The sequence below is a fragment of the Saccharothrix sp. ALI-22-I genome (genome assembly GCF_001984175.1).
Taxonomy (GTDB): Bacteria; Actinomycetota; Actinomycetes; order Mycobacteriales; family Pseudonocardiaceae; genus Actinosynnema.
Genome location: NZ_MTQP01000041.1, coordinates 1 through 96,114 on the forward strand (window position 1 = coordinate 1; position 96,114 = coordinate 96,114).

Consider the following 96,114-nt stretch of genomic DNA (forward strand, 5'->3'; position numbering starts at 1 on the left):
AACTCGCCCATCCACGTCAGGCTGCTCAGGTCGCGGGCGTCGTGGTTGACGATCCGCACCGAGTCGACCACCTCGTCGCCGAACATCCGACGCAGCTCGGCCTCGGAGTTGCCCCGGTGCGTGCCCGTCGCCACCAGCACCACGACGTCGTCGAGGTCGACCAGGCCGTCCAGTTCCTCCAGGATCGCCGGGATCATCAACTCCCGCGGCTGCGGGCGCGTCCCGTCACACGCGGAGATCGCCACGGTCTGGCCCCGGCGCACGCGTTCCCGCAACGGTGGACCGGCAACCGGCGCACGCAGCGCCCGGCGCAGGACCTCACCCGGCGGTTCGGTGGCCTGGTGGTGCCGGGGCGTCACCACGGTCGTCACCGCCGGATCGACCCGCAGATCCAGACCCGTCTCCCCGTAAGCCAACCGCACGGTGCGCATCAGCTGTTCCCCAACCGGTAGACGCCGGTGGCCGTGCCACCGAAGACTTGGGCGTGCTCGGCGGCGGTCAGGCCGGCCGTCAGCTGCTCGGCGGCATCGACGACCTGTTCGTAGGAAGCGGCGAGCAGGCAGACCGGCCAATCGGTGCCGACCATGAGCCGGTCCGGACCGAACGCCTCCAGCGCGATGTCGACGTAGGGTCGCAGATCTGCCACGGTCCACCGCGGCCGAGCCGCCTCGGTCACGAGGCCGGACACCTTCGCGACCACGTTGGGTTCGGCGGCCAGCGCCGACAGGCGGGTCGCCCACGGCTGGAGCGCGCGGCCGGCGATGTCCGGTTTGGACAGGTGATCCAGCACGAACACCAGGTCCGGCACCGCCCGCACCGCTTCCACCGCCGCCGGCAACTGGTGCGGAAGGGTCAACAAGTCGTAGACCAGTCCGGCGTCACGCACCGCACGCAATCCGGCGAGCACGTCGGGACGCACCAGCCACGCCGGATCGGACTCGGCCTGCACCAGGTGCCGGACACCCACCAGCCGGTCGCCGCCCGGTCCGCAACGCAGCCGGTCCAACTGCCCGGCGACGTCGGGCGCGGTGAGGTCCACCCACCCCACGACACCCGCGACCAGATCGGACTTCCCCGCCAAGGCGAGGAACTCCACCGTCTCCTCGATGTCGGGGAGCACCTGGACCAGAACCGTGGCGTCCACCCCGGCCGCACTGGTCACCGCACGCAGGTCAGCCGGCCCGAAGTCACGCCGGATCGGCGCCAGGTCCGGCCCGTCGAGCCAGTCCTGCGGGCGGGCGGCAAGATCCCAAAGGTGGTGGTGGGCGTCGATCCGACGCATCGCGGTCACGCCTGCCCGACCAGGTGCCGCTGCACGCCCAAGCGGTCGATGCCGACCTCGACGGTGTCGCCTTCGCGCAGGTACCCGAAGTCGTTGGCCCCGAGCGCCACACCCGCCGGCGTGCCCGTGTTCACCACGTCACCGGGTTCCAGGACCATGAACTGGCTGAGGTACCAGACGATGTGGTGCACGCCGAACAGCATGTTCGCGGTATTGCCGTCCTGCCGGAGCTCCCCGTTGACGCTCAGCCTCAACCCGAGGGCCTGCGGGTCGCCCACCTCGTCGGCGGTGACCAGCCAGGGCCCCAACGGGTTGAACGTCTCGCAGGACTTGCCCTTGGTCCACTGGCCGCCCCGCTTGAGCTGGAAGTCGCGCTCGCTGACGTCGTTGGAGATCGCGTATCCCGCGATCACCGCCGCCGCGTCCTGCGGGCTGTCCAGGTAGCGCGCGGTGGCGCCCAGCACGACGGCCAGCTCCACCTCGTAGTCGGTGGTCACGCTCGTCCTGGGCACCAGCACGGTATCGTTCGGTCCGACGACGGTGTTGGTGGCCTTCATGAACACCACGGGCTCGCGGGGCGGTTCCGCCGCCGTCTCGGCCGCGTGGTCGGAGTAGTTGAGCCCGATGCACACCAGGGCACCCGGGCGGGCGACCGGTGCGCCGATCCGCATCCGCGTGATGTCCATCGTCGGCAGGCCGCCACCGGCCAAGGCGTCGCGAACCCGCGACACACCGCCGCCGGCCAGGAAGTCACCACCGATCTGACTCGTCACGGAGCGCAGGTCACGCGCGTGACCGGACTCGTCCAGCACCACGGGAACCTCGGATCCGGGGTCGCCCACCCTCAACAGTCGCATGCCGTTCCTCATTCGTTCGAGTCGAATCTGTTCTGGTTCTCCACCGCGTGTCCTTCCGCGGCAACGGGGTCACGGACCGCGGCGCGGCGTCACGGGGCCGGCGCGTCGGCCGCGAGCAGCCCTTCGCCGCGCAGTTCCGCCCACAGCCCGAGGGGAGGTGGCGCGGTGAGTGCGGCGACGTTCGCGCGGATCTCGGCCTCGGTGCGGGCTCCGACGACCGCGCCGGTCACCGCCGGGTGCCCGAAGGGGAACCACAGCGCCGCTGCCGGCAGGGTCGTGCCGTGCCGTGCGCAGACCGCGGCGATCCGCCGGGCACGGTCGATCAGGTCCGCCGGCGCCGCCCGGTAGTCGTGGGTGGCGTCGTCCGGCACCTCGTGCTGGGCCAGCAGACCGGAGTTGAACACCCCGGCGACGACGACGTCCACCCCGCGCTCCGCGCACAGCGGGAGGAACTCGGCCAACGCGGGCTGCTCCAGCAGGGTGTAGCGGCCGGCGAGCATGACCACGTCCACATCGGACTCGCGCACGAACCGGGCGGGCATCCGCCACTGGTTCATCCCGACACCGACCGCGCCGATCACGCCCTGTTCGCGCAGTTCCACCAGCGCGGGCACCGCCTCGCCCACCGCCTGGTCCCAGTGGTCGTCCGGGTCGTGCACGTAGACCACGTCCACCCGGTCGAGCCCGAGGCGTTCGAGCGAGGACTCCAGACTGCGCAGCACGCCGGCCGCGCTGAAGTCCCACACGCGGCGCTGGGTTGCCGGTACCGCGAAGCCGTCGTCGTCCCGCCGCCCCGCTCCCGCCGGATCGGGCACCAGCAGCCGTCCTACTTTGGTGGACAGCACGAACTCCGCGCGCGGACGGTCCGCCAGGGCGGCGCCGAGCCGTCGTTCCGCCAGTCCCAGCCCGTAGTGCGGAGCGGTGTCGAAACTCCGGACACCCGCCTCCCACGCCGCGTCGACCACGGCGCGGGCCTGGCTGTCGGTCACCTCGGTGTAGAGGTTGCCCAGCGGGGAGGTGCCCAACCCCAGCCTCGGCAAGGGGTTCTTGTCGCCGGCGACCTGATCGGTGGCCATCGTTCCTCGATTCACTGTGCCAGGCGTGCGGGTGCCAGACGTGCGGGTGTCAGACCTGCGGGCGCAGCCGGAGCCCGTCCATGCCGCCGTCGACGGCGAGCACCGTCCCGGTGGTCGAACCCGACAGGGGGCTTGCGAGGAACGCGATCGCCGCGGCGATCTCCTCGGCCTGGACCAGACGGCCGTGCGGCTGCCTGGCCTCCAGTGCCGCGCGCTCGGCCGCCGGGTCCGGCGCCGAGTCGAGCAGCCTCCGCACCCACGGGGTGTCTGCGGTGCCGGGAGCGACGGCGTTCACCCGGATGCCCTCACGCACGTGGTCGGCGGCGAGCGCGCGGGTCAACGCGTGCACCGCGCCCTTGCTCGCCGTGTAAACCGCACGCTGCGGCAGACCCGCGGTCCCCGCGATCGAGCCGGTGTTCACGATGGCGGGGGCGCGGGAGGTGCGGAGGTGGGGCAAGCAGGCGCGGGCCACCCGGGCCATCCCGAACACGTTGACGTCGAACACCCTGAGCCACTCCTCGTCGGTGGCGGCGGTCACGTCGCCCTGTGCTCCGATCCCCGCGTTGTTCACCACCACGTCGAGGCCGCCGAAGTGCCCGACCACCGCCTCCACGGCGTCGCGGACACCCTGGTCGTCCGTGACGTCCGTCCGCACGAAGAACATGTCGCTCGGGAGGTCGCTCGCCACCAGGTCGAGCACGGCCACCCGCGCACCGCGGTCGGACAGCAGCTCGGCCGTGCTCCGACCGATCCCCGAACCACCACCGGTGACCAGAGCCACCAGTCCGTCGAAGTCACCCATGGTCGATCGCTCCGTCCATCCATATTGCTTGACGATGTAGTCGAAATCTGGCGTGGTCACGACGCTGTGCGTCCTCTGCGGACCAACCAGCAGTGCTGCCGGTTGGTCCGCCGTTGGTCAACTGGGGAGCAGGCTCTCGCCGGGTTGTCCCGGGGTCGGGTGCCCGGTCAGGTGCCAGATCTCCCGCATCGGCGCCCACCGGTTGCCGGAGCCGGGTTCGGCCAGGGACTCCTGGCAGGGGTCGGTCAAGGCCAACCAGCGCTGCGTTTCGGGGTCGGCGGCGATGCGGGCCTGATCGGCGGCGTGGTCGTCACCGATGTACTCGTAGTAGCCGAAGAGCAGGTCGTCGTGCAGGAAGATGGTGAAGTTGCGGATGTTGGCGTCGAGCAGCATCCGCTCGACGGAGGGCCAGACCGCCGCGTGCAGCCGCAGGTATTCCTCGCGTCGGTCCGGGCGTAGCCGGATGACCATGCCATAGCGCTGTGCGCGGTCCACGTCGGTCTCCTCCAGGTTGCCGGCGGCATTCGGTTCATGCGTTGAGAGTGGCGCTCTTCGGTTCCCTGCCCGCGTCGACCGGGAGCAGGCGGTGTCCGGCGCGTTCGGGCCGGATGTGGGAACCGTCGGACCTCGGATCGGGGAGTCGACGGCGGGACGCGGCGATCGCCTCCTCGTCGAGGCGGATGCCCAGGCCGGGGCGGTCGCCGAGGATGAACGCGCCGTCCTCGACGTGCAGGTCGACGGAGACGCCCGACGGTGGCCGGAGGTCCTGGAGTTCGCTGACCAGGTGGTTGGGCACCGACGTCGCGGCGTGCAGCAGGCCGACCGGTGTGGTGCCGATGGGGCTGACGGGGAGGTCGTGGGCGTGCGCGAGGGCGGAGACCCGTAGGAAGTGGGTGACACCCCACACCGCCGCCGTCTGCACGATGTCGACCGCTCCGGCCGCGATGAGCGGGCGGTGCTGTTCGAGCCCGGTGAGGTTCTCGCCGGTGGCGACCGAGGCGCGGATTCCGCGGCCGACGGTCGCGTGTCCTTCCACGTCCCACCGCCGGACGGGTTCCTCGATCCAGGTCAGGTCCAGGGTTCGTTCGAGCTCGCCGACGTGGCGGACCGCCTGCTTGCGCGTCCAGGTCTCGTTGACGTCGAGCATCAGGCCTGGTCGTGTCCCGTGGCCGGCGTCGGTGAGGACGTCACGGACCAGGGCGAGGCGGTGCCGGTCGCGCTCGATGTCGAGGCCGCCTTTGATCTTCGCCGCGCGCAGTCCGCGGTCGGCGTAGGTCTGGTACAGCGCGACGAGTTCGTCGTCGTCCAGGGCGATGTCCAGGCCCGAGGCGTAGGCGGGCACGCGGCGGTCGCGTCCGCCGAGCAGTCGCCACAGCGGTTCGCCGGCTGCCTGTGCCTTGATGTCCCACAGCGCGGTGTCGAGTGCGCCGATGGTGCCGAACACCGCGCCCGCGTGACCGGCCTTGAACGTGCGGCGCAGCATCCTGTCGTAGAGGGCGGTGACAGCACGCGGGTCTTCGCCTTCGATGGCGGCGAAGACGGTCTCGACCTGCACGTGTGATCCGAGCCCGACGCCGGTGACGCCCACGTCCGTCTCGACGATGACGATCGGCATCTCGGTGACGCCGTCGGCGTAGACGCCGTTGGCGTCGCCGACCGGCCGGCGCCAGTCCTGGACGGCCGTGAGGGTCCGGTAACCGGTGATGCGCATGTCAGCCCTTCGTGGCCCCGGCGGTGACGCCGTCGGCGATCTGGCGTTGCAGGAACAGGTAGACGAGGAGGACGGGTACCGCGGCGATCAGCACGCCGGAGGCGAACGTGGGGATGTCGTCGGAGTACTGCCCGCGCAACGAGGTGACCCCGACCATGAGCGTGCGGTTCTCCGCCGACGGCATCATGAGCAGGGAGATGAGCACGTCGTTCCAGCAGAAGAGGGCGTTGAGCACGCCGACCGACAGCAGTGCCGGTGCGCCCATCGGGAGCATGATCCGCCAGTACACGCCGTACACGGTGTTCCCGTCGATGCGCGCCGCGTCCACGATCTCCGGCGGCACGGTCGAGTAGTAACTGGTCATCAGGAAGATCGTGAACGGGAGGAACTGCGCGACGTAGGCGAGTACCAGTCCCGGGTAGGTGTCGACGAGGCCGGTGTCGGCCATGATCCGCGCCAGCGGCACCATGATCACCTGGAAGGGGACGAACAGCGCGGCGAGGATGCCCAGGAAGAGCGTGGACGAGCCGCGGAAGCGCAGCCGGGCGAGCGCGAAGCCGGCCATCGACCCGAGCAGCAACAGCAGCACGACCGAGCACGCCACGACGATCACCGAGTTCAGGAAGTACCGGGACATCCCGACGCTCGTCCACGCCTTGACGATGTTCTCCCAGTGCAGCGAGTCGGACAGGGAGAACCGGTCGAGGATGTACTCGCGGCGGGTCTTCATGGCGACGTTGGCGGTGAACACCAGGGGGTAGATCGTGGCCAGCGCGAGCGCGGCCATCGGGACCGCGACGACCCACTTCGTCAACCGGGTGCCGGACATCATTCCTCCTTGCCCGCGCGTCGCAGGATGCCGATTTGGACCAGCCCCACCACGAGCATGATCAGGAATAGGGCGGTCGACGCCGCGGAGGCGAGCGCGGGTTGGTTCATCTGTCCCTGCTGGATCCAGACGTAGTACTCGGGCAGGTAGGTGGATCCCTCGGGGCCGCCGCTGGTCATCACGTACAGCAGGCCGAACATCGACGTCAGCATGCCGATCATCGTGGTGACGAAGACGAACTGGATGGTGCGGGACAGGGCGGGGATGATCACGTGCCGGATGGTCTGGGGGAGGGATGCGCCGTCCACCTTGGCGGCGTCCAGCAGCGAGGGGTCGAGGGTGGCGAACCCGGCCAGGAACACGACCAGGGCCATGCCGAACGTGGCCCAGACGTGCACGCCGACGACCGCGAAGATCGCCACGTCCGGGTCGCCGAGCCAGTCGACCGGCCCGAGGCCCACCCCGCCGAGGACCGTGTTGAGCGGACCGTCGTAGGCGAGGAGCAGGTTGAAGATCGCCCCGACGATCACGGGGGAGAGCACGGCCGGGAAGAAGTAGACGCCCCGGTAGACCCGGTGTCCGGGCACCCGCAGGTAGACGAACGTGGCGAGCAGCCCCGGGATCGCCACCGCGACGGGGAGCAGCAGCACGAGCAGGCCGACGTTGCCCAACGCGGTGCGGAACAGCGGATCATCCAGCAGGGTCAGGTAGTTGTCCAGGCCGACCCACATGCCGTTGCGGTCGCCGTCACCGGTGAAGGAGAAGTTGACCCCGAGCAGCAGCGGCCACAGGCGTAGCGCGACGATGATCAGGACCGCGGGCGCCAGCAGGACGAACGGCGCCAGGCGCTCGGCCCGCGACCCGCGACGGTTGCGCCGTGACGACGGCCCGGCCGGATGCGGTCGGCGTGCCGGTGGGGCGATCGCGGCCCCCTCGGTCGGCCCGGCCGGAGCCGGGCCGACCGAGGACAAAGAATGTCCGGCCACGCCGATCAGCCCGTCTTGTCGGAGGCGGCCAGCTGCTGCACCACTTCATCCACGGTGATCGAGCCGCTGAGCAACTGCTGGGAGAGGCGTCCCATCAGGTCGACCGTCTTGGAGGACAGGGCGACGTGGAGGGCGGGCTTGCCGGTCTTGACCTCCGAGACGATCGTCTTGACGGCCGGGCCGCCCTCGGAGAGGTCGATCGTGGTGTCGGACGCGATCGCGCCACCGTCGGCGTAGAAGGCGCTCAGGGCGTCGGTCGAGGTCAGCGACCGCACCAGGTCCGCGGCGACCTTCGGGTCCTTGGCCCACTTCGCGACCCCGTACCCGATACCACCGTCATACGGCAGGCTCGGCGTCGCCGCGGGGTTGACCAAGGGCGCGTCCATGACGCCGACCTCGTCCGCACCGAGGAACTCGGCGAAATCCTTCCAGTGCCCGACGTCGGACATCAGACCGATGACGTTCGCGGCCTTGCCGGACTGGAAGACCGCGAACGCGTCGTTGAACATCGCGGTGGAGTTGGCGCCGTCGTTGTTCAGGCCGGCGTCGTTGGCCTGCTTCCAGAGCTCGAAGATCCGCTTCACGTCCGACGAGGCCCAGTTCCGCTTTCCGGCGATCCAGTCGTCGTACTCCTGCGGCGTCAGGGTCGCCGATCCCAGGGCCGACAGGAAGAACTGGATGCCGATGCCCTCCTTGTTGCCCAGCGCGAAGCACTTCGCGCCGGTCTTCTCGGTGATGACGCCGCAGTTCTTGACGAAGTCGTCCCACGTCTTGGCCGGAGCGTCCGGGTTCAGTCCCGCCTGCTCGTAGAGCGCCTTGTTGTAGTAGAGGGGATGTCCTTGCAGCGTCACCGGTGCCGCGTAGGTCTTCCCGTCCTTGGTGAACGCGTCCCAGCCGGCCAGCCGCTGCCTGTCCTCGGCGACGTAGGTGTCCAGCGGGGCGAGCGCGTCGGCCCGGTCACGGATCTGACCGCCCCCGTTGAACAGGATGACGTCAGGTCCCTTGCCGGACTGGATCGCCGCCCCGAGCAGCGTGTAGTACTGGTCGAACGGCTGGGCCACGAACTCGACCTCGACGCCCGGGTGCTTCTTGGCGAAATCGGCCTTGGCCTTCTCCACGTAGCCGGCCGCCTTCGCGTCACCGGACTTCCAGTCCCAGACCACGAGCTTGTCGCCCGAGTTGCCGGACGGGGAACCCGGTCCCGCGGCGCTCCCGCAACCCGCGGCCAACGCCAACCCCATGACCAGGGCAGCAGACCATAGTGTGCGCTGCTTCATTGCTGCTCACTTCTCCAGACGGTGGCCGGGCGACGGAGGGCCCGACGAGATGCGATGAACGTAACTCGTATGACGTATGACGTCAACGCCTGTATTTCAGTACACTTGCCCACGTGCTCAGCGCACGTGGGCGCGAGCGCGACCGGAGGAAAGATGACGGCATCAGGCCAGCAACCGATCGCGGGCGCGCCCGCCGCTCCGGAGTGGACGCGTCGGCCGACGAACCTCGCGAGGGCGGTCACCGCCGAGCTCGTGGGACGCATCGTGCGCGGGGTTCATCCCTCCGGGACGTCGTTGCCGTCCGAGCCCACTCTCGGCGAGACCTTCTCGGTGAGCCGGACCGTCATCCGCGAAGCGGTGAAGATCCTCCAGGAGAAGGGCCTGGTCCAGGTGCGCCAAGGCGCCGGCACGGTGATCACCCCGTCGTCGATGTGGAACACGCTCGACGAACTCGTCCTCGGAGCCGTCATCGCCGAGGACGAGACCCTGGGCGTCCTGGACGACCTGGTGGTCACCCGCCGGCTGCTGGAGTCGGACATGGCCCAGGTCGCCGCCCGTACCGCCGACCACGACACGATCGACCGGCTACGCGCCCTCGTGGACCGGATGGACCAACTCGTCGACGACCCCATCGCCTACCGCGAGCAGGATCACGCCTTCCACGACACGATCATGCAGGCGTCGGGCAACCGCATCGCCCGGGGCGTCGTGCGCTCTCTGGAGAGCCAGGTCATCAACACCGCCCGCTACACGGGCAGAAGCGAACGCGCCCTGTGCGTGGCGTCCAACCAGGGACACCGTCGCATCTACGAACGGATCGCGGCACACGACCCGGCAGGGGCCGCCGAAGCCATGTTCACCCACATCACCGAAGCCTGGCTCGTGCGCCGGAGCGCACCCGGAGACCCCGGTCGCCTGGAACGCTAGCCCTGACACGGCGGACTCCTGGTCTGTGGATGGTGTTCGCCCAGCCGATCACGTCCGAACCTCTCCAAGTTCGCCGGGCACGGCACCTGGCGTCGCGCCGGGTGCCGTCCCGTTGGTGGTGCCTTCACCAATCACACCACGGAAATGCGGATCAACTCACCCGGACGACCTGCCACAGCTGACTGTCGGTGCTGGTGTCCGTGAGGCGCTGATTATTAACGCTAACAATCCAAGTCGGTGCGGCCGGTTCTGGTCGGTGGTCGCTTATCGCCCCCTAACCCCCTCCGTCTTCCCTGTCGCTAGTCTGATCCGGATGTGAGCGTGAACATCCAGGCTGCGAGGCAAGGTGCCGGTGGGGGACTTCTCTTGATGGTTCCCAACCAAGGACAGAATCGTGGACATCACCAGACGACAGCTCGGCAGGCTCGCCGCGGTCGGCACCGGGGCGCTCGTGCTGCCGGGCCTGCTGCCACCAGGCACGGCGGCGGCGGCCCCACCTCCGGCTGGCATGTGGGGCGACCAGGGTGACGGCACCTACGTCAACCCCATCATCCCGGCCGACCTCAGCGACTGGGACTGCATCCGGGTCGGCGCCGACTACTACGGCATCACCAGCACGTTCGGGTACTCGCCCGGCATGGCCGTCCTGCACTCGAAGGACCTCGTCAACTGGCGGACGATCGGCAGCGCGGTCGACGATGTCACCCGCATCGGACCGGAGCTGAACTGGGACCGGATGAACCGCTACGGCCGTGGCGTGTGGGCCGGGTCCATCCGCCACCACGCGGGGCGGTACTGGGTGTACTTCAACACGCCCGACGAAGGCTTCTTCATGACGTCTGCCCCGTCGCCGACCGGGCCGTGGGAGCCGTTGCACGCGCTGTGGCGGACCTCCGGCTGGAACGACGTGTGCCCGTTCTGGGACGACGACGGCCAGGGCTACCTGGTCACCACGCACTACGCAGACGCCTACAAGGTGCACCTGTTCAAGCTGTCCACGGACGGGAAGTCACTGGTCGGCCCGTCCGCGGTCATCCACCAGTCAAGGGGCAGCGAGGCCAACAAGCTGTACAAGATCGACGGTACCTACTACCACCTCTTCAGCGAGGTGAAGTCCGAGGGCCGGGTGCTCATGATGAACCGCGGCTCCAGCCTCTACGGCCCGTTCGAGACCCGGCAGCTGCAGCACGTCAACACCTCGGTGGACCGCGAGCCCAACCAGGGCGGGCTGGTGCAGGCTCCGGACGGCGCATGGCACTTTGTGACCCACCACGGCCACGGCGGCTGGGAGGGGCGCGTGCTGTCCCTGCTGCCGGTGAACTGGGTGGACGGCTGGCCGATCCTGGGCTCGGTGGGGGCGGACGGCATCGGCAACATGGTGTGGACGGGCCGTGTGCCCGCCGGCGGCACGCCCGGTCTGCCGGTCGACGCACTGCCCCCCGTGGTGACCGGCGACTTGTTCACCGACGCCCGCCTCAAGCCGCAGTGGGAGTGGCACTACCAGCCGCGCGCGGACCGGTGGTCGTTGACCGAACGCCCCGGCTTCCTGCGGTTGAAGGCGTTCGCACCGCTGGTGGCCGACAACCTGACCAAGGCCGGGAACACACTCACCCAACGGGTGCTGCGTACGGCCGGCGGCGCGACGGTGACGGTCCGCCTCGAACTGGCGGGCCTCGACGACGGCCAGCACGCCGGGCTGTGCCACTACGCGGCGACCTACGCCGGGTTGGGTGTCCGGCGCTCCGGGACCACCACCACGATCGCGCACAACGTCGGCGGCAGCCTGACCCACGGTCCGGTGATCACGCAGAACGCCGTGTGGCTGCGCACCTCGTGGGATGTCAACGGGGTCAGCCGGTTCTCCTACAGCCTCGACGGGAGCTCGTTCACCCCGGTCGGTGGCACCTACCAGCTCACCTGGGGCGGTTACCGCGGTGACCGGGTCGGCATCTACACCTACAACCCGAACGGCACCGGCTACGTCGACGTGGACTCGGTGCAGTACACCATCGCACCCACCAGGGCCTACAAGTGCGTCAGCGCGCGCAGCGGCAAGGTCGCCGACGTCTCCGGTGGGTCGGGCGCGGACGGCGCCGCCGTGATCCAGTGGCCCGACACCGGCAAACCGAACCAGCACTGGGCCTTCCAGGCCACAGCGGACGGCTACCACACCATCACGTGCGTCGGCAGCGGCAAGGTGCTCGACGTGGCAGGGTCCTCGCTGGCGGACGGCGCGCGGGTCGTGCAGGCCACCGCCGACGGCCGGGCGAGTCAGCAGTGGCAGTTGCGCCCGCAGACCGGTGGCGTGTTCCTCGTGGTCAACCGTCACAGCGGCAAGGTGCTCGACGTCAGCGGAGGCAGCACGGCCGACGGTGTCGCGCTGATCCAGTACCGCGACACCGGCGGCTCCAACCAGCGATGGACGTTCCAGCGCGTCACCGGCTAGGGACCCTTAGCTCGTCTTTAACCTGTTCGGCGGGGTTTGGTGCCCTTCTTGTGGTGTGACGGTCGGCTGTAGGCCTGGCCGGTGGCCAGGGCGAGGCCGACGTCGAAGCGTTGCGCGGTAATGCGATTCTTCGAGCCGGGAGGCCGTCCTGGCCCCGGTCGGGTGGGCCGCTGGACGTGCGGCAGAACGAGCGCTCCGGGCACGTGGCGCCATCCGGCCGCGACCACGGTGACACGTCGACTGCGTGCACCGGACGACCGTCGGCGGCACGAGGCAACGGCAACTCCGCCGACGCGTTCGCAACCGGTCGACGTCGATCCGGCCGTTGTCGACCGCGTCGTCGGATTGTCTTGTGGGGCAACCTCGCTTCAGTCGTAGATGGTGGCCTGCTTCGACGTCTGCCGCACTCCGTCGGGGCCGTTGAGGAAGCGCTCGCCCCACGGGGTGAGGTCCGCCGGGTTGAACGAACGGACCAGATCGAGGTACTCGACCCCGCCGCCGTTGCCGCTCCACGACCAGCCGAGATAGCCGATGCCACGAGCCTGGGACTGCGCCATGATCGCATCCTCGTCCGGGTCGCCGTCGCTGTGCTTGTTCCCGAACTCGCCCACCACCAGCGGCAGCCCCGCCGAACGGAACGCGTCGAAGTACGCGTTGACCTTCGCCGCCGTGTTGTACACGCCGTACATGTGGACGGAGAACACCGTGTTGCGTTGCGGATCGGCGTTGAACACCGAGGCGGCGTTGTTGCGCATGATGTTCAGCCAGTCCTGGCCCCACATCGGCGCGTCCACCATCAGCAGGTGCTGCAGCCCGGCTCCGCGCAACCGCTTGATCGCGTTCTTCGTCGCGCTCGCCCACGCCGGGCTCACCAGCAGATTGGTACCGAACGGCTCGTTGCCCACGTTGATCACAACGTAGTTCTCCTGGCCCTTGAGCGCGTCGGCGACACCGATCCAGTAGCTCGCCGCCTGGTCCAGGGTCGCGGCTCCGCTCTGATCGCCGTACCCGGTGGTGTCATGGGCCTCCAGCACGCAGATCAACCGGTTCTGCTTGCACAGCGAGATGACGTTGGTAACGTCGGCGGCCGAGCTCGGTCCCCACCGCTTGCCGGTGCCCAGCACCACGCGAACCGTGTTGGCACCAAAGGACTTGATGTCCGCGAACGAACCGGTCTGGCCGGGGAACCAGACGTGCGGGTGGTTCACGCCCCGCATGACGAAGGCGCTTCCGTTCCCCTCGACGACTCGCGTGCCGCTGACGTGCAGGCTGGTCGCGGCCTCGGCGGGTTGCGCGGCGAACAGAATCGACGCCATCAGCGCGAGAACGCTCGCGACACTCAACCTTTTGGCCACAGACCCTCCATCGATCCCAGGTAGTGCCGAACGCACACAACCTGCCGCGTGCGAATTGCTCAGATGGAACCGTACGCACGAGATCTTGGCAAGGGTCACATATTAAAGATCCTTCGGCAATTGGGTGAGTCGTTTCGGGTGATTCCTCTTGCTGTGCGGAGCAATCGTGGTGTGCCGAAGCCTCCACGATCCCCAGGCGAGCCCGATCGGGCCCGGAAGCCCAAGCGTGTGCCGCTCGTCGTGGTGGCGGAGTTGGGTCTCGACGCAGACCGCGTCGCGGTGGCACCGGGACTGGTCGGCCGGCGGCAAGGAGGCGCCGGCGGGCACGTGCTCGGCGCCCTGTACCGGGCCGCCTCCCGACCGGACCTGCCGACCTCGGCCGACAACGACTACGACGGAGCGCCTTCAACCTGCATGGACAGAGTTATCGGCAGGCACAACGTCCGCGCCGTACCCGGCCTCGAACAACGCGACAACGGTCTCCCGCTGCCGCTCGGACAACGAACTACCCGGATACGCCGAACCGCTCCCCGGAAGACGGAACTGGATTCCCAGCCCAACTTCCGGGGAGCGGTTCACTACGGTGCCGCCCCCTCGTCACCGGACCCGGACCCGGACCCGGCCGGATTCGCTACGCCTGCCGGGACTCGAGTGCCTCGATGATCCGCGACCGGAGCTCGGCGGCCCGCACCACGGCGTCGACGGAACCGACCTCGACCGCGCGCCCGATGCTGTGGACCCGGTCGAACTCGCCCGCGACCTCGCTCAGCTTCTCGGCCCGGACCGACGAACGCAGCTCGTCGAGCTCGGCGGTCAGCGCGGCCCGGTCGGTACCGGTCGCTGCCGCGCTCCTGGCCTCCAGGTCCCGCATCCGGGGGTCGGCCGCGGTACGGGCGGCGACCTCGCGGGTGAACACCACCGCCGCCGCGGGCGCGCCACCGAGCACGGAGGCGAACGAGCCCTCCACCGCGAGCACGGTCATGTTCGGGTTCAGCGCCTTGGAGAACACGACGAACGCGCCACCGTGGTACCGGGAGATCACGCAGAACACGATCGGCCCCTGGAAGTTCACCACGGCCCGGCCGATCTCCGCGCCGTACTCCAACTGGAGTTTGCGCATCGACTCCGGTGAACCGTCGAACCCGGACAGGTTCGCCAGCACCACGACCGGCCGGTTGCCGCTGGCCGCGTTGATCGCCCGCGCCACCTTCTTCGACGACCTCGGGAACAACGTGCCCGCGGTGTAGGTGTCCGGGCCGTCGGTGGGCGGGAAGCCACGCCGTTCCACCGGACGGGACTCGATGCCCAGCAGGCAGACCGGGATGCCGCCCAAGTGCGCGTCCTGCACGACGGCCGTCTCGGCGTCGGCCATGCCCGCCCAGCGTTCCAGCACCGGACGGTCCTGATCGGACAGCGCGCGCATGACGACCCGGATGTCGAACGGCTTCTTGCGGTCCGGGTTGTGCTCCGAGGAGAAGATCTGCCCGACGCTGGTGAAGTCGCTGCCCACCGCCTGGTGCGGGTAGCCGGTGATGTCACGGTCGAGCGGGTCGGTCGTCGCCACGCGGCGCGGCCCGTCCTCGCCGGGTGCGACGTAGGTGTGCTCGTAGTAGGCCATCAGCAGGTCCCGGGCCGAGACCAGGTCCGGCACCCAGTACTGCGCTTGCCCGTTCGGACCCATGACCCGGTCGTACCCGCCGATGCCGAAGTTGTCCTCGGCGGACACACCACCGGAGAAGTCCAGCGACTGCTTGCCGGTGAGCACCATGGCCGAGTCCGGCGTCATCACCAGGATGCCCTTGGTGTGCATGAGCATCGTGGCCTCGGCGTTCCAGTACGGCTGGGCTCCCACGTTGATACCCGCGACCACGATGTTGATCTCGCCGCCGGCCTGGGTGAACTCGACGATCCGCCTGAGCGCCGCCGCCACCCAGTCCATGTTCTCGGTGCCGGACTCCATGGAGATCCGGGCGCCCGCGGACAACGCGTACCACTCCACCGGGACCTGGAGCCGTTCGGCCAGGTCCAGCGCGGCGATCACCCGGCGGCACTCCGGTTCGGACAGCGCGCCGAGGGAGTCGGTCGGGTCGCCGAGCAGCACGACGCGGGTGACGCCCTCCGGGTGCCGCGCGGTCGGGGTGCTGACCACACCGGCGACCATGGCCGCGGTGTTCTTCCCCTTCGGGCGGTCCACCGGCACCAGTGCGTGGGTCTCGTCCAGGTCGTACTCGGTGAACTCGCCGATCATGCCGGCGATCTCGTACGGGTACACCGTGTTGCGGCTGCTCGCCCGCAGCACCTTCTGCCGGTAGCCGTCCAACGGCGGGATCGGCGTGTCGGAGGGCTCGCCGATGCTGAGCGACGGGGTTCCGGCGGCGTCGAACGAGATCCGCAGCGCGACCCGCACCAGCTCACCGGTCTCCAACCGCTGCCGCAGGATGAACTCGATCTCTTCGAGACCCGCCCCCGCCGTGGTGGGCAGGATCCGCTTCGCGAGCATCTCCAGCTCGCCGAGGGTGATGTCGCTGGCGGGCCAGACGTAGACCACGATGCGGTTGGTGTTGAACCGGGCCGACGACGACCGCAAGGACTGTGCGCGCCGGATCGAGTCCAGGCAGGTCGCCAGCATGTTCTCCGCGGTCGGCAGGGCCGCGAGGCGGCCGTCGTGGTCGCGCAGGGCGACCAGGTCCCGGACCTGGGTGAAGGCCACGATCCGTTCGTCGGCGCGGTTGTCACGGGCGATGCAGTGGAACAGGTACACATCCTCGTCGGACGAGGGCAGCCGCGTGAGGTCGAACTCGCGCAGCCGTTCGAGCTGCATCCGCTGGGCGATGTACGGGTGCAGGCCCCGGATCAGCCGTTCCTCGGCCATCCCGGTGTCCGACGGGCGGAACGTGACGTGCTGGTGCACGACCGCGCCGCCGCGGCCCGCGACGGTGAGCGTGAGCCTGCGGATCTGGTCGGGCAGCGGGTGCGCGCCGACCACGGTCGCCAGCTCGGCGGCCAGGTCGGCGGCTTCCTCCGGCTGGTTCCGCCACGCCAGGTAGACGTCGGCTTCCAGCGGACCCGTGCCCGAGGCCAGTGTCCCGAGGCTCCGCAACGCCTCGCCCAGGTCGTCGTAGTGGGTCGCGGTGGACACCACGGTGAAGTCGGTGCGCTCGGCGGTCACGAACGTGTGGTCGCCGATCGTGCTGGTCCGGATGTCGACCAGGCGCTTGTTGCCGTAGTACCGCCGGGTCAGCACCTCCAGCATGACCGCGTTGTCGACCGTGTCGCGCTCCATGTACTGGCTGAGCAGCCGCACGAGGGGCTCGGTCGTCCGCACCATCGCGGCGACCCGTTCGTCGCGGTCCTCGGCGTGCGGGTTCACGGTCAGGTACCGCGCGTGCTTGCGGACGTCGGCGTAGCTGCGGGCCCGGTTGCGGCGCAGCAGCGGCTGGCCGAGCCAGGCGAACACGACGCCGCGCGCGAGGTCGGAGACCGCGGGGAAGCGCACCTGGGTCGCCGAGACCAGGTGCTCCAGGGCGAGCCCGACCGGCTCGCGCAGCACCTCGTCCGGCGGCGCCTCGTCCAGCCAGGACCGCAGGACCGTGGCCACGACGCCCGCGTCGGCCGTGGCCCGCTGCAGGGCGAGGAAGATCCGGAACACGGCGGCTTCCAGCTCGGGGGTGCGGTCCAGGCTGGTCACGCCGTAGTGGCCGAGCGCCTTGGCGAGCCTGCGCCGGAACCGCTCCGGCAGGCCCGACCGCTCCACGTCCAGGCTCTGCAGGTAGGTGTGGAAGTACTCGCGGGCGCTGTGCACGTGGCTTTCGTCGCCGGTGTCCTCGCCCGCGGGGCGGTTGCGGCTCAGCTCGGCCAGGTCGGCGAACGCGGTCAGCAGCGCGACCTCCCCGGCCAGGGCCCGCCGGCCCGCCTCGGTGGCCTCCTGCCGTGCGGCGAGGTAGTCCCGCAGCACCATGCCGTCGTCGTCCGGGTCGACGTCGAAGCCGAGCAGTCGCCCGCGCAACTCCTGCAGGCCGCGCCGGACGCGGTCGGCGGGGGAGACGTCCGGGAGGGCGGCCAGGTCGAGTTCGACCGGCTGGTCGGCGGCGGTGTCGGCGGTGTCCGCGGCGCCGTTCTCGGCGAGCGGTTCCAGCCGCAGCAGCGGGGCGCCGGTTCCCACCTGGCTGCCGACGGCCACCGCGCATTCCTTCACGCGGGCGGCGAACGGCGCGCGCAGCACCGTCTCCATCTTCATGCTTTCGAGGACCAGCACCGGCGCCCCGGCCTCCACCTCGGCGCCGACCCCGACCGGGGTGGCCACGACCAGCGCGGACGCGGGGGAGCGCAGCACGCCGCCCTCCTCGCGGCTGACCCGGTGCGCGACGCCGTCCACCTCGACCAGCACCACGGGCCCCGTGGTGCCCACGAGCAGGCGGTGGCGGGTCCCGTTGACGCGGATCTGGCCGGTGTGCTGGTCGAACCGGTCCAGCTCGACCTCGGCGGTACGGACCTGCGTCCCCGCCTCGATGCCGACCCGGAACCGCTGCGCACCGACCCGGGTGACCCGGACCCGGTACGTGGTACCCCGCAGCTTGAGGTCCAGTTTGCGCCCGCTCTCGTGCCGCACCTGCGGCCGGCCGCCGAACGCGGTGGACAGCAGCCGCTGCCGCTCGGCGCTCTCCTCTTCCTCGTACGCCTGGATGGCCGCGGCGGCGACGGCCACGGCGGAGTGGCGGTGCGCGATGAGCCCGCCTTCGCCCCGGACCCGGTCGATCCAGCCGGTGTCCGCGGTCGCGTCGACGACCGCCGGCTGGTCGAGCAGGTCGAGGACGAAGCTCTTGTTGGTCGCGCCGCCGTCGATGACCACCGTGGTGTCGGCCATGGCCCGGCGCAGCCTGGCCAGCGCCTCGGCCCGGTCGCGACCGTGGGCGATGATCTTGGCGATCATGGAGTCGAAGTCGGACGGGATGGTGTCGCCCTCGCCGAACCCGGTGTCCACCCGGATGCCGGGACCCGCGGGCAGGCTGAGCCGGGCGATGCGTCCCGGCGACGGCGCGAAGTCCCGGTCCGGGTCCTCGGCGTTGAGCCGGGCCTCGACGGCGTGTCCGCGCTCGACCGGCCGCTCGCCCTCCAGCCGGTCGCCCGCTGCTACCCGGAGCTGGGCTTTGACCAGGTCGAACCCGGTGGTGGCCTCGGTGATCGGGTGCTCGACCTGCAAGCGGGTGTTGACCTCCAGGAAGGCGAACGCCTTGTCCCCGGGGTGGTACAGGAACTCCACGGTGGCCGCACCCCGGTAACCGACCGCGACGGTCAGCCGCTCGGCGGACGCCTTGAGGTCGGCGGCCTGGTCGGCGCTGAGCACCGGGGACGCCGACTCCTCGATGATCTTCTGGTTGCGCCGCTGGACGGAGCAGTCGCGCACGCCCAGCGCCCACGCCGTGCCCTGGCCGTCCGCGATGACCTGCACCTCGACGTGCCGGGCCCCGGTGACCAGGCGTTCGAGGAACACGACCCCGCTGCCGAACGCCCGCGCGGCCTCCTGGCTGGTGCGCTCGTAGGCGTCGGTGAGGTCGGCCGCGCTGGTGATCACGCGGATGCCGCGCCCGCCGCCGCCCGCCGTGGCCTTCAGCATCAGCGGGTAGCCGATCCGGGCCGCGGCCTCCAGGGCGGCGTCCAGCGACTCCACCGGACCCCGGCTCCACGGCGCGACCGGGACGCCGACCTCCTCGGCGATCAGCTTGGAGCCGATCTTGTCCCCGAGCCTGCGCATGGCGTCGGCGCTCGGGCCGATGAAGGTGACCCCGATCTCGTCGCAGAGCGCGGCGAACGCCGGGTCCTCCGCGACGAAGCCCCAGCCCACCCACGCCGCGTCGGCACCGGTCTCCACCAGGGCCTTCTTGAGCACCTTCAGGTCGAGGTAGGGGCGGGCGGACGCGGGACCGAGGTCGTAGGCGATGTCCGCCTCGCGGACGAACGCGGCACCACGGTCCACTTCGGTGTGAAGGGCGAGCGTGTCGATCGCTGTGCCGGTCTCCTCGGCCAGTTCCCGGGCCGCGTGGATGAGCCGCATCGCGGCCTCTCCACGGTTGACGATCGCGATACGGCGGAACATCCGACCGACCATTCCCTTCTGTCCGTGACCTCGAGCCTTGGCGCCTGTCCAGGTCGCTTCCACACTCTGCCTGGTCACCCAACCCGCGTTGTGCCGGGGTGGGCCTACCGGGGACGAGTGTGGCCGACAGGGTGGGCACCACCATCAGCTTCGTCGGTCAGGACCTCGATCGGGACTTGCCCCGCCGGTCAGCGGCTGAACACGGTGGTGGACCAACCGCCGCGCGCCAGGTTGACGAGCTGGCCTGCGACAACAGCCGGGCCACGAACGCCGTTGCCACCAGCCGCGGGCTAGCACATCTGTTGGAGGCCGATCACTGAGAGTAGTCGCAGTGCTTCGTGGGCCGGTGTGCCGGGTTCGGCGGTGAACAGCACGACGTGCTGGTCGCGCTCCGGCACGACGAGGATGTCGCAGGTCAGGGCGATCGGGCCGAGCTGCGGGTGGTCGATGGTCTTGCTCAGGTGGCGCTGATCGGAGACCTCTGGGCTGGGCCACAGCGCGGCGAACTCGGGGCTGCGGCGCAGCAGCTCGCCGACGAGTTCCTGAGTGGCGCGGTCGTCGGGGTACCGGGCTGCTGCGGCGCGTAGATGCCCGGCGGCGAACCGCCCGAAGTCGCCACCGCCGGAGATGCCGCGTGCCGATGGGCCGCACGCTGGGCCAGCCTGCGGACGATCCAGCCGAACGTGTGCCACGCGAGCTCCGGCGCGCGTTCGCGCAGCGCGTCGGTCAGGGTTCAGGCCATCGACCAGCACGGCGAGGTTGTGCGTGGTCAGGATCTGGCTCTGCTCCAGCACCATGCCGTTCGCCGCGACCGAGCCACCGGAGGTGCGCGCCCGCTCCCGGCACAGCGCCGCGAAGTCCTCGGCGGTTCGCTTCCCCCAGCGCAGGGTCCTGCGCCGGGGGTTCGGGCCAGCCCGCCGGCAGCTCGTAGTAGTTCGCGTAGAGCGTGCCGGCCAGCAGACGACTCGCCACCGCGCCGGCGGCCCGCCATTTTTCGCTGTTGGCGAGGGCCGTCTTGAACAGCGGAATCGACCGGGCCAAATCACCCGCCGACCCGCCCGACACTGTCGCTGCCCAGTGCCCGCCACGGGCTCGTCGGCCTCCAGGAACGGGCCGTGCTGCTGGGCGGGACGGTCAAGACCACCGCGACCGCCGACGGCGGGTTCCGGCTCCAACCATGCCTGCCCCTCACACGTCGGCGCGGTCAGTGGGAGGGCGATCTCCAGCACCCCGGGGCGGGAGTAGGCCAGCGCTTCGGCGAGCACGCCGGGGATCGCGTTGGCGGCGTCGGTGGGGGAGCGCGACGGCCAGGACCGACTCCGTCAGGCCCGGACGCTCGACTTCTCCAGCACCTGCATGAACGCGCGGGACCACAGGGGTAGGTCCGGCCAGCCCCGGCAGGACACCATCGCGCCGTCCACGACGTCGGGCTCGTCCACGAACACGGCGCCGGCCTGCTCCATGTCGAACTTCAGGGGCGGGTACGCGGCCGTGGTGCGACCACGCAGGAGCCCCAGCGCGGCCGGCACCTGCGGGCCGTGGCAGATCGTGCCGACCGGGAGCCCGCGGTCGAAGAAGTGCCCGACGACGCGGGCCACGTCCGGGTCGGTTCGGATGTACTCCGGCGCCCGGCCGCCCGGGATCACCAGCGCGTCGTAGTCTTCGGGGTCCACCTCGCCGAACGCCAGGTCCACGGGCAGCAGGTGGCCTGGTTTCTCGGTGTAGGCGTCCCAGCCGGGCTCGAAGTCGTGGACCACGAGCTTCACCGCGCGCGTCGTGGGGGCGGTCACGATCGCCTCGTGGCCGCCCTCGCGCAGGCGGAAGACCGGATACATCGAGTCGAGTTCCTCGGCGGCGTCGGCGGTCAGGATCAGCACTCGCGCCATGGTCACTCCATTCTTCCGCTCGATGCTCCTACTGGGCACCGCGGCGGACCAGACGGTTGATCGCGTGGAGCCGGGCGGGCTCGGTCGTTCTCGGGTCCGGACGGCGGCAGTCCACGAGTGACGGACACCGACGCGGCCTCGTGCGGGTTCCGGGCGGCGTCGGCCGAGCGGCGATCACCGGTCGCTCTACATCGGACAGTCATCGGTGCTCGTGGCTCCAGGGGTGCCGACCCCGGGTCGACGGACCCGGTGCCCAGGTGTTGATCCCGACTCAGCGTGGCATGGGAACGTTCCCGATCACAAGAAGCAATGACCGATCGGCCGAATCGTCCGCATTGAGCCTCTGCGGATGTACGTAGACCCCTACGCCGGGAATCGGCGGCTAAACTTGTCGCCGACATTTTTAGCTCCTCCCGGCCGCCACACCCGAAGTGCCCCACACGGTGTTCGGCGGGTGCACGCCAGAAGAAAGCCACACCAATCCAGTGGTGGGCAGCCGATGAGGGAGCCACCCGTCGAACACCTCGACCGAGCCTGGCCGGGCACCGGCCGTCCCACCAGTCGACAAGGTCTCCCAGTCGCCGCTGTCGGCAGAACAGCGTCTTGAGCCGGCGGTTGACCACGTTCCGCGACCGCCGTGCCGATTCACCTCACGGGACACCACCGAGGCGTCACGACCGATCCGAACCGCGATCTCGTTGTACTCCAACGACTCGGCCAGCCCCCGGGAGATCTCCTCCCGATCGACCAAGGTCAACATCCGACGCACGGCGGGCAGTCCTTCCCCACCGAACACCAAGATCACAGAGGCACACCGTGATCGACTTGGATGGCGACGTGGTGGTCGGAAACGTCGCTGAGGCCAACCGTGGTCATCGCACCGATTGGTCCCGCCCCGGTGGTGCACCGTCGTCTGGGGCGTAGCCCTGTCACACGGGTACAGTTGGTGCCGAGACTGGCCAGCCGGGTCTGGGGCGGTGGCGGGTCACGAGCAAGGCGATGTCGTCGGTGGCCGGTTGGTTACCGACCAGGCCCGCCATGATCCGGGCACAGGCCGTCTCCGCGGTTGCCGGCGCCACGAGTTGGCACAGCTGCTCGAGTCGGCTGTCGAGATCCACGCCACGGCGTTCGACCAGCCCGTCGGTGTAGAACGCGAGCAGCGCGCCGGGCGGCAGATCAAGGGTCGTGCCCTGGCGGCCGGTGACTGCCAGATCGTGCCCGATGGGCGGCCCGAGCGGGGCGTCGACGAGGCGGGCCGGTTCACCGGGGATGGCCAGCACCGGTGGCAGGTGGCCGGCCAGCACCAGGTCGACGCGGGCGGTGGCGGTGTCGATCACGGCGTAGGCGACCGTGGCCATGGTGCTGCGCTCGAAGTGGCTGGCCTTGCGGTCGAGCTTGCCGAGCACCTCCGCCGGATCAGGGAACTCCAGGGCGTAGGCGCGCAGGGCGCTGCGCAGCCGCCCCATGACGATGGCGGCGGGCAGCCCGCTGCCGACCACGTCGCCGATCACCACACCGATGCGCTCGTCGGGCAGTTCGAACACGTCGTACCAGTCGCCGCCCACGCCGTTCTCCGCACCGGGCACGTACCGGGCCGCGAACTCCCAGACGGGCGTGGTCGGCAGCCGGCCGGGCAGGAGGCTGTCCTGCAGCAGGGCCGCCGCCGCCAACTCGGACCGCGAGCGGTGCATGTGCGCCGCCGTCGCCAGCCGGTCCGCAGCGAGCTGCAGCAGGTCGACGTCCTCGTCGGTGAACCGGCGTGACGTGGTGCTGCCGATGTGCAGCACGCCGATCAGCCTGCCCTGTGCCACCATTGGCACGCCGACCATGACCCGAAGACCACGCTCCCACAGCAACGGGTTGACCACGGTGGAGGCGTCGACGTGGTCGATCTGCACCGGTTCCCGACGGTTGGCGACCGTACCGGCGAAACCCGAGCCCACCGGTACCCGCACCCCTTGGATAACCTCTTCCTCCAGGCCGGCGGTCGCCCTGGCCACCAACTGCCCACCGCTGGGGTCCACCAACAGCACGGTGACCGTGTCGACCGCGAACAGCGCCCGCACCTGCTGCAGCAACACGTCGAACAGCTTGTCGAGGTCCAGCTCGCGCAGCGCGCTGTCGGTGATCGCCTCCAACACCTGCAGCCGCCGAGCCAACCGCCGGACATCCGTCATCCGCCCACTCCGTCCCCGACCCGCCGATGTGCACCCAAAGGACAGCACGAGCGCGTGACAGTGGCCATGCAAGCCGGCGCGGAACAAATGGGCGTACCAGTGACCGTAATACGGCATGCACATCGGCTCCACCACCGGCTCTGTCAATTGAGCGGTGTGAGGGCCCTCGTCGATCGTGGGCGCGGTCGGCGGTGCGGTGTCGTCGGGGGAGACGCTTTCGCCATGGCCTGCAGCACCGGTGTCAGGCGTTCCCGGCCACCGGTTCCGAGGTGTTCCACCCCCGTTACTTGCACGGATGAGGTTGTCGGCAGGCACACCGTCCGGAGGCCGCGGCGCCGCACGGCGTACCGCCGCCAGAAAGAACCTCCGCCTCGCCCGCGGCGCTGTCATAACGCGTGAACGGTGCCGCAGCACGCTGGTGACCGAGCTCTTCGTCACCAGCCGGCTCGCCTTGTGCGTGGCCACCCACAGCAACACCACATCCCTGGTGGACCACCGCTCCGGCAGACGAGCGCCCCGTTGCCTGCCGACGGCCGCCGCGACACCGACCAGCCCCGCGTACGACAGCAGTGACGCGAGGTAACCGCCGAGCGGTCGCTGCTCACCACCGGCATAGGCGGATCGGGCCCGGCGCCACCACTCCGCCATCGACATGGACGCTGGGTTACCGGCCCGCGCACCGGCAAACCCGCGTGGTCCCACGTCAACGGACGCGTTCATGCGCCTTGAGGGGATGCGGACCGCACGAGCGCCAGCTGGCTGATCGCCGCCGTCAGCAACGTACGCGCCTCGAGCAGTTCGCCGAACTCGAGATGCTCGCACGCCGCTCCGGCACATGCGAGAGCCTGCCGCAGCGGAAGCTGATCGCCTGCTCGCACGCCGAAGGCGAGGACGTCGTGCAGGCGATCCCGCGCACTGCGCGCGTGTACCTCCGCGTCCTCCGGCGAAGCGGTCTTCGTCTCGTGCAACGCCTTCTGGATCTCCTGGTCCACCAGATCGGTGAGTTCCCGGACCGTCATGGCAGGACCGTCCGGGTTGTCCGCCGGGGAGTCGGCGGACGATGCGGAGTGAGACCGTTCCCCGCACACACCGCCGCTCGGTTGGCCGTTCGCGCGCGCTGACGTCCCAGCGAGGTCCGGATCCATCCCGATCACCGCCTCCGCCGCCGCACGACACGACGACTGCTCGACGTGTGCGTCGGATACCCGGGGCGGGCGGCGGCCAATCCGCAGTCCGGTTGCGACAGTCATCGATCTCGTGGCACGGCGACGCATCAGACGCATCACCTGACGAACCCGGCGTTGTCACTCCGTGGTGGGAGGGATGCCTGCCTGCCGGCCGGGTATCCGCGTTCGACCGCGTCAAAGACGCCGTGCGGTCCAGCCTGTCCGACGAAGAACGCTGAAGCCGGTCCCACCGCCCCAACGCGACCATCGAGCGGGACGGGCGGGGCCGCGCGGCACGCGGATCAGACGGCGTGGCGCCGCTTGTCCCACCTGTGCGAGGGATGTGCGGCGTTCGCGTGCCGAGGAGGACAAGTGGGGGAGGAGCGTCGGCTGGAACGGTGCCGGACGGGCGCAAGGCGATCCGGGAGGCGATGATGGTCTTCGGCACGCCAGGTCAGCAGGCATCGGTCTGCTCGTCAGCGGGTACTCACGGACGCATGAACACGCCTGAGATCGACCCCGTCACCGCTGCCGAGATGGAACGGGAACCTGACTTCGCCGAGGAACACACCCGGCCGACGTTCGCCGACGAGCAGACCGGCACGGCCAACACGCAGCCGGACGAGTCCACGCCCGAAGGCGAGGGTGGCGACGGCGGGATGGACATGAACAGGACCGGGGACCCCGGTCACGGTCGGTGACGCGCGGACGCCGCATCCGGTCAGCCGGTGTTCATCGCCTGTGCTCTCGCGCTCCGGGAAGTGGCCGATGAGCTGGGCCTGCACCCGCCGACCCGGGCGATCTTGTGAGCACACCACACGACCAGGGCAGTACAGGCAGGCGCTGCCGTTCTTCGGCATCGCCTCGGAGATCCTGCCGGTGTTCAGCCGCAAACCGATCTTCGGCTACAAGGGACTGGTCTTCGCCACGATCGCGATCGCGCTGTACTCGGTGATCGTGTGGGCGCACCCCATGTACGCCACCGGCGCGGTGCTGATGCTGTTCTTCTCCGCCACCACCTTCATCATCGCCATCCCGGCCGGCATCAAGTTCTTCAACTGGATCGGCACGATGTGGAAGGGGCAGCTGACGTTCGAGTCGCCGATGCTGTTCAGCGTCGGGTTCCTGGTGACGTTCCTGTTCGGCGGCCTGTCCGGCATCCTGCTCGCCTCACCGCCCGTCGACTTCCACGCTCAAACGCGACCAGAACGAGGTCGAGATCGACCAGACCACCGAGAAGTACGTCGCGCCCACCAACCGCGAGACCAAACACGACGACTGACCTCCCTACAGGCCGTGGAGGGTGTGATGACCCGGTACGAACGCCGTCAGCTCCGCACGGTCGAACGCATGTTCGAGGTGACCGGCCCTGGTCTGGCATCGGTCCTCGCCGGCCGGGGAACCCGCTTGCGACCGACCCAACGCGCATCGACCAGGGCGTGGGTGGCACTTCTGGGCATCACCCTGGTGCTCTGCGGAGCACCGGTCCTGCCGCTGACCTTCGTCGGATGCCTGCTGCTCATGACCGCTGCCTGCCTCCACGTCACACGACCCCGACGAGCCCGGCCGTAGAGCCGCGCGCCTCGCTCGTCGAGCGGGTTTGCCCGTCGAGGGTCGTGGTATCCCACGCTCGACCTGGATGACGCGGCTGTGGCAGCGTCGTGTGGTTGCTTTTCTCGGTAGGTCGGTCAAAACAGGTGCCGGCCCCCACCGCATCCGGTGGCTGGGCGCGCCGTGGTACCCGGCCACATCACCTCCTTCGCCCGGTGTGCCGGGGTCACGTGCCTCGGCGGAGGTTCGACCACTGAGGACCGTCATGACCGAGACACCGTCGACATCTCTCCGGTCGTCCACTTCGGACTCGGCGGGTTCCGCCCGACACACAGTTCGACGCGCCGCAAGGGGTGGGTGCAGTGGACCTCGATGAACTGCTGGTCGTCGCCCGAACCGCCGCGCAAGCCGGAGGCCGCAAGGCTGCGTTCTGGCACCATCGCGCGCATCGTCTTTTCCTCGAGGAGGAGGCCGCGCCGGACGCCCTGATCGGTGAAGCACGCCGGGACGCCGACGGGGCCGTCCGATCGGTGTTGACGCGGCGGCGGCCGAACGACGGCGTCCTCGGCCGGGAGGGGAGCACCGCGGGCCACACCCACGTGCGGTGGATCATCGACTCGATCGGTGGGAGCATCGACTACCTCTACGAACGGCCGGACTGGGCGGTCAGTGTGGCCGCCGCGGCGCCCGGTGGCGCGCTGCTGGTCGGCGTCGTGTTCGAGCCCGCGTTGGGCCGGGTGACCGAGGCCAGGCTCGGTGGAGGCACCCTCACCAACGGTGAACCGGTGCCCGCGCCGGGCAAGCGAGACCTGACCCGCGCCCTGGTCGAGGTCGCTCCCGTCGGGCGAAGCGCCTCGGCGGGCCGCACGGTCGACGCACTCGTGCCACGCGTGGGTCAGCTCCGGCGTGGAGGCAGCACTTCCGCGGCCCTCGCCCGGGTCGCCACCGGCCGGGCCGACGCGCTGTGGGCACCCGACCTGAAACCGTGGGACTGCGCCGCCGGCGTCCTGCTGGTGCAAGAAGCCGGCGGAACGGTCGGAGACCTCGTGGGCCCGTCACCACACACGTGGCCCGGCAGCGGGGACGTGCTGGCCGCGGCCCCCGCGCTGTGGAGCCCACTGAGAGCCCTGCTGGCGCAGGTCCACCCACCGACGTCCACCGACTACGGCATGGTCGTCACAGACCGATGAGCGGTCCGACCGTTGTCGGTGTCCGCTACGGCGATGATCGCGAGGACGACGGGGCGCAGGCTGGTTGTCCAGGAACGGGTTCGCCACCACCGGGCCCCTTCGGCGAGCAGGATACGGCGGATCAGCGAGTCCAGCGTCCAGTGCGCCGGACCGCCCTCCTGGTCGGCGTCCAGGGTGCCGTCGGACTGCCGCGGGCGGGATTGGTCCGGCGCAGCACGGCGACCTCGTGTCGAAGTACCAGCAGTTCGACGTCCCTGGCCTCCTGACCAGCACGGCCGCCATTTTCGGCAAGCACAACGTCGCCGACCGGTGGCGACACGATCGGGTGATCTGTAGTGCCTCCTGAAATCGCCGCTCGTCTGTGGGACGCACGTTCGTAGGTGGTGTGGGACGTGACGGGCGTGACACGACCGCGACGGCACGATCAGGAGGACTTCCGTCCCGCTTCCGAGCGCGACATTCGACGTGATGCCGCCGATAACGACGTGTTCATGGCCCGAGGGGATGACGTTGCCACCTGGCCTGCCGATGGATCCCGATCACCGCTCACCCTGGTGGCATTGTCCACTCCCACCCCCTCCGCCTACCTGTCACCGCCAGGAGTGGCGTCCGCCCCGCTGAACCATTCCTGCTACTGGCGGTGTATGCGTCGCCCGGAGCCTGCGTTGCCCGCTGGTGTCCGGTGCCACTAACCTTGTGCAGTGCGTTCGTCACGGCTGGTAGAAACCGCGCAGGGCTTGGGCCTGCACGATCATCTGTGCTGGCGGTACGACGACCCGGCGGAGCTGCGGGCGCGTGTTCGGGAGTTCCTGAGCGATGGTCTCGCGAGGGGGCAACGCGTCTTCTATGTCGGGTCCGCCCCGGCCGACGCCCTGCTCGCCGAGCTGCAGGGGATCGACGGCATCGACGAGGCGTGGCGCCGTGGCGCCGTGCGGGTCGCGTCACTGACCGATACCCACTCGATCGATACGCCGGTTGAACCGACCGCGCAAGTGCGGGCCTACGTCGCTGCCACCGCCGAGGCACTCGCGGCCGGGTTCACCGGACTGCGGGTGGCGGCCGAGGCCACCCCACTGGTGCGGACCGCCGCGCAACTGGAGGCATTCGTCCGCTACGAGCACCTGGTGGACCAGTACATCGCCGCGCACCCGTTCTCGGCGATGTGCGCGTACAACGCCGGCGAACTGGGTGACAGCGTGATCGAGCAACTGGCATGCCTGCACCCGAACACCAACCAGGACACCATCGGCTTCCGGCTGCACGGCTCCTCCAACGGGGCATACAGCGCCAGCCTGCACGGCGAGCTGGACCTGTCCACCGCGAACCTGTTCATCGCCGCCCTGCACCGCATCGAGCTGCCGCTGCGTGACGGCGAGCTGGTCATCGACGCGACCGGTCTGGACTTCATCGACCACGGCAGCCTGCTGCGGTTGCACGACCACGCACAACGCCGCGCCGCCACCCTCGTCCTGCACACCTCACACGCCGGCCCGGCCCGCATCGCGCAGGCGCTCGACCTCGCCGATGTCCGCGTGGAACAACGAGTGGAACACGCCGCATGACCACCACCACGCCAACCGGGCAGGACCCGTTCGTCCACCCCGCACTGTTCTACCGCTCCGCCACCGAGTACCTGGACGCGCTGGTGCCGTTCATCACCGACGGCCTGGCAGCCCGGCAGCCGGTCGCCGTCGCCGTGCCCGGCCCCAACCTCCGGCTGCTCACCTCCGCACTCGGCGAGGCGGCCGAGCAGCTGTACATGCTGGACATGACCGTCGCCGGTCGCAACCCGGGCCGGATCATCCCCGGAGTGCTGCGCCGCTTCGCCGACACCCACGTCGACCGGCACGTCCGGATCATCGGCGAACCGATCTGGCCGGCCCGCTCCGCCACCGAATACCCGGCCTGCGCCCAGCACGAAGCCCTGATCAACCTCGCGTTCGCCGGGCGCGACGTCACCATCGTCTGCCCCTACGACACCGAAGGGCTGGACGCCGAAGCCCTCGCCGACGCCCGTGCCACCCACCCACTCGTGTGGGAAGCCGACCGGCGGTACGCCAGCGCGGACTACGCCCCCGACCACGTGGTCGCCCGCTACAACCAGCCGCTCAACCACTCCGAGGGCGCCGAGGTCCACCTCGTCTCCACCGCGAACGACCTGTCGCCTGCTCGCCGGCGGATTGCCGACCACGCTCGGACACTCGGACTGAAACCGGACCGGATCGCGGACCTCGAACTCATCGCCACCGAACTCGCCACCAACAGCCTCATCCACGCAGGCGCGCCGTGCGAACTGCGGATCTGGCGCGACAACGGCCATGTCATCTGCGAAGCACGGAACACCGGACAACTGACCGACCCCCTCGTCGGCCGCCGACCAGCGACACCCCACACCTTCTCCGGCCGCGGCCTGCTGGTGATCAACAACCTGGCCGACCTGGTCCGCACCCACACCAGCCCGAACGAAACCACCATCCGCGCCTACCTCCGCGCCGAACGCCAGTCGGTCGAGCCAATCATCCCGGCAGCTACCAAGCACTGACGAACACCGGCCAACGTCGCCACCCACGCCCACCCAGGCGGCAAGGGATGCCTGCGCGGGTGGAGGGCAAAGACCGTGTGGGCCGAGATGTCCTGCTCCTCGGACACGATCTTCCGCGACGGCCGGTAGGCGTCGGCCGGGCGCGGTGCGAACCGGGTTTCGAGCCGCCCGGTTCGCACCGCGCAACCAGACCGGCGTGGGCGCTGGTTGCTCAACGACACCGCGTCGAGCCTGGCCACCACTTGCGCGATCCCGCCGTCCCGGTCGCGCGCCGGAAACGACACACCCCGGCCACACCTGCTCGTGTGACGGTAAACGCCTGATCCCACGTGCGGCGCACGGTCGGGCTTCCGCTGGTTATGCGGCTGATCGGGCGAGGTCGAGGGCCTCCTGCAGTGTCGGGCGCACCCGCAGCACCTCGACGGTCCCGGTGACCTGCAGTGTCCTGAGCACCGGACGTCGACCGGCGGCCACGGCGAACCCGACACCCAACCGGGTAGCGCGCCCGCAGGCCTCCAGCATCGCCGTCACGCCCAGCGAACCGAAGAACTCCACGCCTTCGAGGTCGACCACCAACCCGACGGGCCGCTGGTCCAACCGGGCGGTCAACTCCGCGCTGATCACCTCGATGCTGTTGTGGTCCACCTCGCCGGCCACGCTGGTGACCAGCACGCCGTCCTGCTCGGTGTGCGCGATGTCGACCCACGGGCCGATGTCGATGAGTCGGTCGTCCACGTGCGGGACCACCCTTCACCTCGTGACGGCGGGAACAGTGGTCCGGGCACACTGTTGAACCCGGGATGCGTTCCGCGAACAGCCCGCGACGTCACCGGGCACCACCACGTTACGGCGGCATCCGGTTAAACCTCAACCTCCGAGGACAGTTCCGGTGCGGCGGTTCACTCGTCGGGATGACAGCGATACCAGACCACAGTGACGGGAACGCACGGCCTGTTCGGCGGCGCCGCCCATTCACGGCGAGGGTTCACCATGTATCGCCGCGACAAGTCCGACATGAGCGGCCGTCACATCAAGCGAACGTGCCGGGCGGGGGCGTGCCACCGCCCCGGCGCCGTCCGGTTCATCGACGTTCCGGTCCACGGCTGTTCGAGTCCGCGATGTCGACGGCCCGGACTTCGCCCTGTCCGTCCTCGGTGACGCCCGTCATGGCGCCGGGAACGGGATGTCGGTGTGCCGGCTCTTGCAGCGTCTCCTGAGTTCCGCTACGCGAGCCTTCCCGTCATCCGAGGCAGGATCGGACGGCCTCGGCCAGGTTCGCCGCCCGCGGGTCGTCGGGCCGGTAGTTCCAGAGGTTGGTGACGTAGCCGAAGCCGACACCGGCGTCGGGGTCGGCGAAGCCGATCGACTTGGCTGAGGCGACTGCGCTCCACCGGCCACCGGGACCCCGACCGCATCGGACACAGCCCCGGCGAGGTACGACGCGGCATCACCGTCCCGACGAGCACGGCCGGGCAGCGCGAGTCGCGTTCGCCGTGAACACACCGGCATGCCGGTGAACCGCGTGTCGGAAGCGTAGCTGCGTTTCATCGACGAGCACGCAACTCGGCATTGATCGGCGCACCGGTGCGGTGGCGACACAGCGCCGTGCTGTGGTGATGCACCGAAGTGTGTTCAGCGTCCCGTGCTCAAGGCCGCGAACGCCTCGTCGACCAGCGTCCGAAGATCTTCGGTGCCGTCACCGTCGACCCATGCGGTCAGTGCGGTGATGAGCGCGGCGGTGGCTGCTGCGGCGATGACCCTCAGGCGGAGGTCGACGGGTCGCTGCTCGCGGTCGGCCAGTGCCTGGGCCAGGAGGGATTGTGTGGTGGCGGTGTTGCGCCATTGGCGGGCGCGCAGGGCGGGGGTGGTGACGACCAGCCGGGTTCGGGTGTAGACGGCGTCGCGGTCGGTGGCGAGCACGGCGTCCAGGCCGGTGTGCAGTGCGGCGTGCAGAGCGGTCAGCGGGCTTTCGCCGGCCGGTCGGTTGCGGACCAGTTCGGCGATGAGCGGGTCGTAGTCGTCGTCCTCGACCACGGCTTCCTTGGTGGGGAAGTAGCGGAAGAACGTCATGTGGGACACGCCCGCGGCGGCGGCGATCTCCTCCACGGTGGTCTCGTCGTAGCCCTTGCTCAGGAACAGCCGCAACGCGTGGTCCTGGATCGCACGGCGGGTGCGCGCCTTGCGCTGCTCACGCAGCCCGCCGGCGGGCTTGGTCTGGTCCGGTGTCACCGGTCAAGCATGGCCGTCAGTGCTCGGCGCAGCGCGTCCGGCTCGGCCTTTCCGCGCCACGCGAGGTGCCCGTCGGGGCGGACGAGCAGTACCTCCTGGCCCTCGCGGTGCACTTCCCGCACGTCATCCAGCAGGTCACGTGCCACCGACGCGCACGCGTTGCCCGTCGGCGCGGCGAGCGTCCATTGGAATCCGGGGTGGCGGGCGAACTCGGCCACCCGGTCGCCGACCCGCGGTCGTCTGCCGAAGGGGGAGCGGGCGTAACTGGTCTTGAGCTGCGAGGCCTGCTCCCAGATCAGTTTCCGCACCGGTGCCAGTCCTATGAGCGGGAACAGCACGCGGTCGCGCACCACTCGGGCGGCCGCCGATTCACCCAGTACCAGACCGGTCAGGCCGGTGGTCGAGTCGAGCACGTCGGCTGCCACCGGTCTGCGTTCGGTCTCGTAGCCGTCGAGCAGGCCGTGTCCCGCACGGCCCGAGACGACCAGGGCCAGTCGCCACGCCAGGTTCTCAGCGTCGCCCAACCCGGTGTTCATGCCCTGTCCGCCGAACGGGCTGTGGATGTGCGCGGCGTCCCCCGCCAGCAGCACCCGCCCCTGCCGGTAGGTCTCGGCCAGGCGTCGGTGGATGCGGAACACCGATGTCCACACCCACTCGTCGTCCGCACCGATTTGGAGACCGGCGTGTCGGTCGGCGGCGGCTGCCAGGAATGCCGGGACGTCCTCGACCGCAACGCCCGGCGCGGGCGCCATGAACCGCCACACCCCGTCCGGCAGCGGGAACGCCGAGAACATCTCCTTGCCCCGCACCCACACCCCGACCGCGTCACTGGGCAACGGCAGTTCCACGCGCAGGTCACCGAGCACGAACCCCTCGACCAGCGGCACACCGGGAAACCCGATGCCGGCCGTCTTGCGCACCGCGCTGTGCGCACCGTCGCAGCCCACCACCCACTCGGCGTCCACCCGACCCGCCGAGGTGGACAACACCACGCCGTCGCCGTCCTGTCCGACACCGGTGACCTGGGTGCCCCACTCGACCCGGACGCCCAGCTCGCCGAGCCGTGCCCGCAACCGGGCCTCGACCTCGGCCTGGGACACCAGCAGTCCGGGCTGCCGCACCAGCTTCGTCGGCTGGCCGACCCGCAGCTCGCCCGCACGCCGACCACCGACGTGGATCACCACCCGGCCGATGCCAACCGACCGTTGCGGCAGATCGCCCAGGGCACCGAGCCTGCCCAGCACCTCACCGCCCCGCGGTTGCAGCCCCAACGCCCGCGACGTCGTGGCCGGCCCGGCGGCACCGTCCACCACCCGTACCGGCACGCCCTGCGCCCGCAGCGCGCACGCCACCGCCAAGCCGGTCGGTCCCGCCCCTACTACGACAACACCCATACGGATAAGTGTTAGCCACTAACAAGTGGTAGTCAATAACATATTTGCGGCCCTTGATGGGCTGAACAGTTGTTCAATGCTTTGAACATGCGTTCAGCTTCCGATTTGACCGCCCGGGTCCGGATCCGCGATGCCGCCTTGGCCGGGTTCGGTGCTGAGGGCGTCGCCGGGACTTCCGTGCGTGCGGTCGCTGCGGATGCCGGGGTGTCTGCCGCGTTGGTGCTGCACCACTTCGGCTCGAAGGAGGGGTTGCGGCAGGCGTGTGACGAGTATGTGCTGGAGGGGATCCGGTCCGATGGTGACGCCGATGTGGCTGCGCTGGGGGACATGCTGCGGGCAGCGACTCCGGTGCGGCGGTATCTTGCGGCTCGGTTGGGGGATCGGTTGGTCCGGTCGTGGTGGCGTGAGCTGTCGGGCTTGGTGTGGTCGGCGGTGGTTGTAGTGGGAGACGTAGCGGTCCAGCACTGCTTTCAAGTGGTGTTCGTTGATGATGAGCGGCGGTCGGTGGCTTCGCGTCTGATGGTGCCGACGAATCGTTCGGCGTAGCAGTTGGCTCGTGGGCAGCGTGGTGGGATCTTCACGACTTGGATGCCGGTGTCGGCGAGGACGGCGTCGAACGAGGTGGTGAACTGCCCGGCCCGGTCGCGGATCAGGAACCGGAAGTCTTCGGTCCGGTCGTCGACCTCAGCCGGGCGGCCGGCGGCACGAACAAGGGGATGGGGCGCGTGGTCACGACAGCACCACCGATCCGGGTGGCTGGGATTCCAGCCGCTGTGGTGGAGACTGGCGCGCCGTTAACACTGGTAGGACGGACATCGATCACCCTTCGTGAAAGTCCGCCCTCTCGGAACATCAAAACCCCACGGAGGGTAACTGTCGTTACTCTCCGTGGGGTAGATCCGGCTGGAGTTTCAGCCGAAATGGTGTCCGAGAGGGTTCCGTCCGGTTGCGGTGCAGGACGATCTTCGCGTCGTCCGCCACGTAGTAGTTCTGCACCGAGTAGGCGATCGTGGCGAAGTCGAGCGTGCCGTCACCGTTGAAGTCGCCCGTCGCGATGCGCGCCACCGAATCGTCCGCCACCCGCCACTTGGCCCAGACGCCGTTCGCGGCGTCGATCGCCTTGTAGTACATCACGCCCTGCCACGGCCACGGCCCGCGCAACGCCACCAGGAACTCGTCGTCACCGTCACCGTCGAAGTCGGCGCACACGACCTGGTGACCCGGCCCCTCGCCGTTCTCGTTGGGGTCGCCGAAGACGTCGAGCAGCGTCCGGTTCCAGCCCGAGTCGTCCTTCGTGTACACGGCGACCGTGTTGCCGTGGAAGGGCTCGATCGCCGCGACGTAGGCCATCGGGTCGTCACCCAGGCGGCCCGCGTCCAAGTCCCCGGAGCCGCGGAAACCCGTCCGCGCGAACTGAGTGCGCTCACCCTCGCCGATCAGCGTCGACCTCCACTCACCCGCCTCGTCGTCGTAGCGCAGCCACGTGACGCCCTCGTCGGAGGCGAACAGCAGCGAATCGCGGTCCGAGTCGGGGATCAGGCCCTTCTTCTTCTCGGCGCCGTGGATCATCCGGAAGTGGCTGTCGTCGATGACGGTCATCGGCCACTCGGTCGCGTTCCGCACGTCATCCGGTTCGGTGAACAGCACCACCGGGAGCACCGCGTGCACGTCGGCCTTCGCCACGATCGGCACGCCCACGATCTCCAGACGGTCGGTTCGGGTGAAGTGGCCGGCGCGCAGCCGGTGCATGCCGGTCGCGCGACCGACGTAGTGCCTGCGCCAGCGGTCGTCGTGCTTGTCCGCCGCGCCGGGGTGCTCGATCCAGTCAATCTTGCCGCCGGCCTCGTCCGGGTCGACGATGGTGCCGATCGGGCCGTACAGCTCGTAGCAGACGATGGCATCCGGCGTGCCGTCGCCGGTGATGTCGGCCCAGTCCGCGCCGACGGGCATCCGGAAGCCGTCGGCCATCAGCCGCTTCGGCCAGCTCGGCGCGTTCTGGTACCAGTAGATCTCGCCCAGCCGCAGGCCGTAGCCGAACAGGTCGGGCCGGCCGTCGCCGTCGATGTCGGGTGCTTCGAGCCAGTAGCCGTCGCGCAGCTGGTCGGCGACGATCTCGCCTTCGAAGTGCGGTGCGATGATGCGGTCGTGCACGTCGATCACCTCCTGGTGCGCCGGTTCAGGGCAGCTGGTGGTACTCCAGGGCGAGCCACACGCAGTCGGTGTCGGCCCGGTACTGGTGCCACGGGTAGACGAACGCGCCCTCGTCGGTCCGGCTGCAGAACGGCACGGGCGTCGTGTAGCCCTCGCCCATCACCACGTCCTCGACCAGCGTGGCGTGGTCTTGGGCGCGGAACTTCTGCATCCGGCCCACGCCGACCACCTGCGTGTGGACCTCGATGAAGTCGTGCAGCACGTGGATGCCGCAGTCGGTGCCGGCGGGCGCGAACCACAGGTTGGCCCGCAGCTCGAACGCGCGCGGCCCGGACGGCCCGCCGCCCAGAGCCTGGCCGGGGTCGAACTCGACCACGTCGAGCACGTCCTGCGGTCCCCTCCACAGCGGTGTGTCGACCGGGAACTGCGTGCCGGGGCCGACGTGCTCGCCCACGACGTCACCCAGCCGCACCCACTCCGGCTCGTCGACGATCTCCGCTGTCGGTGCCGCCTCGTCGTCGAGCTTGAGCACCAGCAGCGACTCCGCCCGCGAGACGGTCGTGTCGACCAGGATCGTGGAGGAGAACGCCGGGAGCGGTCGGCGCGGTTCCAGGGCCGTCCACGCGGGCGTCGTGCCGGTGTTGACCACGATCGCCCGGCCTTCGACGTGGAGGTCGCGGGCGGCGCGCACGTACTCGCCGCTCACGAAGCGGTTCTCGGTCAGGGGCGCGGTGGTGGTCATACCGCCACCAGGTCGGCCGTGGGTGTGCTGCCCGGCACGAACGGCTGCACGGCCGGGCCATCGCCGAAGTAGTGCGCCAGGGCCGCGATCGTGCGCACGCTCGCGTGCCCGTCGCCGTACGGGTTGGCGGCGTCGGCCATCCGCTCGTAGTGCACCGGGTCGCGCAGCAGCCCGATGACCGAGTCGGCCACGCCCTCGGTGGTGCGGCCGACGAGCTGCGCGGTGCCGACCGCGATCGCCTCGGGCCGTTCGGTGATGTCCCGCAGCACCAGGGTGGGTTTGCCCAGTGCCGGCCCCTCCTCCTCGGCGCCGCTGCTGTCGGACACGATGATGTCCGCGCGCCGCATGAGCTTGGTGAAGCATAAGTAGGGCAACGGGTCGACGATGGTCAGGTTGGGCAGGTCCGCGATCTCCGGCAGCAGCGCGTCGCGCACGGCCGGGTTGCGATGCAGCGGCACGACCACCCGCACGTCCTGCTCCTGCGCGATCCGGCGCAGCGCCGCGCCGATCTGGGGCAGCATCCGCCACGACTCGCGCCGGTGCGCGGACGCCAGCACGATCCGGCGGGGGTCGTCGTCGAGGTCGGCCAGCGCGCGGGCGCCGTAGTCCGCCGCGGACGTGCCCGCCCACCGCAGCGCGTCGATCACCGTGTTGCCGGTGACCACGATCCGGTCCGGCCGCACACCCTCGCGGATGAGGTTGGCGCCGCTCACGGGTGTCGGCGCCAGGTGCAGGTCGGAGATCTGCGCGACGAGCCGGCGGTTGGCCTCCTCAGGGAACGGGGAGTGCAGGTCGCCGCTGCGCAGGCCGGCCTCGACGTGCACCACCGGGATCTGCTGGTGGAAGGCGCCGATCGCGCCCGCCAGGGTGGTCGCGGTATCGCCGTGCACCATGGCCGCGTCGCAGCCCAACCCGGGTAAGACCTTCTCCAGTCCTTCGATGACCTTGTGGGTGACCCGCGAGAGGGTCTGCTTGTCGGACATGACGGCCAGGTCGATGTCGGGCCGCAGGTCGAACGCGGCCAGCGTGTCGTCCAGCATCTGCCGGTGCTGACCGGTGGACACGACCACGGGCCGGAAGCGCGGGTCGGCGTCCAGCGCCCGGATCACGGGCGCGAACTTGATCGCTTCGGGACGGGTTCCGAGGATTACGGCTACCGATCGCATGGGAGGAAACCCCTCTCTTCGATGTGGTGGGAGCGTGTGGACAGCACGTGCCCGACCGCCCCGGGTGAGGGCGACGACGGGTGTGGGGAGTTCCGGGGTCAGCGCGCGGGTTGGATCGACAGCGCGTGCCGGAAGTGGTCGGCCGGATCCCAGCGTTTCTTGACCTGCTGCAGCCGCGGGTAGTTCTCCCGGTAGTACAACGCCTGCCAGGGCACGCCGGAGCGGTTGAACTCCGGTGCGGCGACGTCGTTGTCCGGGTAGTTGATGTAGCAACCGTCGGCGTGGTCGCCGGGCACGGGCACGCCGCCGGTCGCGGCGAACATGCCGCGGTAGGTCTCCCGCGCCCAGGTGATGTGGAAGTCGTCGTCCTCGGCGGAGTTCCAGAAGGTCTGCAGGCACATCTTGAACGCTGAGTCCCGCTGGGCGTGCGCGGTCGCGCCGCGCTCGGGCGCGTTCACCCGGCCACCGAAGGACAGCAGCACCAGCATGGTGTCCGGGTTGGTGAAGTCCTCGCCGGTCATGCCGCGGTAGAGCGCCGCGCACTGCTCGTCGTCGAACGCCTTGCGCAGGTAGGCGGACTTGTGCACCCCGCGCGAGGTGGGATCGGTGATGGTGGGGTTGTTGGTGCCCACCAGACGGGCGGCCTGCAACCACGGCAGTTCGCGTGGCTCTCCCAGGTCGATCGGGAGCTTCCCCAGTTCACCGATCGGGGCCTTCGCCGGCCGCGGTCGGGCCGCCACGCCCTCGGTGATGGCGGCGAGGTAGTCGTCGAGCATCCGGCGGGCGTTCGGCGCGGTCGCGTCCACCTGGGTGAACATGCCCATGCTGCCGTGCGCGCGGTGGCTGACGTTGAACAGGCTGGACACCGCGGTGGTCGCGGCACCGGGGTCGGCGTTACGCTCATGCCACGTGCCGAAGTTCTGCACGAGCCGGGTGAACGACGCCTGGTCCAGTTCGTCCCAGTCGAACTCGACCGCGCTGACGAGCACGGTGGAGGGCGGGGACACGAGTTGGTCCGCGGGGTCCGTGTCGTGCGCGTCCGGGGAGCGGAACCAGTACCGGGTGATCACGCCGAAGTTGCCGCCGCCCGCGCCGGTGTGGCCCCACCAGAGGTCGCGGTTGGGGTCGTCGGCCTCGCGGGTCGCCACGACGGTCCGCACGCCGCCGCGCTCGTCGACCGTCACGACCTCCACCGCGTAGAGGTGATCGACGGTCAGGCCGTGCGCTCGGGAGAGCAGTCCGTACCCGCCGCCCGCGACGTGGCCCGCGATGCCGACGCTCCAGCAGACGCCGCCGGGGATCGTGACGTGCCAACCCTTGTACAGCGCCTCGTAGACGTTGGTGAGCCGCGCCCCGGACTGCACGCAGAACGCGCGCATCCGCTCGTCGTAGTACACGTCGGTCATCGCCGAGACGTCGAGGATGACCTCGATCTCCGGGTTGCAGACGAAATCTGAGAAGCAGTGGCCGCCACCGCGCACGGACACCCGCTTGCCGGCCCGGACGGCGTCGCGCACGGCGTTCTCCGCGTCAGCGGTGGAGGTGATCAGCTTGACGTACTCGGGACGGGCGACGAACCGCTGGTTGTTGCCCGTCATCAGGTCGGGGTAGCGGGGGTCGCCCGGCCGCACGACCGGACCGGGCGGGACGGCCGTCGCCGTCCCCGGCTCGGCAACGGCCGTTGGGATCGTGGTCCCTGCCGCCGCACCTCCCAAGAGTGCGGCGGCGCCGGATAAGACGGACCGGCGCGTCAAGCCGTTGTCGCGCATGTCTGCTCCAATCTCCCGTTTCTTTCGTCCTTCGTGGTCAGATGTGCACCGGCACCGGTGCGGCGGCCTTGCGCCGGTCGAGTCGGTGCGCGGTGGCGGCCACCGCGAGCCCCGACAGGGCGAGCAGCCCGCCGACCCAGTTCGGCGCGGTGTAGCCCAGCCCGCCGTCGATGGCCGCTCCGCCGAGCCACGCGCCCAGGGCGTTGCCCAGGTTGAACGAGGCGATGTTCGCCGCCGAGGCCAGCGCGGGCGCGCCCTCGGCCTGCTGCATGACGCGCATCTGCAGCGGTGGCACGGTGGCGAAACCGGCCGCGCCGAACAGCAGGATGGTGACGGCCGCCTGCCATTGGCTGTGCGCGGTGAACACGAACGCGAACAGCACCGCCGCGAGCAGCGAGAGGATCACGAACAGGCTGGGCATCACGGCCCGGTCGGCTGCCCGTCCGCCCACCACGTTGCCCACGCACAGGCCCGCGCCGAACAGGATCAGCAACCAGGTCACCGCGCCGGTGGAGAACCCGGCGACCTCCGTCATCATCGGCGCTATGTAGGTGAACGACGCGAACACGCCCGCGAAGCCCAACGTGGTCATCGCCAGCGCCAGCCACACCTGGGGCCGGGCGAACGCCGCCAGCTCGCGGCGCAGGCCGCTGTCCGGTCGCGGGGTGGCGGGCACCAGCGCGGCGATACCGATCAGGCCCAGCACGCCGAGCGCGGTCACCGCCCAGAACGTCGAGCGCCAACCCCACTCCTGGCCCAGCGCGGTGCCCAGCGGGACGCCCAGCACGTTGGACACGGTCAACCCGGTGAACATCATGGCGATGGCGCTGGCCTTGCGGTGCGGCGCCACGAGTTCGGCGGCCACCACCGACCCGATGCCGAAGAAAGCGCCGTGGCACAGCGCCGCGACCGCCCGGCCGACCATCAGCAGCGCGTAGTCGTCCGCGATCGCGCACAGCGCGTTGCCCGCGATGAACACGGCCATCAGGATCATCAGCACGGCCTTGCGGGGCAGTCGCGCGCCGGCCATGGTGACCAGCGGCGCGCCCACCACGACGCTCAACGCGTAGCCGGAGACGAGCAGCCCGGCGGAGGGGATGGACACGCCCAGGTCGGCGGCCACCTCGGGGAGCAACCCGACGATGACGAACTCGGTGGTGCCGATCCCGAACGCGCCGACGGCGAGGGCGATCAGTGCGAGCGGCATGGTGGACCTCAAACCTGGCGCAGGGCGCCGCCGTCGACGGCCCACTCGGCGCCGGTGATCTGGCTCGCCAGGGGCGAGAGCAGGAAGGCGATGACGCGGGCGACGTCGTCGGGCGTGCCGAGCCGGCCGGTGGGCAGGTTGCGGACCTCGCGTACGAAGTGCTCGACCGCCTCCTCGACGGGCAGGTCGAACTGCGTCGACAGCTGTTCGGCGAACCCGCCCGGCTCGTCCCACAGCCGGGTGCGGGTGGGGCCGGGCGACACCACGTTGGAGCGCACGCCCCGGTCGCCGAACTCGCCGGCGATCACCTTGGACACGGTCAGCATCGCGGTCTTCGACGCGGCGTAGTCGACGATCGACTTGTCCGGGAAGCGGGCCGCCTCGCTGGCAACGTGCACGATGCTGCCGCCGCCGGTGTCCAGCAGTGCCGGGATGGCCACGCGGCTCATCCGCACGGCGGAGAACAGGTTGAGCTCGAAGGTCCTCAGCCACTGCTCGTCGGTGAAGTCGAGGAACCCGCTGCGGGAGTCCAGGCCGCCCACGTTGTTCACCAGGCCGTCGAGCCGGCCGTGTCGTTCGAGCACGGTGTCCACGACCGATCGCGCGGCGCCGGGATCGGTGAGGTCGGCGGCGATGCCGCCGTCCAGTGGCTTGCGGGCCACGCCGACGGCGGTCGCGCCCTCATCGGCGAGCAGTCGGACCACGGCCTCGCCGATACCGGCGGAGGCACCGGTCACCACGAAGACCTTGCCGGTCAGTTCCAGGTCCACGGCAAGCCCTCCTCCCAAGTAGTCGGTGTGTCACCCACTATTGCGAATCCGGATGAGAAATTCGAAGTAGAATTACTGTTCGCTGGTATAAAATGGGCTTATGTTTACCCTGCGTCAGTTGGAAAGCCTCACCGCAATCGTCGACGAGGGCTCGTTCACCGCCGCGGCGGACGTGCTCGGTGTGACGCAGCCCGCTCTTTCCCATCAGATCCGTCCACTCGAACGGGCTATCGGGCTCCAGGTTTTGGAGCGCTTACCCCGCTCGGTCCGACTGACCACGGCGGGCCGAGCCTTCCTGCCCCACGCCCGTGCCGCCCTGGGCGCGGTCGACCGCGGTTCCCGCGCCGCGCGCCAGGCGGTCCAGTTGGAGGCGGCCGAACTGGGCGTGGCGACGATCTACTCGATCAGCCTCGGCGTGCTGCCGCCGGTGCTGCGCGCGTGGCGCCAGCAGCACGGGAGCACCCAGGTCCGGCTGTTCGAACACCGGCACGCGGACAACCTGCGCAACGCCATGCTGGCGGGCCAGGCCGATCTGGCGATCGGCCCCGTTCCGGTGGACTGGTCAGGTCAGATCGTGCCGCTGGGGGAGGAGGAGTTCGTCGTCGTGCTGCCGTTCGACGACCCGGACGTCGGACCGGAGGACACCACGGTCGACCTGGCCCTGCTGGCACACCGCAGCTGGGTGCACTTCGCCCCGGACAACGGCCTGGCGGCCCTGCTGGACGAGGTGTGCGCGAGGGCGGGGTTCCAGCCCAGGGTGGCCGTGCGGGCCGAGCAGACGGCCGCCGCGCCGATCCTGGCCTCGGTGGGCCTGGGCCCCACCCTCATCCCGCTCAACGTCATCCCACCGAACTTCGACGGCCGCCTGCTGCGCCCCGACCCGCCGGTGCGCCGGACGATGTCGGTGTACACGCGGCACGGCGACGAGCCGGTGGTCAGCGCGTTCATCTCGACGCTCATCCGTACGGTGGAACTCATTCCGAACCACCTGCGCGCGGTCCTGAAGTTCTGAGCCTCGGAACCGCTCGTTCAGGGACGAAGCTTGATGGACCGAATTCCGGGCGACAATTCGCATCGGCGGCACCTGGGGGCGCGGTATGCGATGACCTCGCGCAGTCCGGGGCGAACGGTGCGTTCGACAGCCGCCTGACCGGGCGTGCGCCGGTCGGAGGTTCGGTCCGGCCGCGCACGAGGTCCGCGTCCACTTCGGCTCAGCATGAGTTCGATGTGGCGGGTGCTGGCGAGGTGATGACGTTCAACGCCGTGGAGCGCGCCTCGACGAGTCGTCGGTTGCCTTCAACGGCGGTTGTAGGGTGCCAAAGTCGGCCACACGGTCTGATCTGGGCGTCAGACTGCTGCGGATTCGTACTCGTTGATCAGTCCGCTGAGGACTGGTCGGCGACGTATCGACGTGCAGCCCGGCTTCGCGATCGGGTGGTCCGGTCGTGGTGGTGCGAGTTGTCGTGTTTGGTGGGGTCGGCGGTGGTTGTAGTGGGAGACGTAGCGGTCGAGCACCGCCTGCAGGTGGTGCTCGTTGGTGGTGACTAGTTGCCAGGTGCGAGACCTGCCGCGCCGAAAGGAACTCGTCGCCCTGGTCGGTGATCTCTGGCCGAAGGACGGGCAGGCCGAGATCCGCATCGGCGGCTACTCCGGGCACATCGGCGGCCTCTCCGGCAAGAACGTGTACGCGACCCCGGAGACCGAAATGGCCTGGGAGAACATCAAGGACCGGAAAGTCGGCATGACGCAGGACGAGACGATGTTCTGCCTGGAGGAGGAACTCCACCAGGTGATGCGGGAGCGGGTGCCGCTTGCCCAGCTCAGGGCGGACGAACTCCACATCGGACGCTTCCTGGTCCACCACGACGACCTCGCCGCCCGTCGACCGGACAAGGTCTTCTCCGTCACGGAATTCCTCGAGTAGCCCCGACCAGACCGCAGCCGGCCCCGGATCTGATGTTCGGCCCGGGACCGGAAGCCGTGGCACGGCTGACCGGCGTCGGCGGTGCTGCAACTCCCGCCGGCGGAAACGCCCTGAGCTTGATCCGGACGTGACGATCCGGATCGATGCGGCGATTTACCGGTATGGGAACCAGCGGGTCGAACGTGCCACTCCAAGAGCAGCCGTTCGTGCAGCCCTTGCCACACCCCGGCCTCGTGCCACTCGGTCAACCGCCGCCGTGGACGCACCGGGATCAACGGCTCCAGTCGTGCCCACAGCTCGTCGGTCAAGACCTCCTCACGCACCAGGCAAGACTGGAACACGTTGCAGCATCGGCAAAGCCGACACTCCGACTCATTCTGAACTGATTACTAAGCGAGCCGCTGGGCTTCGCTCGGGGTAACACCCGCGACGGCGGACCGATACGGCCAGTACCGACTACGGAGGAGGCCCCAATGGGCGCGGTCAGCGGCAAGATCCCCTACCAGGACAGCGACGACGAGGAATCCGAGTTACTCCCGTTCGGCCAATGGCTGTTCAAGACGATCGTGCGGCAAGCCGGCGACGAGGAGTGGAGCGTCATCCGGGATAAGACCTCCACCCGCCACCTCTACCTGTGGCTGGAGTCCGAGGAGGCCCCCGGCAAGGGTGCGGACCACTTCAGGGACAAGGAACACCTGCACCTCATCGACAACGGGGGTGACGTCGACATCAGCACCAAGCACCCCAAGGCGTTGAACATCCTCCCGGACGGCAAGTACGAGAAGCGCACGGCCGCGGACAAGGAACCACAGCACTTCACCGGAACCAAGGCGCTCAACAAGGGCACCAGCCTCCCGATCACCGTGTGCACCAGGAACGAGCCGCCGGACGAGGTGGTCGACTGGCAGCGAAAGCTGATCACCGACCTCCGGGCCACGACCTTGGACTGGCTGCGCGCGGTGGCCTCGAACGCGCAGATCGCCGAGTTCCTCGCCTGACCACCCGGCCCCCAGTGGTTGTGCGCTGTCGCCGAGAACGGGCCTGGGCCCCGTGCGCTGCACGGGGCCCAGGTGGCAGGTGGTTCAGGAGCAGAAGATGTCGTCTTCCTCGATCGTGGCGATCGCCTGCGAGTCGGCCAACGCCGTGCCTGCGGACGGGCTGGAGAGCGTCAGCTTCACCGTCTCGTTGGCCTCGCAGAGCGTGTCGCCCTTGATGGTCACGTTCCACGTGATCGTGGGCTGCCCCAGCTGCAGCGCGACGAGCTGGTTGGAGAACGCGGTGTAGTCCGCGGACCCCGCCGTGCCGTTCGACGCGCTGACCAGCACCGTCGGCAGTGAGCCGCTCTGCTTGGGGTTGGACAGCGAGATGGTGAAGGCGCACGAGTGGGTGCCGCTGTTGCCCTCCCAGCAGGTGGTGTCGTCGATGTTCCACGTCGGCGTGCCGTCGTCGTCCAGGATCGTGCCGGTTCCGGTGTTGTCGGCCAGGTCGGTCCACCCGCTGACCGGCGACAGGATGACCGAGAACGTCTCGTTCGCCTCGTCCAGCGCGTCGCGGTTGACCGGGACGGAGATCGTCTTCAGGGCGGAGTCGCCGGATCCCCAGGACACGGTGCCGGAGCCCGCAGTGAGGTCCGTGTCGCCCGCCGTGCCGGCGGCGATGTCGTAGTGGACCGAGGCGGCGGTGTAGCAGCCGCCGTTCCCGTTCAGGGTGAAGACGAGGGTGGTGGTGCCCGCGCCGGTCCCCTCGTAGGCCCGGGCGTCCCCGATGCTGATGACGCGCGGGAACTCGCACGTCTGCGCGGTGACGTCCGCGCTCGCCGGCAAGGCGCCGAGCGTGAGGCCGCTCAACGCGATCGCGCCGGCCAGAGCCAGGCGTCTGTGGTGTCGGTGTCCGTTCATGGTGGTGGTCTCCCCTGGTGTTCCCGATCGCGGTGATCCGGCGATCTCCCCTTCGCGGTCGGCGTTCCGGCCGCTGGGCAAAGCTTCGGCGAACCCTGTTGTTCGAACGTGGAACGCCCGTATGGGCGACGTATAACGGCTGGTCGATCAACTAGCGTGAGGCCCTCTGGGGGTGGTGGTGGAGTTCAACGTCCTGGGGCCGGTGGAGGTCGTGGACCACGGCCTGCTCCTCCCGCTGCGTCCGGGCAAGCAGGTGGCGCTGCTGTCGGTGCTGCTGTGCGCGGCGGGGGCGCCGGTGTCGGCGGATCGGTTGCTGGACGCGCTCTGGAACGGCCGACCACCCAGGACTGCGACGGAAAACCTGCGCGGGTACGTCCACCAGTTGCGTCGCGCGTTGGGCGACGCGGGGCGGATCGTGCGGCGGGCGGCGGGTTACGCCCTGGTCGTCCACCCGCTCGAACTCGACGCCGCCAGGTTCGAGGCCACGGCCGACCGCGGCCGCGTCGCGTTGTCCGCGGGCGACCCCGAATCCGCGGCCCGGCTCTGGCGGCAGGCGCTCGACCTGTGGCGGGGCACGCCGTTCGAGGACGTGGACGTCGGCGTCGTGCGCGAGGAGGCCGCACGCCTGGAGGAGCGCCGGCAGGCGGTGCTGGACGCGCGGATCGAGGCGGACCTGGCGCTGGGCCGCCACCACGACCTGATCGCCGAACTCACCACGCTGGTCGCGCGCTACCCGTTGCGGGAGCGGCTGCGCGAACACCTCGTCCTGGCCCTGTACCGGGCGGGCAGGCAGGGCGAGGCGCTGGCGGTGGGTCGGGACGGCCGCCGGCTGCTGGCCGAGGAGCTGGGCCTGGAGCCGGGACCGGGGCTGCGCCGGCTGGAGCAGGCCGTGCTCGCGGGCGACCCGGCGCTGGACTTGCCGGTGACCGCGCCGGTCGCGGTGGAGGACGTCGGCCACCCGGCGCCGCGTCAACTGCCCGCCCACACCCCGCACTTCGTGGGCCGCACGGCGGAGTTGGACCGGCTGACCGGGCTGCTCGACGCCGGCCGGGACGGACCGGGCCCGACCGCGGTGATCTCGGCGATCAACGGCACCGCCGGCATCGGCAAGACCTCGCTCGCCGTGCACTGGGCGCGGCGTGTCGCCGACCGGTTCCGCGGCGGCCAGCTGTACGTCAACCTGCGCGGCTTCGACCCCAGCGGCCTGCCGGTGGACCCCGGCGAGGCGCTGGCGGGGTTCCTCGACGCGCTCGGCGTGTCGCCGGAGCGGGTGCCGGCCACGACGGAGGGCAGGTCCGCGCTCTACCGCGGCCTGGTCGCCGACCGGGAAGTGCTGGTGCTGCTGGACAACGCGCACGACGTCGAGCAGGTGCTGCCGCTGCTGCCGGGCAGCGGCGGCAGCTTCACGGTGATCACCAGCCGCAACGCCCTTGTCGGCCTGACCACCCGGCACGGTGCCCGCCCGCTCACCCTGGACGTGCTCGACCGCGGTGAGGCGGAAACGCTGCTGGTGAGCCACCTCGGCCGCGACCGCCTCGACGCGGAGCCGGAGGCGGTGCGGGACCTCATCGGCTACTGCGCCCGGCTGCCGCTGGCGTTGGCGATCGTCGCGGCACGCGCGACGGCACGTCCCGCGTTCCCGTTGCGGGTCCTGGTCGAGGAGCTGCGCGACGAGCGCAGGCGGCTCGACGCCCTCGACGCGGGCGACCCGACCACCAACGTGCGGGCCGTGTTCTCGTGGTCCCACCGGCAGGTCGGCGAGCAGGCGGCCAGGCTGTTCGTGTTGCTGGGACTGCATCCCGGGGTGGACATCGGGGTGCCCGCCGTCGCCGACCTCGCCGGGGTGTCGCGCGAGCGCGCGTCCGTGCTGCTGACGGAGCTGACCAGGGCGCACCTGCTGGACGAGCACGCCCCCGGCCGGCTCACCTTCCACGACCTGCTGCGGGCGTACGCGGCCGATCGGGCCGAGGAGTTGCCCGAGGACCAGCGCCGGCAGGCGGTGCGCCGGCTGTTCGACCACTACGTGCACACCGCCGACCGCGTGGACCGCGTACTGGCGTCCGGCCACGAGCCGGTCGCGCTGGTCGAGCCCGATCCCGCGGTGCGGCCGGAGCAGCCCGTCGACCAGGCCGCCGCCTGGTCCTGGTACGAGACCGAACACCCGGTGCTGCTCGCCGTCATCGACCGGGCGGCCGAAACGGGGTTCGAGCACCACGCCTGGCAGCTGTACCACCTGCTGTGGACGTGCTTCGAGCGCCGTGGCCGCTGGCAGGAATGGGAGGAGGCCGGGCGCACGGCGCTGCTCGCCGCGTCGGACGCGGGCGACCGGGACGGTCAGGGACGCGTGCACCACGCCCGCGGCTGGGCGTGCGCGCTGCTGGCCCGCTACGAGGACGCGCACTCGCACCTGCGCCGGGCGTTGGGTGTGTACGAACAGCTCGGCGACCCGGTGCAGCAGGCGCGGGTGCGGTACGCGGTCGCGTGGACCCTGGAACACCAGGACCGTGTTCCCGAGGCCCTGCGCCACGCCGAGCAGGCACTGGAGGTCTTCCGCGCCCACGATCACCCGGAAGGTGTCGCGAGGTCGCTCAACATGGCCGGGTGGCTGTCCGCGAAGGGCGGCGACCACGAACGGGCCCTGGACCACTGCGGCCGCGCGTTGGACATCTACCTCGACCTGGGTGACCAACGCGGCGCCGCGCACACCTGGGACAGCCTCGCGTTCGCCTACCACCACCTGGGCCGGCACAGCGAGGCGATCGACTGCTACAGCAAGGCCATCGGCCTGTACCGGGACCTCCGCGACAAGTTCTACGAGGCCGGCACGCTGGCGCGCCTGGGCGACACCCACCACGCCGCGGGAGACCAGGAAACGGCTCGCGCGCTGTGGCGGCAGGCGTTGGCGATGTTCGACGACCTGCACCACCCGGAAGCCGAGCAGGTACGAGCGAACCTCACCGCGACGAACCCGTCGTGGTCTGACGCGACCTGGTGAGGCGGGATCTCGACCGAGGTCTCGCCGAGATCGCGCGGGTCTCGACGTGCGGGGCGTTACGTCCATGCAGTGTGGACAGTCAGCGCGATGTCGGCAGCCCGTGCGACGAGACTGAACCATGTCGACCGCCGACAGCGCACGCAGAACTGCACCGGCGACGTCGACCTGCGATTCCGAACGCTCGGATCACCGCAGCCACGTCCTCGGCCATCCACCTGCCCCCCGGATCGGCTCAGGTGCTTGGGCCGTGCGCCTTTCGGCTCGGGTGCCGACCGAACGACGGGTGATGTTCTGCCCAGTCGGCCGACCGAGCAGAACATCACCCGTTCGGACCCGTCTCCAGCACGCTCCGCGCACCTCTAGTCCAGCATGGAATCCGAGTTCTGGTACGACTCCTGGGCGCTGGGCGGCACGAAGACGAGCTTCCACCTGCCGGACGTGCACGAGCACGCCCTGCTGCTGGCCCGGCTAGGCCTGGTGGCCGGCGCCCGGGTCTTGGTGCCGCTCTGCGGCAAGACCGCCGACCTGCGGTTCTTCGCGGAGTCGGCGGCGGAGGTCGTCGGGGTCGAGCTGGTGCCCAGGGCAGTCGCGGAGTTCTTCGCCGAGAACGACTTGGACCCGGTGGAGGAGGAGCCCGACGTGTTCCGCTGCGGCAACCTCGTGATCCGCCGCCAGGACATCTTCAAGCTGACGCCGGAGGCACTCGGCCCGGTGGACCTGGTGTACGACCGGGCCGCGCTGATCGCGTTCCCGTACGACATGCGGCGGCGCTACGCCGAGGCGATCACCCGGCTGGTGCGGCCTGGTACCCGGTACTTCATCAACACCCTGGAATACCACCCGAGGCTGTCGACGCCGCCGTTTACCGTCGGGCCGGAGGAGATCGTCGACCGCTTCGGGCACGCGTTCGAGGTCGAGCACGTGGCCGCGGAGCCCAGGCCGAGCCATCGGATGGTCGAGAAGTTCGGCCTGACCAGCCTGGTGGAACACGGCTTCCTGCTCCGTGCACGCTAGCTGCGCTGTGCGGGGACGTTGGTGACAGGCGATGCAGGGGTGCCCGTAGGTCACCCTTGAGGACAGACCCTAACCCACTGCTTTCACGGGGATTGGCGTGAGGGTCGCCGGATCACAGAGAAAGGCGCTCCGAGCTGCAAGGATATGGCTTGTCCAGGCCTTGCCCAAGGCGGACGCGTCGGGCGCAAGGTCCTCATCCGCACGACGCCGCCGGCGGCACCCACGAGTTCAGCGAATGGCTGCACGCAAGGAAACTGGGCTACTCGCGGGGGTTCACCCTGCCCGACGACGCGGTCGCACACCTCGCCCTGATCCCCGCACGCGTGGACACCGGCCTACGACGACGAGTGCTCCCCGCGCGACGGGGCGTGGGTCGCCGAGGCCACCGGCGTGCCGGACCTGTCCTGATGGCCGAAAGGGATGCGGGTCGTGATCCGCAAGGAACGACCCCACCCCGGCGCGCAGCTGCGGTTCACCGACAGCCGCTGGGCACGGCCTCAAGCCAGGCCGCCACCCACACGAAAGATCCGGGCTAACGCCCTGGGGATGCTCACCCCGATCGAGTATGAAAGGCTCCATACAGTCCAGCCCGTGGCATGAAGTCCGGTGAGCCGACTCCGTCGAACCCCGGGCGCATCAGAATCTCCACCAATCCCGGAGCGCTTCACTAGGGCGCCGGCGTCACAACTTGACCGGAGTCCTGCGTTCAGGACCCTGGAATCGACGCTCAGCGCACCGCCTGCGGGAACCGCAGGACGCGGTCCGGGTCGTAGCGGCGGGCCACGGCACGCAGCCGGCGCAGGTTGTGCCGGTACGCCGTCCGCGCCCAGTCCTGCTGCTCCGGGTCCAGGTAGTTGATGTACGTGCCGGTGCCGATCAGGCCCGCCAACGCCGACTGCGCCTGGTCCACCTCACGCGTGACCTGCTCGGGGGGCAGGTCGCCGACGGTGCCGAAGACCTCGACGGACGTCGGCGCGCCGCGGTGCGGGTAGGCCGTGTCCGTCGGCGTCCGCCGGTCGATCGCCCCGCCGAGCGCGCCCACGATGAGCAGCGCGCTGTCCATGCCGCGCACCGTGTCCGCCACCGCCGCCGGGTCGTCCCACCGCTCCGCGATCCGCGACGACGCGCGGAACGCGTTGCGGGTCGGCTGACCGCCGGTCATGATCGCCGTCGCGGTCGGGTAGTCGACCTCGGCGTGTTCGATCGGCGCGTCGACGCCGACCGCGTCGAGCAGGTGGGCCAACTCCCCGAGCACCATCCCCTCGCGCCCGACCGCGCAGCCGAAGACGTCCACCGCGCCGTCCGGCATGGCCACGCAGGAGCTGGACACCTCCTCGGGCAGCGCCACGCTCCACGGCTGCCAGCCGCCGAGCACGTCCGCCGCCGACCCGGCCGGGAACCGGACGCGGAACACGGTCAGCACCTCCGGCACCGGCACGGTGGCGAACCCGAACGACGTGACCACGCCGAAGTTGCCGCCCCCACCGCCGCGCAACGCCCAGAACAGATCGGGTTCACGGTCCTCCGACGCGGTGACCACCCGGCTGTCCACCGTGATCACCCGGGCGGCACGCAGCCAGTCGCACGCGAGGCCGTACGTGCGTTGCAGCCAGCCCAGGCCGCCGCCGAGGGTGAACCCCGCGATGCCGACGGACGGGCAGTTGCCCAGCGGCAGGCACCGGCCGGCGGCGGCGAGCGCCGCGTAGACGTCACCGAGGCGTGCGCCCGCGCCGACCACGGCGGTGCCGTCGGGCCGCACCTCGACCCCGGCCATCGGCGCGAGGTCGACCACCAGGCCGTCGTGCGGGGTGGAATAGGCGGCGTAGCCGTGCCCGCCGCTGCGGGCGGCCACCCGGATGCCGGACCGGCGTGCCTCCTCCAGGCAGCGCTGCACGTCCTCCGGCCGCACGCACCGGGCGATCCCGGCCGGCCGGTGGTGGTCGAACAGCGAGTTGAACGGCAGCCGCGCGGTGTCGTAGCCGTCGTCGCCGGGCAGCAGCAGCTCACCGGCCAGATGAGCGCGCAGCCGCGCCCACCGCGCCGGCCGCGCGTCCGCGACCGCATCTCCGGCGACGACCGCCGCACCCGTGGCCACCGCCGCACCCACCCACCGCAACACGTTCCGCCGTGATACCGTCACACCGCCTCCATCGCCGGTCTTCCGTGCATCCAACAAGGAGCCCGATCAGGGCAAACCGCTGTTTCGAGCAGTGGGACGCCGTGGCCGTGGCCAAGGCGTCGAGGTGATGGCCGACATGGCGCTGTCCCGGTCAACGCGGTGACCGACGCTTCGGCGCAGTCGTAGGATCGGGCGCGGTTTCTCACCAACATGGCAGCGTCCCTGGGTGACGGCGACGTGCCGGCCGATCACCAGGACGTCCTCCGGTGCCCATGCCGCACTCGACGATCCGGCGGATGACGGGACGGATGTCGCGGTCAGGTGGTGCAAGGGACGTCGTTCAGGGTGACGTTGGAGACGGCGACGCCGGTGATGTTGGCGTTGCGTCCGTTGAATCCGATGTTGGCGTACCGGCCAGGGGCCAGGTTCGGGAGCCAGTCGGGGGCGTTGACCTGGATGTGGCCGCTGTACGAGAGGAACTTGCCTCCGTAGGTGCTCTGGATGACGGCACCAGGGGCCAGGTCGAACTCGACCCACCAGCCGTTCGCCGGGTCCGGGCCGATGTTCGTCACCGTCAGCAGGGCCCCGAAGCCACCCGCGAAATTGGTGACCGTGTACTCGAAGCGGCAGGCGGCCTGCGCCGAGGACCTGGTGTCCGAGGCCGATGCGGCGGCGGCCGTGGTGATCAGGGCGATCACGCCGGCCACGGCTGGCAGAACAGCGGATAACGCGTGTCTGAGCTGCATGACTCTCCTTCCGGACGAAGGGCGGCAAGGGCTTGTCGGCACGTTAACGGCCGCGGACAAATGTGCGCAACGCCCATTCGCAGCACGACGTGAACGTTCAACCTCGACCCGCGAAGTGCGCGCACCCGGCTGCGGATCCACACGCCCGGCACGGACGGCAGCCCGCGTCCGCGAGGTCGGGGCTGGACTCGGGGTGGGGGCTTGCGGATGTGCATCCGCACGTGGAACCGGCCGGCTACCGCGCCGCCGATCGCGGTCACTCCGGGAACCGAGCACCGCCGACTCGACAGCGGCACCGCGGCGACTTCTTCCTCCGACGCAACGGGATTCCCGTTGTGTCCATTGTGGTCACGCAATGCCCCTGCGGGGTTCCAGAAGTCGGCCGTAAGGTCTGACCTGCGCGTTAGGCTGCTGCAGGTTCGCACTCTGATGGCTGACAGGAGCACGGCTCCTTCATCGCATTCCTGCGGGCCTGCGGGACCATTCAGTCCACAGTGGACGGTATCCGCAGCGGTGTCGGAACGGCGCCGACAGCGGGTTCATGGCGTAGTAGTGCAACAAGGTCACCCCGACACCCGCGGCGTCCAGAGCGTCATGCGCAGTCGCCACGAGCGCGGCCCCGACACCATCACCGCGATGCCCGGCACCCACGACCAGGCAGCCCACATAGGCGACAGGGCCGGCTGCCACCGACGCGGCGACCCGGTCCGCCCGTTCAGTCGGGGTCACCACGACAAGACCGGTGACCGCGCCGGCAACCTCCGCCACCCACGTCCAGGACGAGGTGGGCCACGCGAGTCTCGCGCCCAATATCCGGCGCGAGTTCGCCTCGGTCGAGGGCCGCGGCACCCTGCCGCCGAACTGCTGGTTCCACCGCGCCAACTCCAACTGGAGACCGACCGCCGCATCCAAGTCGGCGCCTCGCATCGCACGCACGGTCACTCCTTCCGGTACCGGCGGTACCGGGCGTCCGGCGGGTCGAGCGGCCAGTATCATCGGGACATTCGCCGACAACGTGCTGCGCCACCCGAGCAGCTGACGAAGGTGGGCGTTCCGACGGAACCGCCAGCAAGGCGATGACAGCGGTCGACCCGTGAACGGCCGGTCCGGTGCCGTCGATTGAGGACGGACAGGATTCCCGATCACCATCCCCGACCAGGTTGCGATAGGCCCGGTGAGCACCAGGATCAGCTTGCGGCGGCGGACGCCTGGTTGGCGGCATCCCGCCCGTCTCGTGGTTCTCGCCTTCCTCGCCGCCACGGCGTTGCTGATGCTTCCCCGTCGCGACCGAGACCGGCCGTCCAGCGGGGCTGTTGACCGCTCTGTTCACCCTCGATGTCCGGTGTCACCGGGACCGGGCCGGCCGTGGTCGACGGCGTCGTGCTGGTCGGTGTTCGACGGGATCGTGGTGCTGGTGCTGTTCCAGGTGGGTGGGTTCGGATCATGACGCTGCCGACTGCGTTCGAAGTACGGCGTCACCGTGGTCGGCGTCAAACGACCGGGGGAGGGCTTCACCTATGCCACTGCCGTCACCGTGGTCGACCGCGGTGACGTGCTGATCGTGGCCCGGCCGCGCCGCCGAAGTGGAACGCGTCGCGGACCTCACCTGACCGGTACGACGGCCAATCGCCCGGTCACCCACTGGCTTCGGTGTGCGGTTCCTCGGTCGGGAACAGGATCGGGCTGAGCAGGTAGCGCGAGCGGTCCGGCGTGGCGTGGTTCGCGAGGCGGGGTGCGATCGCGGCGCGCAGTTCGCCGATCAGGTCGAGGAGTTCGTCCCGGCTGAGCCAGATCCCGTGCTGTCGGAAGCCGACGAGGTCTGTCGCCGGGTCGGCGCCGTCCCGGTCGAGGTAGGCGTTGAACTCGGCGTGCAGGGCGGCCATCGCGGCGGCGAACGCGCGTCGGTAGTCGTCGGGTGACGCCGACGCGGCCGTCTCGGCGTCGATCACCGCCCGGTCCTGGCGCAGCCGGTATCGGCGCTCCACGGCGCCGCGCACCCGGCGTTCGTCGGCCACCTCCAGGACCCCGCCGGTGGCGAGCAGGTCGACGTGCCGGTAGACGGTCGCCTTCGAGACGTCCGGTATCAGGGCGCACAGCTCGGCGGTCGTGAGCGTCCGGCCCCCGCGCATCGCGTGCACGACGCGCAGCCGCACCGGGTGCGTCAGGAGTTCCGTCGTGTCCACCTCTTTACGATCTCATATCTGCTACCGTTCGCAAAACTGAGAAAGGTGGGTGTCCGATGGTGCTGGGAACCGGCCCGGAGGCGACCGGCGTCGCGGTTGTCGAGCTGGCGCGCGCCGGGCGCTTCGCGGAGATCGAGAAGCTGTTCGCCCCGCCGCTGCGGGCGTTGATCGACGCGGAGGCGGTGCGCGCTGCGTGGGTGACGGGGATCGGGGCGGTGTCCGGCGTCGGTGAGCCGGTGAGCGAGCCGGCCGGGACGGGGCTGGTCCAGGTGAGCGTTCCGGTCGAGTGCGAGCACGGGGCAGTCACGGTGGTCGTGGCGATCGACGACGTGGGCAGGCTGCACGGTCTGCAACTCGCGCAGGCGGTCGCCGCGTCGTGGGCGCCGCCGCCTTACGCCGACCCGGAAGCGTTCGACGAGCACGACGTCACGATCGGTTCCGGTCCGCTTGCCGTGTCCGGCACGGTGAGCCTTCCCCGGGGCGACGGCCCACGGCCCGGTGTGGTGCTGCTCAGCGGTGGCGGCCCGTTCGACCGCGACGCGACCACCGGGCCCAACAAACCGCTCAAGGACCTGGCCTGGGGCCTGGCGAGTCGAGGTGTGGCGGTGCTGCGCTTCGACAAGGTCACCCACACCCACGGCGCCCTCGTGGCGGACACACCGGACTTCACGATGGCCGACGAGTACGTGCCGCACGCGATCGCCGCCGTCCACGTGCTCCGGCAGCAGCCGACGGTGGACCCCGCACGCGTCTTCGTCCTCGGCCACAGCATGGGAGGCAAGGTCGCCCCACGGGTCGCGACCGCCGAGCCGTCCGTCGCCGGACTGGTGATCCTGGCCGGCGACACGCAACCGATGCACCGGGCCGCGATCCGCGTCATCCGCTACCTGGCCTCGCTCAATCCAGGCCCCGCCGCAGACGCCGCTGTCGAGACGATCACCCGGCAGGCCGCGGTGGTCGACAGCCCCGACCTGTCACCCGCCACGCCGGTGGAAGCACTGCCGTTCGGGCTGACCGGCGCGTACTGGCTCGACCTGCGCGGCTACGACCCGGTGTCGACCGCGGCGGCGCTGGACCGGCCGATGCTCATCCTCCAAGGCGGTCGCGACTACCAGGTGACGGTCGAGGACGACCTCGCCCGCTGGCGGACGGGCCTCGCGCACCGACCGGACGTCACGATCCGCGTCCACGACGCCGACAACCACTTGTTCTTCCCCGGCACCGGCCGATCGACTCCCGCCGACTACCAGGTGGCACAACACGTCGACCCGGCCGTCGTCGCGGACATCGCCCGCTGGGTGACCTCCGACGGGGGACAGAACCACTGAACCCTGTCCGCGATGACCACCGGCGCGGGTATCACTCCAGCTTCCATCGGGAGAACGCGTCCTGGACGTCGAGAGGCGAGTGGGCGAGCGGGTTCGTCGCGGCCATGGCCGCCCTGCTCGCCGAGTTCAACGCCTACCTCGACCGGCCGGGAGCCGACCCGTTCGCCGATTCCGTCGGCTACCGGCAGGGCACCCTCTGGCTCAGCCCCGACGAGCTCACCGAGATGATCGGCGCGCTGCGCGACGTCCTCAGGGCCAGGGCGGACAACGAGCCCGCGCCCGGCCGCAGCCCGCACCTGGTGAGCGCGATCTTCTTCCCGATCGAGGAACCACCGCAGGACCGGGCCGACGCCGCAGGATGACCACCGCGCACAAGCCGGAAAGCGCACGTGACTGTCCAAAGAGGGATGTCGGTGTGGCGTTAGGTGTCCCCGCGGTCGGCGGACAAAGGGATGCGCACCCTCCAGGGACGTGGTGGGGTCTCGAGCATGGCGCTTGATTGCCATCGTTCGGTGCCGAATTTCGCGCAGTCGCACCGCGTATACCTGCGTGTTCACGTCCATCAGGCGGATGCCCAGTGCGCCGGATCTGCAGCAGGCGTTTCCACCAGACGTTCAGCCGTTTTGCGGCGCGCGGTCAGAGGACTGATCCTCGCGCTCGCCGCCATGTCACTGCTCGGGGGAGCCGCGGCCGTCGCGGCTCCCGCCGTCCAGAGCGCGGAATCCGTGCGGGCGACGGCGACCACGACCCGCGCCGAGATCATCAACCGGGCCAAGACCTGGGCGTCCCAGGGCGTGCCCTACAGCCAGACCAGCTGGTGGAGCGACGGCTACCGCCAGGACTGCTCCGGCTTCGTGTCGATGGCCTGGAACCTCGGCACCTCGCTGACCTCGGTCACTCGGCCACGTCGCCGCCCGCGGCCCAGACTGCTGTCCGATCCGTCGACGCCTGCCACGACAGGCCCATCCATGATGTTGCTCATCGCGACCTCCCGAACAGTGTTCACGTTCCCAGCTCCCGATGACTCCGCGAGAGGGCGCCGTCGGCGGTATCGGCCGTCAGCCCGTGCCGCTGAGCGCGCGGAGATTCACGTACCGGCATGGGCCTTCGCCGGCTCGCCGGCAACACGCACCCACCCGATGGTGCCGAGAAGGCTGGGCAGAGGTGGTCGGGTCAATCGTCGTGTTCCCGTCGGGCGGCGGTGTCATGGAAGTACTGGGCCAACCAGACCAGTCCCGCGACGAGACCGTAGCCGAGCGCACTGCCGGGTGATCCGGCCAGCAGCATGAGAATGGCGAGAAGTGACGCGATGGCGATGACCATCGGGTAGAGCCACCGGCGCCCCGCCGTCGGTGTCGGTTCGGGTGCGTCGAGCGCCCGGAAGGATCGCTCGAAGTCCGGGTCGTCGACGACCAGTTGGCGTTGGATCTCGCGCAGAGTCTCCTGTTCGTGGTCACTGAGCATGATGACGCACCTCCCTGGATGCATCCCAACACCGGAGGACCGGTGTGCCGGCCAAAATCATCTCGTCGATCCCCCGAGCGGTCCGCCCGCAGGATCGACAGCGCGGACCGGGTCTGCCGACGCCGACGTGATGCCTGCGACCTGCCGGCGAAACGGTGTGCCCAAGCAGTTCCCGGCCTTTCGACCCGTCACGATTCAGCGTAGAGCGACAGATTGCGGAGTGCAGCGGTGTCGGCGCCTGGCCGTGGTGTCACGGGCGTGTCGTCGGCGCCGACGACGGTTGTGGCCTCGCGGTGTTCGGGAGGCGGAGTGCGCCGGCAGTCCGTTCTCCGGGCTCGAACCGGCGTCGGGACCGTCGACGGGCGTGAGGCGTTGCCGGCAGGTCAGGCACCACCGCGAGGTGGGGATGGCCCGCAGCAGCAGCATCGGGATGTCGGTCCGGCAACCGCGGCAGCGGCCGTAGTCTCCCGCCGCGACGAGTCCGAGCGCGATGTCGATGTCCGCCAACGCTTGTCGCGCCGCCGCGGCGACCTTGAGCGTGACTTCGCGCCGCGCGGCGTCGGTCCCGATGACGGGGACGGGTACCGCGGTGTCCTCGACCGTGTCCTCGGCCGTGTTCTTGATCAGGGCGTCGAGTTCGGCCAGTTGCTCCAGCCGGAACCGGCGTTGGTGTTCCAGCATGGCGCGCAGGTCGGGCAGGTGATCGGCGAGGCGGTCTCGTGGGGCGGCGTGTTCTGCGGGTGCGTGGGCCACGGTGGGGTCTCTCTCCGGTTGTGTCGTGGCGGGTGATCCTGCGGTGTCGGTGTGTCCGGCCCGTGGGGGCGTCCACACCGTCAGGGTTGGGTTGCTGCAACCTCCACGCGCCCTGCGGGGCTCAGCGGCTTGGAGGTGGTATCGGCGCGGGTCGAGGGGTTGGCGGCGTGGCTGTAGGGGACGGCCTCGATCAGCGTGACTCGGATGGTGGCGCCGTTGGGGACCTGGTAGGTGCGTTGCTCGCCATGGCGGGCTCCGGTCAGGGTCGTGCGGTGGTCGTCCTGGTCAACGCGTTCGCCGGTGCCAGACGCGGGGGCCGGCGTGAGCAGTGCGGTCAGTTCGGTGCGGAGCCGGTGATGGGCTCGTGGTGTCAGCCAGACGCGGTCGGTGCTGGTGTCGGTCATGTGGTGTCCCGTGGTGTGCTCGCTCGGACCTGGTTTCGGGAGGTGTGGTGGGGCGCCGTCAGGGCGGCCGGGGGAGGGGGAGGGCCGCCCTGACGGCGGTTGGGTCCGTGGGGTCGGGTTCTGGGGGGGCGCCGGCTCCACGGATCGGGGGAGGGTGGATCAGCGGTGATGGCGGGTACTGGTGGGCGCGGGGTTCTCAGCGCACGGCGTCGAACTCGCGCAGTGCGGCGGGCTGTTTGCCGGTGGTGATCTGTTCGGCCAGCAGCCAGCCGGTGACCGGGCCGTGGGCCAGACCCCACATGCCGTGCCCGGCCGCGACGTAGATCCCCGGCGCGCGTACCGCCCCGACGAGTGGCCGCCCGTCCGGTGTGACCGGGCGTGGCCCGACCCTGACGTCGGTGTGCTCGTCCCAACGCACTCCGCGCAGCAGCGGACGCGCGGAGGCGAGGATCGCGTCGAGCCGGGCGCTGACGGCGGGGCCCGCCGTCGATGCGCTCACCACCAGCCATGACCACCTCCACACCAAGGCGAGTGTCGCCGTCCAAGGCCAGGATGGGGGCGGGCGGAGCACCTCCGCTTGTCCGTTTTCCACAATCAAACGGGCGATGTTGTCCGGGTTCTACAGTGGTGTCATCGGTCGTTCTCGGCGGCGGCCAAGTCGATGATCATGGCGAGGCGTTTGCGGGCGTCGTCCAGGTCGAGCGGGGTGAGCTCGGCGATCCGGCGGAGTCGGTTGCGGATGGTGTTGGGGTGCACGCCGAGCCGGGCGGCGGCGTCGGCGAGGTCGCCCTGGGCCTCCAGCCACGCGCGCAGCGTCGCCACGTAGTCGGTGGCGTGCTCGGTGTCGTGTCTGCGCAGCTCGGCCACCGGCCCGCGGGCCGGAGTCCGCCCTGTCCGCGCCGCTGCCCGCAGACGCTGCAGCAGGATGTCGTTCCAGGACTCGTCGTAGGCCGGTGGCACGGTGTTCGATGCAACGGTGTCCGGTGGGCGTGCCTCGCGCAGCGCCAGGCATTCGTCGGCCTCCTGCCGGGACGCGGGCAGATCAGCGGCGAAGGAGGTCCCGCCGATCCCGGCCGACACGGTCACGTGCGGGGGCAGCGCGGCACGCAGCGAGGCCACCCACTCCCGTGCCGCGCTCGCCTGCTCTCCCGGCAGGATCGTGTAGAGGGTGTTGCCCGCCAGGGTGCTGCGGCCCGGGCGTGACCAGCCGAACCCGGTGGTGGCCCACTCGAAGGCCAGCAGCAGCGCGGCGTGCAGCTCGGACGCGACGTGCGCGTGGACCGCGATGACCCGCAGGGCCTCTCGCGGCAGTCCGAGCTGGCTGACCACCGTCGCGGCGTCGGCGGTCCCCTCCAGCAATCGGATCACCAGGTCGGACTCCACCTGGCGTTCCAGATCCGCGCTGGCCCGCGACCGCAGCAGGTGGAGTGCGACCGTGCGGGCGCCGTCGGTCAACGCGGCACGGCGCACACCGGTCAGCGGAACTCCGCAGGCGACCCACACCGACCCCAACAGCTCGCGGCCCGCGCGCGCCGCCACCACCATCCGTCCGGTCAGTCCGTGTGCCGGTTCCGGTTCGACGAACAACGGCTCGTCGGAGGACTCCAGATGCGCGAACACCCCACGCGCGTCGAACAGCGCGCGCAGCCGGTCCGGTGCCTGCCTCCCCAGGATCGTCTCCGATCGGGCAGGGTCGGCCCCTTGCTGCAGCCTCGAATAGGCCATCACCCGCGACAGCCGGTCCTCGACGGTCACCGCACCGCCGACCGCGCCCGCCAGGCTGTCGGCCAAGGCGAACAGGTCGGTCGGGCCGCGACCCGACGCGGTCTCCCGACCCTCCAGCACCAGCCCGTAGACCACCCCCGCGAGCTGACTCCACGACACCGCAGGATCGACCACCATCACCGCCACACCCGCGCTCTCGCCGACCGAGACCGCCTCCCGCTCCTCCGCGGCGCCGCCCCGGACCAGCACCACGACCGCCCGCGCGGACACCGCCCAGCCCACGGCCTCGGTCACCGACACGGCGCCCACCGCCAGGAACACGTCACCGCCGACCACCCGGGCATCCGTGGCGTCGTGCAGGACCACGCTGCGCACCTCCGCCGACCGCGACACCGGACAGCAGCACAGCCGCACCCCGTACCCGCCCACCACGTTCACCAGGCGGTCCAACCGCACCACGACCATCACCTCTCACCCGACAACCCACCGTAACCACCCCGGCGGGAGCCGTGCCTGGCCCGTGGCCAACTGACACGTCCGCGGACGCCTGATCACCACGGCTTGTCGATCGCCGGTGGAGGGCTCGGCGGGTGTACTGGGCCGGAATCGGTCATGCCGGGAAGTCTGCCTGGCCGGTGGGTCTTTCCGGCTGCGCTCGGGCCTTCAACGGCGACAGTCACGCCAACGGCCCTGCCAGGGAGCCACGTGGCGAGGTGGCCGGTGCCACCGAGAAGGTCATCCCACAGAGGTGGTTAAGCTCTACGGACAACCTGACCAGTTACCGCGCAACCAGCACGGCATAACCGCACGAACCTGCTGAGTCGCGTCTGCGACGATGCGCAATGTCGGTGAGACAAATCGGGTGCAAAATGATGAGGACTTTTGTCGAACCGCTGGTCGACGGGTCACCAGACGATGTTTCGGCGAGACCTGCATCGGTGGTGGCCGCGTGATTGACCAGGGTTGTGAGTTCTCGTGTTCGGCTGCGCTTTCTCACTGATTCTGTGAAACGTTTGTGGTCACAAAAGCGCCTATCTTGCGCTTGCGCAAGGGCGCCGGCGGTGCCGCGGGGCGAGGGTCGCTGCGGCCCAGGAGTTGCTGACCATGTCGATTCCGGTCGTTCGCTGAGTCTGAGCACCGAACACCGCCGCGGCGGGTGTCAGCGCAGCTTGCCGAAGAACTCCCGGACGTCGTCGACGAGCAGGTCGGGGGCCTCCATGGCGGCGAAGTGGCCGCCGCGGCCGAATTCGGACCAGTGCACGACGGTGTGTTCGAGTTCGACAGTGCGCCGGATCGACACGTCCATGGGGAACACCGCGACCCCGGTCGGCACGGTGGAGCGCTCGCTCGCGCCCCAGGCTCCGGCGTGCGCGGTCTCGTAGTAGCTGTTGGCCGAGGACCCGGCGGTGCCGGTCAGCCAGTACAGCATCACGTTGGTGAGCAGCAGATCCCGGTCCACCGCGTCCTCGGGCAGTTCGGCGGACGGGTCGGTCCACTCCTTGAACTTCTCCACGATCCAGGCCAACTGCCCGACCGGGGAGTCGTGCAACCCGTGCGCCAGGGTCTGCGGCCGGCTGATCTGGATCATCGCGTAGCCGGACTGCTCGGTGTTCAGGTACTCCAGGTGCGCCAGCCGCGCCCGTTCGGCCTCGGTCAGCTGCCCCACCTCGTCCGGGTCGACGTCGGTGAACGCGGCGAGCCCGTTCGCGTGCACGCCGACGACCTTGTCGGGGTTGAGCCGGCCGAGCCCGGGGGAGACGACCGCGCCGGTGTCGCCGCCCTGCGCGCCGTAGCGGTCGTAGCCGAGCCGGTTCATCAGTTCGGCGAACGCCCTGGTCACCCGGTCGGTGTCCCAGCCGGTCTCGCGGGTCGGCCCGGAGAACCCGCTGCCGGGGATCGACGGGATCACCAGGTGGAAGGCGTCGGCAGGATCGCCGCCGTGTGCCCGGGGGTCGGTGAGCGGGCCGATGACGTTCAGGAATTCCACGATCGAGCCGGGCCAGCCGTGGGTCAGGATCAGCGGCAGCGCGTCCGGCTCGGGCGAGCGCACGTGCAGGAAGTGGATGTTCTGCCCGTCGATCTCGGTGGTGAACTGCGGGTAGGAGTTCAGCTCGCGCTCGTGGACGCGCCAGTCGTAGCCGTCGCGCCAGTACTCGGCCAGCCCCTTGAGGTAGCTCACCGGCACCCCGCGGCTCCAGCCGACATCGGGCAGGTCCGCGGCCCACCGGGTCCTGGCGAGCCGGTCCCGCAGGTCGTCCAGGTCGGCTTGGGGGATGTCGATGGTGAAGGGCCGGATCTCGCTGTTGTTCTGCACACCGACAACCCTAGGAGCCGGTTAGGTCAAGTTCGGTCCTAGGACGGTGGCAGACTTCGAACCATGTGGGAAACCTCCGCACGCCTGCTGCGACTGCTCTCGCTCCTGCAGACCCGACGTGACTGGTCCGGCGCCGAACTGGCCGAACGACTGGAGATCACTGCGCGCACCGTGCGCCGCGACATCGACCGGCTGCGCGGCCTCGGCTACCCCGTGGAGGCCACCGCGGGCACCGCCGGCTACCGGCTGGGCGCCGGTGCGGATCTGCCGCCGCTGCTGCTCGACGACGACGAAGCCGTCGCGGTCGCGATGGGCCTGCGCACGGCCGCCGGCGGTTCGATCACCGGCGTCGAGGAGACTTCGGTGCGGGCCCTGGCCAAGCTTGAACAGGTACTGCCGTCCCGGCTGCGCCACCGGATCAACGCCCTGCGGTCGGTGACGGTGCCGATGGCCAACACCGGCCCCACCGTCGACCCGGGCACGCTCACCGCCATCGCCGCCGCCTGCCGCGACTCGCTGCGCCTGCGCTTCGACTACCGAACCCACGACGGAACCACCAGCATCCGCACGACCGAGCCCCACCGACTGGTGCACACGGGCCGGCGCTGGTATCTCGTCGGCTGGGACGTCGACCGCCGGGACTGGCGCACCTACCGCGTGGACCGCCTCGACCCGCGCACGCCCACCGGCCCCCGCTTCACCCCGCGCACCCCACCGGATCCCGATATCAGCGGCTACACCTCGCGGGCGATCTCCACGTCGGCCTACCGCTACCAGGCCCGGTTCACCCTGCACGTCAGCGCCGAGACCGCGGCGGAGCGGATCACCCCCACCACCGGAGCGCTGGAGCCGATCGACGAGCACAGCTGCACCCTGCGGGCCGGGTCGAACTCGCTGGACGAGTTGGCCATCTACGTGACGACCAAAGGGTTCGACTTCCGGGTGCACGAACCCCCGGAGCTTGTCGAGCATGTCAGGACGCTGGCAGCCCGACTCGCCGCCGCGACGGATTAGTACCGCGGTCGGCTCGGGGCAGCAGTGGGGTAGCAGGGCGGCGCCGATGCCGCCGACCATGCCGCCGATGGCCTGGCTGTCGGCGAGTTTGGGGTTGACGATCTTGCCGGCGTCGTAGACGCCGAGCATGCGGCGGAGGCGGACGATGCCGAGGCGAGCGTCGACGGCGATCTCGGCGAACACGGCGCCGCAGGCGGACATGGAGAACCGGTCGTGCACCGCGCCGGTGTAGGTGCCGATCGCTTCGAGGTGGGGGCGTTGGTTGCGGGTCAGCAGCTGTTGGTAGGTCTCGCCGCGGTGGGGTCGTTCTTCAGGTGCATCCGTCAGGCCGAGGGCGTCGGCGGCGACCTGGGGCATGGAGGTGTAGGTGCCGGGGCCCATGTCGCTGGTCGCGGATTGCACCAGGGCGGTGCCGTCGGCGTTGAGCCGGACATGTGCTTGGGCGGGAAACCCGCCGGTGTCGTAGACGGCGGCGGCCATGCCGGTGCCGATCAGCCAGTCGCCGTCCCGGGTGACGCCCGGTTTGGGGTTGCGCCGGTGCCAGCCGAACTCCCGGGCACCCACCTGGTAGCACTCGCGCAGCCGGCGGGTGGAGAACGGCAACCCGGTCGACGGGTCCTTGCCGGGTTCGTTGCGCAGGCGTAGCTCGATCGGGTCGACGCCCAGTTCGTGGGCGAGCTCGTCCATCGCGCACTCGATGACCTGGGTGCCGGTGGCGAAGCCGGGACCACGCATCCAGATCGGGGTGTTCACATCCAGCGGCACCGTCGAATACGCCTGCCGCACGTGAGGCATGCTGTAGAGCATCTGCCCCGGCACCAGCACGGCCTCGGTGAACGTCTCGTAGCTGGAGGTCTCCGCCCGGACGTCGTGGACCATCGCGGTCAGCTGGCCGCGCCGGTCGCCGGCCACCTTCAACGCGTAGGTGTAGGCGGGCCGGAAACCGGTGCCGAAGTACATTTGCCGCCGGGACAGCACGAGCTTCACCGGCAGACCGGTCACCCTGGCGGCGAGCGCCGCGATCGTGGTGTGCGGCCACGCGCGCAGCCCGCTGCCGAACCCACCACCCACGAACGGCGAGATGACCCGCACCGACTGCTGCGGAATGCCGAACACCGCGGCGAGTTCGGTCTGGGTGCCACCGACCACCCACTGGGTCTTGTCCCACACCGTGAGGTTGTCACCATCCCAGCGGGCGACGGTGCTGTCCACCACGACCGCGTACCGGACGTTGTCGACGCCCTCCTCGGCGCCGTGGTCCGCGGCGTAGGGGGCGCGCCCGGTCACCTTGAGCCGTCCGTCCACACGGGACTGCGGGGTGCCGACGGCGGTCTGGGGTTGCAGGGTCATCGGATACCTCCCACCACACGCAGCTGACGTTCCACGGTCCGTTTCAGCAGCTCAACCTTGAACTCGTTGTGTGTCAACGGCTGTGCGCCGTCCGCCGCCCGCGCGGCGGCCTCGGCCCACAACCGGTCCGACGGGCGCTTGCCGATCAGGTGCTGTTCCACTGTGGACAGCTTCCAGGGCACCGTGCCGACACCGCCGGCGGCGATCTTCGCCGCGCGGATCACCCCACCCTGGACGTGTAGGGCGACCGCGGCGGAGGTGAGGGCGAACTCGTAGCTCTGCCGGTCCCGCACCTTCAGATACCCCGACTTCAGCGGCCGAGGATGCGCCGGGATCTCCACCGCAGTGATCAGCTCGCCGGGCCGCAACGCCTGTTCCCGCTCCGGCGTGGTCCCCGGCTGGAGCAGGAAGTCGGCGAACGCCACCGCGACATCGGAGGGATGGGTGGCCACGCAGTGCTCTGAGCCGCCGAGGATCGAGTGGGTCCGGTTGACCCCGCCCCGCGCGGCACAACCCGAACCGGGTTGACGTTTGTTGCAGGCGGCGGACACGTCCCGGAAGTACGTGCAGCGGGTGCGCTGCATGATGTTGCCGCCGATGGTCGCCATGTTGCGCAACTGCGCCGACGCGCTCAACTCCAACGTCTCCGAGACCACCGGGTAGGCGTCACGCACCCTGCGGTCGGCGGCGGCCTCCGACATCCGCACCAGCGCGCCGATCCGCACCCCACCCCGCGGCGTGGCCGTGATCTCCCGCATCGGGAGGGCGCTGATGTCGACCACCGCGCCGGGACGTTCGACGGCACCACCGCGGCACCGGTCCGCGACTGGTCCGGGCGGGTGCTGGTCGAGCTGGAACGCGCCGACCTCGGCAAGCTCACCGCCACCGGCTGGACACCGCCGGAACGGTTCCGCGTCAAGGCGGCCGACGGGGTGACGGACGTCTACGGGGTGCTGTACCGGCCGCGGGGGTTCGACCCCGCCCGGCGCTACCCGGTGGTGGACAACGTCTACCCCGGCCCGCAGGTCACCAGGGTCGCCCCGTGCTTCGACCCCGGCGGGATGGGCCTCGACGCGGAACCCCTCGCCGCACTGGGCTTCGTCGTGGTGGCACTGGACGCGGTATCCGCGGGCGCTTGAGCACGCGACGGACCGTTGACGCGGCCACCCAGTGGCCGAGCTTGAGCAGTTCGCCCTGGATCCGGCGGTAGCCCCAGCGGTGTTCTCCCGGGACATCCATTCGATCAACGCCACGGTGGTGTCGTCGACCGGTGGACGCCCGGTCCGGTTCGGGTAGATCGACTTCCTCGCGATCACGCGGGCGCCATCGCAGCACCCGGCAGGCAAGCTCAAGAAGCTGTCCCTGCGCGACGACCTGAACGGCGGGGCTACTGCTCCGTCTGCGCGGTCAGGGTGAACGGCAGCTCGTCGCAGTCCGACATCGCTTACCGGTGCGACACCGAGGGCGGCTCGTCGGGCTCGCCGGTGCTGTCCCGGCGCACGCACAAGGTGATCGGGCTGCACCACCACGGTGGCTGTCCGAATCAGGGCGTCCGGATCGACCTCGTCGCGGTGCGGATCGGCTCGCTGCTGTCGTCCGGTCCGGCGGTGCGGGCCGCTCTTCGGCGCGCCCGCACTGTCGGAGTTTGTCCAGTTAGCGGCCCGGGTACGCCGATCCGGTGAACAACGCGCTCGACATCTCCGACCTGTTCCCCGGACTGCGCGTGGAAGACCTCGTGGTGGACTACGACGACGGGGACGACCCCGTGCTGAGGTACGCGGACGGCACGCCGATCGACACCTGGCGGGAGAACTACCCGTACTCGACGCGGCTGACGCGCGAGGAATACGAGCTGTCCAAGCGGCTGCTGCAGATCGAGCTGCTGAAGCTGCAGTACTGGATCAAGGACACCGGCGGGCGGATGGTCGTCGTGTTCGAGGGACGTGACGCGGCGGGCAAGGGCGGCACGATCAAGAGGTTCACCGAGCACCTCAACCCGCGTGGGGCGCGGGTGGTGGCGTTGAGCAAGCCGACCGACCGGGAGCAGGGCGAGTGGTACTTCCAGCGGTACGTCGACCATCTGCCGACCGCTGGTGAGATCGTCATGTTCGACCGGTCCTGGTACAACCGCGCCGGTGTCGAGCGCGTCATGGGCTACTGCACCGATGAGCAGTACGAGCGCTTTATGCGGCAGGCCCCGACGTTCGAGAAAATGCTGGTGGACGACGGGATCACGCTGGTCAAGCTGTGGTTCTCGGTGTCGCGCGCGGAGCAGCGGACGCGGTTCTTGATCCGGCAGGTCGACCCGGTGCGGCAGTGGAAGCTGAGCCCGAACGACGTCGAGTCGCTGGACCGGTGGGACGCCTACACCGAGGCGAAGGTGGCGATGTTCCGCGCGACCGACACGGAGGCCGCGCCGTGGACCGTGGTGAAGAGCAACGACAAGAAGCGGGCCAGGCTCGAGGCCATGCGCAGCGTGCTGGCGCGCATGGACTATGACGACAAGGACCTTGAGGTGGTCGGCGAACCGGACCCGCGGGTCGTCGGCCCGGCTGCCACGCTCCTGGAGGAGGGGGAGGACGAGGCGTCGCTCAGCCCGACCCCCATCGCGCCCGTCCACGACCTCGACCCCGGCCCCGGCGCCCACCCTGAGTAGGAGAGCGCCTCCCGAGGTCTTCAGCCCTCGGCCCCTGGCGCCGCTCAGCTGCCGTCTTCGGTCGGCTGACTGCCGTCTTCGGTCGGCTGAGCCGTGGGCTCGGCGGGCTCCGCACTGGGCTCCGACATCTCAACCGTCGTCGTCGGCGGGTTCGACGTCTGCTGTTGCGTGGTGGTGGGAGCGGACTCCGTGGCGGTGGGGCTGCCGTCCGGTTCGGTCACGGGTGCAGCCGGGTCACCGGCCACCGGGTCGACTGCGGGCGCTACCGCTGATGTCGTGACCTGTGGCGTGGTGGTCACCGCCGTCGTGTCCGAGGCCTGCGGAGTGCCCATGTACTGGGGCTTGACCGGGTCCTGGTCCTGCGGCGCGTCCGACGAGGCCGGCTGTTCCGGGGCCGTCTGCTGCGTCGTGGACACGGGTGGCGCGGAGGTCGCCGGCGGTCGGCCCGACGTGGCGGCCAGCGTGATCGCGAACGCGCCGACCAGCGCACCCGCCGAGGCGACGAGCGTCTTCCACGTCGGGCGCGCGCCGCGGGGCAGTTCCTCGGTGGCCCCGTCCTCGCGGGGCTCCGGCGTGCCGTCGTGCGGAAGGGCGCCCTGCAAGACCTGCGCGCAATCGTGCGCGGTGGGGCGGTCGTCCGGCGCGGAGGCGGTCATCCGCGCCAGCAGCTCCCGGACGTCGGCGGGCAGGTCCTCGGGCACGACGGGCGGGCGGTGCAGCCGGGCGACCGCCGCCTCCACGTCACCGCCCTGGTACTCGCGCCGCCCGGTCAGGCACTCCAGCAGGACCAGGCCCAGGGCGTAGACGTCGGCCGCGCGGTCGATGTCCTGGCCGAGCACCTGTTCCGGGGCGAGGTAGGCGGCGGTGCCCACCAGCTCGTGGGTGCGGGTCAGCCGGGTGGCGCCGGTCAGGTGGGCAAGGCCGAAGTCGGCGAGGTAGGCGTTGTCCTCGTGGTCGAGCAGGATGTTCGACGGCTTCACGTCGCGGTGCACCAGATCGTGGGCGTGCACGTAGGCCAGCGCGTCGGCCAGCCCGGCGCCGAGCCGGCGCACCTGCTCCAGCGGCAGCGGGCCGTGGTCCATCAGCGCCCGCAGCGTGCGGCCCTCGATCAACCGCAGCACGACATACGGGGTGGCCGCGCCCGTGTCGGCGTCGTAGACCGAGACCAGCCCGGGGTGGGAGAGCCCGGCCAGCAGACGGACCTCGTTGTCGAACCGCTGCGCCGCCGCGGGGTCGAAGCCGGGCTGGAACAACTTGATCGCGACGTGTCGTCTCAACACGGAGTCCCACGCGCGGCGGACCTCGGCCATGCCGCCGATCCCGATCGGCTCGAAGAGCTGGTAACGGTCGGCCAGCACGTTTTCGCTTACCGAGGGTGACACCGTCATACCTCCGGTCGCGTGACGAGGACACTGTCGAATGCCCGGACACGGCTTGCGCCAAACAGGTGAGCACGTCTCACGTCGCGATCAGGCGGCCAGTCAGCAGTCGCAGAGGCTCTTGGGGTGCACGTTCTCGCAGTACCAGGAGATCGCCGTCAGCCTCGTGGTCAGCCCCACAACCGTGGACCATCACCTGCGCAAGGTCTTCCGGAAGCTGCGGATCACCTTGTGCCGCCAGCTCTGGCCCCCCGTCGCCGCGCGAGACCGAGGTGCTAAGGGCGTGGTTCGCCCTCCTCCTCGACGGCCTGATCACGCTACCCGAGCTCAACGAGGCGTGGCTGTAAGGCGTTTGCCGGATACCACGGCAACGTTGCCCCACTTAGCCTTCCGATGCCCGGCGATCAACGGCCGAGGCGATGCGGGTACGTGCTGCCGAGGGGCGGCACGACCGACGCACAAAGGGGAGAAGAGTGCGGAAAACCAGATCAGGGACCAGAATTTTGCTCAGGGGGGTGGTCGCGGCTCTGGTCACCGCGACCGCACTGGCGGTTCCCGCACCGGCTCAGGCCGACGTCACGACCGCCTCGACGATCGGCGGCAACATCACCCGCACCGAGGTGCTGGCCCGTGCCACCGACTGGTACAACCGCCGCAACAACTCGGACATGACCTACAGCCAAGCTGCCAAGGCGTGGGATGTCGGCCGCACGCGCCAGTACCGACGCGACTGCTCCGGCTATGTCGGCATGGCGTGGCATCTCGGGTCCGACCCGAACACCGACGGACTCGACGACCCGGGCCTGACCGTGTCGATCGCCCGGTCCGACCTGCGGCCCGGCGACCTGCTCAATGACCGTGTCGACGACGACGGCGGACGCTACCCGTACCACGCGATCCTCTTCGGCGGCTGGGAGAACAGCGCCAAGACCCGCTTCTGGTACTACAGCTTCGGCTCCACACCGCTGGACAAGGTGACCGGGGCGTCGTTCAGCCAGTCCACGCTCTCCGGACACCCGACCTCTCACTACCGCGCCCTGCGCTACCGCAACATCGTGGAGGACATCGACATCGACCTCGAACGAGTGTCCGACTTCAGCGGTGACGGACATTCCGACGTGCTGGGCGTGGCAGCGGACGGCAAGCTCCTCTACTACCCGAACAACGACCTCGCCTTGTCTCCGCCGCGGGAGCTCGGGCATGGTTGGGGTGGTTTCAGCCATGTGATGGCGGCCGATTTCAGCGGTGATGGTGCTGCGGATGTTCTCGGGGTGACTGCGGACGGCAAGCTTCTCTATTACCCGAACAACGACTACGCCTTGTCTCCGCCGCGGGAGCTCGGGCATGGTTGGGGTGGTTTCAGCCACGTGATGGCCAGCGACTTCAGCGGTGACGGGCATGCCGACGTGCTGGGCGTGGCGGCGGACGGCAAGCTCCTCTACTACCCGAACAACAACCTCGCCCTCTCCTCACCGAGAGAGATCGGGCATGGCTGGGGAAGCTTCAGCCACGTCATGTAACGACTGACCACTGTGGACGGCGCATCGACGCCCGTCGGCTTCGCGCGATGCGCCGTCCACAGTCGGCGACCGGTAGGGTCCGGGCTGCGGATCGAGTGGCTGCCCGCGGACCGGTGAGTCGGACCGGATGTCGTTGCTCGTACTCGTCGAGATCCGGTGACCATGGCGACCGGTTCGTCAGGCGTGGCGTCACGACTGCTGTACCTGATCTTCGTCCGGCACGGTGGTCGGCTCGTTCCGCTCGGCCGGTCCTGAGGCGGAGGACGTGGTGTTGCTGCTCAGGCGCACGGCGTGACCGACGCGGCAACTTCCCTGCCCCTGGTTCCCGCGGTGAGGCCGAGATCATTCGAGGAATGGCCGGCTTTCCCGCCGGCTCAGACCGTTACCGCCAAGCTGCGTGCACTCGACCTCGCCCACGGCGGCGGCTCCTGTCGTACCGACTTCCGGCAGCCCACGGCCCCGATTCCGGGAATCCCCACCTCACGCGGCATCCGATAGGAGACCTTGTGATCGCGTGTCGGGCAGGCGGAGGTCCCGGCTTCGTGGTCCACCAACTCCAGCGCGCCGCCGACGGTGATGTCGGCAGGCGTACCGCCCTTGGCAGCGATGATCCCAGCGCTGCGCCGCGGCGTGAGGCTTGCGTCAACGTCAGCCCAGGAAGGTGGCGACAATCGTCGCTGCGGTCGGGGTGACCCTGACCTCGGCGGCGCGCAGCCTTGGATGGCTCAGCCAGTACATCCGGGCGGTGTCCGGCTGTCCGTCGTGGACAGGCGGCCAACTCGTCATCGGGGTGAAGTCGTCCAGGACCACAAGGCCTCCGGGTCGCAGCCATTCGGCCGGGTCCAGTGGCCGCTCATCGCCCTTGCCCTGACCGCCGCCGTCGAGGACCAACAGGTCGAAAGGAGCGGTGTCGGCCAGCTCCGACCAGTCACCGGTACGCACCTGGACCCGCGACTCGTCGGCGAACACCCCGGCGGCGGTCTCCGCTCGTGCCCGGTCACGTTCCACACTGACCAGCCGGGCGTCCGGGTGCGCGCCGGATGCCAACCAGGCCAGACCCACGCCGCAGCCCGTCCCGGTCTCGCCGATCACCCCTGCGCCGACGCCGCCCGCGAGCACCCGCAGCAACCGGCCCTGCTCGGGCAGGCAGGAGTACGCGAAGCCGATCGAGCGAGCGGCCCCGACCGCCTTGGCCACCAACGGCGGCAGATCGACGCAGTGATCGTAGGCGGCGGTCCCCGAGTCCGTCACAAAACCAAATCGTGCCCTACCACCCGACGCGGCCGGGTTCGGGGCCAAGGCGGCGGTCGATCGTGGCGGCGGACAGGTGGACCAGTCGGTGACGGACCTCGTCGGCGCCACCGGCGACGGCCAGAACGGCAGCTGGGCCCAGGACCGCACCAGCCTCGCCGGCAAAGTCCTGCGCATCAACCGCGACGGCACGATCCCAGGCGACAACCCGTTCGGCAACGCCGTGTGGAGCTACGGCCACCGCAACCCCCAAGGCCTGGCCTTCGACTCCCAAGGGCGGCTGTGGGAGCAGGAGTTCGGCAACAGCGTCATGGACGAGACCAACCTGATCGTCCGAGGCGGCAACGGTGGCGTCGGCGGATCCGGCGGCCTCGTCGGCCCCAACGGCGTAGCCGGTGTCAACAACGGCGGCGTCTGCTCCTGCTGATCGACAGCGGTGATGGGGAACCACCTGGGGCTCGCCTCACGCGACGCCGCGAAAGCACCTTGCACCAAGGGGTGACAACGTTTCTTCTGCACGCGCCCCTGGGTGCCTTCGTGCCGGACGGTGCCCCCCAGACCCGGTTGCACTGTGGTCCTGTCGACGTCCACGTGGCGTCACGCGCCGGTAACGCCTCGCGGAACACGATGTGGTCATCCGAATTCCCGGAGACGAAACGGAGGACAAAGTGCGAAATCGACAGCTTTACCCGATCCTGGCCGTAGGCATCATGGTCATGGGCGGTTTCGTCGGTGCAGGTAGCGCCTCGGCGGCGGTCCCGTGCACCATCGGCCCCAACGTGACGCAGACGGACACCGCCGTGTTCGGGTCCGGAGGGAACGACACGATCGACTGCACCAGCGCCGAACCCGGCAAGACCATCTACGGCGAGGGTGGCAACGACACCATCACCGGCACGGCCTACGCTGACACGATCACCGGCGGCACCGGCAACGACACGCTCACCGGTCAGGCGGGCGACGACACCCTCAACGGTGGTTTCGGCACGGACACGCTGAACGGTTCCGCAGGCAACGATACGCTCAGGGGCCCCGGTACCGATCTCGCCCAGGACACCCTCAACGGTGGCGACAACACCGACTCGTGCGGACCCGTCGGCGTGCCCCCGGACCTCCGCAGCAGCTGCGAGTCGTAGCCCCCGGCACTGCCGAGATACCGCGGTCGACACGAAGACCGAACGACGACCCGGCCCTGGAAGGGGAACCGGGTCGTTCCGCGTGTCGGGCGCCGTCCGGGTTTCGGAGTGAACTTGAATGGGTGGTTCGAGTGGCGGCGCACTCGGACGCGCGCGTAGCGCATTCGAGTGGTGAGAAGGGCTTCGAGGGCTGGGCCATTCGCCATGCTCGCGCTGGTAGCCTGACCGACAGGAGGTTAGCCGACGGTTCAGTCGCAGCCGGCTCCGACTTCGGCAGCGAATACGCAGGCCCGCGCGAAACGTGCAGGATGAAGTCGAAAGGCTTTCCGTGATCATTCTTCCGAATCCCCTCGAAACGACACCGAATCCATGACCCCGCTCGCGGCGCCGAACGTGCGCTTGGTGCCTCACGTCCACCAAACGGGTTTGCGCGTCGCGCTCCTCGACGGGTTCCGGCTCACCGGGGGAGCCGACGTCATTCCCGTCTCCGGAGGAGTGGAGCGCCTGCTGGCGTTCATGGCGATGCGCCACCGGGCGGTGGGACGGCTGGTCGTGGCGAGCTCCCTGTGGGCGGACGCGACCGAGGGCCACGCCTACGCGGCCCTGAGGTCGACGTTGATCCGCATGAATCGCGCCTGCCGGGACACGCTGCTGGTCACCCCGTCCAGCCTGGAACTCGCACCCGGTGTCTCGGTCGACCTGCGCGACGCCCAGGCACTCGCCCACCGACTGCTGGAAGCCGGTCCGCACGCCGCGGTGGACCTGAGCGTGGAGGCGGTCGCCACCCTGTCGTCGGAACTGCTGCCGCTCTGGTACGACGACTGGGCCGTCTTCGAGGCCGAGGACTGGCGCCAACTCCGGCTTCACGCGCTGGAGGCAGTGGTGGACGGCCTGGTCGCGGCACGGCGTTTCGGCGATGCCACGGCGGCAGCGGGTGTGGTCGTCCGAGCCGACCCGCTGCGGGAGAGCGCTCAGACCGCCCTCATCCGCGTCCACTTGGCCGAGGGCAACCAGTCCGAGGCGGTACACGCGTTCGACCGGTTCAGCCGCCTCCTCCACGTGGACTTGGGCCTGGCGCCCACCCCGGAACTCCGAGAGCTGGTCGGGGGCCACACGGGTCCGCCCCGCGGATGACCGGCTGGGCTTGCCGCCGCCCGCCGTGCGGTGGTCAGCCCGACGGTCCTCGGCCCGCGTCCCTGCGGTCGGCTGCCGATCGTCGAGAGCAGTGTCCCCCCTCGCCGGGCAGGTCGGCGCCCGGGTCAGCGTCGAAGTGGTGTGGTCCTGGTGGGCGCGCTGAGCAGTTCCGCGGTGTTGATGTTGCCCGCGATGACCTCGTCGGCGACGCGGCTCAGCTTGAGGTTGTGCCCGCGGGCGTAGCCGCGCAGCGCGGCGAAGGCGGTGTCCATGTCGACCTGGAGGCGTTCGGCGATCAACCCCTTGGCCTGTTCGACGATCACCCGGCTGTTCAGCGCGGCTTGGAGCTGCTCGGTCAGCACCTGGTGGTGGTGGATCGAACGGTGTTGCAGCAAGCCGATGGTGGCGACGTCGACCAACGCGGTGGCGGTCCGCAACGCGGTCGCGTCCAGCTCCCCGGATTGGTTCCGGAACAGGTTGAGCGCGCCGATCACCTCGTTGCGCAGGCGCATGGGCACCGCGTCCACGGCGGCGAACCCGGCCTCGGTGGCCGCTGCGGTGAACCTCGGCCACCGTTCGCCCGCGTTGGCCAGATCCGGGTGGCTGACCCTGGCGCCGGAGGCGAACGCGTCCAGGCAAGGCCCTTCGTCGTTCTGGAGCTGGAAGAGTTCCAGCAGTCGGGCCTGCTCGTTGGACGTCGCGATCAACTGCAACCTCCCCTGCTGGTCGACCAGCAGCAGTCCCGCCGCGTCGACGGCGAGGAGTTCGACGCACCGGTCTGCGAGCATGTGCAGGAAGTCGATAACGTCGAAGTCGTCGACCAGTGTGTCGGCCAACTCGACGAACGTTTCGACGAGACGTTCACCGTCCATCGCAGCCACCTCCACTGGTGTGTTCAGAGTGCGGTCGTGCCACCCGTTGTCACGGTAGCTCCTTGTCACGGTCGAATCGCCGCCGGCGTGCCACCACGTCGGCCGCCAGGTCGCCCAGCGGCGTCTGCTCGGCGAACGACCGTGCGCGCAGGTGGGCGAACGCGTCGGCCATGCCCACGTCCAGTTGCGCCGCGACCATCCCGGTGGCCTGGTGCACCCGCGGGTTGTGCAGCGGGAGCACGTCCTCGGCGACGCGGCCCGTCGTGTTCAGGTCGGCCTGCTCGTCCAGCAGCAGCCGCAGGGCCAGTTCCGCGAACGCCAACGAGTCGGTCAGCGTCGCGGCGTCGAGGTGACCCGCCTCGACGCGGTACAGCGACAGCACCCCGACCCGGATCGCGCCGACGCACAACGGCAGCGCGAACAGCGAAGCCGCCCCGGCCTCGACGGCCAGTGGCGCGAACATCGGCCACCGGGCCTGGCTGGACGGAACGTCGAGATCGGCCACGAGCGCCGGGCCGCCGCCACGCCAGACGTCCACGGCCGGGCCTTCCCCCACCGTCACCTGCAACTCGGCCAGCCGCTCACCCAGCGTGTCCGTGGCGCACCTGACCTCCGGCCAGCCGGAGGTGTCCATGGTCAGCACGGCGCCGCTCACACCCAACCGCGCCACCGCAGTCTGGCAGAGGGTGACGACCGAGACGGGCACGTCCAGCTCTATGGCCTTCTCCGTGATCCAGCGGCTCACCTGCGTCAACCGACCGGTGGTGTACCGGGCCATCCGGAGACCTCCCAGTCACCTGGTCGCGCAGCACGACTCGCGCCTGTCCCATATCGCCGATACCGGGAATGCCTCACTGTACGCAGCCGGAATCACGAAGCCGGACCGGCACGCGCGGCCGCCGATCTGCCACCCGGACGCGCGCCCTCCGGACCTCGCGCCGCCGGACGGCCGCCCGATCCCCGGCGCGAGTGTCGCCCGGGTGGCTGTCCGAGCGGTGGCGCTCGGCGTGGACACGCGGGCGCTTGCCCTGGATGTCGGGATGCGCGTGGTCGCGCTCGCCTCGGCTCCGACCGACGACCCCGCCCCCTGGGCGTCCGCTGTGGACGTTCAGGGGGCGGGGTCAGCGATCGGTGGAACGCGACCGCCGGCGGTGGCTCACGTTGACCCGGACACGTCTGCGCCACAGCCGGCCGTGGGCCACGACGTCGGTCGGTGGAACGGGTGCGACCGCGGGCAGGGGCGCGACCGACAGGTCCGGCCGGGTGGCGGTCGTCACGACGCGGCCCTGTCTTCGGTGGGGAGCGCTTCCCGTCGTGGCCTGCGCAGCGCCGCCCCCAGGTCGAGCGTGCCGCCGTCGGATTCCCGGCGTTCGCTCGACTCGGTGCCGACCGTCCGCCATCCGGACTGGGCGGTGGTGCCGGCCCGCCCGTCGGGGACGGGGACGTTGTTCCACCTCAGGATGTCCTCGGCGGTGGCAGCCGAGTCGATGTCGGCGGCGGCGCGCAACGCGGCTCGCGCGGCGCCGCCCGGTGTGGCCGGCGGGATCACCAGCAGCCGGGTTTGGGCGCGGTCCGGTCCGATCATGGTGACTGTGTGGGGTTGTGTGGTGTGGAAGCTTTCCAAGCGCACTACCGTGTCGCGCACGGTGAGTCGGCGCTCGCTGGGATCCCAGGTATCGAGGTTGTAGGACACCCGCAGCACCGGCATTCCCAGCGCGGCCATGGCGGTGATCAACGGCGGGAACTCGGTCGCGGGGTCGGTGGACCACGGCCACCAGCCGCCGTCGACGAGGCCCTGTGCTCCGGTGTGCGGGTTCATCGTCCACCGGCATTCGCGGCCCGTGGGGGGGTCGGTGGTGGGATCGGGCTGGTTCGAGATCATCTCGGCGCTCCCGCCTCCGGCCGAACCCGGCCGGACGACTTCGTAGTGCGCCCAAGGCGGCGCCGGCTCTGACGTCGGCGCTCGATGTGCCCTCGGTACGTCCCACATTACGCAGAAAAACCGTCGACAACAATTTTCCACAGATTTTCGGTGGCTGTCGGACCGCAGAGCCGGGAGTTTTTCCGAAAATTTAACCCAGATGGGTTTGAAATGGCTCTGTACGGGCGATCTCGCCTGACTGTATGCTCAACACCTCAATTCTTCCGCCCGGACCTCGCGGACGCCACGTTCAGGTGAGAGGACCCTCATGAGTGCCCTCGTCCGAAATCCGGCTCGACCACCGTTGTCCGACGTCGTCCGCCTGTCGTCCGTCCACCCACTTGCCGGACTGCTCACCGTCGCGGTACGGCGGCTGTCGCCCTTCACCCTGGTGTGCGCGGTGTCCGGCGAGGTGGACCGGTGGACCGCCCCCCAGTTGCGCGACCGCGTCCTGGCGCAGGTCCACCTCGCCGGCCCGGACCTGGTCGTCGACCTCGGTGAGGTGCGCTTCTTCGGCGCGGCCGGTCTCAGCGTCCTGGTGGAGGTCCAAGCCGCGGCCGACGCGGCCGGGGTGGGGTTCTGCGTTGTCGCCCGCACCCGCCCGGTCCTGCTGCCGCTGACCGTCACCGGACTGGACCTCGCGTTCGACGTGTACCCGGACGTCGCCGGCGTGCCAGTGCGGGACGGGGTTCCCGATCAGGGATCCTCACGGTCCGCCGTGGAGCACGGGCGCCGGCGTCAGGCGCGACCGGCCCGGTCGCTGATGTCCCCGTTGCTCGACTTGCCGTAGGTCGCGCCGCTCGACTCGCCCGAGCACAGGCAGCCCCGGGACAGCGCTCCCGCCTCGGTCGCGGAGCAGAACCGCCGGGCGATCGGGTCGTGCGCGTTCGCCGGATGAGGGCACACGGGGCAGGACGTCCCGCCCTGTCCCGTGGTGTCGTGGGTGAGGTTATTCATCAGTACGTCGGTCGTTGGCATCGGCCTGTCCCTCTGCGTGGTCGGCTCGCATCGACTCTGGTCGGCTTCGCCGGGGACTGGGGCGACTCTGCCGAGGGTACGCCGGATATCTCGCCGTTGTCCGGGAACGAACAACCACGTCGACCCCGGAAGAGACGCCCGAACGGGTTCGTCGTTTCGTGGGATTGTCATCAGAGCACGCGAGGTCGCTCCGGACCTCGGCGGACTACCGACACGGCGGAGGCAGTTGCGTGCACGAGGCCGTGGCGCGGTTGCCGATGGCCCTCGCGCTGTTGAGTCTCCCCGTGACCGCTCGGATCGGCGACGCGCTCCGCACAGCGGTGGCGGACCTGCACAACCTGGCCGACTGGGCGTGCTCCGACACCGGCGACACCGGCCGCTGCCCGCCCTCGGCCCATGGCCCTCGTACCCGTCGCGGCGCCAGGAGGGCCGCGGTGAGGCCGGGCGGTGAGGGCACGCTGGTGATCGAACGGCGAAGAGGGGTTCACCGGAACGGTGAACCCCTCTTCCTCGCCAGGTGATGCGACCACGGGAACGTGGTCAGGAGGTGGACTCCTTGACCGGGGAAGCCGGTGTGGTGGAGCGCAGGGCGGGCTGATATTCGTTCGCGACCTGGGAATGACCTGGTTTCGATGCGCGGTAATCGACTCGGTGTTGACCTGATCGTAGGCTGGCGGTGGGTCGTCGGGAATGGGTGTACGACTGAAAAGTCTCGCCGGTTGCGCACATCGGCGGCATTTGCCCGGCGCCCGTCTCGGCGGAAACCCCGGCGGAAACAAATTGCCCCCTGGGTATCCCTGACAGGGTCAGGTTCACGCCCCCCACGCGGACCGTTTGTGCGGGACACTGACGGGTATGGACACCGAGTTGGGCGACTTCCTGCGCACCCGTCGCGCTCGGCTGCTGCCCGAAGAGGTCGGTCTGGCGTCCTACGGCAGCAGGCGTGTGCCCGGCCTGCGCCGCGAGGAGTTGGCGCAGTTGGCCGGCGTGAGCGTGACCTACTACACCCGCCTTGAGCAGGGGCAGAGCCAGAACGCCTCGGACGACGTGCTCGACGCCATCGCACGGGCGCTGCGGCTGGACGACGACGAGACCGCCCACTTGCGCGACCTGGCCAGGCCCACCCGGCGCAGGCGTCGCGCGCAGGCGCGCGCCGAGTCGGCACGTACCGGGTTGACGCAGCTCGTCGCCGCGATGGACGGCGTGGGCGCGGTGGCCATGGATCGCCGCAGCGACGTGCTCGCCTGGAACGCACTCGGGCACCAGCTCCTGGCCGGGCACTACGCGGTGGACAGCCCCCGCTCGGCGGCCGAACGGCCCAATCTGACCAGGATGCTGTTCCTGGACCCGCACACCCGTGAGCTGTACCCGAATTGGGGCGATGAGGCCAAGCGTTCGGTCGCGTCATTGCGGTTGGTCGCCGGACGTCATCCGGACGATCACCACCTGGCCGAGTTGATCGGCGAGTTGTGCATCAAGAGCAAGGAGTTCGCCGCGCTCTGGGCACGTCATCCGGTGCTCAACTGCACGTTCGGCGTGAAGTACTTCGCACACCCGCAGGTCGGCCACCTCGAATTGCAGTTCGAGGTCGTGCAACTGCCCGACGATTCCGCGCACCGCATTCTCATGTACAGCGCCGAGCCGGGCACGTCGGCCGAGGCGGCACTGCGCCTGCTCGGCCGCGGCGTGGCGACGGTGCCCATCCCCGAGATGGTGGTGCGCTCCCACCGCGACCACTGACCGACCGCGCCGACCGGTCACGCTGTGCTCGGGCCGCGCCCCGACTCCCCGGCGACCGCCCGCGACGACCCGGTGGCCTCCGGAAAACGGAGGCCACCGGGTCGTCGCGTCGTCACGCACGCTCGGCGAGTTGGCGGCGATCGAGGTGGGCGGCCAGGAGTGCCCAGTTCCCGGCGCACTCGGAGGCCAGCCCTGCCATGAGGCCGGCGCAGTGCGGGGGCAGGGTGTCCGCCAGCCGCTGCCAGTCCTCGACCGCGGCGTGGGCGTCCAGCAGCCGCAGGAACTGCCTGCCCATCTCGGGGAGCAGTCCGACTTGGCGGCCGCGTAGTCCACCAACGGGTAATCCGGGAACCGCGCCGCCTCGCCGGCCACGTGCACGATCGCACCGCCGGTCCGCAGCAACGCGGGTAGCGCGGCCCGGCTGAACCGGACCACGGAGTGCAGGTTCAGGTCGAACGACGACAGCCAGTCCTCGTCGGTCACCGCCAGGAAGCCGGTCCTCGGCTCCACCCCGCCCGCGTTGTTGACCAGGCCGTCCGCCTGCCGTGGCGGTGCAGCACCTCGTCGACGACCAGGCCGGCCGCCCCGAGGTCGGTGACGTCGGCGGCGATGTCGGTCGTGTGCTGCGGCTTGCGGGCCACGCCCACCGCCGTCGCACCTTCGTCTTCAAGTACCCGGACGACGGCCGCGCCAATCCCGACCGAGGCCCCTGTGACGATGAATACCTTTCCAGAAAGGTGCAGATCCATTTTTCGGATCCTCCGATTCGGTGCTGACGGTATTCATCGTTACCGAGTGCCGGCCGTTTGCCTGTCCCTGTCAGGGCTACGCAATCCAGTGGTCGGCTCGCCAGGGTGCTGGTTGACCTCCGGGCGCCCGGACATTGTGGGGACACGCAGTTCATTCACGCGAAAGGGTCCGCGATGACAATGGCGGAGAACGTCGACAGTGCCACGACGGCAGCGGCCGTGCCAACGCTCGAACCCACGCCTCGGATGACGCCGCGCCAGCGACTGATTCTGATCCTGCTGCTGACCGCGAGTTTCACGCTGGCGGTGGATTTCTCCATCCTCAACGTGGCGCTGCCGGTGATCGGCGCCGAGGTCGGGTTCTCACTGGAGAACCTGCAGTGGATCGCCACGTCGTTCGCGTTGTGCGCGGCGGGCTTCACCCTGCTGTTCGGCCGGGTGGCGGATCTGTTCGGCAGGCGCAGGCTGTTCCTGGCCGGCATGGCGCTGCTCGGGGTGGCGTCCCTGGTCGGTGGCCTGGCCCGGGACCTGGCGCTGCTGCTGATCGCCCGGGTCGCGCAGGGCCTGGCCACCGCGGCGATCACGCCCGCCGCGTTGTCGCTGCTCACCACGTCGTTCCCGGAAGGCGGTCTGCGGGCCCGCGCGCTCGGCCTCAACGGCGCGCTGATGGCGGCCGGGTTCACCACCGGCGCGATCCTCGGCGGCCTGCTGACCGACCTGTTGAGCTGGCGGTGGGCGTTCCTGATCAACGTGCCGGTCGCGGTGGCCGTGCTCGTGATCGCGCCGATGGTGATCGCGGAGAGCCGTCCCGAGCGTCGGGTCCGGTTGGACCTGCCGGGCGCGGTGACCGTGACGCTCGGCCTGCTCGCCATCGTGTTCGGGCTGAGCAGCGCGGGTGAGAACTCCTGGTCCAGCCCGCTCACGCTGGGCTCGCTGGCGTTGGGTGCCGTGTTGCTCGCGGTGTTCTGGCAGGTGGAGAAGAGGGTCGCCGATCCCCTGGTGCCGGTGTGGATCCTGCGTCGCGGCAACGTGGCCTGGGGCAACTTCGCGGGCCTGCTGGCGTTCATCACCGAGACGTCGCTGGTGTTCCTGCTGACCCTGTACCTGCAGAAGGTGCTCGGGTTCACGCCGTTGGCGGCCGGCCTGTCGTTCGCCGTGCTCGGCATCGGCACCGTGATCGGCGGCGTCACCGCGCCCAAGCTCATCGGCAGGCTCGGCCCGAAGCGGGCCATCGTGACCGGCTTCGCCGTCCAGGCCGCGGCGACGTTGCCGCTGGTGCTGCTCGGCCCGTCGTCGGCCTGGATGCCGCTGCTGCTGATCGCCACCTTCGCAGGCGGCGTGGCCAACCTGATCGCGATCGTCGGCTTCATGGTGACCGCGACGTCCGGCCTGCCCGACGCGGAACAGGGACTGGCCACCGGCCTGGCCACGATGAGCCAGCAGATCGGCATCACCATGGGCATCCCGATCATGAGCGCCATCGCCGCGGCACAGGTCCACGCCCTCGGCGGGGAGACACCGTCCACCGTGCTGACCGGCGTCACGACCGCGATCTGGGTCAACGCCGGGCTGTGCGTCGTCGCCGGTGTCCTGGTCGCGCTGTTCCTGAAGTCCCGGTCGGCCGAGCGGGTGTCGTGACGGCCGACGCGACACGCGTCGAGGTGACCTGGGTCGACACCACCGCCGCCGGTCGTCCGGTCCGACTGTTCCGACCCGCCACGGCCGCCGGCGGCACGCTGGTCTGGGCGCACGGCGGAAGCTGGATCGGCGGCTCGGCGGCTCGGCGGCTCGGTGGCGGGGTGGCGGGGTGGCACCAGCCCTGCGCCGAGTTGGCCGGGCTCAGCGGCTGGACCGTGGTCAGCGTCGAGTGCCGGCTGGCACCCGTCCACCCGCACCCGGCGGCGCTGCTGGACGTGGCGGCCGTGGTCGGCTGGGCGAGTGGGCGGGGCGGTCCGGTCGCCGGCGGCGGTGACAGTTGTCGGTCTTGGACCAGTCACCGGTGCCGGACGGCGGCACGGAGGCGGAGGCGCTGCGGGCGTCTCTCGCGCTGGCCCGGGCGGCGGAGGAGTTGGGGTTCGCCCGGTATTGGGTGGCCGAGCACCACGGCTCTGCGGCGTTCGCGGGCGCCGCACCGGAGGTCATGGTCGGCGCTGTCCTGGCGGTCACCACGTCGATGCGCGTGGGCAGCGGGGGAGTGTTGCTGCCGCGGTACCCGTCGGTGAAGGTCGCCGAGGTGTTCCGGATCCTGTCGGCCCTGCACCCTGGTCGGGTCGACCTGGGCGTCGGCCGTGCGGGCGGCCCGGCCGCCGATTTCCCGCGGAAGCTGGTGGAGCTGCTGGCCCGGCTCGGTCCGGAGCCGCCGGTGTGGCTGCTCGGCGCGAGCACCGGCTCTGCGGAGTTGGCGGCGCGATTGGGCACGGCGTACTGCTTCGCCCACTTCCTGAACTCGGACCCCGGTGAGGCGGCGATGAGCCGCTACCACGCAGGTGGATCGGTGCGCGGCGACGTCGCCTCCCCTTCAAGCGGCGGCGACGCCGTGCCCGAGCCGCGCGGCGCGGTGGCGGTCCGGGTGATGGTCGCCGACACAGCCGGTGAGGCCGACGCGTTGGCCGAGGCGTTCCTGCTCTGGCGCAGCCGGCGCGACCTTGGCCACGACGAAACCCTGCCCGGGTCCGACCGGGTCCGACGGCACCGGTGGACCCCGGCGGAACTCGACCGGGCCGCGGTCAACCGCCGCACCCTGGTCCACGGCACCGCCGAGCAGGCCCGCACCGCCCTGATCGGACTCGCGGACGCGCACGGGGTGTGTGAGCTGGTGGTCAACACCCTGACCCACGACCCGGCTGACCGGCTCCGGTCCTACCGGCTGCTCGCCGAAGCCATGGCGGACACCATGGCCGCACCTGACACCATGGCCCACCTCTGACACCGTTCGGACGCGTGGGTGGCGAGTGCTCATCCCGGGCACTCGCCATCGGCGTCACGCGGGGTTCGGTTCGTGATCTCTGGGCTCCCATCGCCTGGCCGGTGACCGGTCAGGGCGAGCATCTGGTCCATGGGGTCAGCTCGACCGCCAGGGCCACGATCGCGACCAGATCCGGTTGTGGGCGAAGCCGTGCAGGGTGTGCCGCTCGAAGAGCCATCGTCGCTGGTAGAGCGACGGCGCCAGTGGGTTGAGAGCATGTCCAGGTGATCGTGTCCCTGCCGTACAAGGTGACCCGGAAGTTGCTCTCTGTCTCGTCACTCCTGCTCCGCGGTGAGTCGGCCAAGGACGCGGAGCTTCTCGTGCTGCGGCACGAGAACGCGGTACTTCGAACAGCAGAGCAGCCTCGTGTTCACCCAGGCGGTGCGGGACGCGGACACGGCGACCCGAACCGAGGATCCCGGCCTGGAGGCAGTCGGGGAGCGCAAGCCGTGGAGGGCCTAGCTGACCTCCGGCGATGTCGCGCGCAGAGGCGCGCCGACCGCGTGAAGGTGGTGCAGGACGTGGCCGTAGGAGGCCGGCCAGCCGCACTGGGCGTAGTCGATCCCGCGCTGCTCGCAGAACTCGCGCACGACGATCTGCGCCCGGCGGAGGCTGGGCCTGGGCATGCTCGGGAACAGGTGGTGCTCGATCTGGTAGTTCAGGCCGCCGAGCACGAAGTCGACGGCGTGTCCGCCGCGCACATTGCGCGAGGTGAGCACCTGCTTGCGCAGGAAGTCCAGCTCGTGGCCGGCGGACAACGTGGGCATGCCCTTGTGGCCGGGGGCGAAGGAACACCCCATGTAGAGACCCCACAACGCGTGGTGCACCAGGACGAACACGATCCCGGTCAGCGGCGAGAGAACGAGGAACACCGCCGTCAGGTAAGCGGCGAAGTGGCCGATCAGCAAACCCGCTTCCAACGTCCGTGACTTGACCTCGCCCTTGCCCACCGCCCGGACGCTGGACACGTGCAGGTCCAGGCCTTCCAGCAACAACAGCGGGAAGAACAGGAACGCCTGGTACTTCGCCATCCACCGCAAGAAGCCACGCTTGGCCGAACCCTGTCGAGCGGTGAAGGCGAGCACCGCGATGTCGATGTCGGGGTCTTCGTCCTCGTGGTTCGGGTTGGCGTGGTGGCGGGTGTGCTTGCCGATCCACCACCCGTAGCTCAGGCCGGTCAGACCTGCGTGCAGGTGGCCGACCGCGTCGTTGGCGCGACGGGTGCGGAAGATCTGCTTGTGCCCGGCATCGTGGCCGATGAACGAGAGCTGGGTGAACATGACGGCGAAGAACGCGGCCATGAACAGCTGCCACCACGTGTCGCCGATCAGGACGAACGCGACCCAGCCCCCGGCGAACGCCAGCAGGTTGAGCACGATCTTCGCGGCGTAGTAACCGGTTCGGCGCTCCAACAGCCCGGCGTGGTTGATGATTCGGGACAGTTCGGCAAAGTCACTGCCCCGCTTCGACGGCACCGCTTGGATTTCGAAGGTCGACATCGGAGACTCCATGATCGCACCGGACAGCGCGCCGGGGTCTCGGGCGGCATGGCACCGCAGTGGGTCCGCGATGTCCCCTTCAGGGTCCCACCCGGTAGACGGGTCGGCAACCGATCAAACCCGCAATCCTGGAGCAAGGCGGTGTCTGCGGCCTTCAGCGTCACCTTCTCCGCGTTGCCCGCCGAGGCCGGCGCTCATCAGCAGGTAGGTGACGTTGCGACCGCCGTGATCCGGCACGGCATCGGCCGGTCGGCTCATCCTGAAATCGGGAACCGCCTGTCGGGATGAGCAGATGTCACGATCAGGCCACCCATCCCCGTGCCCGGCAGGCTCGTCGAGGTGATCTGGCGTCACCGGGCCCTGGTGATCCGAGGTGATCGCGACAGCACGTCGGCTCGTGGCAGCGGCGACCGGTACGGCTCCACGCCGGCGACCCCCCCACGACGCTCTGATCTGGGGCGGCAGGCTTGCGGGTGCCGCCTTGTGCGCGCATCCCGTAGGCCGCTACTCTGCGTATATTACTTCTCCCGCCCGCCTGGCCCCCGCGGACGCCACGGTCTGGTGAGGAGAACCTCCGTGACAATCGTCCTCCCATTTCGGACATCCGTCCTTCCGCTACCCCCCGACCACACACCGATCGCTCCCCGAATCGGCCCCCAAGTTCCTCACTGTCACCTCCCAACTGGCCCAACCGGGCACGATCGTGCTCACGGCGCGCGGCGAGGTGGACATGGCGAGCGCCCCCTACTTGAGGGACCGTCTCCAGGGCGAGATCCACCACGCCGGCCCGGATCTGATCGCGAACCTCAACGACGTGAGCTTCTTCGGCGCAGCAGGTCTCGACGTCCTGGCGGACGTCCGGGAGGCAGCGAGCCTCGCGGAGAGCGGATTCTGCGTGGTCGCACGCACTCGCAAGATCCTGATGCCGTTGCGGGTCACCGGGGTTGGACTTGGTGCTCGACGTCTACCCCGACCTCGACCACATCCCCATGCGGCCCTGGTTCCCGATCGGACGTCGGTAGCGCACCTCCGAGAACGACCATCGTAGACAGGCAGGCCCTGCTGTCACCCCGCGCCGTGATGGGGCCTGGTCCAGTCGGGTCTCCTCATCCGAAACCGGTCGAGGCCGACCTCCGATCGGTCGTGGAACCGGATTCCGGGGATTGACAGGTGCGGCCACGCTGTAGAGCAGGTCGTCCTCGATGGGCTGGTGGCCCTCGTCGAGCAGGGCGGCGCAGGTGGAGGCGGGGAAAGCAGCCGAGGCCGAGGTGGGCGGAAGCCGCGTGGAACGACTTCCGCATCCTCAAGGCCGACCTGACCGGTGGCAACGCGGTCGCCGGCGGCCGGCTCGTGCCCTACGCAGTCTTCATCACGCCCGAACTTGCGTGCGTCGGATGACCAAGGCCCAGGCGCGCGTAAGGACGCAGGGTGGAAGTGGTCAAGGTCCCCATGGTTGCTGTCCCGGAGGCCGGGACACTCCATGACGAGGTCGGGACTTGGAAGGCAGTTGTCGACGCTGACACCGGCCAGATCCTCGGCGCGGCACTGCTGGGGTGCAACGCCGGCGGGGTCATCTCCGCCCTGCATATGGCAATGCTCGGCGGGCTGTGCTGCCAGCAGTTCCGCGGAGCCGTCCTCACCCACTCCCACCGTGGGTGGAGGACTCAACCTGCGACCACCCTCTCGGCCGCGCCGTTCGGGGGTGCGCGACGCCCGAGCTAGGCTCGGGCGTGGGCCTCGTGGGCCCGCTTGAGCAGGCCCATCAGCTTCTCCTCTTCCCGGATTCGGGCCAGGTACTTCTCCGGGAGCTGCTTGAGCGTTGCTTCCTCGGCGAGCAGCGCGGTGAAGACCTCCGCACGTCGCGCGGGGTCCGTCTCGATGTCGACGTACTCGATGGCGTGACGCCGGGCGGAGACGATCACGTTCTGTGCTCTGCCCCAGGCGCTGGTCATGGACGCGACGACGGTGACGAGGAGGACACCGATGATCACGCTCAGGGATAGTCCGGTGCTGATCTCCACCACGTCGACCGGCTGCCCGTTGTTGATGAACGGCACGTTGTTCTCGTGCAGCGCGTGCAGGATGAGCTTCACGCCGATGAACCCCAGGATCACGGCCAGCCCGTAGGCCAGGTAGACGAGCCGGTTCAGCAGCCGGTCGATGAGGAAGTACAACTGACGCAGTCCCAGCAGCGAGAACGCCGTGGCGGTGAACACGAGGTAGACGTTCTGCGTCAACCCGAAGATGGCAGGGATGGAGTCCAGCGCGAACAGGATGTCCGTGCCGCCGATGGCGACCATGACCAGCAGCATCGGCGTCATGGCCCGCCGGCCGTCCTCGACGGTGAACAGCTTGTCACCGTCGTAGGTGTCGGTGGTGTGGAAGAGCTTTCTGGCGAGCCGGATCACGATGTTGTCCGCCGAGTGGCTGTCCTCGCCTTCCGGCTTGAGGAGGTTGCCGGCGGTGACCAGCAGGATCACGCCGAAGAGGTAGAAGACCCAGGCGAACAGGTTGATGAGGGCGGCGCCCAGCAGGATGAACCCGGTGCGGGCGATCAGGGAGAAGACGATCCCGAACAGCAGTACCTTCTGCTGGTCGGCGCGGGGGACCTTGAAGCTGGACATGATGATGAGGAAGACGAACAGGTTGTCGACCGACAGCGCCTTCTCCGTCACGTATCCGGCGAAGTACTCCGCCCCCATCGTCGAGTCGCCGAGGACGAATACGCCGACGCCGAAGAGGATCGCTATTCCCACGTAGAGGGCCGACCACAGGCCCGCCTCGCGCAGGGTCGGCACATGTGCCTTGCGCACGTGCGCGATGAAGTCGAACAGCAGAAGACCGACGATCCCGGCGATCGTGAGCCACCAGACGACCTGAGACACGTCCACTCGCTGTCCGCCTTCTCCGTGACAAGGCTGTTATCCCAGCGCACCACAGCGCGCTGGCGCGCGCAAACGCTCCGGACCGGGTGTGGAGCGTTCTGAAGCGGGTGGCGAGATCGGTCCGGCGCCCTGGGATCCGGCGTGGCTGTGCTCGGGCTCGCCTGGCGGCTGACGCACCCGCGATTGGCGGGGTGGGTGGTGGTGACACGAGGGAGGACCTGATGACCGACTCCGGATTGTCCGCCACATCCGCCACCATCCCGGTGGCGGAACCGAGAAAGACGTTCCGCAACCCAATGCGCGCCAATGGCGCCGACCCCGGAGCGGCGCGGCGAGCCCGCGACGGGTGGTAGACCCGCGAGTAACCGTGGCACCCGCCACCGGGGGTGACGCCATTCGTCGCCCATGAGGTCGGCCGGCGGTGATGGGCCGCCGGCCCGCCGCGCTCGTGGGGCAGCGGGGCGTCCACGTGCGACCGGAACAGGTTCGGCTCCGGCTCGTTCGTCACCGTCCCGTCGATCTCCGGGCGCCCACTGTCGGTTCGACTGCGCTTTCGGTGTCCGCCTGGCCTGTCCCGAGTAGACCCGCGTACGCAACGTGTCGACGGGTGCGGCTTCGTACCCCGCACCCGTCGGCTTCCTCCGCGCCGGCAGGTCGCACCGGGCCACGGTTGACGTGCGCGCCGCCGCTTCGAACGGTGGACGAGGCACTCGCGCAGTAGCGTTTCGCCTACTCGGTGGGGTTCGGAGTGGGTGTGGACGGTTACGGTTTCACCATTGCGTTGGTGGCGGTGTTGGTGTTGTTCAACGCGGTGTTCGCGGGTAGTGAGATGGCGTTGATCTCGCTGCGTGAGGGTCAGTTGCGGGCGTTGGAGCGCGACGGCCGCGCCGGTGCCCGCACGCTGGTCAAGTTGGCTCGTGATCCGAACCGGTTCCTGGCGATGATCCAGATCGGGATCACGCTGGCGGGGTTCCTGGCGTCGGCGACGGCGGCGGTGTCGTTGGCCGAGCCGCTGGTGCCGCTGCTGGAGTTCCTCGACGGGGCCGCCGAGGCGGTGGCGATCGCCCTGGTGACCGTGGTGTTGACGTTCCTGACGCTGGTGTTCGGGGAGTTGGCGCCCAAGCGGCTGGCCATGCAGAACGCGCTGCGGTGGGCGCTGCTGGTCGCGCGTCCGTTGGATGTGCTGTCGGCGGTGTCCCGTCCGGCGGTGTGGGCGTTGAGCGCGTCGACGAGCCTGGTGGTGCGGTTGTTCGGCGGGAAGCCGGACACCGACTCCGGGCAGATGTCGCCGGAGGAGCTGCGGGAGCTGGTGTCGGCGCAGCGTGGCCTGAACGTCGAGCAGCGGATGATCATCACAGGTGCGTTGGAGATCCACGAACGCCGGCTACGCGAGGTGCTGGTGCCACGACGGGCGGTGGTGACGCTGGCGGCGGAGGAGGACGTGGCGGCGGCGCGGGCGGAGCTGGCGGCGTCGGGGCATTCGCGGGCGCCGGTGGCGCGCGGTGGGCATCTGGACGACGTGGTGGGTGTGGTGCACCTGCGTGACCTGTTGCACGACCGGGGCACTGTGGGGAAGGTGGCGCGGCCTGCGGTGGTGTTCCCGGACACGGTGCGGGTCTCGGACGCGTTGCGCCGGTTCAAGGCCGAGCGGGAGCAGATGGCGCTGGTGGTGGACGAGCACGGCGCGGTCGCGGGCATGGTCACGCTGGAGGACCTGCTGGAGGAGATCGTCGGTGAGATCTACGACGAGACCGACCGCGACGTGATGGCGGTCCGGGCCGCCGAGGACGGTTCGCTGGTGCTGCCCGGCACCTTCCCCATGCACGACCTGGTCGACCTGGGGGTGGAATTGCCCGATGCGCCCGACCGCGACTACGCCACCATCGCGGGCCTGGTCCTGGTGCTGCTGGGGCACATCCCGGAAGCGCCGGGCGATCGGGTCACGGTGTCGGGGTGGACGATCGAGGTGCTGGCCGTGGAGCACCACGCCATCACCCGGGTGCGGTTGCGCCGCGGCTCGGGGAAGGGGCAGATCGGGCGGGATCCGGAGGGCGACGGTGATCAGGGAGTGGACGCGGGTGGCGACCGCGGCCAGTAGCCCGTGCACCTCCGGTGACGCCGCCTCGGCCGCGGCCTGGAGGGTGCGCAGGTCCTCGTCGATGCGGTCCAGGATCGCGCCGACGTCGGCGTGCTGGTTGCGCAGCGCGGTGGCGATCTCCTCCAGCGGCACGCCCTGCACCTCTAGGCGTTGTACGAGGTGGATCCGGTCGACGTCGGCGGGGGTGGTGGAGGCGTAGCTGCTGCGGTGCGTTCGGCTGCCGCGGCGGTATCGGTGGTGTCGGTGGTGTCGGTGGTGTCCGCCACGGTGGGATGGTCCTGGGCGAGCTGTCTCGTCCAGCGCCGGTCGGACCGGCCTGGATGGGATCCAACCGGTCCATGCGTTGACAACGCCGCGCTCAAGCCATCACTCCCACCTCACCCTGAGAAAGCACTTCACGCCTGGGTCCGCGCAGAGTGATACTGGGAGGGAGGGGAGTACTTCCGCTGGGTCTGCCCGGTCAGTACGGACACCCCGTCGGTGTCCTCGGGAGACCACCCCGGTGGGGTGAAGGAGACCTCGAACGCATCGGTGTTCGAGGAGGTCCTATGCCCAGGTCAGCTGCTGTTCCGGCCGCTCCTGCCGAGTCCGTCGGGTCGCCGGGGTTGTGGTCTTCCAGCATCGACGGTCAGCCCGCCGAGCGGATTTCGGCACCGGAGGACTGAGCCGTGCTCACCGACCTGATCGTCAACGCCCTGATCGTCAACGCCCTGATCGACATCGGCCTCACGGTGCTCGTCATTGCCGCGCTGGTGTTCACCTGCGCGGCCATGTACCCGCCCCGGCCACCACGCGGGCCCCACCCGTGACGGGCCACGGCCGGCAGCAGACGACGCCGACCGATCTCGCCTCGGTGTCGGGCGATGCGTTCGCGGACACCGACGGTGCGATAGCCGGCAGAGTGATGCAGGGCGGTGCCGGGCGTGGATCTCGAAGGTCGTCTCGTAGTCGTTGCCGCACACCTCGCAGCGGGCCATCGGGTCTCTCCTCTTCAGCGGATGACCCACCGCGGCGGCCCACGGCGGCAGCGCGCGGTAAACGTCGGCCTTGTCGGTTTGCCTGGGCACGAGTCGGGTACTTCCGTCGTTCGGGAACACCCGAGGCCACTGGAGCATCCGATGCTCAGTCGTCACGAACAGCGAAGACTCGACGAGATCGAACAGCAGTTCACGGCGTCCGATCCCGCTCTCGCCGCCATGCTCCGAGGCGGTTCGACCTCGCCGAAGACCCGCCGGTGGAAAGCCGGTTCGCTCGCGAGCGGCCTGCTCGGCGTGTTCCTCACCGCCTTGGGCGCGACGACGGTCACCTTCACACTGATCTTCGCGGGCATCCTCGCGCTCACCATCGCCGCATGCATGCACGTCACAAGGAGCCGCGGAACCGGATGAACCGGGCGCCGACCGTCCGCTCAGGTCCGGAGACCTGGATGACGACCGGTTTCGTCGAACTGCCGTGCGTCGCCGGGCCGCTCCGAAAGGAATCCTCATGCCGGATCCGGATACCAGAGGTCCCTCGGCCGCCGAACCGCGAGCGTGGGCGGACTGGCCCACCGCCGTCACGGCGACCGCCAACGCCATCGTCTTCCACATCAGCAAGGGCGAGCCGGTGGCCGCTCTCGACCTGATCGACGAGTTGCTCTCCGACCTGGGCGACCGACGCCGCACGATCGCCGAACTCGCCAACGCCGCGGACTGAACCGCTGATGCTTGACCTGTGACGGTAGGGAGTGTCGCGGTGGCGCAGAGCCACAGCAGGTCGACCTGCGGCTGTAGCGCGCGTCGGGCCCGCTCGACATGGCCCGCGCCACCTTCGGCGAGAGCTACCGGGGACGGGGACAGTGCCCGAGGCACCGACAACTTCGCCGAGACTCTCCCTGGACTTTTCATCCAGCTCCTGGACGTTTACTATAGGCCGGGCTGGTGGTGGCGAGGAAGGGTGGAGCACGTTGGCTGACGCGAGTGCCGACACGATCCTGTCGGCGTTGCTGCCGGTGATCGACGGGCTGGCGGCGACGTTCGGGCCGACGTGCGAGGTGGTGCTGCACGACTACCGGCGCGGTGAGCAGTCCGTCGTGGCGGTGTCCGGCGCGGTGACCGGTCGCAAGGCGGGCGGTGCCCTGAGCGAGATCGGCTTGGCGGTGTTGGCGCAGGGTGACGCGGCGGCGAACGACATCAACTACGTGACCCGGACACCGGATGGACGGATCGTCAAGTCGTCGACCATGCCACTGCGAGACGGCGCAGGCCGCGTATTCGGCGCCCTGTGCGTCAACGTCGACGTCACCGCTCTGCGCCAGGCGGGCGACCTGCTGACCGCGCTGGCCGGGACGCCGCCCGCGCAGGTGCCGGTCACCACGTTCAGCGATGACTTCGACGACGTGATCGACTCGCTGATCCGGGCCGAGGAATTGGCCCGCGGCAAGCCGGTCGGCACCTTGACCCGGTCGGAGCGGTTGGCGCTGCTGCGCGTCCTGGACCGGCGCGGTGCCTTCACGGTCCGCAACGCGGTGCCTCGCATCGCCGACCGGCTGGGCGTGTCCCGTTCCGCCGTGTACGCCGATCTCGCCGACAGCCGCAAACAGACATCCGCCGGCCGGGCCGGTACCGAGGAGAAACCGTGACCGATCTCGACGACGTGAGGACACCGTTCCTCGCTGTCGACCGCAGCACCGTGCAGGCGAACGTGGACCGGTTGCGCGCACGCCTGGACCGGCTCGGCGCCGGCCTGCGCCCGCATCTCAAGACCGCCAAGTCCGTCGAGGTGGCCGGACTGCTCCACGACGGCGAGCAGGGACCGATCACGGTGTCGACGCTGGCCGAGGCGGAGGCGTTCGCCGACGCGGGCTACCGGGACATCCTGTACGCGGTCGGGATCGCACCGGACAAGCTGGGCCGGGTCGTGGATCTGCGACAGCGGGGCGTGGACCTGGCCGTGCTGCTGGACAGCGTCGAGCAGGCGACTGCGCTCGCCGCAGAACGAACCGGCTTGGCCGGTATCCCCGCGCTGATCGAGGTCGACTGCGACGGTCACCGCGGCGGTGTCCGGCCGGACGACCCGACCCTCGTCGAGATCGGGCAGGCGCTGCGCGACGGCCGCGCGGAACTGCGCGGGGTGCTGACGCACGCCGGCGAGTCGTACTTCGCCGACGGCGACGGCGAACTGCGCGCCGCCGCGGAGAACGAGCGCCGTTGTGCCGTGCTGGCGGCCGAGAGGCTGCGGGCGGCCGGACACGAGGTGCCGGTGGTGAGCGTCGGATCGACCCCGACCGCGCACTTCGCCACCGACCTCACCGGGGTCACCGAGGTCCGGGCCGGCAACTTCGTCTTCTTCGATCTGGTGATGGCGGGCATCGGCGTGTGCACCGTCGCCGATCTCGCGATGAGCGTGGTGACCACGGTGATCGGACACCGGCCGGACAAGGGGTGGATCCTCACCGACGGAGGCTGGATGGCCACCTCCCGCGACCGCGGCACGTCCCGCCAACGGGTCGACCAGGCGTACGGGCTGGTCGGCGATCTCGACGGCACCCTGTACGAGGACCTGCTGATGAGCGACGCGAGCCAGGAGCACGGCATCCTGTCGATCCGGCCCGGCAGCACCGCGTCGTTGCCGGACATCCCGATCGGCGCCAAGGTGCGGATCCTGCCCGTCCACGCCTGCGCCACCGCCGCCCAGCACGACCGCTACCACGTGATCGAACCCGGATCCCGGACCGTGTGGGACATCTGGACGCGGATCAGGGGCTGGTGAGCGTGCGCTACCTGGCCGAGGCGGACTCCGCCGCGCTCATCAACGAGGACCTCGCCTACACCGCCGCACGCGACGCGCTCATCGCCGCCGTCAGCCCACAGGCCGAGGTCTTCCCCGCGGTCCCGGGCCACGGGTCTGACCCCCGCAACCGGTTCACCGTGAAATCCGGCGCCTCGCAGCAGCTCGCCGGCGTCAAGATCGGCAGCTACTGGCCCGACAACGCCGATCTCGGTGTTCCCCGGCACAACTCGGTGATCCTGCTCTTCGACCAGGAACACGGCCGCATCGGCGCGGTGGTCGAGGCCGGCGTCGTCAACGCGTACCGCACCGCAGCCGCCGACGCGGTCGCCGCCGACGTGCTGGCACGCGAGGACGCCTCGACCCTGACCATCTTCGGTACGGGCCATCAGGCCCTCTACGAATGCGCCGCGGTCACCCGCGTGCGACCGATCGACACCATCCACGTCGTCGCCCGCACCCGAGAGCACGGCGAGACGTTCCTGGCACGGTTGGCCGCACGCGGGCTTACCGGCCGGCTCTCAGCGCCGGAGCAAGCATGCCGTGCCGCCGACATCATCGTCACGGCCACCACCGCCACCGCGCCCCTGTTCGACGCCGCCTGGGTGCGCCCCGGGACCCACGTCGCCGGCATGGGCTCCGACGCCCACGGCAAGCAGGAACTGCCCCGGGAGCTGCTCCAGGCGGCGCGGCTGTTCTGCGACCTGCCGGCACAGGCGGTGCGCATCGGGGAAGCCCAGCACGTCGCCGACCTGATCGCCGACGGCACCCTCGCGCTGATCGCGATCGGCGACGTCCTGGCCGGGCGAGCCGAGGGGCGCCGCAGTGGGCAGGACATCACCCTGTTCGACAGCTCCGGCATCGCCCTGCAAGACCTCTTCATCGCCGACGCCCTCCTGCGCGCCGACGCATCCGATCCAGGAACCACCCCATGACCTCGACGTTGTCCACCCTGGCACTGAGATGCGCAGCCTGCGGAGCACCCACTCGCTGAGCGACCTGCCGTGGCGGTGCGCCGGCTGCCACGGCGTCCTCGACCTCGCCGGGTTCACACCGGCCATGCCGACGCTCACCGATCTCGCGACCCGCCGCCCCACCCTGTGGCGCTACGCCGAAGCCCTGCCGATCCCCGAACCTCACGACATCACGATGGGCGAGGGCCTGACCCCCTTGGTCACCGCGCCGGCGCAGCCCGGTGTCGCGCTCAAGGCCGACTACCTCATGCCCACCGGATCCTTCGAGGACCGCGGCGCCGTGCTCCTGGCCGCCCTCACCGCCCGCCTCGGCGTCACCCGGCTCATGGCCGACAGCAGCGGCAACGCCGGAACTGCTGTCGCCGCCTACGCCGCCCGCGCCGCCTACGCCGCCCGCGCCGGCATCGCCTGCGACGTCTACGTACCCGCGGACACCTCAGCCGGCAAGGTCGGACAGCTCCGCGCCTACGGCGCCACCGTGCACCAGATCCCCGGCACCCGCGAGGACACCGCCCGAGCCGCGGCCCGAGCCGCCGACGAGCCGGGCGTCTTCTACGCCAGCCACGTGCACAACCCCGTCTTCCTGCACGGCACGAAGACGTACGTGCTGGAGCTCTGGGAGCAACTCGGCGGCCGGCTGCCCGACACGCTCGTCCTGCACGTCGGCAACGGCACGCTCGTGCTCGGCGCCTACCTCGGCGCCGTGGAGCTGCGCGACCAGAACCTGATCGACCGGCTGCCGCGGATCGTCGCGGTCCAAGCCGCCGGCTGCGCACCGCTGGCCTCCGCGTTCCACGACGGTGCAGTGCGGCGGGGACGTGCGCAACAACCGCCTGAAGGGAGTCGTCCGTGAGGCGTTGCGGACCTGGATCCGGAAGGACGAGGCCGACCGCGGCGTTGCAGCGTCTCCTGACGCCGGCCGAGATGACTGGTGCACCTCGGCCGGGCGGGTCCGGTGTTGTGCGCTGGGTTGAGGTCAGTAACCGAGGTGGAAGGTGGCGTCGGCGCGGGCGGTGGTGGTCGTGATCTCGTCGATGCGCAGGACGAAGTTCGAGTGCCGGAGGTAGCGGGTCGGGTAGTTGACCGAGCGGAACGACGACCAAGAGGCGTCCGCCAGGCCGGCGACCCGGGTGAACGTGGCGTCGGCGGCGAAGCCGGAGGTGCCGTCGTTGGGCGCGAGCTTGACCTCGAAGCCCTGGTGCCGCAGGTAGTTGCCGGGGAAGTTGTCGCAGGCGGTGGAACGCGGGATCGGTCCGGCAACCCAGCTCGCGCGCAAGCCGCTCAACCTGCACGGTGAACTCCTCAGCTCGGTGCTGCCCACTCAGGCCGTGTGGGCCAACCTGCCCCCGGCCATTACCTACGTGTGCAGGTACCCGCGCACACGATGACCCACTGCGCAAGCGGCTCCGGTCCCACGCCCACAACCAAGTCCCAGGAGTGCACGACGATGACGTCCAGTCCCGCGGCGGCCGGTGCGCGCCGTCGTATCGGCCGTGTCGGCTCCGGTCTGCCGCCGAAGCGCGTCGACCGGGTCCACGCAGTTCCAGGTCTCCACCCTCGAATACCTGCCCAAGCAGTGGAACAGGACGAACTCGACCGACGGCGACATCACCGCGGCGACCATCTCCACCAGCACCGACGGCGTCACGTTCACCACCGTGGCCACCGCGAACTGGGCCGGCGACCGCAAGACGAAGATCGTCGAGTGGCCGGGTCGCGACGTCCGCCTCGTCCGGGTCCTGGTCACCGCGGCGACCGGTGGCTACGCGAACATCA

Annotated in this window: 86 protein-coding genes and 8 pseudogenes; 41 read left to right on the forward strand and 53 right to left on the reverse strand. The window is 70.0% G+C overall.

Going from position 1 to position 96,114, the window contains the following annotated elements:
- From ALI22I_RS05530 to ALI22I_RS05575, 10 genes are all read right to left on the reverse strand, one after another.
- Positions 1-431, reverse strand: a 431-nt coding sequence (locus ALI22I_RS05530; protein WP_143531983.1) for a lactate racemase domain-containing protein, incomplete at its 3' end; no start/stop codon positions are given.
- Positions 431-1,282: an amidohydrolase family protein gene (locus tag ALI22I_RS05535; RefSeq protein ID WP_077004509.1), complete on the reverse strand. Its 852-nt coding sequence runs from the start codon at positions 1,280-1,282 to the stop codon at positions 431-433. The genes ALI22I_RS05535 and ALI22I_RS05530, both read right to left, overlap by 1 nt.
- Before the next feature lie 5 nt (positions 1,283-1,287).
- Positions 1,288-2,139: a fumarylacetoacetate hydrolase family protein gene (locus ALI22I_RS05540; protein WP_077004450.1), complete on the reverse strand. Its 852-nt coding sequence runs from the start codon at positions 2,137-2,139 to the stop codon at positions 1,288-1,290.
- An 89-nt stretch (positions 2,140-2,228) separates the two neighbouring features.
- Positions 2,229-3,215: an aldo/keto reductase gene (locus ALI22I_RS05545; RefSeq protein ID WP_077004451.1), complete on the reverse strand. Its 987-nt coding sequence runs from the start codon at positions 3,213-3,215 to the stop codon at positions 2,229-2,231.
- A 49-nt stretch (positions 3,216-3,264) separates the two neighbouring features.
- On the reverse strand, positions 3,265-4,017 hold the full coding sequence (locus ALI22I_RS05550) for an SDR family NAD(P)-dependent oxidoreductase (protein WP_077004452.1): 753 nt from the start codon (positions 4,015-4,017) through the stop codon (positions 3,265-3,267).
- Between the two features lie 117 nt (positions 4,018-4,134).
- Positions 4,135-4,512 carry an L-rhamnose mutarotase gene (locus tag ALI22I_RS05555; protein ID WP_238598129.1) on the reverse strand — a complete coding sequence of 126 codons (378 nt, stop codon included), beginning with the start codon at positions 4,510-4,512 and terminating at the stop codon, positions 4,135-4,137.
- 34 nt (positions 4,513-4,546) lie between these two features.
- Positions 4,547-5,728, reverse strand: coding sequence for a mandelate racemase/muconate lactonizing enzyme family protein (locus ALI22I_RS05560; protein WP_077004454.1), 1,182 nt, complete (start codon positions 5,726-5,728; stop codon positions 4,547-4,549).
- Position 5,729: 1 nt separating this feature from the next.
- The gene (locus tag ALI22I_RS05565) at positions 5,730-6,560 is read right to left on the reverse strand and encodes a carbohydrate ABC transporter permease (RefSeq protein WP_238598130.1); all 831 of its coding nucleotides are present in this window, start codon (positions 6,558-6,560) and stop codon (positions 5,730-5,732) included.
- Positions 6,557-7,543, reverse strand: coding sequence for a carbohydrate ABC transporter permease (locus ALI22I_RS05570; RefSeq protein ID WP_179118109.1), 987 nt, complete (start codon positions 7,541-7,543; stop codon positions 6,557-6,559). The genes ALI22I_RS05565 and ALI22I_RS05570 overlap by 4 nt, the downstream gene beginning before the upstream one ends.
- A 5-nt stretch (positions 7,544-7,548) precedes the next feature.
- Positions 7,549-8,820: an ABC transporter substrate-binding protein gene (locus ALI22I_RS05575; RefSeq protein WP_077004456.1), complete on the reverse strand. Its 1,272-nt coding sequence runs from the start codon at positions 8,818-8,820 to the stop codon at positions 7,549-7,551.
- A 153-nt stretch (positions 8,821-8,973) separates the two neighbouring features.
- On the opposite strand from ALI22I_RS05575, the gene ALI22I_RS05580 reads away from it, so the two are divergent.
- Both ALI22I_RS05580 and ALI22I_RS05585 read left to right on the forward strand, forming a co-directional pair.
- The gene (locus ALI22I_RS05580) at positions 8,974-9,747 is read left to right on the forward strand and encodes a FadR/GntR family transcriptional regulator (RefSeq protein ID WP_077004457.1); all 774 of its coding nucleotides are present in this window, start codon (positions 8,974-8,976) and stop codon (positions 9,745-9,747) included.
- Positions 9,748-10,141: 394 nt separating this feature from the next.
- The gene (locus tag ALI22I_RS05585) at positions 10,142-12,193 is read left to right on the forward strand and encodes a family 43 glycosylhydrolase (protein ID WP_077004458.1); all 2,052 of its coding nucleotides are present in this window, start codon (positions 10,142-10,144) and stop codon (positions 12,191-12,193) included.
- A 368-nt stretch (positions 12,194-12,561) separates the two neighbouring features.
- Here ALI22I_RS05585 and ALI22I_RS05590 read toward each other — a convergent pair whose 3' ends face one another.
- The 7 genes and pseudogenes from ALI22I_RS05590 to ALI22I_RS05625 all read right to left on the reverse strand — a co-directional run bounded on the left by ALI22I_RS05590 (position 12,562) and on the right by ALI22I_RS05625 (position 24,724).
- Positions 12,562-13,548 carry a glycoside hydrolase family 5 protein gene (locus tag ALI22I_RS05590; RefSeq protein WP_238598131.1) on the reverse strand — a complete coding sequence of 329 codons (987 nt, stop codon included), beginning with the start codon at positions 13,546-13,548 and terminating at the stop codon, positions 12,562-12,564.
- Positions 13,549-14,179: 631 nt separating this feature from the next.
- On the reverse strand, positions 14,180-19,642 hold the full coding sequence (locus tag ALI22I_RS05595; RefSeq protein WP_077004511.1) for an ATP-binding protein: 5,463 nt from the start codon (positions 19,640-19,642) through the stop codon (positions 14,180-14,182).
- 290 nt (positions 19,643-19,932) lie between these two features.
- Positions 19,933-20,334 (reverse strand): MmyB family transcriptional regulator, encoded by a 402-nt coding sequence (locus ALI22I_RS05600; protein WP_143531984.1) that lies wholly within the window; start codon positions 20,332-20,334, stop codon positions 19,933-19,935.
- 630 nt (positions 20,335-20,964) lie between these two features.
- The gene (locus ALI22I_RS05610) at positions 20,965-21,528 is read right to left on the reverse strand and encodes a DJ-1/PfpI family protein (RefSeq protein ID WP_077004461.1); all 564 of its coding nucleotides are present in this window, start codon (positions 21,526-21,528) and stop codon (positions 20,965-20,967) included.
- A 619-nt stretch (positions 21,529-22,147) separates the two neighbouring features.
- Positions 22,148-22,288: pseudogene (locus tag ALI22I_RS55370) on the reverse strand (helix-turn-helix domain-containing protein); the annotation flags it as partial.
- A 169-nt stretch (positions 22,289-22,457) separates the two neighbouring features.
- Positions 22,458-23,705: a PP2C family protein-serine/threonine phosphatase gene (locus tag ALI22I_RS05620; RefSeq protein WP_077004462.1), complete on the reverse strand. Its 1,248-nt coding sequence runs from the start codon at positions 23,703-23,705 to the stop codon at positions 22,458-22,460.
- Positions 23,706-24,421: 716 nt separating this feature from the next.
- Positions 24,422-24,724: a hypothetical protein gene (locus ALI22I_RS05625; RefSeq protein ID WP_077004463.1), complete on the reverse strand. Its 303-nt coding sequence runs from the start codon at positions 24,722-24,724 to the stop codon at positions 24,422-24,424.
- Positions 24,725-25,368: 644 nt separating this feature from the next.
- On the opposite strand from ALI22I_RS05625, the gene ALI22I_RS05630 reads away from it, so the two are divergent.
- The 6 genes and pseudogenes from ALI22I_RS05630 to ALI22I_RS05655 all read left to right on the forward strand — a co-directional run bounded on the left by ALI22I_RS05630 (position 25,369) and on the right by ALI22I_RS05655 (position 30,154).
- On the forward strand, positions 25,369-25,572 hold the full coding sequence (locus ALI22I_RS05630) for a hypothetical protein (RefSeq protein WP_077004512.1): 204 nt from the start codon (positions 25,369-25,371) through the stop codon (positions 25,570-25,572).
- A 121-nt stretch (positions 25,573-25,693) separates the two neighbouring features.
- Positions 25,694-26,062: pseudogene (locus ALI22I_RS53115) on the forward strand (cbb3-type cytochrome c oxidase subunit I); the annotation flags it as partial.
- 117 nt (positions 26,063-26,179) lie between these two features.
- A complete protein-coding gene (locus tag ALI22I_RS53120) occupies positions 26,180-26,443 on the forward strand; it encodes a DUF3040 domain-containing protein (RefSeq protein ID WP_274522755.1) in 264 nt (87 codons plus the stop codon).
- 341 nt (positions 26,444-26,784) lie between these two features.
- A complete protein-coding gene (locus ALI22I_RS05645) occupies positions 26,785-27,612 on the forward strand; it encodes an inositol monophosphatase family protein (protein ID WP_077004464.1) in 828 nt (275 codons plus the stop codon).
- A 701-nt stretch (positions 27,613-28,313) separates the two neighbouring features.
- A complete protein-coding gene (locus ALI22I_RS05650; protein ID WP_083751452.1) occupies positions 28,314-29,174 on the forward strand; it encodes an MEDS domain-containing protein in 861 nt (286 codons plus the stop codon).
- Positions 29,171-30,154 carry a sensor histidine kinase gene (locus ALI22I_RS05655; protein WP_077004465.1) on the forward strand — a complete coding sequence of 328 codons (984 nt, stop codon included), beginning with the start codon at positions 29,171-29,173 and terminating at the stop codon, positions 30,152-30,154. Before ALI22I_RS05650 ends, ALI22I_RS05655 begins: the two co-directional genes overlap by 4 nt.
- Positions 30,155-30,511: 357 nt before the next feature.
- Here ALI22I_RS05655 and ALI22I_RS05660 read toward each other — a convergent pair whose 3' ends face one another.
- From ALI22I_RS05660 to ALI22I_RS05670, 3 genes are all read right to left on the reverse strand, one after another.
- Positions 30,512-30,889 (reverse strand): anti-sigma factor antagonist, encoded by a 378-nt coding sequence (locus ALI22I_RS05660; protein ID WP_179118111.1) that lies wholly within the window; start codon positions 30,887-30,889, stop codon positions 30,512-30,514.
- 897 nt (positions 30,890-31,786) lie between these two features.
- On the reverse strand, positions 31,787-32,383 hold the full coding sequence (locus ALI22I_RS05665; RefSeq protein WP_202970722.1) for an acyl-CoA-like ligand-binding transcription factor: 597 nt from the start codon (positions 32,381-32,383) through the stop codon (positions 31,787-31,789).
- Positions 32,380-33,777 carry an FAD-dependent monooxygenase gene (locus ALI22I_RS05670; protein ID WP_077004467.1) on the reverse strand — a complete coding sequence of 466 codons (1,398 nt, stop codon included), beginning with the start codon at positions 33,775-33,777 and terminating at the stop codon, positions 32,380-32,382. Before ALI22I_RS05670 ends, ALI22I_RS05665 begins: the two co-directional genes overlap by 4 nt.
- Positions 33,778-33,864: 87 nt before the next feature.
- Between ALI22I_RS05670 and ALI22I_RS54460 the strand changes: the two genes are divergently transcribed.
- The gene (locus ALI22I_RS54460; RefSeq protein ID WP_083751453.1) at positions 33,865-34,323 is read left to right on the forward strand and encodes a TetR/AcrR family transcriptional regulator; all 459 of its coding nucleotides are present in this window, start codon (positions 33,865-33,867) and stop codon (positions 34,321-34,323) included.
- A gap of 333 nt (positions 34,324-34,656) precedes the next feature.
- On the opposite strand, the gene ALI22I_RS05685 is transcribed toward ALI22I_RS54460, so the two are convergent.
- The 6 genes from ALI22I_RS05685 to ALI22I_RS05710 form a co-directional block, all read right to left on the reverse strand.
- A complete protein-coding gene (locus ALI22I_RS05685; RefSeq protein ID WP_202970723.1) occupies positions 34,657-35,928 on the reverse strand; it encodes an FG-GAP repeat domain-containing protein in 1,272 nt (423 codons plus the stop codon).
- A gap of 25 nt (positions 35,929-35,953) precedes the next feature.
- Positions 35,954-36,670, reverse strand: a complete 717-nt coding sequence (locus tag ALI22I_RS05690) for a hypothetical protein (RefSeq protein ID WP_077004469.1) — start codon at positions 36,668-36,670, stop codon at positions 35,954-35,956.
- Positions 36,667-37,836: a non-hydrolyzing UDP-N-acetylglucosamine 2-epimerase gene (wecB, locus tag ALI22I_RS05695; RefSeq protein ID WP_077004470.1), complete on the reverse strand. Its 1,170-nt coding sequence runs from the start codon at positions 37,834-37,836 to the stop codon at positions 36,667-36,669. Before wecB ends, ALI22I_RS05690 begins: the two co-directional genes overlap by 4 nt.
- A gap of 98 nt (positions 37,837-37,934) precedes the next feature.
- Complete coding sequence (locus ALI22I_RS05700) at positions 37,935-39,605, reverse strand: FAD-binding oxidoreductase (RefSeq protein WP_077004471.1); 1,671 nt, start codon at positions 39,603-39,605, stop codon at positions 37,935-37,937.
- Positions 39,606-39,642: 37 nt separating this feature from the next.
- Positions 39,643-40,812, reverse strand: coding sequence for an MFS transporter (locus tag ALI22I_RS05705; protein WP_077004472.1), 1,170 nt, complete (start codon positions 40,810-40,812; stop codon positions 39,643-39,645).
- 8 nt (positions 40,813-40,820) lie between these two features.
- Positions 40,821-41,582 (reverse strand): SDR family NAD(P)-dependent oxidoreductase, encoded by a 762-nt coding sequence (locus tag ALI22I_RS05710; RefSeq protein ID WP_077004473.1) that lies wholly within the window; start codon positions 41,580-41,582, stop codon positions 40,821-40,823.
- 100 nt (positions 41,583-41,682) lie between these two features.
- Here ALI22I_RS05710 and ALI22I_RS05715 point away from each other — a divergent pair, with 100 nt between their 5' ends.
- From ALI22I_RS05715 to ALI22I_RS05725, 3 genes are all read left to right on the forward strand, one after another.
- A complete protein-coding gene (locus ALI22I_RS05715; protein WP_077004474.1) occupies positions 41,683-42,594 on the forward strand; it encodes a LysR family transcriptional regulator in 912 nt (303 codons plus the stop codon).
- A gap of 543 nt (positions 42,595-43,137) precedes the next feature.
- Positions 43,138-43,506 (forward strand): hypothetical protein, encoded by a 369-nt coding sequence (locus ALI22I_RS52090; RefSeq protein ID WP_202970725.1) that lies wholly within the window; start codon positions 43,138-43,140, stop codon positions 43,504-43,506.
- Between the two features lie 473 nt (positions 43,507-43,979).
- The gene (locus ALI22I_RS05725; protein WP_077004475.1) at positions 43,980-44,504 is read left to right on the forward strand and encodes a hypothetical protein; all 525 of its coding nucleotides are present in this window, start codon (positions 43,980-43,982) and stop codon (positions 44,502-44,504) included.
- An 84-nt stretch (positions 44,505-44,588) separates the two neighbouring features.
- On the opposite strand, the gene ALI22I_RS05730 is transcribed toward ALI22I_RS05725, so the two are convergent.
- Positions 44,589-45,404 (reverse strand): Calx-beta domain-containing protein, encoded by an 816-nt coding sequence (locus tag ALI22I_RS05730; RefSeq protein WP_077004476.1) that lies wholly within the window; start codon positions 45,402-45,404, stop codon positions 44,589-44,591.
- Between the two features lie 178 nt (positions 45,405-45,582).
- Between ALI22I_RS05730 and ALI22I_RS05735 the strand changes: the two genes are divergently transcribed.
- The 3 genes and pseudogenes from ALI22I_RS05735 to ALI22I_RS55375 all read left to right on the forward strand — a co-directional run.
- Positions 45,583-48,399, forward strand: coding sequence for an AfsR/SARP family transcriptional regulator (locus ALI22I_RS05735; protein ID WP_143531985.1), 2,817 nt, complete (start codon positions 45,583-45,585; stop codon positions 48,397-48,399).
- A gap of 369 nt (positions 48,400-48,768) precedes the next feature.
- The gene (locus tag ALI22I_RS05740; RefSeq protein ID WP_077004477.1) at positions 48,769-49,413 is read left to right on the forward strand and encodes a thiopurine S-methyltransferase; all 645 of its coding nucleotides are present in this window, start codon (positions 48,769-48,771) and stop codon (positions 49,411-49,413) included.
- A gap of 174 nt (positions 49,414-49,587) precedes the next feature.
- Positions 49,588-49,893, forward strand: a pseudogene (locus ALI22I_RS55375) (transposase); the annotation flags it as partial.
- 247 nt (positions 49,894-50,140) lie between these two features.
- On the opposite strand, the gene ALI22I_RS05745 reads toward ALI22I_RS55375, so the two are convergent.
- The 4 genes from ALI22I_RS05745 to ALI22I_RS05765 form a co-directional block, all read right to left on the reverse strand.
- Positions 50,141-51,553: an FAD-dependent oxidoreductase gene (locus tag ALI22I_RS05745; protein WP_143531986.1), complete on the reverse strand. Its 1,413-nt coding sequence runs from the start codon at positions 51,551-51,553 to the stop codon at positions 50,141-50,143.
- Between the two features lie 296 nt (positions 51,554-51,849).
- A complete protein-coding gene (locus tag ALI22I_RS05750) occupies positions 51,850-52,278 on the reverse strand; it encodes a cellulose binding domain-containing protein (RefSeq protein ID WP_083751456.1) in 429 nt (142 codons plus the stop codon).
- Between the two features lie 453 nt (positions 52,279-52,731).
- Entirely contained in the window at positions 52,732-53,205 is a 474-nt protein-coding gene (locus ALI22I_RS05755; protein WP_238598140.1) for a GNAT family N-acetyltransferase, read from the reverse strand.
- A gap of 707 nt (positions 53,206-53,912) precedes the next feature.
- Positions 53,913-54,461 carry a helix-turn-helix domain-containing protein gene (locus tag ALI22I_RS05765; RefSeq protein WP_077004480.1) on the reverse strand — a complete coding sequence of 183 codons (549 nt, stop codon included), beginning with the start codon at positions 54,459-54,461 and terminating at the stop codon, positions 53,913-53,915.
- 56 nt (positions 54,462-54,517) lie between these two features.
- Between ALI22I_RS05765 and ALI22I_RS05770 the strand changes: the two genes are divergently transcribed.
- Together ALI22I_RS05770 and ALI22I_RS05775 are read left to right on the forward strand one after the other, a co-directional pair.
- Positions 54,518-55,789, forward strand: coding sequence for an alpha/beta hydrolase (locus ALI22I_RS05770; protein ID WP_077004481.1), 1,272 nt, complete (start codon positions 54,518-54,520; stop codon positions 55,787-55,789).
- A 104-nt stretch (positions 55,790-55,893) separates the two neighbouring features.
- Positions 55,894-56,151 carry a hypothetical protein gene (locus ALI22I_RS05775; RefSeq protein ID WP_077004482.1) on the forward strand — a complete coding sequence of 86 codons (258 nt, stop codon included), beginning with the start codon at positions 55,894-55,896 and terminating at the stop codon, positions 56,149-56,151.
- Positions 56,152-56,618: 467 nt separating this feature from the next.
- Here ALI22I_RS05775 and ALI22I_RS50450 read toward each other — a convergent pair whose 3' ends face one another.
- From ALI22I_RS50450 to ALI22I_RS05805, 7 genes and pseudogenes are all read right to left on the reverse strand, one after another.
- On the reverse strand, positions 56,619-56,795 hold the full coding sequence (locus ALI22I_RS50450; RefSeq protein ID WP_179118112.1) for a hypothetical protein: 177 nt from the start codon (positions 56,793-56,795) through the stop codon (positions 56,619-56,621).
- Between the two features lie 167 nt (positions 56,796-56,962).
- Positions 56,963-57,253 (reverse strand): DUF3040 domain-containing protein, encoded by a 291-nt coding sequence (locus tag ALI22I_RS05780; RefSeq protein WP_077004483.1) that lies wholly within the window; start codon positions 57,251-57,253, stop codon positions 56,963-56,965.
- A 195-nt stretch (positions 57,254-57,448) separates the two neighbouring features.
- Positions 57,449-58,006, reverse strand: coding sequence for a TraR/DksA family transcriptional regulator (locus ALI22I_RS05785; RefSeq protein WP_077004484.1), 558 nt, complete (start codon positions 58,004-58,006; stop codon positions 57,449-57,451).
- A gap of 80 nt (positions 58,007-58,086) precedes the next feature.
- Positions 58,087-58,410, reverse strand: a complete 324-nt coding sequence (locus tag ALI22I_RS48725; protein ID WP_143531989.1) for a hypothetical protein — start codon at positions 58,408-58,410, stop codon at positions 58,087-58,089.
- Positions 58,411-58,606: 196 nt separating this feature from the next.
- Positions 58,607-58,888 (reverse strand): annotated as a pseudogene (locus ALI22I_RS05795) (NAD(P)/FAD-dependent oxidoreductase); the annotation flags it as partial.
- Positions 58,889-59,040: 152 nt separating this feature from the next.
- Positions 59,041-60,594, reverse strand: a complete 1,554-nt coding sequence (locus ALI22I_RS05800) for a PucR family transcriptional regulator (protein WP_077004518.1) — start codon at positions 60,592-60,594, stop codon at positions 59,041-59,043.
- Positions 60,595-61,294: 700 nt separating this feature from the next.
- Entirely contained in the window at positions 61,295-62,449 is a 1,155-nt protein-coding gene (locus ALI22I_RS05805) for an epoxide hydrolase family protein (protein WP_077004485.1), read from the reverse strand.
- 63 nt (positions 62,450-62,512) lie between these two features.
- Here ALI22I_RS05805 and ALI22I_RS05810 point away from each other — a divergent pair, with 63 nt between their 5' ends.
- Positions 62,513-63,463, forward strand: coding sequence for a helix-turn-helix transcriptional regulator (locus ALI22I_RS05810; protein ID WP_077004519.1), 951 nt, complete (start codon positions 62,513-62,515; stop codon positions 63,461-63,463).
- A 30-nt stretch (positions 63,464-63,493) separates the two neighbouring features.
- On the opposite strand, the pseudogene ALI22I_RS05820 reads toward ALI22I_RS05810, so the two are convergent.
- Both ALI22I_RS05820 and ALI22I_RS55380 read right to left on the reverse strand, forming a co-directional pair.
- Positions 63,494-64,813: pseudogene (locus ALI22I_RS05820) on the reverse strand (xanthine dehydrogenase family protein molybdopterin-binding subunit); the annotation flags it as partial.
- Positions 64,810-65,595, reverse strand: coding sequence for an FAD binding domain-containing protein (locus ALI22I_RS55380; RefSeq protein ID WP_238598132.1), 786 nt, complete (start codon positions 65,593-65,595; stop codon positions 64,810-64,812). The pseudogene ALI22I_RS05820 and the gene ALI22I_RS55380, both read right to left, overlap by 4 nt.
- A 57-nt stretch (positions 65,596-65,652) precedes the next feature.
- On the opposite strand from ALI22I_RS55380, the gene ALI22I_RS53140 reads away from it, so the two are divergent.
- The 3 genes from ALI22I_RS53140 (at position 65,653) to ppk2 (ending at position 67,469) form a co-directional block, all read left to right on the forward strand.
- Positions 65,653-65,952 (forward strand): alpha/beta hydrolase family protein, encoded by a 300-nt coding sequence (locus ALI22I_RS53140; protein ID WP_238598133.1) that lies wholly within the window; start codon positions 65,653-65,655, stop codon positions 65,950-65,952.
- A gap of 273 nt (positions 65,953-66,225) precedes the next feature.
- On the forward strand, positions 66,226-66,495 hold the full coding sequence (locus ALI22I_RS05835; protein ID WP_077004486.1) for a trypsin-like serine peptidase: 270 nt from the start codon (positions 66,226-66,228) through the stop codon (positions 66,493-66,495).
- A complete protein-coding gene (gene ppk2 / locus ALI22I_RS05840) occupies positions 66,492-67,469 on the forward strand; it encodes a polyphosphate kinase 2 (RefSeq protein WP_238598134.1) in 978 nt (325 codons plus the stop codon). Before ALI22I_RS05835 ends, ppk2 begins: the two co-directional genes overlap by 4 nt.
- A gap of 44 nt (positions 67,470-67,513) precedes the next feature.
- Here the strand turns inward: ppk2 and ALI22I_RS05845 are convergent, their stop codons facing one another.
- Positions 67,514-68,851: a serine/threonine-protein kinase gene (locus ALI22I_RS05845; protein WP_179118113.1), complete on the reverse strand. Its 1,338-nt coding sequence runs from the start codon at positions 68,849-68,851 to the stop codon at positions 67,514-67,516.
- Between the two features lie 665 nt (positions 68,852-69,516).
- On the opposite strand from ALI22I_RS05845, the gene ALI22I_RS05850 reads away from it, so the two are divergent.
- Entirely contained in the window at positions 69,517-70,368 is an 852-nt protein-coding gene (locus ALI22I_RS05850) for an FG-GAP repeat domain-containing protein (RefSeq protein ID WP_143531990.1), read from the forward strand.
- Positions 70,369-71,016: 648 nt separating this feature from the next.
- Here ALI22I_RS05850 and ALI22I_RS05855 read toward each other — a convergent pair.
- Complete coding sequence (locus tag ALI22I_RS05855; RefSeq protein WP_077004489.1) at positions 71,017-71,619, reverse strand: O-methyltransferase; 603 nt, start codon at positions 71,617-71,619, stop codon at positions 71,017-71,019.
- Positions 71,620-71,716: 97 nt separating this feature from the next.
- On the opposite strand from ALI22I_RS05855, the pseudogene ALI22I_RS05860 reads away from it, so the two are divergent.
- From ALI22I_RS05860 to ALI22I_RS05870, 3 genes and pseudogenes are all read left to right on the forward strand, one after another.
- Positions 71,717-72,016, forward strand: a pseudogene (locus ALI22I_RS05860) (PQQ-dependent sugar dehydrogenase); the annotation flags it as partial.
- A gap of 271 nt (positions 72,017-72,287) precedes the next feature.
- Positions 72,288-72,755, forward strand: coding sequence for a calcium-binding protein (locus ALI22I_RS54475; RefSeq protein WP_143531992.1), 468 nt, complete (start codon positions 72,288-72,290; stop codon positions 72,753-72,755).
- A 369-nt stretch (positions 72,756-73,124) separates the two neighbouring features.
- The gene (locus ALI22I_RS05870) at positions 73,125-73,889 is read left to right on the forward strand and encodes an AfsR/SARP family transcriptional regulator (protein ID WP_077004491.1); all 765 of its coding nucleotides are present in this window, start codon (positions 73,125-73,127) and stop codon (positions 73,887-73,889) included.
- 125 nt (positions 73,890-74,014) lie between these two features.
- Here ALI22I_RS05870 and ALI22I_RS05875 read toward each other — a convergent pair whose 3' ends face one another.
- From ALI22I_RS05875 to ALI22I_RS05885, 3 genes are all read right to left on the reverse strand, one after another.
- Positions 74,015-74,761 carry a GAF and ANTAR domain-containing protein gene (locus ALI22I_RS05875; protein WP_077004492.1) on the reverse strand — a complete coding sequence of 249 codons (747 nt, stop codon included), beginning with the start codon at positions 74,759-74,761 and terminating at the stop codon, positions 74,015-74,017.
- A 49-nt stretch (positions 74,762-74,810) separates the two neighbouring features.
- Positions 74,811-75,539, reverse strand: a complete 729-nt coding sequence (locus ALI22I_RS05880) for a GAF and ANTAR domain-containing protein (protein ID WP_077004493.1) — start codon at positions 75,537-75,539, stop codon at positions 74,811-74,813.
- A gap of 495 nt (positions 75,540-76,034) precedes the next feature.
- Positions 76,035-76,643 carry a DUF5994 family protein gene (locus tag ALI22I_RS05885; protein ID WP_077004494.1) on the reverse strand — a complete coding sequence of 203 codons (609 nt, stop codon included), beginning with the start codon at positions 76,641-76,643 and terminating at the stop codon, positions 76,035-76,037.
- Positions 76,644-76,950: 307 nt separating this feature from the next.
- On the opposite strand from ALI22I_RS05885, the gene ALI22I_RS05890 reads away from it, so the two are divergent.
- The gene (locus ALI22I_RS05890) at positions 76,951-77,472 is read left to right on the forward strand and encodes an STAS domain-containing protein (RefSeq protein ID WP_083751461.1); all 522 of its coding nucleotides are present in this window, start codon (positions 76,951-76,953) and stop codon (positions 77,470-77,472) included.
- Here ALI22I_RS05890 and ALI22I_RS55025 read toward each other — a convergent pair.
- Positions 77,421-77,831: an RGCVC family protein gene (locus ALI22I_RS55025; RefSeq protein ID WP_338013465.1), complete on the reverse strand. Its 411-nt coding sequence runs from the start codon at positions 77,829-77,831 to the stop codon at positions 77,421-77,423. The genes ALI22I_RS05890 and ALI22I_RS55025 overlap by 52 nt on opposite strands.
- A 684-nt stretch (positions 77,832-78,515) precedes the next feature.
- Between ALI22I_RS55025 and ALI22I_RS05900 the strand changes: the two genes are divergently transcribed.
- Positions 78,516-79,400 (forward strand): helix-turn-helix transcriptional regulator, encoded by an 885-nt coding sequence (locus ALI22I_RS05900; protein WP_077004497.1) that lies wholly within the window; start codon positions 78,516-78,518, stop codon positions 79,398-79,400.
- Positions 79,401-79,512: 112 nt separating this feature from the next.
- On the opposite strand, the gene ALI22I_RS50455 is transcribed toward ALI22I_RS05900, so the two are convergent.
- The 3 genes and pseudogenes from ALI22I_RS50455 to ALI22I_RS54480 all read right to left on the reverse strand — a co-directional run bounded on the left by ALI22I_RS50455 (position 79,513) and on the right by ALI22I_RS54480 (position 80,149).
- On the reverse strand, positions 79,513-79,695 hold the full coding sequence (locus ALI22I_RS50455) for a hypothetical protein (RefSeq protein WP_077004498.1): 183 nt from the start codon (positions 79,693-79,695) through the stop codon (positions 79,513-79,515).
- Positions 79,696-79,769: 74 nt separating this feature from the next.
- Positions 79,770-79,910: pseudogene (locus ALI22I_RS55385) on the reverse strand (SDR family oxidoreductase); the annotation flags it as partial.
- Positions 79,880-80,149, reverse strand: a complete 270-nt coding sequence (locus tag ALI22I_RS54480; protein WP_077004499.1) for an SDR family NAD(P)-dependent oxidoreductase — start codon at positions 80,147-80,149, stop codon at positions 79,880-79,882. The pseudogene ALI22I_RS55385 and the gene ALI22I_RS54480, both read right to left, overlap by 31 nt.
- Positions 80,150-80,395: 246 nt before the next feature.
- Between ALI22I_RS54480 and ALI22I_RS05920 the strand changes: the two genes are divergently transcribed.
- The 3 genes and pseudogenes from ALI22I_RS05920 to ALI22I_RS05930 all read left to right on the forward strand — a co-directional run bounded on the left by ALI22I_RS05920 (position 80,396) and on the right by ALI22I_RS05930 (position 83,075).
- Complete coding sequence (locus tag ALI22I_RS05920; protein WP_077004500.1) at positions 80,396-81,787, forward strand: MFS transporter; 1,392 nt, start codon at positions 80,396-80,398, stop codon at positions 81,785-81,787.
- Positions 81,788-81,810: 23 nt separating this feature from the next.
- Positions 81,811-82,083: pseudogene (locus ALI22I_RS55390) on the forward strand (alpha/beta hydrolase); the annotation flags it as partial.
- Between the two features lie 50 nt (positions 82,084-82,133).
- Positions 82,134-83,075, forward strand: a complete 942-nt coding sequence (locus ALI22I_RS05930) for an LLM class flavin-dependent oxidoreductase (protein WP_202970727.1) — start codon at positions 82,134-82,136, stop codon at positions 83,073-83,075.
- 497 nt (positions 83,076-83,572) lie between these two features.
- Here ALI22I_RS05930 and ALI22I_RS05940 read toward each other — a convergent pair whose 3' ends face one another.
- Positions 83,573-84,613, reverse strand: a complete 1,041-nt coding sequence (locus tag ALI22I_RS05940) for a fatty acid desaturase family protein (protein ID WP_077004503.1) — start codon at positions 84,611-84,613, stop codon at positions 83,573-83,575.
- 700 nt (positions 84,614-85,313) lie between these two features.
- Between ALI22I_RS05940 and ALI22I_RS55395 the strand changes: the two genes are divergently transcribed.
- Together ALI22I_RS55395 and ALI22I_RS55400 are read left to right on the forward strand one after the other, a co-directional pair.
- Complete coding sequence (locus tag ALI22I_RS55395; RefSeq protein ID WP_443216898.1) at positions 85,314-85,661, forward strand: STAS domain-containing protein; 348 nt, start codon at positions 85,314-85,316, stop codon at positions 85,659-85,661.
- Positions 85,662-86,047: 386 nt separating this feature from the next.
- Positions 86,048-86,335: a hypothetical protein gene (locus ALI22I_RS55400; protein WP_077004504.1), complete on the forward strand. Its 288-nt coding sequence runs from the start codon at positions 86,048-86,050 to the stop codon at positions 86,333-86,335.
- Here ALI22I_RS55400 and ALI22I_RS05950 read toward each other — a convergent pair.
- Positions 86,332-87,498 (reverse strand): TerC family protein, encoded by a 1,167-nt coding sequence (locus ALI22I_RS05950; RefSeq protein ID WP_077004521.1) that lies wholly within the window; start codon positions 87,496-87,498, stop codon positions 86,332-86,334. The genes ALI22I_RS55400 and ALI22I_RS05950 overlap by 4 nt on opposite strands.
- A 754-nt stretch (positions 87,499-88,252) precedes the next feature.
- Between ALI22I_RS05950 and ALI22I_RS05955 the strand changes: the two genes are divergently transcribed.
- Complete coding sequence (locus tag ALI22I_RS05955) at positions 88,253-89,596, forward strand: hemolysin family protein (protein ID WP_077004522.1); 1,344 nt, start codon at positions 88,253-88,255, stop codon at positions 89,594-89,596.
- A 143-nt stretch (positions 89,597-89,739) separates the two neighbouring features.
- Here ALI22I_RS05955 and ALI22I_RS54485 read toward each other — a convergent pair whose 3' ends face one another.
- Positions 89,740-89,862 (reverse strand): hypothetical protein, encoded by a 123-nt coding sequence (locus ALI22I_RS54485; RefSeq protein WP_274522754.1) that lies wholly within the window; start codon positions 89,860-89,862, stop codon positions 89,740-89,742.
- A gap of 402 nt (positions 89,863-90,264) precedes the next feature.
- Here ALI22I_RS54485 and ALI22I_RS50460 point away from each other — a divergent pair, with 402 nt between their 5' ends.
- From ALI22I_RS50460 to ALI22I_RS05990, 7 genes are all read left to right on the forward strand, one after another.
- Positions 90,265-90,405 (forward strand): hypothetical protein, encoded by a 141-nt coding sequence (locus ALI22I_RS50460; RefSeq protein ID WP_179118108.1) that lies wholly within the window; start codon positions 90,265-90,267, stop codon positions 90,403-90,405.
- Positions 90,406-90,519: 114 nt separating this feature from the next.
- Complete coding sequence (locus tag ALI22I_RS05965; RefSeq protein WP_143531994.1) at positions 90,520-90,984, forward strand: DUF3040 domain-containing protein; 465 nt, start codon at positions 90,520-90,522, stop codon at positions 90,982-90,984.
- Positions 90,985-91,081: 97 nt separating this feature from the next.
- The gene (locus ALI22I_RS05970; RefSeq protein WP_077004506.1) at positions 91,082-91,291 is read left to right on the forward strand and encodes a hypothetical protein; all 210 of its coding nucleotides are present in this window, start codon (positions 91,082-91,084) and stop codon (positions 91,289-91,291) included.
- A gap of 250 nt (positions 91,292-91,541) precedes the next feature.
- Positions 91,542-92,216: a helix-turn-helix transcriptional regulator gene (locus tag ALI22I_RS05975; protein ID WP_077004507.1), complete on the forward strand. Its 675-nt coding sequence runs from the start codon at positions 91,542-91,544 to the stop codon at positions 92,214-92,216.
- Positions 92,213-93,346 carry a DSD1 family PLP-dependent enzyme gene (locus ALI22I_RS05980; RefSeq protein ID WP_238598136.1) on the forward strand — a complete coding sequence of 378 codons (1,134 nt, stop codon included), beginning with the start codon at positions 92,213-92,215 and terminating at the stop codon, positions 93,344-93,346. The genes ALI22I_RS05975 and ALI22I_RS05980 overlap by 4 nt, the downstream gene beginning before the upstream one ends.
- Positions 93,343-94,299: an ornithine cyclodeaminase family protein gene (locus ALI22I_RS05985; RefSeq protein ID WP_238598137.1), complete on the forward strand. Its 957-nt coding sequence runs from the start codon at positions 93,343-93,345 to the stop codon at positions 94,297-94,299. The genes ALI22I_RS05980 and ALI22I_RS05985 overlap by 4 nt, the downstream gene beginning before the upstream one ends.
- Positions 94,300-94,327: 28 nt before the next feature.
- Positions 94,328-95,191 (forward strand): pyridoxal-phosphate dependent enzyme, encoded by an 864-nt coding sequence (locus ALI22I_RS05990; RefSeq protein WP_083751464.1) that lies wholly within the window; start codon positions 94,328-94,330, stop codon positions 95,189-95,191.
- Between the two features lie 123 nt (positions 95,192-95,314).
- Here ALI22I_RS05990 and ALI22I_RS05995 read toward each other — a convergent pair whose 3' ends face one another.
- Positions 95,315-95,623, reverse strand: a complete 309-nt coding sequence (locus tag ALI22I_RS05995) for an AbfB domain-containing protein (RefSeq protein ID WP_238598138.1) — start codon at positions 95,621-95,623, stop codon at positions 95,315-95,317.
- 208 nt (positions 95,624-95,831) lie between these two features.
- Between ALI22I_RS05995 and ALI22I_RS06000 the strand changes: the two genes are divergently transcribed.
- Positions 95,832-96,114, forward strand: a 283-nt coding sequence (locus tag ALI22I_RS06000) for a hypothetical protein (RefSeq protein ID WP_202970729.1), incomplete at its 3' end; no start/stop codon positions are given.

Bases quoted from the DNA above. Each gene is read 5' to 3' on its own strand.
- ALI22I_RS05535 (WP_077004509.1), bottom strand. From the start codon at position 1,282: ATGCGTCGGATCGACGCCCACCACCACCTTTGGGATCTTGCCGCCCGC.
- ALI22I_RS05540 (WP_077004450.1), bottom strand. From the start codon at position 2,139: ATGCGACTGTTGAGGGTGGGCGACCCCGGATCCGAGGTTCCCGTGGTG.
- ALI22I_RS05545 (WP_077004451.1), bottom strand. From the start codon at position 3,215: ATGGCCACCGATCAGGTCGCCGGCGACAAGAACCCCTTGCCGAGGCTG.
- ALI22I_RS05550 (WP_077004452.1), bottom strand. From the start codon at position 4,017: ATGGGTGACTTCGACGGACTGGTGGCTCTGGTCACCGGTGGTGGTTCG.
- ALI22I_RS05560 (WP_077004454.1), bottom strand. From the start codon at position 5,728: ATGCGCATCACCGGTTACCGGACCCTCACGGCCGTCCAGGACTGGCGC.
- ALI22I_RS05565 (WP_238598130.1), bottom strand. From the start codon at position 6,560: ATGATGTCCGGCACCCGGTTGACGAAGTGGGTCGTCGCGGTCCCGATG.
- ALI22I_RS05575 (WP_077004456.1), bottom strand. From the start codon at position 8,820: ATGAAGCAGCGCACACTATGGTCTGCTGCCCTGGTCATGGGGTTGGCG.
- ALI22I_RS05580 (WP_077004457.1), top strand. From the start codon at position 8,974: ATGACGGCATCAGGCCAGCAACCGATCGCGGGCGCGCCCGCCGCTCCG.
- ALI22I_RS05595 (WP_077004511.1), bottom strand. From the start codon at position 19,642: ATGTTCCGCCGTATCGCGATCGTCAACCGTGGAGAGGCCGCGATGCGG.
- ALI22I_RS05610 (WP_077004461.1), bottom strand. From the start codon at position 21,528: ATGGCGCGAGTGCTGATCCTGACCGCCGACGCCGCCGAGGAACTCGAC.
- ALI22I_RS05620 (WP_077004462.1), bottom strand. From the start codon at position 23,705: ATGACGGATGTCCGGCGGTTGGCTCGGCGGCTGCAGGTGTTGGAGGCG.
- ALI22I_RS05625 (WP_077004463.1), bottom strand. From the start codon at position 24,724: ATGACGGTCCGGGAACTCACCGATCTGGTGGACCAGGAGATCCAGAAG.
- ALI22I_RS05630 (WP_077004512.1), top strand. From the start codon at position 25,369: ATGAACACGCCTGAGATCGACCCCGTCACCGCTGCCGAGATGGAACGG.
- ALI22I_RS53120 (WP_274522755.1), top strand. From the start codon at position 26,180: ATGACCCGGTACGAACGCCGTCAGCTCCGCACGGTCGAACGCATGTTC.
- ALI22I_RS05655 (WP_077004465.1), top strand. From the start codon at position 29,171: ATGACCACCACCACGCCAACCGGGCAGGACCCGTTCGTCCACCCCGCA.
- ALI22I_RS05670 (WP_077004467.1), bottom strand. From the start codon at position 33,777: ATGGGTGTTGTCGTAGTAGGGGCGGGACCGACCGGCTTGGCGGTGGCG.
- ALI22I_RS54460 (WP_083751453.1), top strand. From the start codon at position 33,865: ATGCGTTCAGCTTCCGATTTGACCGCCCGGGTCCGGATCCGCGATGCC.
- ALI22I_RS05690 (WP_077004469.1), bottom strand. From the start codon at position 36,670: ATGACCACCACCGCGCCCCTGACCGAGAACCGCTTCGTGAGCGGCGAG.
- wecB (WP_077004470.1), bottom strand. From the start codon at position 37,836: ATGCGATCGGTAGCCGTAATCCTCGGAACCCGTCCCGAAGCGATCAAG.
- ALI22I_RS05700 (WP_077004471.1), bottom strand. From the start codon at position 39,605: ATGCGCGACAACGGCTTGACGCGCCGGTCCGTCTTATCCGGCGCCGCC.
- ALI22I_RS05705 (WP_077004472.1), bottom strand. From the start codon at position 40,812: ATGCCGCTCGCACTGATCGCCCTCGCCGTCGGCGCGTTCGGGATCGGC.
- ALI22I_RS05715 (WP_077004474.1), top strand. From the start codon at position 41,683: ATGTTTACCCTGCGTCAGTTGGAAAGCCTCACCGCAATCGTCGACGAG.
- ALI22I_RS05725 (WP_077004475.1), top strand. From the start codon at position 43,980: ATGGGCGCGGTCAGCGGCAAGATCCCCTACCAGGACAGCGACGACGAG.
- ALI22I_RS05730 (WP_077004476.1), bottom strand. From the start codon at position 45,404: ATGAACGGACACCGACACCACAGACGCCTGGCTCTGGCCGGCGCGATC.
- ALI22I_RS05740 (WP_077004477.1), top strand. From the start codon at position 48,769: ATGGAATCCGAGTTCTGGTACGACTCCTGGGCGCTGGGCGGCACGAAG.
- ALI22I_RS05750 (WP_083751456.1), bottom strand. From the start codon at position 52,278: ATGCAGCTCAGACACGCGTTATCCGCTGTTCTGCCAGCCGTGGCCGGC.
- ALI22I_RS05755 (WP_238598140.1), bottom strand. From the start codon at position 53,205: ATGCGAGGCGCCGACTTGGATGCGGCGGTCGGTCTCCAGTTGGAGTTG.
- ALI22I_RS05770 (WP_077004481.1), top strand. From the start codon at position 54,518: ATGGTGCTGGGAACCGGCCCGGAGGCGACCGGCGTCGCGGTTGTCGAG.
- ALI22I_RS05775 (WP_077004482.1), top strand. From the start codon at position 55,894: ATGGCCGCCCTGCTCGCCGAGTTCAACGCCTACCTCGACCGGCCGGGA.
- ALI22I_RS05780 (WP_077004483.1), bottom strand. From the start codon at position 57,253: ATGCTCAGTGACCACGAACAGGAGACTCTGCGCGAGATCCAACGCCAA.
- ALI22I_RS48725 (WP_143531989.1), bottom strand. From the start codon at position 58,410: ATGACCGACACCAGCACCGACCGCGTCTGGCTGACACCACGAGCCCAT.
- ALI22I_RS05810 (WP_077004519.1), top strand. From the start codon at position 62,513: ATGTGGGAAACCTCCGCACGCCTGCTGCGACTGCTCTCGCTCCTGCAG.
- ALI22I_RS05850 (WP_143531990.1), top strand. From the start codon at position 69,517: ATGACCTACAGCCAAGCTGCCAAGGCGTGGGATGTCGGCCGCACGCGC.
- ALI22I_RS05870 (WP_077004491.1), top strand. From the start codon at position 73,125: ATGACCCCGCTCGCGGCGCCGAACGTGCGCTTGGTGCCTCACGTCCAC.
- ALI22I_RS05875 (WP_077004492.1), bottom strand. From the start codon at position 74,761: ATGGACGGTGAACGTCTCGTCGAAACGTTCGTCGAGTTGGCCGACACA.
- ALI22I_RS05880 (WP_077004493.1), bottom strand. From the start codon at position 75,539: ATGGCCCGGTACACCACCGGTCGGTTGACGCAGGTGAGCCGCTGGATC.
- ALI22I_RS05885 (WP_077004494.1), bottom strand. From the start codon at position 76,643: ATGATCTCGAACCAGCCCGATCCCACCACCGACCCCCCCACGGGCCGC.
- ALI22I_RS05890 (WP_083751461.1), top strand. From the start codon at position 76,951: ATGAGTGCCCTCGTCCGAAATCCGGCTCGACCACCGTTGTCCGACGTC.
- ALI22I_RS55025 (WP_338013465.1), bottom strand. From the start codon at position 77,831: ATGACAATCCCACGAAACGACGAACCCGTTCGGGCGTCTCTTCCGGGG.
- ALI22I_RS05900 (WP_077004497.1), top strand. From the start codon at position 78,516: ATGGACACCGAGTTGGGCGACTTCCTGCGCACCCGTCGCGCTCGGCTG.
- ALI22I_RS50455 (WP_077004498.1), bottom strand. From the start codon at position 79,695: ATGGGCAGGCAGTTCCTGCGGCTGCTGGACGCCCACGCCGCGGTCGAG.
- ALI22I_RS54480 (WP_077004499.1), bottom strand. From the start codon at position 80,149: ATGGATCTGCACCTTTCTGGAAAGGTATTCATCGTCACAGGGGCCTCG.
- ALI22I_RS05920 (WP_077004500.1), top strand. From the start codon at position 80,396: ATGACGCCGCGCCAGCGACTGATTCTGATCCTGCTGCTGACCGCGAGT.
- ALI22I_RS05940 (WP_077004503.1), bottom strand. From the start codon at position 84,613: ATGTCGACCTTCGAAATCCAAGCGGTGCCGTCGAAGCGGGGCAGTGAC.
- ALI22I_RS05970 (WP_077004506.1), top strand. From the start codon at position 91,082: ATGCCGGATCCGGATACCAGAGGTCCCTCGGCCGCCGAACCGCGAGCG.
- ALI22I_RS05990 (WP_083751464.1), top strand. From the start codon at position 94,328: ATGCGCAGCCTGCGGAGCACCCACTCGCTGAGCGACCTGCCGTGGCGG.